General features: G+C 51.9%; 111 protein-coding genes, 1 tRNA gene and 1 other RNA gene (2 of these 113 running past the window's edge). 92 read left to right on the top strand and 21 right to left on the bottom strand.

What is annotated here, in order from left to right:
* The 5 genes from rnfB to BLQ36_RS02815 form a co-directional block, all read left to right on the top strand.
* Window positions 1–626 carry the 3' portion of an RnfABCDGE type electron transport complex subunit B gene (gene rnfB / locus BLQ36_RS02835; protein ID WP_318260897.1) on the top strand. Its footprint begins 208 nt before the window's first position, so only the last 626 of its 834 coding nucleotides appear in the window; its start codon lies off the left edge, out of view; its stop codon occupies window positions 624–626.
* A gap of 35 nt (window positions 627–661) precedes the next feature.
* Window positions 662–1963 carry a M18 family aminopeptidase gene (locus BLQ36_RS02830; protein ID WP_074513871.1) on the top strand — a complete coding sequence of 434 codons (1302 nt, stop codon included), beginning with the start codon at window positions 662–664 and terminating at the stop codon, window positions 1961–1963.
* Between the two features lie 141 nt (window positions 1964–2104).
* The gene (locus BLQ36_RS02825; RefSeq protein ID WP_074513870.1) at window positions 2105–3067 is read left to right on the top strand and encodes a TAXI family TRAP transporter solute-binding subunit; all 963 of its coding nucleotides are present in this window, start codon (window positions 2105–2107) and stop codon (window positions 3065–3067) included.
* 66 nt (window positions 3068–3133) lie between these two features.
* Window positions 3134–3619, top strand: a complete 486-nt coding sequence (locus tag BLQ36_RS02820; RefSeq protein ID WP_412582211.1) for a DUF1850 domain-containing protein — start codon at window positions 3134–3136, stop codon at window positions 3617–3619.
* A complete protein-coding gene (locus tag BLQ36_RS02815) occupies window positions 3616–5541 on the top strand; it encodes a TRAP transporter permease (RefSeq protein ID WP_074513868.1) in 1926 nt (641 codons plus the stop codon). Before BLQ36_RS02820 ends, BLQ36_RS02815 begins: the two co-directional genes overlap by 4 nt.
* An 81-nt stretch (window positions 5542–5622) precedes the next feature.
* Here the strand turns inward: BLQ36_RS02815 and BLQ36_RS02810 are convergent, their stop codons facing one another.
* A complete protein-coding gene (locus BLQ36_RS02810; RefSeq protein WP_074513867.1) occupies window positions 5623–5820 on the bottom strand; it encodes a hypothetical protein in 198 nt (65 codons plus the stop codon).
* A 196-nt stretch (window positions 5821–6016) separates the two neighbouring features.
* Here BLQ36_RS02810 and BLQ36_RS02805 point away from each other — a divergent pair.
* Window positions 6017–6105, top strand: a tRNA-Ser gene (locus BLQ36_RS02805).
* 186 nt (window positions 6106–6291) lie between these two features.
* Here BLQ36_RS02805 and xerC read toward each other — a convergent pair.
* Together xerC and BLQ36_RS02795 are read right to left on the bottom strand one after the other, a co-directional pair.
* Window positions 6292–7512: a site-specific integrase gene (gene xerC, locus BLQ36_RS02800; protein ID WP_074513866.1), complete on the bottom strand. Its 1221-nt coding sequence runs from the start codon at window positions 7510–7512 to the stop codon at window positions 6292–6294.
* A 307-nt stretch (window positions 7513–7819) separates the two neighbouring features.
* The gene (locus BLQ36_RS02795) at window positions 7820–8260 is read right to left on the bottom strand and encodes a helix-turn-helix domain-containing protein (protein WP_074513865.1); all 441 of its coding nucleotides are present in this window, start codon (window positions 8258–8260) and stop codon (window positions 7820–7822) included.
* A gap of 244 nt (window positions 8261–8504) precedes the next feature.
* Here BLQ36_RS02795 and BLQ36_RS02790 point away from each other — a divergent pair, with 244 nt between their 5' ends.
* The 8 genes from BLQ36_RS02790 to BLQ36_RS02755 all read left to right on the top strand — a co-directional run bounded on the left by BLQ36_RS02790 (window position 8505) and on the right by BLQ36_RS02755 (window position 13693).
* A complete protein-coding gene (locus BLQ36_RS02790) occupies window positions 8505–8717 on the top strand; it encodes a helix-turn-helix domain-containing protein (protein WP_143102209.1) in 213 nt (70 codons plus the stop codon).
* 20 nt (window positions 8718–8737) lie between these two features.
* Window positions 8738–9082, top strand: coding sequence for a helix-turn-helix domain-containing protein (locus BLQ36_RS02785; protein WP_143558660.1), 345 nt, complete (start codon window positions 8738–8740; stop codon window positions 9080–9082).
* A 64-nt stretch (window positions 9083–9146) separates the two neighbouring features.
* On the top strand, window positions 9147–9359 hold the full coding sequence (locus tag BLQ36_RS02780; RefSeq protein ID WP_074513862.1) for a hypothetical protein: 213 nt from the start codon (window positions 9147–9149) through the stop codon (window positions 9357–9359).
* Window positions 9344–9856, top strand: coding sequence for a hypothetical protein (locus BLQ36_RS02775; RefSeq protein ID WP_074513861.1), 513 nt, complete (start codon window positions 9344–9346; stop codon window positions 9854–9856). Before BLQ36_RS02780 ends, BLQ36_RS02775 begins: the two co-directional genes overlap by 16 nt.
* 2 nt (window positions 9857–9858) lie before the next feature.
* Window positions 9859–10419, top strand: a complete 561-nt coding sequence (locus BLQ36_RS02770) for a hypothetical protein (RefSeq protein ID WP_074513860.1) — start codon at window positions 9859–9861, stop codon at window positions 10417–10419.
* A gap of 30 nt (window positions 10420–10449) precedes the next feature.
* On the top strand, window positions 10450–11016 hold the full coding sequence (locus tag BLQ36_RS02765; RefSeq protein ID WP_074513859.1) for an N-acetylmuramoyl-L-alanine amidase family protein: 567 nt from the start codon (window positions 10450–10452) through the stop codon (window positions 11014–11016).
* 76 nt (window positions 11017–11092) lie between these two features.
* Window positions 11093–11401 carry a hypothetical protein gene (locus BLQ36_RS13300; protein WP_143558659.1) on the top strand — a complete coding sequence of 103 codons (309 nt, stop codon included), beginning with the start codon at window positions 11093–11095 and terminating at the stop codon, window positions 11399–11401.
* Between the two features lie 918 nt (window positions 11402–12319).
* Complete coding sequence (locus BLQ36_RS02755) at window positions 12320–13693, top strand: FlxA-like family protein (RefSeq protein ID WP_074513857.1); 1374 nt, start codon at window positions 12320–12322, stop codon at window positions 13691–13693.
* Window positions 13694–13751: 58 nt separating this feature from the next.
* Here BLQ36_RS02755 and BLQ36_RS02750 read toward each other — a convergent pair whose 3' ends face one another.
* The 6 genes from BLQ36_RS02750 to BLQ36_RS02725 all read right to left on the bottom strand — a co-directional run bounded on the left by BLQ36_RS02750 (window position 13752) and on the right by BLQ36_RS02725 (window position 16435).
* Entirely contained in the window at window positions 13752–15227 is a 1476-nt protein-coding gene (locus tag BLQ36_RS02750) for a DUF4885 family protein (protein WP_074513856.1), read from the bottom strand.
* 78 nt (window positions 15228–15305) lie between these two features.
* Window positions 15306–15455 carry a YvrJ family protein gene (locus tag BLQ36_RS02745; protein WP_074513855.1) on the bottom strand — a complete coding sequence of 50 codons (150 nt, stop codon included), beginning with the start codon at window positions 15453–15455 and terminating at the stop codon, window positions 15306–15308.
* Window positions 15456–15467: 12 nt separating this feature from the next.
* A complete protein-coding gene (locus tag BLQ36_RS02740) occupies window positions 15468–15683 on the bottom strand; it encodes a DUF2922 domain-containing protein (RefSeq protein ID WP_074513854.1) in 216 nt (71 codons plus the stop codon).
* A 13-nt stretch (window positions 15684–15696) separates the two neighbouring features.
* Complete coding sequence (locus BLQ36_RS02735) at window positions 15697–15903, bottom strand: hypothetical protein (protein ID WP_074513853.1); 207 nt, start codon at window positions 15901–15903, stop codon at window positions 15697–15699.
* A gap of 77 nt (window positions 15904–15980) precedes the next feature.
* Window positions 15981–16193, bottom strand: coding sequence for a DUF2922 family protein (locus BLQ36_RS02730; RefSeq protein WP_074513852.1), 213 nt, complete (start codon window positions 16191–16193; stop codon window positions 15981–15983).
* A gap of 20 nt (window positions 16194–16213) precedes the next feature.
* Complete coding sequence (locus BLQ36_RS02725; RefSeq protein ID WP_074513851.1) at window positions 16214–16435, bottom strand: hypothetical protein; 222 nt, start codon at window positions 16433–16435, stop codon at window positions 16214–16216.
* Between the two features lie 293 nt (window positions 16436–16728).
* On the opposite strand from BLQ36_RS02725, the gene BLQ36_RS02720 reads away from it, so the two are divergent.
* Both BLQ36_RS02720 and BLQ36_RS02715 read left to right on the top strand, forming a co-directional pair.
* A complete protein-coding gene (locus BLQ36_RS02720) occupies window positions 16729–17931 on the top strand; it encodes a hypothetical protein (RefSeq protein ID WP_074513850.1) in 1203 nt (400 codons plus the stop codon).
* A gap of 1929 nt (window positions 17932–19860) precedes the next feature.
* Complete coding sequence (locus BLQ36_RS02715; protein ID WP_143558658.1) at window positions 19861–21870, top strand: clostripain-related cysteine peptidase; 2010 nt, start codon at window positions 19861–19863, stop codon at window positions 21868–21870.
* Window positions 21871–21897: 27 nt separating this feature from the next.
* Here BLQ36_RS02715 and BLQ36_RS02710 read toward each other — a convergent pair whose 3' ends face one another.
* The 4 genes from BLQ36_RS02710 to BLQ36_RS02700 all read right to left on the bottom strand — a co-directional run bounded on the left by BLQ36_RS02710 (window position 21898) and on the right by BLQ36_RS02700 (window position 25568).
* Entirely contained in the window at window positions 21898–22095 is a 198-nt protein-coding gene (locus BLQ36_RS02710; RefSeq protein WP_074513848.1) for a hypothetical protein, read from the bottom strand.
* A gap of 326 nt (window positions 22096–22421) precedes the next feature.
* Window positions 22422–22607: a helix-turn-helix domain-containing protein gene (locus BLQ36_RS13295; protein ID WP_143558657.1), complete on the bottom strand. Its 186-nt coding sequence runs from the start codon at window positions 22605–22607 to the stop codon at window positions 22422–22424.
* Between the two features lie 143 nt (window positions 22608–22750).
* Complete coding sequence (gene rpmF, locus BLQ36_RS02705) at window positions 22751–22930, bottom strand: 50S ribosomal protein L32 (RefSeq protein WP_033171569.1); 180 nt, start codon at window positions 22928–22930, stop codon at window positions 22751–22753.
* A 160-nt stretch (window positions 22931–23090) separates the two neighbouring features.
* Complete coding sequence (locus tag BLQ36_RS02700) at window positions 23091–25568, bottom strand: cell division protein FtsA (RefSeq protein ID WP_074513847.1); 2478 nt, start codon at window positions 25566–25568, stop codon at window positions 23091–23093.
* A 129-nt stretch (window positions 25569–25697) separates the two neighbouring features.
* On the opposite strand from BLQ36_RS02700, the gene BLQ36_RS02695 reads away from it, so the two are divergent.
* Window positions 25698–26951: a DAK2 domain-containing protein gene (locus tag BLQ36_RS02695; protein WP_074513846.1), complete on the top strand. Its 1254-nt coding sequence runs from the start codon at window positions 25698–25700 to the stop codon at window positions 26949–26951.
* 3 nt (window positions 26952–26954) lie between these two features.
* Here BLQ36_RS02695 and BLQ36_RS02690 read toward each other — a convergent pair whose 3' ends face one another.
* Window positions 26955–28034, bottom strand: coding sequence for a glycosyltransferase family 9 protein (locus BLQ36_RS02690; protein ID WP_074513845.1), 1080 nt, complete (start codon window positions 28032–28034; stop codon window positions 26955–26957).
* Window positions 28035–28200: 166 nt separating this feature from the next.
* On the opposite strand from BLQ36_RS02690, the gene BLQ36_RS02685 reads away from it, so the two are divergent.
* Complete coding sequence (locus tag BLQ36_RS02685; protein ID WP_074513844.1) at window positions 28201–31515, top strand: DEAD/DEAH box helicase; 3315 nt, start codon at window positions 28201–28203, stop codon at window positions 31513–31515.
* 52 nt (window positions 31516–31567) lie between these two features.
* On the opposite strand, the gene BLQ36_RS02680 is transcribed toward BLQ36_RS02685, so the two are convergent.
* A complete protein-coding gene (locus tag BLQ36_RS02680; protein ID WP_074513843.1) occupies window positions 31568–31882 on the bottom strand; it encodes a hypothetical protein in 315 nt (104 codons plus the stop codon).
* 231 nt (window positions 31883–32113) lie between these two features.
* On the opposite strand from BLQ36_RS02680, the gene ssrS reads away from it, so the two are divergent.
* Window positions 32114–32273: non-coding RNA, 6S RNA (ssrS, locus tag BLQ36_RS02675), on the top strand.
* Window positions 32274–32331: 58 nt separating this feature from the next.
* On the opposite strand, the gene BLQ36_RS02670 is transcribed toward ssrS, so the two are convergent.
* The gene (locus BLQ36_RS02670; protein WP_074513842.1) at window positions 32332–32574 is read right to left on the bottom strand and encodes a DUF896 domain-containing protein; all 243 of its coding nucleotides are present in this window, start codon (window positions 32572–32574) and stop codon (window positions 32332–32334) included.
* Between the two features lie 205 nt (window positions 32575–32779).
* Here BLQ36_RS02670 and BLQ36_RS02665 point away from each other — a divergent pair, with 205 nt between their 5' ends.
* The 4 genes from BLQ36_RS02665 to BLQ36_RS02650 all read left to right on the top strand — a co-directional run bounded on the left by BLQ36_RS02665 (window position 32780) and on the right by BLQ36_RS02650 (window position 36747).
* The gene (locus BLQ36_RS02665) at window positions 32780–33766 is read left to right on the top strand and encodes a diaminopimelate dehydrogenase (RefSeq protein ID WP_074513841.1); all 987 of its coding nucleotides are present in this window, start codon (window positions 32780–32782) and stop codon (window positions 33764–33766) included.
* 127 nt (window positions 33767–33893) lie between these two features.
* Window positions 33894–34724, top strand: coding sequence for a hypothetical protein (locus tag BLQ36_RS02660; protein WP_074513840.1), 831 nt, complete (start codon window positions 33894–33896; stop codon window positions 34722–34724).
* A gap of 121 nt (window positions 34725–34845) precedes the next feature.
* Window positions 34846–36129 carry a serine--tRNA ligase gene (gene serS, locus BLQ36_RS02655; protein WP_074513839.1) on the top strand — a complete coding sequence of 428 codons (1284 nt, stop codon included), beginning with the start codon at window positions 34846–34848 and terminating at the stop codon, window positions 36127–36129.
* Between the two features lie 45 nt (window positions 36130–36174).
* A complete protein-coding gene (locus BLQ36_RS02650; RefSeq protein WP_074513838.1) occupies window positions 36175–36747 on the top strand; it encodes a UbiX family flavin prenyltransferase in 573 nt (190 codons plus the stop codon).
* 85 nt (window positions 36748–36832) lie between these two features.
* Here BLQ36_RS02650 and rnhA read toward each other — a convergent pair whose 3' ends face one another.
* Window positions 36833–37528, bottom strand: a complete 696-nt coding sequence (gene rnhA / locus BLQ36_RS02645) for a ribonuclease HI (protein ID WP_074513837.1) — start codon at window positions 37526–37528, stop codon at window positions 36833–36835.
* A 197-nt stretch (window positions 37529–37725) separates the two neighbouring features.
* On the opposite strand from rnhA, the gene BLQ36_RS02640 reads away from it, so the two are divergent.
* The 45 genes from BLQ36_RS02640 to BLQ36_RS02420 all read left to right on the top strand — a co-directional run bounded on the left by BLQ36_RS02640 (window position 37726) and on the right by BLQ36_RS02420 (window position 83499).
* Window positions 37726–38496 (top strand): MlaE family ABC transporter permease, encoded by a 771-nt coding sequence (locus BLQ36_RS02640; protein WP_074513836.1) that lies wholly within the window; start codon window positions 37726–37728, stop codon window positions 38494–38496.
* A gap of 27 nt (window positions 38497–38523) precedes the next feature.
* Window positions 38524–39264 carry an ABC transporter ATP-binding protein gene (locus tag BLQ36_RS02635; protein WP_074513835.1) on the top strand — a complete coding sequence of 247 codons (741 nt, stop codon included), beginning with the start codon at window positions 38524–38526 and terminating at the stop codon, window positions 39262–39264.
* Between the two features lie 3 nt (window positions 39265–39267).
* Window positions 39268–40554, top strand: coding sequence for an MlaD family protein (locus BLQ36_RS02630; RefSeq protein WP_074513834.1), 1287 nt, complete (start codon window positions 39268–39270; stop codon window positions 40552–40554).
* A gap of 32 nt (window positions 40555–40586) precedes the next feature.
* On the top strand, window positions 40587–42104 hold the full coding sequence (locus BLQ36_RS02625) for a TolC family protein (RefSeq protein WP_074513952.1): 1518 nt from the start codon (window positions 40587–40589) through the stop codon (window positions 42102–42104).
* Window positions 42105–42152: 48 nt separating this feature from the next.
* Window positions 42153–46496: a translocation/assembly module TamB domain-containing protein gene (locus BLQ36_RS02620; protein ID WP_074513951.1), complete on the top strand. Its 4344-nt coding sequence runs from the start codon at window positions 42153–42155 to the stop codon at window positions 46494–46496.
* A 35-nt stretch (window positions 46497–46531) separates the two neighbouring features.
* Window positions 46532–47164, top strand: coding sequence for a sigma-70 family RNA polymerase sigma factor (locus BLQ36_RS02615; protein WP_074513833.1), 633 nt, complete (start codon window positions 46532–46534; stop codon window positions 47162–47164).
* 163 nt (window positions 47165–47327) lie between these two features.
* Complete coding sequence (locus BLQ36_RS02610) at window positions 47328–47888, top strand: hypothetical protein (RefSeq protein WP_074513832.1); 561 nt, start codon at window positions 47328–47330, stop codon at window positions 47886–47888.
* A 36-nt stretch (window positions 47889–47924) separates the two neighbouring features.
* Window positions 47925–49838 carry a BamA/OMP85 family outer membrane protein gene (locus tag BLQ36_RS02605; RefSeq protein WP_074513831.1) on the top strand — a complete coding sequence of 638 codons (1914 nt, stop codon included), beginning with the start codon at window positions 47925–47927 and terminating at the stop codon, window positions 49836–49838.
* Window positions 49839–49866: 28 nt separating this feature from the next.
* Window positions 49867–51162 carry an acylphosphatase gene (locus tag BLQ36_RS02600; protein ID WP_074513830.1) on the top strand — a complete coding sequence of 432 codons (1296 nt, stop codon included), beginning with the start codon at window positions 49867–49869 and terminating at the stop codon, window positions 51160–51162.
* A 145-nt stretch (window positions 51163–51307) separates the two neighbouring features.
* A complete protein-coding gene (locus BLQ36_RS02595; RefSeq protein WP_074513950.1) occupies window positions 51308–51772 on the top strand; it encodes an OmpH family outer membrane protein in 465 nt (154 codons plus the stop codon).
* Between the two features lie 102 nt (window positions 51773–51874).
* On the top strand, window positions 51875–53008 hold the full coding sequence (locus tag BLQ36_RS02590) for a hypothetical protein (RefSeq protein WP_074513829.1): 1134 nt from the start codon (window positions 51875–51877) through the stop codon (window positions 53006–53008).
* 21 nt (window positions 53009–53029) lie between these two features.
* Window positions 53030–53479, top strand: coding sequence for an OmpH family outer membrane protein (locus BLQ36_RS02585; RefSeq protein ID WP_074513828.1), 450 nt, complete (start codon window positions 53030–53032; stop codon window positions 53477–53479).
* Window positions 53480–53500: 21 nt separating this feature from the next.
* Window positions 53501–54520, top strand: a complete 1020-nt coding sequence (lpxD, locus tag BLQ36_RS02580; RefSeq protein ID WP_074513827.1) for a UDP-3-O-(3-hydroxymyristoyl)glucosamine N-acyltransferase — start codon at window positions 53501–53503, stop codon at window positions 54518–54520.
* Window positions 54521–54598: 78 nt separating this feature from the next.
* Window positions 54599–55465 (top strand): lysophospholipid acyltransferase family protein, encoded by an 867-nt coding sequence (locus BLQ36_RS02575; protein WP_074513826.1) that lies wholly within the window; start codon window positions 54599–54601, stop codon window positions 55463–55465.
* A 78-nt stretch (window positions 55466–55543) separates the two neighbouring features.
* Window positions 55544–56374, top strand: a complete 831-nt coding sequence (gene lpxC / locus BLQ36_RS02570; protein ID WP_074513825.1) for a UDP-3-O-acyl-N-acetylglucosamine deacetylase — start codon at window positions 55544–55546, stop codon at window positions 56372–56374.
* Window positions 56375–56413: 39 nt separating this feature from the next.
* The gene (gene fabZ, locus BLQ36_RS02565) at window positions 56414–56854 is read left to right on the top strand and encodes a 3-hydroxyacyl-ACP dehydratase FabZ (protein WP_033171546.1); all 441 of its coding nucleotides are present in this window, start codon (window positions 56414–56416) and stop codon (window positions 56852–56854) included.
* Window positions 56855–57052: 198 nt separating this feature from the next.
* Window positions 57053–57868, top strand: a complete 816-nt coding sequence (lpxA, locus tag BLQ36_RS02560) for an acyl-ACP--UDP-N-acetylglucosamine O-acyltransferase (RefSeq protein WP_074513824.1) — start codon at window positions 57053–57055, stop codon at window positions 57866–57868.
* A 25-nt stretch (window positions 57869–57893) separates the two neighbouring features.
* Window positions 57894–58697, top strand: a complete 804-nt coding sequence (locus tag BLQ36_RS02555) for an LpxI family protein (RefSeq protein ID WP_074513823.1) — start codon at window positions 57894–57896, stop codon at window positions 58695–58697.
* A gap of 142 nt (window positions 58698–58839) precedes the next feature.
* The gene (gene lpxB, locus BLQ36_RS02550) at window positions 58840–60015 is read left to right on the top strand and encodes a lipid-A-disaccharide synthase (RefSeq protein ID WP_074513822.1); all 1176 of its coding nucleotides are present in this window, start codon (window positions 58840–58842) and stop codon (window positions 60013–60015) included.
* The gene (msbA, locus tag BLQ36_RS02545) at window positions 60002–61732 is read left to right on the top strand and encodes a lipid A export permease/ATP-binding protein MsbA (protein ID WP_074513821.1); all 1731 of its coding nucleotides are present in this window, start codon (window positions 60002–60004) and stop codon (window positions 61730–61732) included. Before lpxB ends, msbA begins: the two co-directional genes overlap by 14 nt.
* An 18-nt stretch (window positions 61733–61750) precedes the next feature.
* The gene (gene lpxK, locus BLQ36_RS02540; protein ID WP_074513820.1) at window positions 61751–64240 is read left to right on the top strand and encodes a tetraacyldisaccharide 4'-kinase; all 2490 of its coding nucleotides are present in this window, start codon (window positions 61751–61753) and stop codon (window positions 64238–64240) included.
* Between the two features lie 36 nt (window positions 64241–64276).
* Window positions 64277–65008 carry a 3-deoxy-manno-octulosonate cytidylyltransferase gene (gene kdsB / locus BLQ36_RS02535; RefSeq protein WP_074513819.1) on the top strand — a complete coding sequence of 244 codons (732 nt, stop codon included), beginning with the start codon at window positions 64277–64279 and terminating at the stop codon, window positions 65006–65008.
* A 36-nt stretch (window positions 65009–65044) separates the two neighbouring features.
* Window positions 65045–65875 carry a 3-deoxy-8-phosphooctulonate synthase gene (gene kdsA, locus BLQ36_RS02530; protein WP_074513818.1) on the top strand — a complete coding sequence of 277 codons (831 nt, stop codon included), beginning with the start codon at window positions 65045–65047 and terminating at the stop codon, window positions 65873–65875.
* Between the two features lie 59 nt (window positions 65876–65934).
* Complete coding sequence (locus tag BLQ36_RS02525) at window positions 65935–66906, top strand: KpsF/GutQ family sugar-phosphate isomerase (protein ID WP_074513949.1); 972 nt, start codon at window positions 65935–65937, stop codon at window positions 66904–66906.
* 1 nt (window position 66907) lies between these two features.
* A complete protein-coding gene (locus tag BLQ36_RS02520; protein ID WP_074513817.1) occupies window positions 66908–67474 on the top strand; it encodes a KdsC family phosphatase in 567 nt (188 codons plus the stop codon).
* A 40-nt stretch (window positions 67475–67514) separates the two neighbouring features.
* The gene (locus tag BLQ36_RS02515; protein ID WP_074513816.1) at window positions 67515–68429 is read left to right on the top strand and encodes a lysophospholipid acyltransferase family protein; all 915 of its coding nucleotides are present in this window, start codon (window positions 67515–67517) and stop codon (window positions 68427–68429) included.
* The gene (gene lptC / locus BLQ36_RS02510; RefSeq protein ID WP_074513815.1) at window positions 68426–68977 is read left to right on the top strand and encodes an LPS export ABC transporter periplasmic protein LptC; all 552 of its coding nucleotides are present in this window, start codon (window positions 68426–68428) and stop codon (window positions 68975–68977) included. Before BLQ36_RS02515 ends, lptC begins: the two co-directional genes overlap by 4 nt.
* Entirely contained in the window at window positions 68974–69660 is a 687-nt protein-coding gene (locus tag BLQ36_RS02505; protein WP_074513814.1) for an LptA/OstA family protein, read from the top strand. The genes lptC and BLQ36_RS02505 overlap by 4 nt, the downstream gene beginning before the upstream one ends.
* A 27-nt stretch (window positions 69661–69687) precedes the next feature.
* Window positions 69688–70407 carry an LPS export ABC transporter ATP-binding protein gene (lptB, locus tag BLQ36_RS02500; RefSeq protein WP_033171533.1) on the top strand — a complete coding sequence of 240 codons (720 nt, stop codon included), beginning with the start codon at window positions 69688–69690 and terminating at the stop codon, window positions 70405–70407.
* A gap of 14 nt (window positions 70408–70421) precedes the next feature.
* A complete protein-coding gene (lptG, locus tag BLQ36_RS02495; protein ID WP_033171532.1) occupies window positions 70422–71522 on the top strand; it encodes an LPS export ABC transporter permease LptG in 1101 nt (366 codons plus the stop codon).
* 40 nt (window positions 71523–71562) lie between these two features.
* Window positions 71563–72780 (top strand): DUF3084 domain-containing protein, encoded by a 1218-nt coding sequence (locus BLQ36_RS02490; protein WP_074513813.1) that lies wholly within the window; start codon window positions 71563–71565, stop codon window positions 72778–72780.
* A gap of 53 nt (window positions 72781–72833) precedes the next feature.
* On the top strand, window positions 72834–73250 hold the full coding sequence (locus tag BLQ36_RS02485) for a resolvase (protein ID WP_074513812.1): 417 nt from the start codon (window positions 72834–72836) through the stop codon (window positions 73248–73250).
* Window positions 73240–73704 (top strand): deoxycytidylate deaminase, encoded by a 465-nt coding sequence (locus BLQ36_RS02480; RefSeq protein ID WP_074513811.1) that lies wholly within the window; start codon window positions 73240–73242, stop codon window positions 73702–73704. The genes BLQ36_RS02485 and BLQ36_RS02480 overlap by 11 nt, the downstream gene beginning before the upstream one ends.
* A 103-nt stretch (window positions 73705–73807) precedes the next feature.
* Entirely contained in the window at window positions 73808–74881 is a 1074-nt protein-coding gene (locus tag BLQ36_RS02475) for a glycosyltransferase family 4 protein (protein ID WP_074513810.1), read from the top strand.
* Window positions 74882–74939: 58 nt separating this feature from the next.
* The gene (wecB, locus tag BLQ36_RS02470; protein WP_074513809.1) at window positions 74940–76103 is read left to right on the top strand and encodes a non-hydrolyzing UDP-N-acetylglucosamine 2-epimerase; all 1164 of its coding nucleotides are present in this window, start codon (window positions 74940–74942) and stop codon (window positions 76101–76103) included.
* 52 nt (window positions 76104–76155) lie between these two features.
* Window positions 76156–76398, top strand: coding sequence for an AtpZ/AtpI family protein (locus tag BLQ36_RS02465; protein ID WP_074513808.1), 243 nt, complete (start codon window positions 76156–76158; stop codon window positions 76396–76398).
* Between the two features lie 341 nt (window positions 76399–76739).
* Complete coding sequence (locus BLQ36_RS02460) at window positions 76740–77108, top strand: hypothetical protein (protein WP_074513807.1); 369 nt, start codon at window positions 76740–76742, stop codon at window positions 77106–77108.
* A 40-nt stretch (window positions 77109–77148) separates the two neighbouring features.
* Entirely contained in the window at window positions 77149–77829 is a 681-nt protein-coding gene (gene atpB / locus BLQ36_RS02455) for a F0F1 ATP synthase subunit A (protein WP_074513806.1), read from the top strand.
* 45 nt (window positions 77830–77874) lie between these two features.
* The gene (atpE, locus tag BLQ36_RS02450; protein WP_033171523.1) at window positions 77875–78126 is read left to right on the top strand and encodes a F0F1 ATP synthase subunit C; all 252 of its coding nucleotides are present in this window, start codon (window positions 77875–77877) and stop codon (window positions 78124–78126) included.
* Window positions 78127–78166: 40 nt separating this feature from the next.
* Window positions 78167–78670, top strand: a complete 504-nt coding sequence (atpF, locus tag BLQ36_RS02445; protein ID WP_074513805.1) for a F0F1 ATP synthase subunit B — start codon at window positions 78167–78169, stop codon at window positions 78668–78670.
* Window positions 78664–79206 (top strand): ATP synthase F1 subunit delta, encoded by a 543-nt coding sequence (gene atpH, locus BLQ36_RS02440; protein ID WP_074513804.1) that lies wholly within the window; start codon window positions 78664–78666, stop codon window positions 79204–79206. Before atpF ends, atpH begins: the two co-directional genes overlap by 7 nt.
* Before the next feature lie 24 nt (window positions 79207–79230).
* The gene (atpA, locus tag BLQ36_RS02435) at window positions 79231–80748 is read left to right on the top strand and encodes a F0F1 ATP synthase subunit alpha (RefSeq protein ID WP_074513803.1); all 1518 of its coding nucleotides are present in this window, start codon (window positions 79231–79233) and stop codon (window positions 80746–80748) included.
* A gap of 19 nt (window positions 80749–80767) precedes the next feature.
* Window positions 80768–81622, top strand: coding sequence for an ATP synthase F1 subunit gamma (gene atpG, locus BLQ36_RS02430; RefSeq protein WP_074513802.1), 855 nt, complete (start codon window positions 80768–80770; stop codon window positions 81620–81622).
* 23 nt (window positions 81623–81645) lie between these two features.
* Complete coding sequence (gene atpD / locus BLQ36_RS02425; RefSeq protein ID WP_033171518.1) at window positions 81646–83061, top strand: F0F1 ATP synthase subunit beta; 1416 nt, start codon at window positions 81646–81648, stop codon at window positions 83059–83061.
* 3 nt (window positions 83062–83064) lie between these two features.
* The gene (locus BLQ36_RS02420) at window positions 83065–83499 is read left to right on the top strand and encodes a F0F1 ATP synthase subunit epsilon (RefSeq protein WP_033171517.1); all 435 of its coding nucleotides are present in this window, start codon (window positions 83065–83067) and stop codon (window positions 83497–83499) included.
* A gap of 51 nt (window positions 83500–83550) precedes the next feature.
* Here BLQ36_RS02420 and BLQ36_RS02415 read toward each other — a convergent pair whose 3' ends face one another.
* Window positions 83551–83883, bottom strand: a complete 333-nt coding sequence (locus BLQ36_RS02415) for a hypothetical protein (protein WP_033171516.1) — start codon at window positions 83881–83883, stop codon at window positions 83551–83553.
* A 180-nt stretch (window positions 83884–84063) separates the two neighbouring features.
* On the opposite strand from BLQ36_RS02415, the gene BLQ36_RS02410 reads away from it, so the two are divergent.
* From BLQ36_RS02410 to BLQ36_RS02390, 5 genes are all read left to right on the top strand, one after another.
* On the top strand, window positions 84064–87420 hold the full coding sequence (locus tag BLQ36_RS02410; RefSeq protein ID WP_074513801.1) for an EAL domain-containing protein: 3357 nt from the start codon (window positions 84064–84066) through the stop codon (window positions 87418–87420).
* Between the two features lie 9 nt (window positions 87421–87429).
* The gene (locus tag BLQ36_RS02405) at window positions 87430–88575 is read left to right on the top strand and encodes an acyltransferase family protein (RefSeq protein WP_074513800.1); all 1146 of its coding nucleotides are present in this window, start codon (window positions 87430–87432) and stop codon (window positions 88573–88575) included.
* Between the two features lie 190 nt (window positions 88576–88765).
* Window positions 88766–90682 carry a sigma 54-interacting transcriptional regulator gene (locus BLQ36_RS02400; RefSeq protein ID WP_074513799.1) on the top strand — a complete coding sequence of 639 codons (1917 nt, stop codon included), beginning with the start codon at window positions 88766–88768 and terminating at the stop codon, window positions 90680–90682.
* 21 nt (window positions 90683–90703) lie between these two features.
* Window positions 90704–91354, top strand: coding sequence for a tRNA (guanosine(46)-N7)-methyltransferase TrmB (trmB, locus tag BLQ36_RS02395; protein ID WP_033171513.1), 651 nt, complete (start codon window positions 90704–90706; stop codon window positions 91352–91354).
* Between the two features lie 12 nt (window positions 91355–91366).
* Window positions 91367–92551: an FtsW/RodA/SpoVE family cell cycle protein gene (locus BLQ36_RS02390; protein WP_074513798.1), complete on the top strand. Its 1185-nt coding sequence runs from the start codon at window positions 91367–91369 to the stop codon at window positions 92549–92551.
* A 114-nt stretch (window positions 92552–92665) separates the two neighbouring features.
* Here the strand turns inward: BLQ36_RS02390 and BLQ36_RS02385 are convergent, their stop codons facing one another.
* Window positions 92666–93127, bottom strand: a complete 462-nt coding sequence (locus tag BLQ36_RS02385; RefSeq protein WP_074513797.1) for a nitrous oxide-stimulated promoter family protein — start codon at window positions 93125–93127, stop codon at window positions 92666–92668.
* Window positions 93128–93506: 379 nt separating this feature from the next.
* On the opposite strand from BLQ36_RS02385, the gene BLQ36_RS02375 reads away from it, so the two are divergent.
* The 6 genes from BLQ36_RS02375 (at window position 93507) to BLQ36_RS02350 (ending at window position 99992) form a co-directional block, all read left to right on the top strand.
* Window positions 93507–94784, top strand: a complete 1278-nt coding sequence (locus BLQ36_RS02375; RefSeq protein ID WP_074513795.1) for a sensor histidine kinase — start codon at window positions 93507–93509, stop codon at window positions 94782–94784.
* Entirely contained in the window at window positions 94784–96262 is a 1479-nt protein-coding gene (locus BLQ36_RS02370) for an aminotransferase class I/II-fold pyridoxal phosphate-dependent enzyme (protein ID WP_074513794.1), read from the top strand. The genes BLQ36_RS02375 and BLQ36_RS02370 overlap by 1 nt, the downstream gene beginning before the upstream one ends.
* A complete protein-coding gene (locus BLQ36_RS02365) occupies window positions 96259–96930 on the top strand; it encodes a dTMP kinase (RefSeq protein WP_074513793.1) in 672 nt (223 codons plus the stop codon). Before BLQ36_RS02370 ends, BLQ36_RS02365 begins: the two co-directional genes overlap by 4 nt.
* A 24-nt stretch (window positions 96931–96954) precedes the next feature.
* Window positions 96955–97500 carry a ribonuclease M5 gene (gene rnmV / locus BLQ36_RS02360; RefSeq protein ID WP_074513792.1) on the top strand — a complete coding sequence of 182 codons (546 nt, stop codon included), beginning with the start codon at window positions 96955–96957 and terminating at the stop codon, window positions 97498–97500.
* A complete protein-coding gene (gene rsmA, locus BLQ36_RS02355) occupies window positions 97497–98378 on the top strand; it encodes a 16S rRNA (adenine(1518)-N(6)/adenine(1519)-N(6))-dimethyltransferase RsmA (RefSeq protein ID WP_180364821.1) in 882 nt (293 codons plus the stop codon). Before rnmV ends, rsmA begins: the two co-directional genes overlap by 4 nt.
* Before the next feature lie 111 nt (window positions 98379–98489).
* Window positions 98490–99992 (top strand): Na+/H+ antiporter NhaC family protein, encoded by a 1503-nt coding sequence (locus tag BLQ36_RS02350; RefSeq protein WP_074513947.1) that lies wholly within the window; start codon window positions 98490–98492, stop codon window positions 99990–99992.
* Window positions 99993–100063: 71 nt separating this feature from the next.
* On the opposite strand, the gene BLQ36_RS02345 is transcribed toward BLQ36_RS02350, so the two are convergent.
* Window positions 100064–101254 carry an MFS transporter gene (locus tag BLQ36_RS02345; RefSeq protein WP_074513791.1) on the bottom strand — a complete coding sequence of 397 codons (1191 nt, stop codon included), beginning with the start codon at window positions 101252–101254 and terminating at the stop codon, window positions 100064–100066.
* A 103-nt stretch (window positions 101255–101357) separates the two neighbouring features.
* Window positions 101358–103241 carry a GGDEF domain-containing protein gene (locus tag BLQ36_RS02340; protein ID WP_081342190.1) on the bottom strand — a complete coding sequence of 628 codons (1884 nt, stop codon included), beginning with the start codon at window positions 103239–103241 and terminating at the stop codon, window positions 101358–101360.
* Between the two features lie 179 nt (window positions 103242–103420).
* Here BLQ36_RS02340 and BLQ36_RS02335 point away from each other — a divergent pair, with 179 nt between their 5' ends.
* The 13 genes from BLQ36_RS02335 to BLQ36_RS02275 form a co-directional block, all read left to right on the top strand.
* Window positions 103421–103687: a TIGR03905 family TSCPD domain-containing protein gene (locus BLQ36_RS02335; RefSeq protein WP_033171502.1), complete on the top strand. Its 267-nt coding sequence runs from the start codon at window positions 103421–103423 to the stop codon at window positions 103685–103687.
* A gap of 2 nt (window positions 103688–103689) precedes the next feature.
* On the top strand, window positions 103690–104463 hold the full coding sequence (locus tag BLQ36_RS02330) for a histidinol-phosphatase HisJ family protein (RefSeq protein WP_074513789.1): 774 nt from the start codon (window positions 103690–103692) through the stop codon (window positions 104461–104463).
* Between the two features lie 68 nt (window positions 104464–104531).
* Complete coding sequence (scfA, locus tag BLQ36_RS02325; RefSeq protein ID WP_072022752.1) at window positions 104532–104669, top strand: six-cysteine ranthipeptide SCIFF; 138 nt, start codon at window positions 104532–104534, stop codon at window positions 104667–104669.
* A 99-nt stretch (window positions 104670–104768) separates the two neighbouring features.
* Window positions 104769–106166: a thioether cross-link-forming SCIFF peptide maturase gene (gene scfB / locus BLQ36_RS02320; RefSeq protein ID WP_033171500.1), complete on the top strand. Its 1398-nt coding sequence runs from the start codon at window positions 104769–104771 to the stop codon at window positions 106164–106166.
* Window positions 106167–106450: 284 nt separating this feature from the next.
* Entirely contained in the window at window positions 106451–107461 is a 1011-nt protein-coding gene (gap, locus tag BLQ36_RS02315; protein WP_033171499.1) for a type I glyceraldehyde-3-phosphate dehydrogenase, read from the top strand.
* A gap of 108 nt (window positions 107462–107569) precedes the next feature.
* Window positions 107570–108763, top strand: a complete 1194-nt coding sequence (locus BLQ36_RS02310) for a phosphoglycerate kinase (protein ID WP_033171498.1) — start codon at window positions 107570–107572, stop codon at window positions 108761–108763.
* A 212-nt stretch (window positions 108764–108975) separates the two neighbouring features.
* Window positions 108976–109725 (top strand): triose-phosphate isomerase, encoded by a 750-nt coding sequence (gene tpiA, locus BLQ36_RS02305; RefSeq protein ID WP_033171497.1) that lies wholly within the window; start codon window positions 108976–108978, stop codon window positions 109723–109725.
* 24 nt (window positions 109726–109749) lie between these two features.
* Complete coding sequence (gene gpmI, locus BLQ36_RS02300) at window positions 109750–111279, top strand: 2,3-bisphosphoglycerate-independent phosphoglycerate mutase (protein WP_074513788.1); 1530 nt, start codon at window positions 109750–109752, stop codon at window positions 111277–111279.
* Between the two features lie 163 nt (window positions 111280–111442).
* Entirely contained in the window at window positions 111443–112135 is a 693-nt protein-coding gene (locus tag BLQ36_RS02295) for an iron-sulfur cluster assembly scaffold protein (RefSeq protein WP_033171577.1), read from the top strand.
* Between the two features lie 55 nt (window positions 112136–112190).
* Complete coding sequence (locus tag BLQ36_RS02290; protein ID WP_074513787.1) at window positions 112191–113192, top strand: GGGtGRT protein; 1002 nt, start codon at window positions 112191–112193, stop codon at window positions 113190–113192.
* 153 nt (window positions 113193–113345) lie between these two features.
* Window positions 113346–114464 carry a hypothetical protein gene (locus tag BLQ36_RS02285; RefSeq protein ID WP_074513786.1) on the top strand — a complete coding sequence of 373 codons (1119 nt, stop codon included), beginning with the start codon at window positions 113346–113348 and terminating at the stop codon, window positions 114462–114464.
* 26 nt (window positions 114465–114490) lie between these two features.
* A complete protein-coding gene (locus tag BLQ36_RS02280; RefSeq protein WP_081342188.1) occupies window positions 114491–115162 on the top strand; it encodes a CsgG/HfaB family protein in 672 nt (223 codons plus the stop codon).
* Window positions 115163–115192: 30 nt separating this feature from the next.
* Window positions 115193–115343, top strand: the 5' end (the start) of a protein-coding gene (locus BLQ36_RS02275) for a hypothetical protein (RefSeq protein WP_033171493.1). It continues 671 nt past the right edge of the window; the window shows 151 of its 822 coding nt (coding positions 1–151); the start codon lies at window positions 115193–115195; the stop codon falls past the right edge of the window.

The following is a 115343-nucleotide window of genomic DNA, read 5'->3' as shown; positions in this document are numbered from 1 at the left end:
GCGTGCCGCCAAATCTCTGTGTGCCGGGCAAGGCAGCAGTGGCGGCAAAGGTGGCAGAACTCACGGGGAAAAAGGCTGAGGCTGCCGAACCAAAATATGCGCATCTGAAATGCCGTGGAACGAAAACGGCGGCAGTAATGGCGGCCCGGTATGAAGGCATCCGGGACTGTGCGGCGGCAAAACTCATTCAAGGTGGGCCCAAGGGGTGTAAATACGGCTGCATTGGGTTTGGCAATTGCGTGCGAGCCTGTCCCTTTGGTGCGCTTTCCATGGGGGCAGATGGGCTGCCTGTGGTGGATAAGGCCATTTGCACCGGCTGCGGCAAATGTGTCTCGACCTGCCCGCAGGCGATTTTGACACTACAGAGTTTTGAGGCTCCGGTACAGGTTGAATGCAGTTCGCATGATAGGGGGCCGGTGGCGAAGAAACTCTGTCAGAATGCCTGCATTGGCTGTGGCCTTTGTATGCGCAGCTGCGAACATGGTGCGATCAAGATTGACCGGTTCGTGGCCGTGGTGGATCAGGAAATCTGCAAGACCTGTGACAACCCCACCTGCCTTGCCAAGTGCCCGACCAAGGCGATACAGGAACTGGTGGCAGGGCGTATGATGAAGGAGGTGGTATAATACAGGTGGCATATTTTTAGTAAAGGATTGATTTTATGAATACTGAAACTGAAGAATTACTGGACTTTGTTGCGGAGTGTCCAACGCCCTTCCATACTGTTCAAGCCAGTGCGATGCGGCTGCGGCTGGCAGGGTTTCGAGAGCTTTCGCTGACGGATTCCTGGCAGATCGAGCGGGGCGGAAAGTACTTCGTGACGGTATACGATTCGACGCTGCTGGCCTTCGTGGCGGGAGAGTCCGATGGGCAGCTGCGGATGGCGGCGGCTCATACGGATTTTCCCTGCTTCCGGTTAAAACCGCAGGCTGGTATGGTGAAAGAAAAATGCGGCCTATTGAATGTAGAAAAATACGGCGGTTTGATTTTGCGAACTTGGCTGGATCGGCCGTTGTCCTTAGCAGGAAAAATCGTGGTTCGTGGCGAAGATGCCTTTAATCCGGAAATCCGTCTCGTGGATTTTCAGCGGCCGCTGGTGACAATCCCCAGCTTGGCCATTCACATGGACCGGGAGGTAAATGATGAAGGAAAACTCAATGTCCAGACGGATATGCTGCCACTGGCAGTTGCCTTCGGCGGAGTGGAATCTTTGGAGGCAGATGCTGATGCCAAGACTTTTTTCGTGGATTGGCTGGCAGAGGAACTGGGTACAGCCGTTGAGGATATCCTTTCCTATGAGTTATCCCTTTATCCGGTGGAACATGGTTGTACGGTAGGTTTGCATGAGGAAATGGTATCTTCCCCGCGGCTGGATAATCTCACTTCGGTAAAAGCCTGCCTGGATGGAATTTGCGGGGCAGCGGAGACCGGCACGGGTATCCGGCTGATTGCTCTCTTTGACAATGAAGAGGTGGGGAGCTGCACGAAGCAGGGGGCGGCGTCCGCCGTTCTTATGCAGGTGCTGGAGCGCTTGTACACTGCCTTGGGAAAATCCCAGGAAGACCTGCTGCGGGATATTGCCGCAGGATTCCTGCTCTCGGTGGATGTAGCCCATGCGGTTCATCCCAATTATGCCGATAAGGCGGACCCGGCTGTCCGGCCGGTGATGGGGGCGGGGCTCACCTTGAAGCAGGCCTGTTCCCAGTCCTATGCCGGGGATGCGGAAGCTGTGGCGGTGGTTCGCGGCCTTTGCGAATCGCAGGGCATCAAATGGCAGCAATTTGTCAATCGCAGCGACAGCCGTGGCGGCTCTACTTTAGGCTCGATTGCCTCGGCTTTGGTGCCTATGCGTACCATGGATATCGGGGTTCCGATCCTAGCCATGCATTCGGTACGGGAAACCATGGCGGGGGCAGATCAGGAGGCCTTGTCAAAACTCCTGCAAGTGTTTATGGGTGATTGAGTGTGTAATGTATACAGATATACTTTACAAAAGACAATATTTTTTATAGCATGCTTGTTGATTATGTATATATGCTATGCTATAATTACATACGTGGTATGAAAAATATTGTATGCAAAAATGGACATAGGAGGCGTTTGTATGGACTTTGGTAAATTCAAGAAACTGGCAGCCATTGGCATGGCTATGGTTGTTTCGGCAGCAGTTCTCACCGGTTGCGGTGGCGATGACGGCGGCAAAAAATTCCTGAATATCGCGACGGGCGGTACAGCTGGTACCTACTATCCAATCGGTGGCGCAATGGCAGAAATCCTCAACAAGGATATCAAAGGCATGAACGCCAGTGCTCAGAGTACCGGTGCTACCGTGGCCAATATCAATATGCTGAAGGATGGCTCGGTGGATCTGGCTATTGTTCAGAATGATATTACCTATTACGCTGTGAACGGCACGGAGATGTTCCAGGATAAGAAAGTGGACAACATCCGCGGCATCGCAACGCTGTATCCGGAGACTTGCCAGTTTGTAACCCTGGACAGCTCGGGGATCAAATCCATCAAGGATTTGAAGGGCAAGAAGGTGGCCGTCGGTGCAGCTGGTTCTGGTGCTGAGGCAAATGCCCGCCAGATTCTCGAAGCTTATGGCATCACCTATAACGACATTGAAGTTCAGTACCTGTCCTTTGCTGAAGGCGCCAGCGCCCTCAAGGATGGCAATGTGGATGCTGCTTTCCTGACGGCGGGTTATCCGACGGCATCGGTTCAGGATATCAGTTCCCAGAACAAGATTCGCCTGTTGCCAGTGGACAGCGACAAGGCTGAGGCGCTGATTGCGAAGTATCCGTTCTACACGAAGACGACGATTCCGGCAGGAACCTATGCAGGGTTCAACGAGGAAGTTCAGACGATTTCCGTTATGGCTATGCTGGTTGCTACGGATAAAGTCGATGACAAGCTGGGCTACGAGATTGCCAAGGCAATCTTCTCGAATCTCGACCGGTTGCAGGCAGCTCATTCCGTTGGCAAGCTCATCACGAAAGATGGTGCGATGAAGGGAATGTCCTTGCCGATGAACGCTGGTGCCGAGAAGTTCTTCAAGGAATAAGAAAAGCAGTTAGCCTTCCTCAGTATCATTGAGGAAGGCTAATTACGTAGGAGGAAAGTGACAAAATTGTGTTGGTGGAAACGGCCAGTGGTTTGGCTGGGTATTATCGGCATATTGCTGGGGGGCGGATATATCCTCAGCAGACCGTGCCTGTTTGTAAAGGCCGGTGGCAGCCGCGTGGCGGTGGTGCAGGCAGCGCCTGGTACGGAATTTTCCATCCGCTTCATCCATTCGGTGCAGAAAACGCCAGTGGAAGAAAACTTAGCCGTCGATGCGGATGGTCACAGTTTTGTTCTTCACTCCACAAAGTATCAATCCTTTGGTGTCGGCCTGCCTTTCCTGGAAGGAGAGGGGGACTTCCGGCAGGAAGGCGATTATTACATCATGGATAATATGGAACGGCATTTCCCGTCGCTGACGCTCCGAACTGGGGTGGGCACGAAGCTGACCCTGTTTCTGGGGGGGCAGGAATACCGTATCTATGAATCATATCCACCGGGAACGCCGGTAGAAATCTATGTCAATTCATTAGGAAAGGGTTTGTTATCATGAAAGAGTCTGAAGCAAAGAGAGCCGAGGACGTCCTGAAGGAATTCGATAAAGAGTCCGATACCATGGAGTATACGGGCTTTATGGCGAAAATCGTGGCGGCCATTGCCATCGCGTTCTCGGTCTTTCAACTTTATACCGCTACCTTTGGTGTGCTGGATGCACAGCTGCAGCGCGGTATCCATCTTGGGTTCGGTTTGGCGTTGGTCTATCTTTTATACCCGACCTGCAAATCCTGGTCGCGGCATAAAATTCATCCCCTTGATTTGGTGCTGGCTGTTTTGGGAGCGGCTGCTCCGGCCTACATCATCTACGAATTCCAGAATCTTGTGCTGCGGGCTGGTACCGTTTCGGATGTAGATTTGGTGGTAGGTGCTGTGGGTATCCTGCTGGTCATTGAGGCTACCCGCCGCGTCGTAGGCCTGCCGATGGTTTGTGTGGTCTTGGTATTTTTAGGTTATGCTTTTGCTGGCCCGTATATGCCGGGGGTGCTGGCCCATCGTGGCCTGACCCTTTCCCAGTTGGTCAGCCATCTGTATTTTACGACGGAGGGTATTTTTGGTATTCCCCTGGGTGTTTCTTCTACCTTTATTTTCTTGTTTATTCTCTTTGGTGCTTATCTGGAATCTACGGGCTTGGGCAAGTTCTTCATTGACCTTGCCAATGCTATTGCCGGTTGGGCCAGTGGTGGCCCGGCTAAAGTGGCAGTGCTGTCCTCTGGCTTGATGGGGACGGTTTCCGGCAGTTCGGTTGCCAATGTAGTTGGTACGGGGTCCCTTACGATTCCTATGATGAAAAAGCTGGGGTATCATAAGAATTTTGCTGGTGCCGTTGAGGCGGCTGCTTCCACGGGTGGCCAGTTGATGCCGCCGGTAATGGGAGCCGCAGCCTTCCTGATGGCGGAATTCGTCGGTGTGCCGTATATCGATATCGTCAAAGCGGCTGTCGTTCCGGCCTTGCTCTATTTCGCTGGCGTGTGGCTGGGGGTACATTTTGAGGCAAAGCGCAAGAACCTTAAAGGTATTCCGCGCGACCAACTGCCGAAAATCCTGACGCTATTGAAGGAGCGCGGTCATTTGGCTTTGCCGCTGATTATCATTGTTTATCTGCTGGTGTCGGGGTATACGCCGATGCGCGCAGCCTTGGTGGCAATCGTCTTGTCCATCATTTGCTCGGCCCTTCGCAAGTCAACCCGCATGAAACCGATTGAGATTGTTCGGGGCTTGGAAAAAGGTGCCCGCAATGTCCTGGGGGTACTGGTAGCCTGTGCTGCAGCTGGTATTATCATCGGTGTGGTAACCAAAACGGGTGTTGGCCTCAAATTGGCCTCCGGCTTGTTGGAATTGTCCGGAGGTATGCTGCTGCCGACCATGTTCTTTACCATGATTACAGCTATTATTCTGGGCATGGGCGTGCCGACGACGGCTAACTATGTCATTACGTCGACAATTGCTGCGCCGGCACTGGTGCAGATGGGGGTTCCGGTTCTGGCGGCGCACATGTTTGTCTTCTACTTCGGCATCATTGCCGATGTAACACCGCCGGTGGCACTCGCTGCCTATGCCGGTGCGGGCATAAGCGGTGGCAATGCGCTGAAAACAGGCGTCAACGCTTCGAAGCTGGCCATTGCGGCCTTCATCATTCCGTATATTTTCGTGCTATCGCCGGTTATTCTGATGATGGAAGGAACGGCTGTCGACTTGCTGTTGTCGACGGTTACGGCTCTCATTGGAATGGTAGCTCTGTCTTCGGCTTTGATTGGTTATCTGGCAGACAATTGCCGTACGCCAGAACGCATCCTGTTGGTAGTGGGCGGCCTTTTGATGATTAAGCCGGGACTCTTGACGGACGTTATCGGAATTGCTATCTTCGTCATCATCCTGTTGTTCCAGCAGAAAAGGAAACAGCAGATACAAACGGTGTAACTTGGATTTTGTCGCTGAAATCGTGCGATAAAAGGAAAAGCCCCCGGATTTCGTAATCCGGGGGCTTTCTGCGTCATCAGCTCATTTTTTACTGCACAGAGCCTTCCTCAGCACTGCAGAGCTCATAATGTCGCTATGACGGTCAAAAGCTGCCTGCATTTTTTGACCTAGTCCTACCGCCTCAAGAAGGACATCCTCAGCTTTGGCTTGAAGCAGGAAAAAATCCTCCTCCAGTAAAGCGAAGCTAGCGGTGGCCCGGTCAGCGTTTTGTTTATTCAAACCATAACCTCCCGATAGAGTGTCGTCGGTCTGTGCAGGACCGCAAGTTTATTATAGAGGAAAGAATCAGGATATGCAATAAGAAACGATAATTTTTTTAAGAAACTTTTAACGATATATATTCTCTTTTATTACATGAAATATCTTTACAATAATCAATCGCCTGTGGTATAATATTCCTGTTCGCAACGAACACGGAGAGGTGTCCGAGTGGTCGAAGGTGCTTGACTCGAAATCAAGTGTGGTTAATAGCCACCGTGGGTTCGAATCCCACCCTCTCTGCCATTGAGATTAAAGGGCTCGCGCGATTTTGCGTGGGTCTTTTTTGCTGTGTTTTTTAGAGGTTCAGCGGGTAATTAGCGGGTAACACGGAGGTATTTTTCCAGCCGTTACAGGCCATTTCGGGACGTTTTTCCGTCAGATAGGTCGGGACGAACAGGCAGATTTTTCTGCTCTGGTCGTCCCCTTTTTTCATTTCAACTGATATGATTTACTTTTATCACACTCTCCAAAATCCACGATATTATCCATATCTTCCTGCAGCCAGTTGCTGACCGCAGTCTTTTTTTCTTCATTGATATGTGTATAAATATCCATAGTAATTTGGATAGTGCTATGGCCCAGCTGCTCCTGAATATCCTTGAAGTCAAACTGGTGGGACGCCTTCATCCGACTGGCCATATCGTGGCGCAACATATGAAAGGTCGTCTGGATGCCCAGCTTCTTGCGGACTTTGGTGTACTGGGAAGAAAAGACGCAAGGGCTGATGTAGTCCCCGTCCTTATCCGTGAACACCATTTCCGGGTGCTCCCAGTGGCCATTCTGCAACCGCATTTTCATCTGCTGGACTTTGTAGGCCGCAAGCTCCTTGCAGAGGGCAGGCGGCAGATAAAGCTGGCGGCGGCTCTTTTCCGTCTTGGGCTGGCTCAAATAGACCGGGTACGCCTCCATCCCTTCTTCCTTCTGCCCGTTGACCAGTGCATGGCGGACTTTCAGCCAGCCTTCATCAAGATTCAAGTCCTCCCAATGGAGGGCCAAAAGCTCCCCGCGTCTAAGGCCGGTCATAAATTCAACCAGCATCATCTGCCGCCAGCAGTAATAGATGGACGGTGCCTCAATCAGCGCCTCCCGTTGCTCCTTGGTGGGTGCCACAAAGGGACGCTTGGGCGGTTTCTTGGGCAGTTCCAAATCCTCGGCAGGATTTTCCGGAATGAGCTTTAACTTCACCGCCCGCCGAAACGCCATGCGCAGAACCGTCCGAAAATACTGCGCCTCCCGATAATGGGTGTAGAGCCGCTTATTGATGATGTTCTGCAGGTCAAAACTGCACAAGGATTCAAGGTCAATACTGCCCACATACTCCTTGGCCAGGTCGAGCATGAGCAAATAACCCGCCGCCGTATTCTGTCGGATATGCGGCCGCGAATAGGTATCAAACCAGCGGTCAAGCCACTGGCCCACCGTCATGCTGCAAGCCAAAAGTGCCGTCTGACTTGCATACTTTTCCTTGAGCTCCGCTAGTGCCGCCTGCGCCTCCTTGCGGGTACGGGTGTATTTCGTCCGCTTGATGAGGCGGCCTGTCCGCCCGTCAAAGCCCACCGTTATCTGGGCAACCCAGCGGTCACGGGTGCTGTCCTTGTAAATCGAACCTTCGCCGGCACAACGATGTGCCGATTTCTTTATCGTTGTCATTTCCTGTCACTCCTTAACGTCGTCACAGGAAAGGCATGGACTTATCCACCAAAATGTGGATAACCTTGTGGATAAACTGTGAATTTCTTGTGATTAACCGGTGGATAACGGGCAGGGTTGGTACTATTGCGGGCACATCTGCGGGTACAACTGTGGGTACAACTGCGGGCACAATGTGCCCTGTGGATAGCCGCTATCCCTTGGGGCGCAAGGCCTCCAAGGCTCCCTAAGACGAACCCTATTTGAAGACATAACCTTCTATATAATAGTAGTGGGTAGGCTCTGCCCAAACACCGTCAATCCTATATCATGACTTGCTGGATTTATTGCTGCTTTTCTTATTGCTGTTCATACTGGATAAAACTAACTCCACAGCCTGCCGCTGCTCCGGTGAGAGAACGGCCAGCTGCTCGACAATGCGGCGGTTCACGGTGTCCCGATTGGCTCCGAGAAGATAATCCACCGTGACATCAAAGAAGGCCGCGATGCGCGGCAGGCGGTCAACGCTGGGAAAGGCTCTGCCCTGCTCCCAGTTGGCATAAGTGGTGCTGGGCACCCCCAAGATATCCGCCATTTCATTTTGCCGTATATCCAAATCCTGCCGCAGGGATTTAATCCGCTTGGGAAACAGGTTATCGCAAGCCTCCTGAGCAGCCAAATCAGCGAACCTTGCCGCTAAATCAGGACGCTCCTCCCGTATTGACCGGTCAGATTTTGCCACGCGGTCTTTGTTGCTCTTGTCGTTCATGGCACACCTCCTTTCACCCTTATTTTACCATAGTCTACCGCAAAATACCACAAAATACTGTTAAAATACGATAAAATCATTACATTTTGGTAGACAGTGCGCCCGAATAATAGTATAATAAGACTAACAGATGGGGAGTAATGTTTCAAAACCAGTTATTTTCTAGTAGTTCGGCAGATTTTGACTGGTCAATGTCCATGTGGGTAGGTACTCCCATCTGAATAGCAGGAAAGGCGTGGATGAAATGGCAGAAACAAGCAAGATTCTTTTATCGGTGCAGGAGTTTTCGAAAATCACAGGGCTGGGGGAAAAATCCATCCGGCGGCTCTCCCATGTGCGGGGGTTTCCAGCTATCCGCATCGGACATCGTATTATGATTCACAAACAGTCAGCAGAGGACTGGCTGGCAGACTATGCCGCCCATCAGGACGCCTGCCTGCCGTCCATTGAAATCTAATGGATACGGTGGGCGGGTGGATGCAGGAAATCCGCTTTTTTTACAAGCGGCAGCTGGCCTTCCCGTTATCCACCCATGCGCAGGCATTATGGTCTTATCTGATGTATCGGGGCAATGAAGCCTTTTGGCATTTTCCCCTGCGGCTGTCCCTGCTGGAACTGGCCGGGGGTACGAAAATGTCCGTGACCATGGTCAAAAGGGCCCGGCGGGAGCTGGAGGATTACGGTTATATCCGCCACACCGCCTTTGGAGGCAACAAGCCTGCAGGCTATTACCTGCTCTCGAACATCAACATCGGTCAGCCCCTTGCGCCCCGCCCGTCCAAAGTGAAGGCGGCGAGTGAGGGCAAGGTTGACCCGTCATAACGACATCAGGTGTCCTGATCCACGTGGGGGTGGGTCAGGGCACCCGGTAGGGGGAGATTTGACATTGAGAATTACGCGAGAAGTTGGATTCGAGGAATACACAGAATTTAGCGGCAGGACAGCCGTGGAGTGTGCGGTCTTGGAGGTGTATCGGCGGGCGCGGGTTCCCCTGTGCGTTGACCGGTCAACCATGGTCGCCTTAGTGAATGGCCGCCCGGTGGCCAGAGTTGCCCGGGCAGAGGAGAAAGGAGCGGTACGGACATGGAACGAAGCATAAGATTAAGGATTGACGGGCCGCAGGCCCTCTATATCGCAGATTGTCTCGAACGAGAAAAGCCCGCCTCAGAGGTTTTGTCCGGGCCGCCCACCCTCGCCGCTTACTGGCGGCAGCTACTGGATGAACGGCTGACTTCTGCGGGACTTTTCCTGTGGGTGCCCCTGCATATTGCGCCCCATAGCGTTGACCTTACGGAGGACGCTGACCTTTCCGGCAGCGATATACTGGATATTTCCCTTGCGCTGGGGGATTTTGGCTACACCCACATGGCCCGGCTTTGGGCCCAGCTCTATGCCAGCCTTGCCTGGAATGTGGCCCGGGAAATTCTGCCCCGCTGTGCCATGCTGGGACAGGATTATATCGACTTTTCCACCATCGCAGGCCGCAGGCTTTTTGAAAACGGCATGAATATCCGCGACCGGGAGCACGGCATCAAAAAGCGCCCGCCTCACGGTGTGCGGGAATATGTGGTAATGCAAATGTTCGGGGAGGTGTGACCATGTTATCGGCCAAAGCACAAAATCTCCTGCAGGTCATCACCGCCCGGGGCGGGGGCTACTTTGACGAATACTGGCTGCGGGATAAGACGGGATTAAGTCACGGCAGCATTGTGGCCGCCCGGCAGGAACTGGTGGCCGAGGGGCTTCTTTCCATCACCAAAGAGAGCCGCAAGCTCATCTATACCTTGACCAGTCAACAGGGCGAAAGCGGTCAGCAGGAGGAAAAGGGCCAAGGGAAGGCCGGGGACAATCCCAGCGGTGAAGTCCCCCTTGCCCCGCCCACCAATAACAGGCCTGCCCCTTCTGCCACGGCCCCTCCGCCCGCCGCCAAAACGCTCCCCGCCGCCCATGACAGCTTTCTGCCTGCCATGCCCCATGTCGCGGGGAATTTCTACGACTTTGACGAATGGACGGACGCCCTGATGAACGCGCTGGGCTCCTGTGTTGACATCAGCGAAAGCCTGCTGGAAGAAGGCACCTATACCGTATACTCCCACGAATACGAAGGGGAGGACACCTACCACACCTGGCAGACCGAGGACGGTTTTGTGGTAGAATAAGCCCTCTGTGGAAAGAAAGGAAGCGACTCTATGCGTGTATTCCTAAACCCCGGCCATGCTCTGGGCGGTGACCCTGACCCCGGCTGTGTCAATCCCACCTGCCGCTTGCGGGAATGTGACCTTGCTCTGACCTATGGCTCCCTGTGCGGCAAATACTTGGAGGCGGCGGGGTGCTCCGTCCAGCTCCTGCAAAGCCACAACCTCTATGGCGAGGCCCCGGGCTTCCCCTGCGTAGTGGATGCCGCCAACGCATGGCCTGCGGATGTATTCATCAGCATCCACGTCAACGCGGGCGGCGGGCGGGGCGCAGAAACCTTCTGCTACGACACGGCAGGCGCGGGCGGCAGACTTGCCCGCTGCATCCAAAACCAGCTTGTCAAAAGTCTCTCCCCCTTTGACGCAGGCTATAAAGACCGAGGCATTAAAGCCCATCCCTCCTTCTGCGTCCTGCGCCATACCACCATGCCCGCCGTCCTCGTGGAAACCGGCTTTATTGATAGCGCAGACGTCACCCTCCTGACCCAGCACGGTGACGACATCGCACGGGCCATCGCCCGGGGGGTGACGGACTACGCAAATTTTCTTGCCAGCCCCTAGCAGAAATGGTATAATGAAGCTACAAACGATGCAAGAGGGTAGACCACAAGTTTACACCGGTAAAGGAGCCTGCAGCTTGGTAACCTGCAAGGCTCTTTTATTATGCCCGATACAGAAAAAGCACCAATGCAATGCACTGGTGCTTTTCTGCGTCATCCGCCTGATTGGTAAGGGCAGACAGGTGACAGTTTTACCGGTTGCCGCTGTTACGGGTTTTGTCGTAGAGCCATGCAGCAATGAAGCTGCTGACTACACCTACGACAAACGATGCCAGAAGGTTCTCAACCACAAGCCTCACCTCCCTCGCTGCCGTGAGATTCCCATGGTAAGAGGTAGCGGCAAAAATAGTATAGCACAAAATCACGGCAATGTGCGCGTAACGTGAACAAAAAATATATACTTTGACCGTGCCCAGGCTGTTGTGGCGGGACGTGCGGGCGCACCTCCCGCTCGTCACAATCCGGCATCTGCAGGCCGTGGCCTTGTCGGTCAAAATCGTCAGCAAGGCGGGCGGCACTGCGGGCAGGGGGCCGTCTCTGCACATGGACGCATCCGCGTCCATTCTCCGCCCCCTTTCCCCCTACGGCCCCGTCCAGCGGGGCCTACCCCCTTACCCCTGATTTCCTGTCCTGCGGTGCTGTGGCTCCTCGGTCAGGAAGGGGAATAATGTGCCACGGGATAGGGGGACAGGGGGCTTGGCAGCCCTCCCTGCGGTCGGGACGACTACGGCGTCCAGCGAGAGCGGAGTGGGATAACTCGCGCCGCCGTACCGCCCTGCCCGCAGTGCCTCGTGCTGACCTCATAGACTGGTGGAAGCCTGCTCGTCGATAGGGCGTATTCGGTTTGTGTCCGCCTGCTCGGGTGGGCAGGAAACCTGCCCACTTCGCAGCAGACACTTTCCGTTGCTATTGATGGAGCGATATAATAAGAAACTGGTTCGCTTATCCCGCAAGAAAGAAGTTGACCCGTCAGGCGGGGCAGGACAGCGGGGCTTCACTCCTGCGGCCTTTCGGTCGTCAAGCTCCTGCCTGTACGGGTGCTCAGGTCTTCGCACTATTTCCGTACAGGTAGGAGTTTTCCTCCCTCCAGCACTTCGTCACTGCGCCCCGCAGACCTGCCCGGGCACAAGCGGTCACAGGCTACGGGGTGTCCGTTGGCTTTGGTGGACAGCTTCGCTATCCACGTCGCCAACCGACACCTGCCATCCCCGCTTTTTTTCAAAATTCCCTTAATAAATTGCAGGAATTATCCGATATATAGGTTGAGAATATTTAGGAACGGAACTTTTCAAGGAGGAAACATCGTGAAAATTGACAGCATTGCCAATGTGCCCGGCACTGGCATGAAATACCAATCCCCGGTCACAGTCAAGCAGGAAGACCCTATGGCCACGCCTGCCTATACGGTGGAGATTGCAAGCACACGAAAAGAAGAGGCGGCCAAAATCGCCCCGACCCTTGCAGACAAGCGCGGCCAGCTGCTATCAGACAGCACTCTCATGGACAGGGAAGCCACCCGGGCCATGAAGGCCAGCAGTCAGACCCAGACTCCGCTGTGGGAAATCACCGCTACGGACATCAGCATGGATTTATTGAGCAATCGGAACGGCGATACCAGTGCAGGCGTTTACATGGGGATTTTGCGCAGCAGTTACGGCTGGACGAAAAACTTTGATGCGGACGTTGTTGCCCGGCAGGAAAAATTCTTTCAGGCGGCGGACAACATACAGCAGGGCGGTGCCAAAACCTTCCTGCAATATAACCAGCTGTATGCAGGCATTACCCAGGCCGCCGCAGAGCGGAGCAACGAGGGAACCATTGAGGGCTGGAAGAAGGACGGCCAATGGTCAGCGTCATTGGAAAAATTCTATCAGGAGGCCAAGGACTACGCCAGTACCCTGCAGGGAAAATCCGGCGTACTGCTGGCCGTGGACTTAGTATATAAATCCCCCCAGCACCTGAACGCTGCCAACGACATCGAAGCCAGCAATTTAGGTTCCATGGCTCATGTAGGCGTAAACCTGCTGAATTTCATGGCTAACCATCAGGAAGGGGAAGCCATCTGGATAAAAGCCGTACAGGGCGAGTACAAGGATGCAGACGAACTCTATGCCGCCCTGACGGAAGATGGGCATGAGGATTTGGCTGCTGCCCTGCAGGCCAATATCGAAGAAGCCCGCAGCCACATAGGCAGCGGCAGCATGAAACTGGATAAATCCGTGGGCCAATTCTCTTACAAGGCCAATATGGGCGAGCTGTGGCGGGAAACCGTCGGCGAAGAGGCCTATCAGGACTTTGCACAGAAATTAGGCCTGTCCGAAACGAAGGTGAGATTTTCCGCCAAGGATTTGGCCGCCATCGCCCAAAGGGGCAAGGAAGGACTGGCCGATTTGCGGGCCAATCCACAAAAGCGCGATGAAAACGGCTTTCTGGTGGACAATAAGGAAGACCAGGACGAACCTGTTGCCAAAAACAAGCAAGGCGAAGAACAGATAGCCGCCCTGCGGGAAAAAATCCAACGCCTGCGCCAGCAGATTTCCGCCCTGCACAAGAATTTCAACCTATCCCCGGAAGCTATCGAGAAACAGGCGGCAACCTATCAGAAGATGATTAACACCTACCAGCAGCAGATTGCCGACATACAGCTGCAACAGCTGGAACAACAAAGAAACCGCTAATCCATAACAACCAGCGGGGGCTGACCAGTCAATTTGACGGTCAGCCCCCGCTTTTGCCCTATGCTTCTTTATGGCAATAGACCCGTTCTATCCATTCGGTTTCGCCCCAGCCGTATTGTTCTTCCTGTCCTAAGTCATAGATATGGCCATTGCGGTATTCGATGCTTACATCAAAGTCGGAACAGGGGTCCCAGCCTTCTTCTACACGCTTGTATAGCTGCTGTTCGATTTTATATACCGCCACCTCATTATCCGCTATCACCTTGGACATATCCTCAGCGGCATCATATAGCCGGTCTAATACCTTGGGGGGCAGCAGTTCTTCATGCCGGTTGGCATACTTTTCAGCAATTATCAGTACATCCTCGATTTCCCGCAGGGTCATGGGGCGAAAATAGGCCTTTACCTTGTGCTGCAGCCGCGCAGGGTTCATGGAGGCAATCACATTCCGCAGGAGTTTCCGGCGGATGTCCTCCTGATTTAAGGTCTTTTCCATGATGGAGGCCGCCGGCGTTCCCTCATGGCCCACAACGCACCAGCCGCCGCGCCGGGCGGAAAAGTCAAAGCGGAAATTCCAATGGGTAATGTCGATATTTCGGTTGCCCATTTCGGCTGCCCAGTTGGACAAAAAGCCATTGCATACCATTTTGTCCAGTGTTTCCCGGGATTTTTTCAATAACATCTGTGGCCACGCAGATTCTTTTAGCGTCGCGGCATTCAGCCAGCTGGGCGTGGCAAAGTCTTCTTCGTTATCGCCTATCTTGCGCAGATTGGCCTCCCATTCTTCCAGCCATTGTGTCTGTCCGTCGCCGTACTGGTAATGGCTGTAATCGTAGAGGGAGCCGTTTTCATAGCGTATCTTGTGCGCATCCTGCGCCCAGGTCTTCAAGGCCTCCTTGTCCGCCTCGTCTGCCTTCATGCAGCTGCAATAGGTCATTTCCCGAATGTGTTCCGACAAGGCGCGGCCATTGCCCGGGGTGCGGTTGAGGACGTTTTCGACCCGCTTTAGCAGAGAAGCATCTGCATCCCCGATAACGTGGATTTTGTAGTCCGTGGTAACGGTGAAATCCAGCGAAACATTTTCCGGGATTTTGATATTTGCCGCCGTAAAGATATTGTCCAGCTGCTTGTTGATAATCTGCCGCTGAAAGCGCTTTTCCAAAGCCTCCTCCATGTCGCCTCTCATCACCGGCTCGCCTTTGAGGATAGGCTCGATAAGCATCCCCGTGCCAATACTGCCGGAGCCATCATCGTTCAAAAAATTCCATAATGTCTGCACATGATTAAACTGCATAAGGTCGGTCATGTCATAGCGCTTATACAGGATGGCGCCGGGATTTTCACTGTGCTGCAGCTCCACGATTTCATCATGGAAGTTATCGGCAATAATCTTTCCCTTCCGGGCGTTGATTTCCACCGTATACTCGCTGTCTGTGCTGAGATACTGCCGCTTTTCATTGGCAATGCGGTCACTGTTCTTGGTATAGACGTAATTACCGCTGGCATCCAAGTGACCTACTTTGTTATAGAGCATCGTTTTCGCCTCCCCGCAGAAAATCGCTCCAACCACTTATATTATCGGATAACCAGCTGATTTGTTAAATGGATTTTGTCATTTCTCCAACCGTTTCAGCTCCTGTATAAGCTCTCCCAGCTTGTCGGTGAATTTGTCCATGGACTTCTGGAAGCTGGTGAGGAGGTAAAAGGTCACCACGATGGGAAAGCCCACGGCGGAAATGGCGGTGAGTATGGTCTGTTCCATTTTCCGCCCTCCTTATGGCAAAGCCTGCTCATCCACAATGCGCAGGTAGGCCTTTTTGAAGGCGGTGGCCCGCACACCGTTCTCGGACAGGATGACCTCGCGCTTCAAGAGTTCAAACATGGCCGTATGGACTTCCGCTTCCGTCAGGCCCTCCCGGGGGTAGGGGATGGCCAGCGTCATGGTCTTGCCGTTTTCCAGCCAAAGGATAATCATCAGTGTTACTTGCATAAGCCAGCCCTCCTCATTCTGCTAAATCGCACATATCCAGCCGCTCGATGCCGTGCAGGGGGAGCGTCTGCAAGCCTGCAATGGTCTTGGCGGCCAGGAGCAGATCGTCATCGGCAGCCTCGGGATTGACCGTCAGATTGATGTTTTTGCAAATCACCCGGTCGTAGTCATAGCCATACTCGCAGGCGATTTTCAAGGTGGTGGTCGGATTCTTTCGCATAATTCTTCCCTCCTATGAAAACAGGAGGCCGCAAGGTTTCCCCAGCGGCCTCCCCTTTAGGCGCAAATGCGCTGCCCTTATTCCAGTTCCGTCTCCTGAATGGTGCGGACGTAGGCCCGCTTAAAGGCCGTCACCGGGTTGCCTGCAGAAAGGACGGCCTTCTTGGCCACGATTTCCTCTGCCGCCGCAGCCACATCGGCCTTGGCCACATCAGCCCGGGGGTCGGGAATGGAAATGGTGGTGTTTTTGCCGTTTTCCACCGCAAACTCAATCAAAAGCGTTTCTTTCATGGTCTAGCCCTCCCTTAACCTTAGTGTTCTTCTGCCAGCGTACTTGCGTCAATGCGGCCAATGCCGTCCACGGGGTACTTCTGCAAGTTGCTGAGCTTGCTCCCGATGGAAAGCACGTCCCCGTCGGCAAGTTCTGGATTGACGGACAGGTTGACAAAATCATGGGTTTCCTTCCCCGTACTGGACGTGCCAGTGACACGGGTGATTTTCAAGGTGGTGGTCTGTTTCGTGCGAACAGTCATGTTGTTTCCCTCCTTATGGAACTCTGTTTCCTAGCAAAAGAGCCGCCGGATTGTCACCCGGCGGCCCTCTTGCGGAATGACAACCCATATATCAAGCGCGAGACTCGCGCCGGATAACCTTTTTTTCTGTCATTTCCGCAACGGTATTCAGTTCTTTCCAGTTCCATATTATGGAGTTGACCGGTCAAAAGCAAGAGATTTTCCAAAAATTTCGCGAAATCATTTAACATTCGGCCCTATTTCACCGATAATATTATGTGGAATGAATTTATGCAAACAGGGAGGTATCGAAAATGCTTGTAGACAAAACATCCGGCCATAATCCATATTATATCAAACCCTACTCACAACAGCTCAAAGAGGAAGCCGCACCAAAAGACGGAGCGGCGCAGGAAAATGCAGCTTATCAAGTGGATATTTCTGCGGATACGATGCTGATAAATGCGAAAACCTTTAAGAACATTGATGCCAGCCAGCTCCGGGCGCTGACACCGGAAGAAATGCAGGCCAAACGTGAGGAGAAGGAAAGCCAGGAAAGCAGAACTGTCTGGGGAGGGACAGCGCTTGAGGCTTGTGAGTATGACTACGAGCTAAATCATCCCAGCAACGAAGTCCTTATTGATGGCGAAACCTTAATCAGCTGGGCTATCCAAATGCACCAGAATGACAAGGCAGCAGAAAATGCCGGCAATCTCAATCGCCTTTCCGGGAGCCTGGACAAGGCACTAAGCAAATTCCTCAATGTATATGAGAAAATTACCGCAGGAGGTGCATCCTCCTTCCGTGAATATAACCTGACCTTCGCTGCTATGACTTTTGAGGCGGAGACACGCACCAACGACCAAAAAGCCGCGAATCGTATCGAACGCGGTCAATTTACCAATGCGGAATACCAACAGGCCAAGAGTTACGCACAAAACCTGCAGCAAAAGGCAGGTGTATTTGTGTTGGTAAATCTCGGCACTTCCAGCCAGCGCTTTGAGACCAGCATAGACAGCAGCTACAATAATTCGCTCGTCAAAGTAGGCATCAAGGAACTGGGCTTTATGGCCGAACACAAAGAAGCAGAGTCTATCTGGGTAAGCGCGATACAGGGCAAGTATCATAATCAGGGCGAAATCGTGCAGGCGCTCAAAAACAGAGGCCTAAGTGATACCGCCGCAGCTTATACCGAACACCTGCAAAAAGCGGTACGCGGAAAAGTCTACACGATGGACAATGTTCTAAACAATAACTTTACCCGTGAGACAGGCGCTCTTTGGGCCAGCAGTACAGGCTTTAATGGCCGGGAAGTGAGCGATACAAACTATCGGAAACTCCAACAACAGGCAGGCATTGAAAACGGCTCTAATTTGACCTATTCGGTCCGTGAACTAAATCGTGCGCTAAATCAGGCGATTGAAGACAACAACAATCTATACCATGCACCGGGAAGCCGCGCTCCTGTAAGCTGGCGCATATTAGATGACGGAAGTGTCATCCGAACAGATACATAAACACCTAAATACAACACCCAGCAGGGGCTGACCGTCAATTTTGACTGGTCAGCCCCTTGTGTCGGTTGCTGACGTGGATAGCGAAGCTGTCCACCAAAAGCAACGGACACCCGAACCTGTGACGGCTTGTGCCCGGGCAGGTCTGCGGGGCGGAAGGACGAAGTGCTGGAGGGAGGAAGGTTCACACCTATACAGAAATAGCGTGAAGACTTGAACGCCTGCATAGGCGTGAGACTGACGACCGAAAGGCCGCAGGAGTGAAGCCCCGCTGTCCTGCCCCGCCTGACGGGTCAACTACTCATTGACGAGATAAGCGAACCAGTTCCTTTTTATATCGTTCCATCCATAGCAACGGAAAGTGTCTGCTGCGAAGTGGACGGCGAAGCTGTCCACCCGAGCAGATGGACACAAACCGAATACGCATGACCGACAAGCAGGCTGCATATAGCCCGTGAGGTCACTTCACGGCACTGAGGGCAGGGGGTACGGCGGCGCGAGTTATCCTGCTCCTATCTCGCTGGACGCCGTAGTCGTCCCGACCGCAGGGAGGGCTGCCAAGCCCCCTGTCCCCCTATCCCGCAGCACATTATTCCCCTTCTGGCCGAGGAGCTGCCGCACCGCAGGACAGGAAAACGGAGGAAAGAGGGTAGGCCCCGCCCGCCGGGGCCGTAGGGGGAAAGGGGGCGGAGAATGGACGCGGATGCGTCCATGTGCAGAGACGGCCCCCTGCCCTCAGTGCCGCCCGCCTTGTTGCCGATTTTGACCGACAAGGCTGCGGCCTGCGGTGACCGGATTGTAACGAGCGGGAGGTGCGTCTGCACGTCCCGAAACCTGCCCCCCCTGCGCATTGACCTTTGCATAATGTTGACCTTTTTCAAGATTGACTGGTCAATTTGTGCCTGTGTCTGTGGCGACGTGGATAGCGCAGCTATACACCAAAGCCACTGGACACCCGTTGCCTGTTGCTCGTTGTACGCGGGGGCGGTCTGTCCGACGTAGTGACTGAGCGCCGGAGGGAGGAAGGTCGGGACGCGGTGGCACGTCACGGCCTGACCTGACGGAGGGAGAAACGAGGGAACGGAGGCGGACAGTCCGGCTCCGCCTAGCTTTCCAGTGCCGATGATGAGTCAAAGGGCGGGGCGCGGTGTCCCTCTGCGACGTGGACGCTGGCCGTCCGTGGCGGTGGCACGTCGTCATGGGTGCCAGCGTCCACCAAAGCAGGGATGCCGCAGGGCGGGGAAACCTTTTGACCAATAAAAAAACGCATTGCCTTTGACCAGTCAACTCGCTAATATAGACAATAAGGAAAGCCCCTGCATAAACTCCCATCAAAATGAATAAATCCCCATTTGACTTTTTCCTAAAAAAAAAAGCCCTATGCTATCCACATAGAGCTTGTCAGCGTTTTCCAGTATATGATTTTGTTGATTGCGATAAATTAAGTCCACGCCTTTCCTTACTCAACCATTCACAATCTCAAAGATTTGCATCCTCATAATGTTTATTACCCCCACAGCGGGTAATAAGCGGGTTACCATGAAGAAATCCATCAGCTATTAAAAGGAACTAAACGTCACGAATCAACCAGTTTTCTAATCTCCCCCGCCCGCTCCCCAATCCCATCAAGGACTCCGCCACTCCGCACCAGTACACGCCTCGCAGACATGAGGAGAAATCCGTTTTCGCTCTCCTCGGGCAAGACTCGAAATCAAGTGTGGTTAATAGCCACCGTGGGTTCGAATCCCACCCTCTCTGCCATTGAAATCATTGGTCTCGTGAGTTTTCACGAGGCTTTTTTTGTGCGTGTTTTTGGGGGCTTTTCATATTCTCATGACTAGGGAGGAAGGTTCGCCTAAAATGGCGAATAAGGTTATAATCCTAATGAGCCGATTGCTCTCTCTATATGTTTTATGAATAGGTGGGATGAAGATGTACAGACTAACAAGAAATATATTGGGGAAATTTTGTCTGACGATAATGCTTATTTTTGCTGTTTTGGCATGGTGTGGTAAGCTTAACGTTTATTCTCAGGCTGAGGCAGCCAATCAGGCAGGGGATAACTGGCTGATTTATTGGTACATTTGCGGCTCTGATTTGGAATCAAAAAATGGCTTTGCTACCAGTGATTTAATTGAGCTTACGAAAGTAAAGCTTCCGCCAAATGTCCGGGTGTTTATCATTACCGGTGGCACTGCTAATTGGCAAAACGACATGATGAAGCCGGGGGAACTGGGATTATATCTATATGATCGTAACGGCATTAAAGAAATAGGCCGCTATGAAGATGCCGATATGGGGGCCGCCGAAACATTGGAGGCTTTTTTGAATGTGGGTAAGGGGGCCTTTGCTGGCGATAATTTGCGCCAGGCCTTCGTATTTTGGAATCATGGTGGTGGCAGTGTTGGTGGTGTTTGTTTGGATGAGCGTACGGGCAATTCCCTTAGCCTGAATGATATTACCAACGCCTTTACGAAGGTTTATGGCTCTTCGGAGTCAAATCCACCATTTGAAATGATTGGTTTTGATGCCTGTATGATGGCTAGTTATGATACGGCTAATGCCTTGAAGGGCATAACCCGCTATATGACGGCCTCTGAGGAAAGCGAACCGGGGAATGGCTGGGATTATACCAGATGGGTTGGCGCTTTGGCCAATAATCCTTATATGAGCGGTGCTGAATTAGGACGGGTTATCTGCGATAGTTATATGAAAGGCTGCCGAGAGTATGGGACGGCAGATACGGCTACCTTGTCGGTGATTGACATAAGTAAGATTCCGGCTTTGGGAAGGGCTTATGAAAATTATGGGATAGAGGCCTTGAAGCTGGCTTCGAATAACTCGGGGGGATTTTTCGCGGAATTTGGCCGCAGTGCCCAGAAAGCGGAAAATTATGGCGGCAATAACAAGGAACAGGGTTATTCGGATATGGTGGATTTAGGTGATTTGGCCAGCAGGACTACCGGATTATTGCCCCTAACCTCTCGCGGACTGATGAACGCCGTAGATAACGCGGTGGTATATAAAGTGCAGGGAAAGTACCGCAGTCAGGGAAAAGGCATTTCTGGTTTTTACGCTTATGATGGCGACTGGAGGGTGTTGGAAAAATATTTAGAGCAGAAGGCTGTGCCACTGCCGCAGAAATGTTTGTATCATTATATGATTTCGGGGGTGTTTTCACAAGAAGCCAAGGATTTGGTGGGCAAAGGTATTTCGCAAGACATTCCTACCGTTCCCAAGGTACATGAAAACGATGCCCAAGCTCAGAATTTTTTCCCGGTGGATAAGCTGGAGGATAAGTTTGTCGATATTGATTCTAATGGAGATGCCTTTGTTACCTTGAATGACAGGGAAATGGATATACTTTCCAGTGTTCATTGCCAGTTGGTTTATATTTCGGAAAAAGATGATATTCTTCTAATGTTGGGCAGTGATACCAATATTGTGGCTGACTGGGACAAGGGGGTGTTCAAGGATAATTTCTTCGGCAAGTGGCCGATGCTGAATGGGCATCCTGTTTATGTGGAAATCACAGCGGAGGATAATGGCTATAATCTCTATGCGGTGCCGATTAAGCTTAATGGTGAAAGATGCAATTTGGAGGTAGCCTATAACTACGGTGATGAAAAATACCATATTCTCGGTGCCCGTAAAGGGATAGACAACAACGGCATGGGAAGCCGTAATCTGATTCAACTGAAAAAGGATGATCAGATAACCACCGTTCATTATGGTATGATGCTTTCGGGGGATGATAATGAGCCGCAGGAAGTGGATGTAGACACATTTAAAGCAGGGGATAATCCGAGGTTTGCCGATGAGGATGTGGGGGATGGAATGTACGGATATTTCTTTGAATTTGTCACTCCAACTGGTAAAAGTGCCTTATCCAATATGGTAAGCTTTACCATAAAGAATGGAAAAATCACTACTTCCAATTAACTTATCAACCAATAAAAAAGCCAGCCTTCAAATCGGCTGGCTTTTGCTATATTGTCCTTTTGGATGGTAGATATTCATCACGCAATGGGTTTTCATCATTTGCTCTAGGGAGTCTTTTAGTTTTTTATCCCAATGCAGCAAGCAATCTTCCATATCGCTGATTTCTTGTTGTAATCCATTCATGCTGTTGCAGAGGTGGCAAAGTTCGTTGAGAGATTTTTCCATATAACCGTTCTCCTCAAGTAATATCCATGTTGCTCGATAATTGTCGATTATTGATTCTTGCTATTATTATAAACCAATCAGAGTAAAATAGGAATGTAATCTTGTACAATTTTTTGATGATAGCTGTGAATTTTATACATTTATAATTGGAAACAACCAATAGTTGTTAACAAAGTGTGTGCTGGAAAGAACGATGTGAATGGTTTAAAAGACGGTACAACAAAAGGAGCTCATGGACGGATGTGGTCCATGAGCTCCCTTGGTTGTATATCTTCTGCCTTCATCGATGGGCTCTCCACAGCAATTCGGTGAATAGCCTAAGATAATTAGAGATTCAGTGCATTGAGAAGCAGACGGTAGGTGTTCGCGCAAATTGGGCGATAGCCGCATTCGAATTCTAAAAGTGTCGATGGTTTGATGCCGCATTTGAGTGCCAGCTGACGGCAGGTAAGTCCCTGGTCGAGACGGGCTGTGCGGATTCTGGATATGTCACGGAATGAACGGATGATCAAAGAAATGACTCCTTTCTGGATGGTAAATGTCCTATATAAGATAATCGCTATCATTAAACCATAAAATAGCGATGGTGTCAATGACAGCTGTCCAGGCAAAAAAATAACAGGGCAGCCTATAGGCTACCCTGTTATTTATCGCATCATTCTGCTGCTTTAACGACCTCTTTGCCATCATAGTAGCCGCATTCCGAGCATACGTGATGAGGCATTTTCGGTTCGTGGCACTGCGGGCATGCTACGAAGCCCGGTGCTTCAAGCTTCCAGTTAGCGCGGCGCTGGTCGCGGCGTGCTTTGGAAGTTTTACGCTTTGGTACTGCCATGTTGATTTTCACCTCCGGAGTGAATCTTATTCCTTGTTAGTGAAATCCATGCAATGGGTTGATGCTGAATGGATTCATTTCACGTGGTTAATGTGCGTTGACACATGTTACTATGATACCCTTTTTCGGGCTATTATGCAAGTAAAATTTTCGGCAGCCTTCAGTCTTTGCGGATGAAGTCCGCAATGGTGCGGCGCTGCGGCGCAGCCGGTGCCGATGGTGCTGCCGTGGAGGTTCCCGTGAAATTCGATAGCGGCGAGTGGGCCGTGGCCGAAGGAACACTGCTTAGATTGGTGCGGGAAGCGCTGGCGTTGATGCTGGTAAGCGTCTGTACTCCGGAAGGATTGGTGGTTGGTGCCGCTGGCGTTTCGTTGTTTTTGTCCAGCGAGGTCAATTTGACTTCGAGGATATCGCCGTTTTTGACCGGGTCCGTGAAGTCTACCGGCAATCCGTTGACGAGTATCGTAAAGGTCATGCGGCTGGTGGCAGCTGGCGGCTGAAAGTTTACCGCTAACAGTGCGTCGCTGACGGTGGTAGCGGTGCGCTCGGATTTCACATAGGTGATTTCGCAGCCGTCATCAATCAGCGTGCCCGGGCTGGCCTTGCGGCCGTTTACCATGAGCTCGATGCTGGCCGACGGAATCTGATATTCGTTGTTTTCGTAGTAGATGACGATAGAGGTATCGGCATCGTTGACATCGAGAACATCGCCGAGTTTTGGTTCTTCGTCAGCGATGTATTCGATGTGGTCGCCTTCGTGGATGGGCATCGAGATGCTGGCCGGCGCGTCGTTCAAAAGAATTTCTGGCGTGCAGCTGTAGCTGGAATCACTGCCGTTGAGTTTGTAATGGATTTTACGGCCCGTCGGCGGATAGCCAGCGGCCAGTAGGGCTTCGCCGAGGCTTTTGAATTCGCGGCTCTCGATGACGTCGCCATCGGCCAGCAGTTGGTCGGCAGAAGCTTCTTTGCCGTTGATGGTGACATGCTGGCGGATGTGTTTTTCGCGGCCATTGACATAGATGGTATATTCCTGTCCGGCGGTGACCAGGTCGCCAAGGCGAACCGTCGGGGTGGTGCCGTTTTCACCGGGAATGATGGTGATGTGAGCACCGTCATGGATGACGGTATCCAGGTCGGCTTCTTCGTCACCCAGCAGGATTTTGGCGAAGGTGCCAAGGGTGCCCGGGAAGAATTTCTTTTCCGTACCCAGGCTGACCATGAGGCCAAGTCCTGGATGGCCGTTGTATTTGCGCATGTTGATGCCGGCGTTTAAGAGGGCATCGGAGATGGTGAGCTCCCGGAAGTTGAACAGGCTGTATTCCTCGTCGTTGACGTAGACCGAAAGGAAATGCAAGGTGTTCAGGGAGGCGATTTTCAAGATACCCAATGGGGTGACGGCGTCGGGGGAGTGAAGTTCCTCCGGCAGGTCGGTGATGCCATCGACCTTGTCTGGTTTGCGAACCGCGACGCGGTTCTGGGGCATGCCTAGGGCATCGGCTACGAAGGCAGCCAGGTTTGGGGTTAGGGAACCACCGCCCACAAGCATGACGGCCTGGGGGGCGTCGCCGTTGAGTTCGATGATTTGCTTGGAAATCGCAGCGGCCAGGTTTTCGATGTTGGGCAATACCGGGTCGATGATTTCTTTTGCGGTGAGATTGTATTCCATGCCGAGGATATCGGTGAAGGAAACGTCTTCGCCGTTGGAGGCGCGGCGTTTGATGTCTTCCGCCACATTGAAGTCCAGCAGGAAGCGTTGGCTGATGGCTTCCGTGACCTCATCGCCGGCCAGTGGCACCATGCCATAGGCGATGACGGAGCCGTTTTTGGTGATGGCCACGTCGGAGGTGCCGGCGCCAATATCGACCAGCACTAGGTTCAGATGGCGCATGGTGGGCGGAATCAATACGTTGATAGCGGCAATCGGCTCCAGGGTCAGGGCGCGCATCTCCAGATTCGTGGCATGGAGTGCTGACTGCATGGAGTCGATAACCTGACGGGGCAGGAAGGTGGCGATGACGACGGCTTTGGCTTTTTTGCCGCGCTGGCCCACGAGGGATTTGAGCTGGATGTCATCCAAAACATAGCGAATGGTACTGTAACCTACGCAGTAGTAACGAGTGGGGTCGTCCACCGTATGGGAGTCCGTCAGGGCTGCCTGGGCGGCCTGTACGCCGGCAAAATCCAGATTGCGCTGCTGCTCTGGCGTGATGAGTCCGTTGACCTCCATTTCGGCCTCGGCGGTCATGGTGTAGAGGGCACGGCCAGCCGCAGCGACGGCGGCATTCTTGATGGGGCCGGTTTTTGCTTCCAGAGACGCTTTGACTTTCTCGATGATGGCGGCAACCTGCGGCACATCGTGAATCTGACCGTCCAGCATGGCACGGGTCTTGTGCTCAAGCCGGTCGGTGGCGATGATGTGAAGCTGGTCGTCGGTTTCATCGTGTTCGGCTACGATGCCGATGACACTGCGGGTACCAATATCGAGGGAGAAGATGCGCTCTCCTTTGGCTTTTTTGGCCGCAGGTTCTTTGGTGGTTTTTGCTGCTTTGGCGGTCTTGCTGCGCGCAGCCGTTTTCTTGGCCGGTGCCGTTGTTTTGGCGGCAGTTTTTGCTTTTGCCGGCTCTTTTATTGTAGGCATAAAAAAACTCCTTGTTATTTCAGAATTTAAAAGGTTATTTTACTTATTTCGCGAAGTATATAAAGGAATCCTGTTTTTAGCAGAAAATTTACGGGACATACAAACTAAAAAGAAGCGGGTGTGATTGTTATGACAGGAAATAAAGAAGTAATAACGGGTAGTGATTTCAAGCGCATGGTAAGTGGCGCTTATAGTGAGTTCCTGCTTGAGTATGAGACCATAAATGAGATGAAGGGAGCCGGGCACCGGCCAGGTACCCATGTGCTCCGGACCATGGGGGCTGCGGTGATGCCCCTGCGGGATGTGAAGGATGACAGCATTGGCGGCTTGGCACGGCGGGTAGCATCCGGGGCGATTTTCGGCGCCCGCGGGAATGCCGGAGTGGTATTGGCCCAGATGTTCCGCGGCCTGGGGAAGGGCTTGTCGGGCAAGTACAATGCAACCTCCTCCGAGTTTGGCAAGGCTTTTCAGTACGGAATCCTCTATGCCCAGCGCGTGATTCCTGGGGGGGAGGAAAGGCCGATTATCACCTTGGCCAAGGCTGTGGCCAAAGGCGCTTATCATGCGGTTCGCGACAACAAACCGATTTCGGAGATTTTGGAAGCGGCCATCGGAACCGGCGAAAAGGAACTGGAAAAAATCGGCAGTGAAGACGCTGGCGCCCGCATCATGTTTACGTTCCTTAAAGGCTGCCTCAAGGGGCTGGATGGCAATTTCGTTTCCCCAGCGGTCAGCTTGTCCCTGGGGCTTGAGGCGCAGCAGCCTGGTATGCCGGATCCGCGCAATGATGTAGTTCGTCCCTACTGCGTGCGCTTTACCGTGGGAAATCCGAAAGTGGATATTCAGGCCTTTAAAGAACAGCTCAATGAGTATTCGAGTTTTGTGTTGGTTCAGTCGAAGGGAAGAGGCCTTGCTGTTCATTTGCATACGGATCATCCCGGCAAGGTTATCGAGCAGTCAGTGGGCTGGGGTTCCATCAAAGATGTTCGCGTAACCAATATGAGTGAAGCCCACGAACTTCCTCCCCATGGGGCGTTGATTCCCGTGGCGATGCTGGCGGTGGCCGAAAATAAAGTCCAGGCCAGGGAGATGCAGGAATCCGGTATTAACATCATCGTAAGCGGCAGTGAAGAGGACGGCCCCTCGGTGGCGGAGCTGGTAAGCGCTGCTCACAGTGATTTTGCCGATGCCTATATCATGATTTCTTGGAGCCGTGATTTCTGGCTGGTGTTCCAGCAGGCAAAACGGCTGGTGGGGAGCCGGGTAGAGCTGGTTCTCTGCGAGGATAAAAATCAGCAGGCTCGGGCTATCAAGGCCTTTGCTCCGTCCAAAACGGCCGAGGAAAACGCGAAGGCAATGACGCGGCAAGCGGAAAAAGAATAATCGCTATTTCAGCAAGTTCATCAGTTCCTTGGTGACGACACTGGGTTCAATAGCGTTCATGCAGGCATTGGTTTTATGCCTGCATTTTGTTTTGCAGCAGGCCGTACAGCTGTGGGGGCTTAAGATAAAGTGATGACCTGCAGTGAGGGGGCCGTAAATATTAGGATGAGTTGGCCCCCAGAGGGAAAGGGTGGTAAGTCCGACGGCTTCGGCAATGTAGAGGGGGCCAGTGTCGCCAGTGAGCAGCAAGTCGGCTTCGGCAAACAGGGCTGAAAGCTCATGAAGATTGGTTTTTCCCGCGATGGAAAGACTGGGACGGCCTAATACCGTTTGGGCTTCCTGGATATAGGGAATATCCCCGGGGGCACCGGTAAAGACAATTTGTACCGCCGGGGGAAGCTGGCGCAGGGCCAGGCCGAAATTTTGGGCGGGCCAGTTTTTGTCCGGCCAAGTGGTACGGGTGTTGACTAGCAAAAGGGGCCGGTTGGGATTGCCGATTTCGATATCATGGGCTTGCCAGAATTCCTTGGCCCAGGTTCGTTGGCTGTCGGTAAGGGGGAGAATAAGCCCCGGCTGGAAATCGGCAGGGGTTATTCCCAGGGGGGAAAGGGCAGTCATATAGCGGCGAATCTTATGGGGGTCATCGATGTCCGGGGCCATTTCACTCATAAAGAGGAAGTTGCCCTCGTGGCGTTCGTGGATGCCAATGCGGCGGGGCGCGCCGCTGAGCCGGGTCAGAATACCGCTGAGAAAGAGTCCTTGGATATCCAAGGCAATATCGAACTCGTGAGCATCCAGCAAGGCTTTGGCGTCTTTTAGACAGCGCAGCACGGTGCCGAATTTCTTTTGGGCAAAGGCCCTGTCGATGATACGGCGGTCCCAAATCAGGAGCTCGTCAATATCGGGATTGTTCTGTAACAGACTGTCAGCTGGTGGACTTACAAGCCAGGTGAGATGACAGTTTGGATAGATGCGTTTTAGATTGTGGACGACAGCAGTAGCATGCAGCACGTCGCCAATGGCACTGAGGCGGACGATGAGGATGCGGGTGCCGTCTGCTGGTTCTGTATTTTTTTTCTGCATAAAATTCCCTTTTTTAGTTGGTTTTTCAGCCGGACCATAGTAGAATGAAAAGATGGGCTATGGCCCATTTTACGATTGAAATGATAGCTTTATCTTAGCATAGTAAACCTGAGGGATTCAAGCATTCCCATGGTTTTTTAACGTAGGAGAAAAGGAGTGGCAGGACTTGCTGAAAGATATGATGATTCGCACGGTAGCAAGTGATGTTGCCTATAGCCGTGGGGTGCGGTATTTTAACCAAGGCCGGGTGAAGAGCCTCGAACAGGTTCGCCCTCATCATTACCGGGGACAGGTGGAAGGTTCGATTTCCTATGAAGTGGAAGTTCAGTTGTCCAAGGATGAGAGCGGCATCGAACAATACCATTGTGAATGCCCCGCAGCCAGACAGTATCTCGGTGCCTGCAAGCATGTGGTGGCGGTGCTGAAAGCGATTCAGGATGACCAGGTGGAAGATGAAGAGGAACTGTCTTCCAAGCAGGCGATTTTTCAACATCTCAAGGAATCCTACGATGTACGCAGTAAAGAGGAACGGGGCGGTTCTGTCAGCAGCCGCCGGATGTTCCGCTTCTTTGCCGACGCGGACCGGGTGGATGAAGCTGGGTATCGAAGTGCCAGCCAGACGGCGTATTTGGTTCCCCGCCTGTTTGTGGAAGACCTTTATGGCAGCACCCATTGTTGGCTGGAATTTCGCTTTGGCATCGACCGGCTTTACATCATTCGCGATGTACTGACCTTCTTGCGGGAGATGGAAAAGGGCAGCAATTGGCCTTTAGGGCGCAATGCCGAAGTGGCGCTTTCGGATATCCGTTGGGCAGATCCCGTTTCGGAAAAGCTGTATCAGATGCTCGTTGATGCCCATCGGCTGGAGCAGGATGTGCTGGTACATAGCCCAAATCGGAGCTACTACTATTCCGGTTTTCACAGTTATATTTTTGAACAGAAACAGTTCAAATTGTCGCCGGATAATCTCGGACGTTTTTTGGCGATTATGGGGGATACCCCTTTTGAAATGCGCATAAACGGCGCGGAAATCGGTGACGTCCGGGGAAGCCAGTCGGAGCCGCCAGTTGCCGTGAGCATTCGTGACAAGAGCGGCCGGGGCGTGGTGAGCCTCGAGACGGAGGATTTGATGCCGCTGGATGAAGACTGCCGATATCTGTATCAAAACCAGCATGTTTATGCGGTGCCGGCCAAGTTTGCCCGGGCGGTGAAGCCCCTTTGGCAGTCCTTCCGGACCACTTCCCGGATTGAGGTGCCGCGTTCAGAAATGGGGCGTTTTTTTAGTGAGGTGCTGCCACGGCTGGAAAAAGCGGCAGAGGTCGAGGTGGACCCGAAATTTTTGGAACAGTACATGCTCCAGCCGCTGACGGCAGAGCTCTTTTTGGACTATGCCGGTGATGGGGTGGCCGTCCGGCCCATGCTCTGCTATGGTGATGCCAGGTTTAACCCCCTGGTGACGGCGGAACCTCCCCTGCGGGATGGCCGCCGTTTGGTGCGGGATGCCCGCGGTGAACAGGAAATTATGACCAGGTTGGCAAATTGTGGCTTTATACAGGAACGGGATCAGCTGGTCCAGCGGGATGAAGAAAAGAGTTACGAGTTCCTGACAGAAGAACTGCCAATGCTGCCGGACTGGGTGGATGTATTCTACGAAGACAGTTTCGTGAAGCGGCCGGTTCGCCCGATGCCAAAGGTATCGGCTGGGGTAAGTGTCAACGATATGGATCTGCTGGAAGTCACCTTCAATATGAAGGATTTGGATTTTTCCGAGCTTATGGATATTTTGGATTCCTATCGGGCGAAGCGCCGGTATCATCGGTTGAAGGATAAGACCTTTGTTACGCTCGAAGAACAGCAGATGCAGGCTATTGCGGACTTTGTCGAAAATGTCGGCATTACCCGGGCCAATGCGACGGATGGGGCCACGGTGGAGTTGCCTCTTTCCCATGCCATGTATCTGGATGAGCTGGTGCGGGAAGATGAGAATCTGCGGCTCGAGCGCAGCCGCGAGTTCCGCAAGATTGTGCGGGATATCCGCCGCCCAGAGGAAGCTGAGTACGATGTGCCCGCAAGTCTTAAGGGAGTACTGCGGGATTATCAGGTGACGGGGTTCAACTGGTTATCTACCCTGGCGGATTATCATCTGGGAGGAATCTTGGCTGACGATATGGGCCTTGGCAAGACTTTGCAGGTCATTGCGTTTCTGCTTTCGAAAAAAGCCGAGCAGCAGCTGCCGTCCCTAGTGGTGGCGCCGACTTCTCTCATGTACAATTGGCTCGATGAAATCCAGCGGTTTGCTCCGGAGTTGAAGGCGGAAGCTGTTGCTGGTAATAAGGAGCAGCGCGAAAAAATCCTGTCGGATGCCGCTGCTGGCTATGATGTGCTGGTCACCACCTATAACATGTTGAAGCGGGACATCAAGCTCTATGAGAAAATCAAGTTCCGGTATACCTTCCTCGATGAGGCGCAGCATATCAAGAACCCGACGACCCAGAATGCTCGGGCGGTCAAGAAGATAAAGACCGGGGGCTATTTCGCGCTGACGGGAACGCCTATTGAGAACACCTTGACAGAGCTTTGGTCGATTTTTGATTTCCTGATGCCGGGCTATTTGCTTACCCATAAGAAATTCAAGGACCGGTATGAGACGCCTATTGTCCGCGAACAGGATGAGCGGTCACTTCATGACCTCAAGCGCCATGTCATGCCCTTTATCTTGCGCCGCATGAAAAAAGATGTCTTGAAGGAACTGCCGGATAAAGTGGAACGCAAGATGGTCAATGAGATGACGCCGAAGCAGGAGAAGGTCTATCAGGCCTGGTTTATCCGCAGTCAGCGGGAGTTCGCGGCAGAGCTGCGGCAGAATGGCTTCGGGGATAACCGGATTAAGATTCTGGCAATCCTGACGAGACTGCGTCAGATTGCCTGTGACCCGTCCATGTTCCTGGATGGCTACGAAGGTGGTTCGGGCAAGCTGGATATGCTGGAAGAGGTCGTAGGGGAAGCGGTGGAAGGTGGCCATCGGATTTTGGTGTTTTCCCAGTTCACGACGATGCTAGAACATATCGGCCAGCGTTTAAAGGCGTTGGGGATTCCCTATTATTACCTGGATGGTTCTACGCCAGCCTTAGAGCGCATTCGCCTGGTGAAGCTATTCAATGAGGGAAATATGCCCGTGTTCTTGATTTCCCTCAAGGCGGGGGGGACCGGGCTGAATCTCACTGGGGCCGATATGGTCATCCACTTTGACCCCTGGTGGAATCCGGCGGTGGAGGATCAGGCGACAGACCGGGCGTACCGCTTAGGACAGAAGAACAACGTTCAGGTTTTGAAGTTTATCACCAAAGGCACCGTGGAGGAGAAAATCTACGAGCTGCAGGAAAAGAAAAAATCCCTTATCGATCAGATGATACAGCCAGGGGAGAATTTCCTGTCCAAGCTCAGCGAAGAAGAAATCAAGGATTTGTTTGCTCACCGCTGATGGGAGATGGCATAAAAAACAGGCATCGCAAAAGCAGATGCCTGTTTTTATTTTAATAATGCGGGTGAGCCTTTACATAATCTACGGGGCGGCTCCAATCCACATGAACCTGGGTCGCGTTCCAAAGACGGGTAATGGCCAGTTTGAAGCTGGCTTCGTCAGCTAAAGGCTCAACCGTTTCATGGGTGAAGTCCATCAGCGTTTTATGAGGAACCATGATTTCATGGGAGGTGCCAAGATATTCCTCCACTAGCGCTTTGCCCTTTTCATCGTCAAGATGAACTTCGGCTTTGTGCGCATCGGCATCATAGTCAATCCAGCCTAAAGTGTTGTTGTAGCTGATGGCTACGCTGAATGTAATTGCCATAAGTAAAACTCCTTTATGTCATGTAATGATTTTGTCGATAAATCATAGAATGCTTATCTATCTATTATAGTCGATTTTGTTGGGAAAGTCCAAGCAAAGCTCGGGAATTATCTTTTTTAACAAGAAAACTGCAAATATACAGATTTTTTCGCAAACGGTCAAAAGCTCTTATTTGTCAAGTCTTGCATGCAGTTTTTTTTTATGCTATTATACATACAAAGAAGGACACGCCTGGGATGTACGCGGGCTTTTATTATGTCTAACCTACATTTTTTATAGGGAGCTTGATTTGATTCTGATGGATGTGCGCCTCGGCGGAGACTGAAGTCAGACTTAGAGCACCCACCTGCTAGTCGCAGGTTTTAGGCATGAAAAGCGTACGGCATTTCGGACCCCTGCTTTGAAAAGGGATTGCTGCCTTAGGGCTGGCAGTCCCTTTTCGCGTATAATCAGTGGAGTTTACGGCGCAGTGAAAAGGATACCTCGTTGATATGGGTGACCTTTGGCTGCGCTTTTTCTGGTGCGTCGACGACTTCGATGTTATCGAGCATTCCTTTGACCTGGTCGCGAATGCCATCGAGGTAGATGCGGCGAAGTTTCTGCTGCTCGGCCAGTTCCGCCTCGGAAAGTCCGGTGGAACGCTTTTTGCGGGCAAGCTCATTGATACGGGCAATGAGTTCCGGTGTAATCATAATAGACCTCCATTTATGCAAAAATCGATTATCGGCATAGTCAATGGTATATATTATAACTAGGTTTGTGGGATTTGTATAGAAGAATGTCGGCAGGGATGGGGAAGAAAATGTTTTTCAAGGAAGGGATGGTATGGTATAGTAAGGAAGTAAAAGATTATGATTTGTCATAGTTTACAGACAACAAGCAGAGAGGGGTTAACCTATGAGTATTCGAATTGGTATCCTTGGTTATGGAAATCTTGGCCGTGGTGTTGAGTGTGCGATTGAGGCAAATCCGGATATGGAGCTGGCAGCGGTCTTTACCCGCCGGAATCCATCGGCCGTCAGTATTGCAACGGCTGGTGTTCCGGTGGTTCATGTGGATGATGCTCCGGCGTGGAAAGATAAAATCGATGTTATGATTCTCTGTGGCGGCAGTGCAACAGACTTGCCGGTGCAGGGGCCGCAGTATGCCAAACTGTTCAACATTATCGACAGCTTCGATACCCATGCCTGCATTCCGGAACATTATGCGGAGGTGGATAAGGCCGCTAAAGAGTCTGGCCATATCGGCATTATCTCGGTGGGCTGGGACCCAGGTCTGTTCTCGCTGGCTCGGGTATATGCCAATGCCATTCTGCCCCGTGGCAAGGATTATACCTTCTGGGGGCGGGGCGTTTCCCAGGGACATTCGGATGCTATCCGCCGTATCAAGGGCGTAAAGGATGCCCGCCAGTATACTGTTCCGGTTCCGTCGGCCCTTGAGGCCGTTCGTGCCGGCAAGAACCCAGAGCTTACGACGCGTCAGAAACATACCCGTGAGTGCTTTGTCGTCTTGGAAGAGGGGGCAGATGCAGCCTATGTGGAAAAGGAAATCAAGACGATGCCAAACTACTTCGCCGATTATGACACGACGGTGACCTTTATCAGCGAAGAAGAACTACAGGCAAATCACAAGGGGCTGCCCCATGGCGGTTCGGTAATCCGCACGGGTTCCACGGGACACAACCAGGAAAATCAGCATGTCATTGAATTCAAATTGGACCTGGATTCCAATCCGGAGTTTACCACCAGCGTGCTGGTGGCTTTTGCCCGTGCTGCCTATCGCCTCGCCAAAGAGGGACAGACGGGCTGCAAGACGGTGCTGGATATTGCGCCGGCTTATCTTTGCGCCCAGAGTGGCGAAGAGCTTCGCGCTCATCTGCTGTAATCGAAACACCGCTGGCTCGATGAGTCAGCGGTGTTTTGTATTTGCAGGCGATATTTTGTCTTTGGCAAAAGGGGGATAATGGCGGTATAATGACGATAAGAACATCGTGAAGAGAGGAGGAACGTACATGGCAGTGACGCCACCTACTGTACCAACGCCGCCAACGCCGCCGTCGGTACCTAAGGTATCGTTAGAGGGAGGCGGCAGTGTTACGCAGTCTACGGTGCCGCAGAATAAGAATCAGACCGACGCCCAGCGGCAGGAAGCCGATGCTCGTCAGGCAGTGGCCCAGGGGGATGGGCCACTTTCGAAAACCACCCAGGAAAAGCCAAATACCAAGCAAAATCAGCAGGGCCAGTCAGAGGGGCAGCAGAGCCAGACTACAGTGGTGCAGACCGATCCTCAGGCGGCAGCGGCCATGCAGGATGGCAAGTCGGGACAGGAGGGGCAGAATAGCCAGACTGCCCAGGCGGTACCGCCACTGACTTCTTTTACTGGACATGGTACCGGATATTGGATTTTTACCTTTGTCTCGGTTTTTGTGCTGGCCTTTGTGCTGTTCCGGGTGGTGCTTAAAAAACGGGATGGCCGCAAGGGGGAACTTTCAGCGGCGGATATCCGTCAGGCGATTGAGCCGGAGGAGTCCGAAAGCTCCTTGAACCTTCGTGGCCTTACGCCGGATGAGGCCCTGCGCCAGTTGGAGGAACAGGAAGCCTTCGACGCGGCGGAGGAAGTCCGCAAGGCCCGGGCTGAGGCCAAGGCAAGGCTCACTAAGGCCCGCAGCCGCGTCCAGTTAACGCCGGAAGTTCCCGCATCAGCGGCGCCGAAACAGATTGCCCGGCAGTATCGGGAGCAGGTGACGGCCATGCCGCCGGAAATCAAGGCCAAGCCCAAGAAGATTGTGCGCAAGCCGCCGAAAGACGAAGCCGACAAAGAGCATTTTGAAATCAGCGTCTGACGGAGGCTGGGGATAGATGGGCGTATTGACCATAGAATTGTTAGACGATATAATATAAAGATGTAACCGTTGGAAATTGGATATAATCTTGTTGATTATTCAGATATGGAGAGTGAGAATTTTGTTAGACATGAAATTTGTCCGCGAGCATTTAGATGAAGTTCGCCAGATGCTCAAAAATCGCCACAATTCCTTGAATCTTGACGATTTCGAAGGCCTTGAGAAAAAGCGTCGTGAACTCCTGCAGCAGACGGAGACGCTGAAGAGTGAGCGCAACGCGGTTTCTAAGGAAATCAGTGTCATGAAGAAGAATAAGGAAAATGCGGATGAGCGCATCAAGGAGATGCGTGAAGTCGGTCAGAAAATCTCTGCTCTCGATGGAGAGCTCAAAGAGGTTGAAGGCAAATTGCGCGACATCCTGCTACACATCCCGAACATTCCGCGGGAAGATGTTCCCATCGGCAAAGACGACACGGAAAATCCGGAAGTCCGCAAATGGGGGACGCCGCGTGAGTTTTCCTTCGAACCGAAGGCTCATTGGGATATCGGTACGGACCTCGATATCCTCGATGCTGACCGCGCTGCTAAAGTAACGGGCGCTCGGTTTACCTTCTATAAAGGCATGGGGGCACGGCTGGAGCGCGCCTGCATTAACTTCATGATGGACCTCCATGCGGATAAGCATGGTTATACGGAGATGCTGGCTCCCTATATGGCCAACAAGGACAGCATGACGGGTACGGGTCAGCTGCCGAAGTTTGCGGAGGATATGTTCAAGGTGGAAGGCCTTGACTACTATCTCGTCCCCACGGCAGAGGTTCCGACGACAAACTACTATCGTGATGAAATCCTCGATGCTAAGATGCTGCCGCAGTATTTCAGCTGCTATACGGCTTGCTTCCGCGCTGAGGCAGGCAGCGCTGGCCGCGATACCCGTGGCCTTATCCGCCAGCATCAGTTCAACAAAGTTGAGATGATCAAGTTCTGCACGCCGGAAACCAGCTGGGAAGAGCTGGACAAGATGGTGGACAATGCTGAGGACGTTTTGCGTCTGCTGGAGATTCCGTACCACGTGGTCAAACTTTGCACCGGTGATATGAGCTTCACTTCGGCAACCACCTATGATATTGAGGTTTGGTTCCCGGCGCAGAATAAGTACCGCGAGATTTCGTCCTGCTCCAACTGCACGGACTATCAGGCTCGCCGCGCCAATATCAAATTCCGCCGCGATGCCAAGAGTAAGCCGGAATTCGTTCATACCCTCAATGGTTCGGGCCTGGCTGTCGGCCGTACGGTGGCAGCAATTCTCGAGAATTATCAGCAGGAAGATGGCAGCGTCATCGTTCCGAAGGTTCTCGTTCCGTACATGGGTGGCGTAGAAGTCATTAAAAAAGCAGAACTCTAAGGGTTTAAAAATAAAGAGCCTCCCGTTTTTGGGAGGCTCTTTTGGATGAAAGAAGGGAAAACCGTGAAACTTGTGGTAGGTATTACCGGTGCCAGCGGCAGCATCTATGCCCTGCGGCTCATCGCAGTGGCTAAGGCGGCGGGGAACGAAGTCCATGCCGTGGTCACGGACAGCGGCTGGGATGTATTGGAATACGAGTGCGGCGTAAGCCGGGAGCAGTTTTCGGCCCAGGTCGATAAACTCTACGATAACGACAATGTGGGAGCTGCTATTGCCAGTGGTTCTTTTCGCACCGATGCGATGGTCATTCTGCCCTGCTCCATGAAGACAGCAGGCAGCATTGCCCATGGGATTTCGGATAATCTGTTGACTCGGGCGGCGGATGTGATGTTAAAGGAGGGGCGCAAGCTGGTGGTTGTTCCTCGGGAAACGCCCATGCATGCGATCCATCTGGAAAATCTGTTGAAGCTTGCCCAGGTGGGGGCTCGCATCGTCCCCGCCTGCCCAGGATTTTACCATCGTCCTCAGACCCTCGAGGATGTCATTGACATGATGGTGGGAAAGATATGCGACCAGCTGGGGATTGAACATAATTTGTTTGAACGCTGGCAGGGGTGATGGCAGCACCTTGTATAGGCGGCTGTAGAAATAAATCGATAGCGAAAAAGCTGTTACCCGGTTTTATCCCCGGGCAACAGCTTTTTTATTGATATTTCATAGCCTCGCTCTTGGCCAGCTGGTCACAGCGTTCGTTAAGGTCGATACCTACGTGTCCCTTCACCCAGTGGAAGGTGATTTGGTGTTTTTGATAGAGGACGTCAAGCTGCATCCAAAGGTCTTGATTCAGTACGGGATTGCCGTCGGCTTTTTTCCAGCCGCGGCTTTTCCAGGATTTTAGCCAGCCCTTGGTGAAGCCGTTTTTCAGATATTGGCTGTCGGTGTAGATGGCGATTTTGGAGGGGGCGTCCGGAAAGGACATAGCGGCAATGGCGGCGGAAAGTTCCATGCGGTTGTTGGTGGTGCTGGGATTTCCTTCGTGAAGTTCTGTGACTTCGCCAGTGCGGACGTTGGTGACAACGGCGGCCCAGCCGCCGGGACCGTCGGGGTTCCGAAGACAGGATCCATCGGTGTAGATGACGTAATCCTGTTCACTGTCAGGAATGGCGGAAGCCGTTTCCCTTGCCGGATGCGGACGTGGTGCGCGGCGGGGAACCGCGCTGGAGCGCTGGGGGGCAGCGGGGCGGTCACCGCCATTTAACCAGGCCAGTGCCTCGGCCACATCGGTGAATCCCTTATAACGGGCACCGGCGTAGCCATCTACCTGTTTCTTGCATTCGTCCCAGGTTGTAAAGATTCCGCAGGCACGGCCCGCGCGGACAGCATATACTTTCTTTGGCATAGGTGTTCCTCCTGGTGGATAAATTTCATTAGGTCTATTATATAGGAAAAATATTCGGAAAAGAAGCGGAAAAATTCCTGGCCAAATAGTAAACTTATCTTTACTATTTGGATTATCTCTGCTAAAATCGAAAGGTAGTGTATGATATGCTTAGGCGTATTCTTTGAAAAATAAGGTACTGGGGAAAGGAGGAGATGATGCTGCTGAAATTGTTGGAACTGGTTGGTGCTTTTGTCATGCGCCGGCTGGAAGAATTCGGCACAATCGTGCTTCTCTATCGGGATACCATGCGGGAATTGGGGCATCGGCCCCGGCCGCGTCACATTCTGTCCCAGATGTCACATCTCGGGGTAGATTCCCTGCTGATTGTGAGCCTGACGCTGCTATTTACCGGTGTGGTCTTTACCCTTCAGACCGCCGATATTCTCATCAAGTTCGGTGCTCAGGGAACGATTGGCGGCATTATTTCCATTGCTATCGGCCGCGAACTAGGTCCGGTGCTGGTGGGGGTCGTTTGTGCCGGCCGTGTGGGCTCGGCCATTACGGCGGAGATTTCGACTATGAAGGTTACGGAGCAGATTGATGCCCTGCGGGTCATGGCGGTCAATCCGGTCAACTATCTCATCGTTCCCCGCATGCTGGCGTGTATGATTGTGGTGCCGATTTTAACGGTGTTTGGCGATGTCATCGGCGTCCTGGGGGGCTGGGTTATTGCGGTTTATTATTCGGGCATCAGCTCGTATCTATATATGAATTCCATACACACTTTCGTGGAGGTCTTCGACCTTACCGGTGGTGTTATCAAGGCGGTTTTCTTTGGCAATGTCATCGCCGTGCTAGGCTGCTACTATGGGTTGCATAGTCCCGATGGTGCGGAAGGTGTCGGCAAGGCGACGACGAAGACCGTCGTGTCATCCATCATTGCTATATTTATCTTGAATGCGGTTTTGACTTTCATTCTTTATTAAGAAAGATTTTATATAATGTGAGGCATTATGATTCGACTTGTGGATGTGTGCAAGCGTTTTGGCGACAAAGAAGCGCTGCACCATATCAACCTAACAATCGAAGATGGGGAGACGCTTGCCATCATTGGGGGCTCAGGCTCAGGCAAGAGCACGCTGCTGCGTTTGCTGATTGGACTCATCCGGCCAACTTCGGGAGAGATTTGGATTGGCGACACAGAGATATCGAAGCTTTCCGAGGAGAAGCTGGACAAGGTTCGGCTGCATATGGGAATGGTATTCCAGTATTCGGCACTGTTTGATTCGATGACGGTGGGGGATAATGTGGCTTTTGGCCTTCGGGAGCATACGGATATGCCCGAGAAGGAAATCCAGCGGGTGGTGGAGGAAAAGCTCCAACTGGTGGGGCTGGAAAATGTGGCCCAGCGGATGCCCAATGAGCTGTCGGGAGGTATGAAGAAACGTGTCAGCCTGGCCAGGGCCATTGCCTTTGAGCCGGAAATCATCTTTTATGATGAACCTAGTTCGGGACTGGACCCCATCATGACGGAAAAGATTGATGAACTCATCAGCCACACCCAGCAGGCACTCAAGGTGACTTCGGTGGTGGTTACCCATGATATGGCCAGTGCTTGCCGTATTGCGGATCGCATTGCCATGGTTTATGAAGGAGAACTCATTGCGGTGGATACCGTAGAGAATTTCAAGAATATCAAGGATGAGCGGGTGCAGGCGTTTTTCCACACCCTGCGAACGGTTAAGGGGGCGTGACGTGTGAGTACAGAAGCAAAGGTCGGAGCATTTACTTTGGTTGGATTGGCTCTGCTGGCTGGTGTCATCATCATGCTCAGTGGCTTTAAATTGGGGGGCGACAAGGGCTATACCCTTTATGCTGGATTCAATCAAGTCGTTGGCGTGGAACCGCAGTCGGTGGTAAGGTTGTCGGGGGTGCCAGTAGGCAAGGTTAAGAAAATCCAGAACGATGGACAGGGCGTTACGGTGACGCTTTCCATCAACAGCGATGTAAAAATACCGAAAAGTTCCCAGGCAACAATCGGTTCCTCGGGGGTCATGGGGGAAAAATTCATCAACATCCTGCCTGCTGACCCGACGATGGGCTGGGTGGAAAATGGCGATTACCTCATCGGACAGGATGAGGCCGGTATGGATACCATGTTTGCCGGCCTGAGCAAGGTAGTGGATCAGGCCCAGGAACTTATGACCGGCATGAACAAGATTGTCGGCAATGCGGAGTTCCAGGGTTCGGTAATCCAGATGGCCCTGAACATGCGGGATGCCACCGCCCATATCAATGGCATGATGGCGGCCTTTGAAACCATGGCGCTGGCGAACCAGGGAAATATCAATCAGATGCTTTCTAATATGAATACGATGACGGCTAGTCTCAATCGTACGGCTGGGGCTGTGGAGTCCATGATGACGAATCTGGCCACGGTGGGAGCTGATCCGCAGACGGCGGAGAACCTTCGGCTGACGCTCAATAATATTGCCGATACCAGTGAGAAAATCCGCGTGATTTCTGAAGGCATTGCCAAGGTGGCCGGTGATGAGAAGACCATTGAGGATACCAAGGCCATTATCCATAACGCCCGCAGTCTGACGGATAAGGCGGACAGGCTCAAGAAAAAGTTGGATACCATTGAGGTGTCTTCGAATGCCGACCTGCTTTACAGCGGCATGAAACATGATTGGAGCAGCAACTTCAATCTGAATGTGGATTCTCAGTCGGGGTCTTTTTTGACCATGGGGCTGGATGATATCGGCAATGCTGATCGCGGCAATTTCCAGCTGGGATCGCATTTCGGGGCTTTTGATGCTCGTGGCGGTCTGATTTATGGCGAAGCCGGCGTTGGCCTCGATTCGCGAATCGGGCCGCGGTTCAAGGTGTCGGCAGATGCCTATGATTTTGATGATCTGGCAGTCCGGCTGCGGGCTCAATACGACTTGGGCAACAATGGGACATCGCTTTTAGGTCAGTGGAATAATGTCAATGATAGAGAACGGCGCGCCGCCTATGTTGGTTTGCGTCAGTCCTTTTGAGGATTTGGATAAGGGAGGATTTTATCTTGAAGATGAATAAAAGATTTTATAGAAAATTAACAGCCCTCGTTATGGGGACCCTTACGGCTATGTCGGTTTCTGGTACGGCACTGGCTGCTGATACGATTCAGCTGAATCTGGAAGACAGCATCCAGATGGCGCTGGAAAATAACCGCAATATCAAGTCGGCTCTGGCTGATGTCGATGCTGCCCAATGGAATCTTTCCAATGCCCGCCGTCAGATGGGACCGACGCTTTCCTGGACGACTGGTGCATTTTCGTTAGGCGGCCGTGACTATGATGCGAAAAAGATTGATTCGCAGTACAGCAATGCCCTGCAGGTGGGAATTCCCCTTTATAATGGCTCGCTGCGTGCTGCCATCGATAAGGCTGGCTATGGCATCAATGCAGCGGATGTGACGCTTGAGAACACGAAACAGGCTATCCGCTATCAGGCTACGGCAGATTATTATCAGATCCTGCAGTACCGCAACCTCATCAATGTCCAGCAGGATGCTGTAAATACGCTCCGCGAACATTTGGACAACGTCAACGCCCATTACAACGTTGGCACAGTGGCGAAATCGGATGTGCTGGCTTCGCAGGTTCAGCTGGCCAATGCCCAGCAGGCACTGGTAACAGCCCAGAACAATTATGATGTGGCCGTATCGACCCTCAACAATGTCATCGGTTTGGATACGGATACGGTGCTGGATATCCGCGACCAGCTCGGTTACACCCATTATGATTTATCGCTGGATGACTGCACGAAATTTGCTTTGGCCAACCGGGCAGACGGGGCAGCTTACTATTACGCCGTCAAACAGGCCGAGGCTGGCATCAATGCGGCTAAGGCCGGAAATTATCCATCGGTAAACGCTGTTGCCAGCAGGTCTATTGCTGGCAGCAAGGCCTTCAAGGATGAACAGTCCGAGGCTTGGCAGGCTGGTGCTCAGGCGACCTGGAATATTTTCGATAACGGGGTTACGTCGGCTGGTGTTCATGCTGCCGAGGCAGTGCTTTTGAAAGCGCAGGAGGCTTCCCGCAAACAGGATGAGGCCATCAAGCTGGATGTCCGCACGGCTTACTTGAAACTTCAGGCAGCTGAGAAGAATATCGATACGACGAAAACAGCAGTGACGCAGGCAGAAGAGGATTACAAGATTGCTAATGTCCGTTACAGCGCTGGTGTCGGTACGAATCTTGATGTCATGGATGCCAATGAAAAACTGACGGAAGCCAAGACCAATTACTATACGGCTCTTTATAACTACAATACCAGCAAGGCTTCTTTGGATCGTGCCATGGGGCTGCCGATTGACATCGATGTGGCCAAATACCGTGCATCGCGTCAGGAAGGCAACCGCCTGAAAAAGGTTCGCGAGGATGCAAAACTTCATGAGGATGCAATCCTTGAATCGACGGAAGAGGCTAAGCAGAATTCGAAGGAAGAGGCAAAGGCTGGCCGCAAGGCTGAGCGTGAGGCACGCAAAGCTGCCAAGGCTAAGCACGCCGATAAAAAAGCAGTAAAAGAGGAAGCGGTGAAGTAATTCACCCGGTAAAATACAGCCATGGACCGGCTTTTTGAGGGGATTATCATGAAGCGGAAAACATTGGGAATATTGGCGGCAGTCCTGGGGCTCACGCTCTTGGGGCTGGCTGGCCTTTGGTACTATATGCAGACCAGTGCTTTTATGGAAACGGCAGGTCGTACGGCAGCATCGACGGCGTCGGAGATGCTGGGAGTCCGTATTGATGTCGGCAGCATAGAGGTGAAGTCTCTCCGCACTCTCGAAGTCCATGATGTGGCAGTTTATGACAAGCAGGCAGAGATCATTGCGCGCGCAGAAAAGGCGCAGGTGACCTATCGCCTGCTTTCTGCGCTTTCGGCACCGGCTGAGGCTGTTAAGGAAGTCACGATTTCCCATGTGGAGGCAGTGGTATCCCAGCGGGACGACGGCAGCTGGAACTTTGAAGACCTCATCAGCAAGACCCCTGGCGGGCAGAAATTTCACGGCTTGGTTCGGGTAGAAGATGGCTGCATAACCGGCCGTATGCAAGGAAAAGAACTCACCCTTGAAAAGGTAAGTGGTTCTTTGGATATGGCGGATTATCCGGTTATGAAGGCAAAGATACGCGGTGAAAATCAGGGAACTCAGGTAGAGGCTTCGGGTACCTTTGATGACGATCGCCAGATTGTAAATGCCAAAATAAACAATATGGATTTGGAAAGTTATCTGGGGCTGGTTCCTGATGGGCTGATTCCGCAGGATGTTTCACTAACCGGCGGTAAGGTCGAAGCGGCGCAAATCCATGCCTTCCGGGATGGCAGCAAATTGTCCTTTACCGGCGATGTGGATTTTTCCGATGGGGCTGTTCGCATCATGGAAACCGATGTAACGGGAATCAAGGGTCATGCCGCGTTTACCGACGCGGAGGCTTTAGTTTCCGTAGAGGCTGAGGCGGAGGGACAGCATGCCAAGGCCCATGGCAAAATACGTTTTGACACGGGCGACCCATATCTTGACCTTACGGCTTCATCGGAATCCTTTGACCCCAGTCTTGTCCTCAAAAATCTTCCCTATCAGGGGGCGGCTGCATTTGACGTAAAGGTTCGCGGAACATTCAAGAATCCATCGATTGAGGGACAGGTAAAAGTAGCCGATGGCTCGGCTATGGACATTCCGTTCCAAAATCTTTCGGCCATGGTCCGTTATCAAGACCAGAATGTGTTTGTAAAGGATTTGCGGGTTCAGGTATTTGGCGGCCAGGTTGAAGGTGAGGCAGCTATTGCGGCGGATAACCTTTCCTACACGGCTCATGTCAAGACTTCGGGAATTGACATAGGACAGTTAGCTCAGGTGGTGCCCCAGGCAGCAGTGGTGACCGGCAAGGTGACTGCCGATTTGGGAATCAGTGGCGTGGGAACCAGTATGGATAAGCTTCAGGCCTATGGCAGTGCAAAACTTGAAAATGGTTCCTATGGGGAACTTCCCGTTGAAAATATCAACACATCCTTCTACTTAGCTGGGGAAAATCTGCAGCTTGACTTTTTGAGTGTCAATCTGCCCAATCACAGCCGCCTGGCAGCGGAGGGAACCATTACGGGCCTTATGACGGCGCCCAAACTGGATTTAGCGTATTATGGTGCGCATTTTGACCTGTCGCTGCTGCAGAAAGTCGAGCCGAAGGCTGATGTTACGGGGCTTAGTGACTTCAAGGGAACGGTTCAGGGAGATTTGGACAATCCACAGGTAGTGGTCAAGTTCTCTGGACTGAAGGGCACTTTGTTCAAGCAGCCTTTTGACAGTCTCAAGCTGACCGCCAGCGGCAGTTTGGATGGCGTCCATATCGATGATTTCTTGATGGAGAAAAATGGCAAGGAAGTCTGGCGGGTGGCAGGTTCTGTCGGTTTTGCCGGTGAGCGGAAAATCGATCTGCAGATTGATACCATGGGGGCGCGGATGGAAGATATCGCGGCCCTGGTAGCACCGGATCAGCCGATAACCGGTAATGTGGATAATATCATTAAGTTTACGGGTACGCTGGATAATCCAAAAGGGGTTGGCTATATTCATTTTTATCGCGGAAGTTATCGTGGGATCCTGCTGTCGGGAATGGACGGCGACTATTTCCTGGAAGATGGTGTAGTTCGCCTGCAGGATTTCCATGCTTATTCCCCTATGGTGGATATGATTCTCAATGGTACTATTGACCAGAATCGGAATCTTTCCATGAAGGTTGAGGCGAAGGACATCGACCTCAAGCGCATTGAGCACAAGCTTCCCTATGAGGTGAGTGGTCATGGAACCTTCAAGGGATATATCAAGGGCAATGTGGAACGGCCGGAATTTTATGGTATTCTCGATGCGCCGGATATTGTCCTCAATGACCAGGAAATTAAAAATCTCCACGGCATGGTCAAATATCGCAACGGCAGTGTGGATGTAGACCAGTTCGGTTTTGAGCAGAATGGCGGCACCTATGATGCCGTGGCCTCTGTCAATACGGAGACCAAGGCGATTACTGGTGATATCGTGGTTCAAAATGCCGATATCAATGCGATTACGGCGCTGTTGAATCAAAAGAATGACCTGGTTCAGGGACGGCTGGATTGCAGTGCGACTTTGGCCGGTACCGTAGACAACCCGCAGGTGTCTGTCTATGGCAGCATGTCGAAGGGGACAGTTGGCGGTTATGATGTCCATGATGTTGACCTTGACCTGCAGCTGGCAGACCAAGTGGTGACCGTTAAGGAAATCGCGGGCAAACAAGGAAGCAAAGGGTTATTCACCCTGACTGGCACCGTTGGAATAGCGGCAGAGCAGCCTATACAGGGAAAACTTTCGGCATCTGACTTAGAGATGGGAATGTTTGCCAAGGCCGTTGGCATACAAGCCGATGTCATTGGCACCGCCGATATTGAAGCCACCTTTGGGGGCGTTCTCACGAACCCCTCAGCTGACGTAACGGTCAGCGGCCACAATGGCGGTGTACAGGGGTCTACTTTTGATACCTTGGACGGCAGTTTCCACTTGAAGAATGGCTTGATAACGGTGGATGATTTCCTGGTCAAGAAGATGGCCGGGGACAAGACGTATCAGGCAAGTGCCAAGGGAATCATTCCCTCACGGGCGATTTTTGCCGATAAGAATGAACAGCTTGATGACATCGAGCAGATTCAGCTTACGGTATCCCTCGACCAGGCGGATTTGTCGCTTTTGCCGACGGTTTCCAAGCAGGTTGATTGGGCAGTGGGCGCTACCACTGGTAATCTCAAAGTCCATGGAACCTTGGCCCATCCTCTGATTGATGGTACCGTCGGGCTTACCAACGGTGCGGTGAAATGGAAGGCACTGGAAAAGCCGATAACGGATATGAATGCGAAAATCACCTTCGCCGGCAGCAAAGTGACAGTCCAGGATTTTTCTGGTAAAATGGGCGAAGGCACTTACTCTCTTACGGGATTCCTGCTGCTTGACGGCGTTGCTCCCGATAAATACGATTTCACCTTGAAGGCTGACAAGTTGGATGTACAGAGTGATTTTTTCCGTGGCCCCCTTACTGGTGAAATCCATGTTTTCGATACGGATTTTTACGGGCGTCATATGCCAAAGATTTCGGGAACGGTGGATTTCCAGCATTGCATGATATCTGTGCCGACAATTCCCGAGGGGGAAAGCAATCTTCCCGATGCGGTCATGGATATTCAGGTCAATGTGGGGGACAAGGTTCATTTCTATAGTTCCTATCTTTACGACCTGTATCTGGGTGGACAGTTCCATATGGGGGGCATTGTCAGCCATCCGAAGATGTCTGGCAGCCTGCAGGTAAAACGCGGTGGCACGATAAACTATCTCAAGACGGAGTTTAAGATTCGTGAGGGCCTGGCAACCTTTGATCAGGTGGCTTCCTTCCTGCCGAGTATTGACTTCTTTGCCGATACCCGCTTGACCCAGGCGAAGGTATTCCTTTCGGCCAAGGGGCCGCTGGATAAAATGGAAATTAAACTGACGTCCAGTCCGGAGATGAGCCAGACGCAGATTATCCAGCTTTTGACTTTGCGGGATGCCTATAAGAATGGTCAAAAGAACATGAATGCCGGCGATATGCTTTCGGTAGGCATCCAGATGAGCTTCCTGTCGGAAGTGGAAGACATCCTGCGGGATTTCTTATTCCTGGATCAGTTTACGATTTCTCGTGGCAGTGGTTCGATTTATGACCGTCATGATCTAGAAAATGAAACAAACAAATACGATTTTAATGTTCAGATGGGAAAATATATCTCAGACCGGGTTATGGTGAAGTATACCCGCAGCCTTGGCGGCCAGAATGTCAATCGCTATGGTCTACAGTATGACTTTAACGACAAATTGGGATTGACCTTTGACCGGGAAGGCAGCGGCTATATCGTTGGCCTTGAGGCGAGAATGTCCTTCTGAGCATCATCCGAATAATGGTAAAGGAGGTGAGCAGGATGCAGTTTGAGCAGTACATCGTAGAGTTGAGCCGGGTACGGCTGTTGGAGCCAGCACAGGAACAAGTGCTGTGGCGTAAGTTTAAAGAAGAAGGCGATGAGGATGCCAGGCGCCTGCTCATAGAGTCCTATCAGCCCTTGGTTTTCAAACAGGCCTTGCCATACCGCCAGCTGCAATCGGTCATGGATATGGTACAGGAAGGCACAGTGGGACTCATTGAGGCCGTGGAACATTATGAGCCAGAACGCGGGGTGGCTTTCAGCTTGTTTGCCGTTCATCGCATTCGTGGCCGCATGCTGAATTTTCTTCAGAAGGAAGGGAATTCTGATGTGGCTTGTATGGATGCGTTGCCGGCTGACGGCGGGGATTCCCTGAAGGATAATCTGGCGGATATGAGTCCTTCGGTAATGGAGCAGGCGGAAAGCCATGAGCTGGCGAGCCGTCTCCATCAGGCCATGGACCGGCTGCCGGCGAAGGAAAAAGCAGTCCTGGAGGGATTGTACATGCAAAGCGAGGCAGCTGGCGATATGGCGGAGGGGCTGCAAGTCAGTATATCCCATGTCTATCGGTTGCAGAAAAACGGCATTCGCCGTGTGCGGGGAATGCTGTCACGGTTTATGCATAATTGGTGAATTCTGGTGGAAATCAGTAGAAAACCGATAAAAAATGCTAATAATTGGCAATAAACGCGGCTGTTTTATGATAATCGTGTAAAATAGCAGGTCAAATATCGAACCTCGTGCTGGATTATAGTTCTAGAGATTTAAGAGGATTGGAATCACAGGAGGGGGTTCTATGTCGGATCGGCGCAAAGCACAAAAAAATCATATACGTGCGGCCCGTGATTGGCTGGGACAGGCAGAGCATTCGCTGGATAAAGAAAACGACGTCCGGGGCGATTTGAACTTGATGCTGGCCAAAGCAGAGCTGGCTCAGGTGAAGGACAGCCCCCGCAGTGCGAAGCTAAAGCGCTGGGCAGGACGTTTGCTGCCGGCTCTGGTGGCAGTTATCTTGGTGGTAGTTGGTATGGCGGCATTTCCCCAAGGGAAAAAAGTGCCGTTAGCACCACAACAGGATGCTTCGCTGCCAACGGAATCCATGGCTGAAAAAGACCATTCGGCGGAGGTAAAGCCCGCTGAGCAGGAGCGCAATGCCGACCCGGTAGCACCAGCACCGGAGCCGTCGTCAGTCAAGGCGGAGGCGCCAAGGATGCTTCCGGCAGAAGCTGCCCCGGAACAGCCTCGGGCTTTGCCCCGGAACGAACAGCCTGCACCAGCTGTCAACAAATCCGGACAGGTACCGGATGCAGAAACACAGAAACTCATGCAGTCAGCAGGCAAAGCCCTGCGGCAGTAGTGATGATAGATATTTACACCTAGGAGGTTTTGATCCTTGAACAAAAAGAATGAAAGATTCCTTGCTTATGCGGTAGCACTGGCTGCCAGTTTTTCGGTATTCCCAGGGGCCGCTTGTGCAGCCACTGATGTGACGGCTCCAGCTGCTAATGCAGAAGCTTCGGCACAGCCTGTCACTGAGAATGCGGCACCGGCTCAGACGAAGGCTGAGGCAGCCAAAGAACAGGCAAAGGATGCAGCTGTTGATGCGCGTACTCAGGAGTGGGGCAAAGTTCGTCCCCAGGAAAAGGAAATCGCCGAACACATGAAGTCCTTTGAAGGCCAGACCATTGTCGACACGGCTTTTGAGGGGACGACAAAGTCAACAGAAGCCACGGCTAAAGCTGCGATTACCATGCATACAGGGGATATGTTCACGGTTAAGGGCTTAAACAAGGATCGCGATGCGATTTACAACACCGGTTATTTCTATGACCTCTACCCGACCTTTGAAAAGGTTCCGGAAGGTGTAGTTATTACCTATCATGTGCTGGAAAATCCGGTCCTGTCCAGCGTCAAGATTGTCGGCAATACGGTGGAGTCCGATGAGGTTCTCTACGGTTTGATTACAGTCAAGCAGGGCGATCTCCTGAACAGCCGCACGCTGCAGCAGAACGTCCAGGCGATTCAGGACCAGTACCGCAAAGACGGCTATATCCTGGCCAAGATTACGGATATGAATATTGACCGCAACGGCAATCTCGTTTTGAAAATCAACGAGGGTACGTTGGAAAGCTATAAGATAAAGGGCAACACCAAGACGAAAGAGCGCGTTATCCTGCGCGAGATGCGTCAGAAACCAGGCGAGCCCTTTAACTCCAAACAGGCACGCCGCAGCCTTCAGCGCGTTTATAACCTGGGCTTCTTTGAGGATGTCAATATCAAGATGAATCCGGGCGTTGAGCCGAATGCGGTAGAAGTAGAGCTGGATGTCAAAGAGAAACGCACGGGTTCCTTTGGCATCGGTGCTGGTTACAGCAGTGAAGACGGTGTCATCGGCATGATTAGCGTTGGCGACACGAACTTCCGTGGTACGGGTGACGCGGTCAGCTTGACCTTTGAAAAGAGCGGTGACGATTCCGATGCCCATGGGTATTCCTTCTCCTATCGTAAGCCATGGCTCGATGATAAGGAAACGGCGGGGACCTTCCGCATTTACAACCGTACTTATGAATACGATGATTACGATACGGACGGACATCATAAAGAATCTTACATGCGGAAATATTCCGGTGGCGAGATTACCCTGAGCCGTCCGGTAAGCGAATATTCCACGAACTACATTACGCTGCGCAACCGCAAGGATCAGTATGTACGTCATACGGAGGATGGTAATGCCGGTAATCGCCAGGGCACTCAGTGGGTGAAGGACAACTTTGGTACGACCCGCAGCGTTACCCTGGAGCATGTAACGGATACCCGTGACAATATCTACAATCCGACAACGGGCGGACGTATCAGCATCTCTGGTGAGGTGGCTGGCCTGGGGGCAGATTTCGACTTCCAGAAGATGACCATTGAAGACCAGCGTTATGTAAAGGTGGGCCATGCGCAGGTATTGGCGATGCGTGGTCAGTATGGTGCAGGCCGTGGTCATATTTCGGAGTTCAACTTGTTCAAGGTCGGTGGCCAGAGCAGCTTGCGCGGTTATCGTGAGGACCAGTTCCGCGGCACCCGTATGGCACTGGCGACCCTTGAGTACCGCTTCCCCATCGTTTCGAAAGTACAGGGCGCCCTGTTCACCGATTGGGGTGGTGCTTGGTACAATGACTGGGTACCGGGTGCTGACGACATCCAGGGCAGTGTAGGTGTCGGCCTTTCCCTGAATACGCCGATTGGACCGCTGCGCCTCGATTATGGCCGCGGCAAGAATGGCGGTCGTGTCCACTTTACGGTAGGTGGCACGTTCTAATTGCCGAAGAAAGGAAGTGTCTGGCCGCATGAAGACCATCCTGGCTTTGCTGATGGCTTTTGGCTGGCTGGCTATGAGCCAGCCGGCGGCAGCGGCTCCCCCGCAACGGGTAGAAAAGGTGACGGCGGTTGTAACTGCTGCTGACAGCATGCCGCCGCTGGTGCAGCAGCGCATGCAGCAGAGCGTCCAGGCTATAGCCGGACAGCTTATTGATGGCCAGCCTGTGGCGTCGGTGGCGGCTTCCCGCCAGCAGAAGGAACAGCTCATCCATGAGGTGTTTGATAAGGTGTTGGTAGGCTATACGGTTCGTCAGGTGACGATTCAGCCAGCAGCTGAGACCAAGGTGGAGGTAATGCTTTTGCCTTGGTCTGATGTCATCACCAAGGTGGCTGTGGCTGTGCAGGTGGAAGGAATGCCACCGCGCATGGAGGCTTTGGTCCGCCGGGACCTGGCTGAGGTGGATCGGGTATTCCAGGATGCGCTGACGGGACTTCCCACAGCGGCAACGGACTGGACCAATGGCGTCCTCAAACATCATCTAAATGATTATTTAGCCGAGCATCTGCCGGAGTTCCGTGGTGATTTTGAGATTGACCCGGCAAGTGAAGCCAAAGTAAAACTGGTGGTTTATCCGAAATTGCCGGTGGTGCGGACGGTGGATTTATCCATGCGCTCGGACACGGTACCTAATGTCACCCTCTTATCCCGCCGACAGGTGATGCAGGATAAGGTAGATGATTTGGTTGGGGTTCCGGTGGCGTTCATCAAACGGCATGAGCAGGAGCTTTCCCAGCAGTTTGCCCAGGAACTTGACCAATTATCGGATTTTCGTTCCTACCATATGAAAACGACGGTCAGCATGGACGTGGCCGAACGGCTCCATGTCATGAGCCGTTCGGATACAAGCCGCTACCGGTTGCGGTTGACTGGCTGGTTGGATATCGGGCGCAAAGATAAAAACGGTCACGAGGACAACGAGAGTTTGTTGTTCCGATTTCATGCCGGTAGGATGCTGTCCCAGCAGGATGAGCTGTTTTTGCTGGTGGACCTCATGCCTCAGGATATGGATTGGGGTTGGGCCGCTGGTTATGATCGCCGTCTGAGTTCTAGGACTCATGCCCAGCTCCGCTACGATTTGCACGAGCGGCGCTTTATCATGGCGGCATCCCAGCAGCTGGCAGCCCGTTGGTTATTGCGGTACGAGTATCGTTTCTTTGACAAAAATGGCGAGGCAGCCCTGCGCTACAAAATGCATGATTTCCTCGCCCTGGAATACCTGGTGGACCGCCATCAGAATTGGCTCCGCGTAATCGGTAATTTCTGATGGCGGGCTCAGGTGAATTGAAGGAATATGCTTGAATAAGGAATAAGAGTTTGTTATAATGAAATTCGTGTATGGCGGGTTAAAACCATGCCATAGCGGAAAATTTAACGCTACCAAGCCCCGCAAGGGAAAAGGAGAATTTGAAATGGTTAAATTACAGAAGAAACAGGTAAAGATCATCAGCGTTCTTATCGCTATCGTTTTTGTCGGTTCCGTGGTTGCTCTGGCTCTTACGCAGTCTGGTACGGGGATTGCAAACGCTGCCAGCTCGAATGTTGGTGTTGTTGACTATAATCAGGTAATGAGCCAGAATCCGAAGGCACAGGATGCAGAAAAGGAATTCAATACGGCTTATGAAGAAGCTCAGAAGGAGTTCGCTTCCAAGACGGCCAACATGAACGACCAGGAGAAGCAGGACTATGCAATGCAGACCCAGCAGCGCCTCATGCAGAAGCGTCAGGAACTCACGGAACCGCTGCAGAAGAGCGTTGAGGAGTCTGTGAAGAAAGTTGCTGAGCAGAAGGGCCTTTCGGTTGTTCTGGAAAAAGGTGCTGTAGTTTATGGCGGCCAGGACATCACGCAGGATGTCATCAAACAGATCAGCAAATAATCCAGGACGCCGGTAAGCGGACGTTCCGATAAGGGTATATGGACCTGGAAATACCGAGCCACTTGTTGCGCTCGGTAATTCTTTTAAAGAGGTGAGACAAAGATGGAAGAGGAGAAGCCCGCGGAAAAAAACGTGCGCTTGTCGAAAAGGCGGCGCAATATCATCGCAGGTGCCATTGTTGCTACCTGTCTGGTGGCCGCAGGGGCGGGGCTCTTTCGTTCCTTTGTCACCAGCACGGTTGCGGATAATGAGCAGGCAGCCCCTCGGGCTGAGGCTGGTCTTATCGATTGGCAGCAGGCTATTGAAGCTCACCCGGATTATGAAAAGCTCAAAGGACTCCGGGAAGAGTGCCGGGTATTGGAACTTGAATCGAAGGATTTGGCTGAGCTCTTTACGGTAAAACCGCCAGAGCTTGATAAAAAGACCTTTGATGATTCGGTTTGGGCTAAGAATGCCCAGGATGTAATCGGCAAACGGGCGGAAATCGAGCGGAAGCGCAAGCGCCTTACGGAAGACTACCGCACGGCGACGGATGCCGAATATCAGGCCCGCCGCAATGCCATCAACGAGGAATACCTCAATGCTTTGCTTAACATCAACATCAAGCTGGACAACCAGGCGGCTATGCACAATCCATTGGATAGCCAGCAGCAAAGAGAGGCAGAGCGTGCCGAATGGGAGGCGCAGCGCCAGCAGCTTCGCCGGGAGCGCGGTGTGCGCCAAGTGGAACTCTATCAGGAATATCAACAGCAGATAAGTGACCACGTAAAGCAGGAATTGGCACCGGAACTGGAAGCTTGGCGCCAGGATTTGCCCCAGAAGCACGATGCGCAAAAGGCCAATGCTGCTGCCCAAAAGACTGAGGCGGAAAAGCGGAATGCAGAAGCCATGCAGAAGCAAATGGAAAAGGTCCAGATGGTTCAGCAGCGCTTGGAAAAACGCAAGGAATTGGCGGATAAACGGGCAAAACTTCAGGCACTGGAAAGCCACATTTTAAACGATGTGGCGGGAAAAGCCGCAAAGGTTGCCATACTTCACCACTTTACCTTAATTTTGGCCAACCGGCCGCAGCTGCTTTCCAATTTTGGGCCCCATCAGGAGATGTTTGAGCGGGTTACCCGCTCGACTGGTATGGTGGTAGGCGTCAACACCGTCGATGTGACGGATGAATTGGTACAGGAAATCAGCACCCTTCCTTCTCAGGGGGAAGAGGGAACTGAAGATAATAAGAGTTGAAAGAAAGAAGCGAATAACGACATGAAATTACGCAAAAAATCTACGGCCCTGCTGGCAGCAGCATTCGCATCGATGATGCTCATGAGTGGTTGTGGCCAGGCTAAGATTGGTTATATTGATGGCGAGCGTGTTTCGAAAGAAGCACCGCAGATTTCGGCATTGGTAGAAGAGGGGAATCAGAAACTGAACGAAGCCAGAGAACAGTCCCAGGCTGAGATTCAGCAGAAGATGAAGGAAAATCCGAATATGAGTCAGGAGGATGCACAGAAACTCCAGATGGATGCTCAGCGCAAACTGCAGGGAATCAATCAGTCTTATTCCCTCCAGCTTCGTCAGAAGATTGATGTTGCCCTCGGAGCGGTTTCCAAGGAAAAGAAACTGGATGCGGTGGTCAATAATTCTCAGGAACAGCCCATTGCCATCACAGGGGCTGTCGATGTGACGGACGAAGTCATTTCGAAGCTTCAGTAAGGAAAAGGATGGAGAAGAAACATGAAAAAGACGTTGCAGGAGATCGCAGAGTTTGTCGGCGGTCGTATTGTGGGTGATGCATCTGTAGAGATTCATGGCTTGGATAATATTGAAGGTGCCGGGAAAAATGATTTGACCTTTGCAGTCGACCCTCATATCGAAGAGGCGAAAAGTTGCCAGGCAGCAGCCGTTATGCTGCCGGAGGGGATTGAGGACTTCCCGAAAACGGCCCTGTATGTGGAAGAACCGCGGGCAGCCTTTGCCAAACTGCTGGAGCTCTTTACGCCGAAACTTCAGTTTGAAACTGGCGTGAGCGAGCAGGCACACATCGGCAAAGATGTAAAAATCGGCAAAGATGTCGTAATCATGCCCTTTGCGGTGGTGGATGACCATGCTGTTATCGGTGACCGCGTAACGCTGTATCCCCACACCTATATTGGCCAGTATGCCGAGATTGAGGAAGACAGTGTTATTTATTCAAGCGCTACGGTCCGTGAGCATTGCCACGTGGGCAAACGCTGCGTTGTGCACAGCTCGGCAGTAATCGGTTCCGACGGCTTTGGCTTTACCACGAAGGACGGCGTTCATACGAAGGTGCCCCAGGTGGGCAATGTCATCCTAGAGGATGATGTGGAGATCGGTGCTCATGATGGCATCGACCGTGCCGCTATGGGCTCGACGGTTATCGGCAAGGGCACGAAAATCGACAATCTCGTTCATATCGGCCACAACTGCAAAATTGGCCCGAACTGCTTGATTGTCGCTCAGACGGGAATCTCTGGCTCCACGACCGTCGGACATAACGTTACCTTTGGCGGCCAGGTGGGAACGGTTGGCCATATCAACATCGGTGCCAACTCGGTTTATGCAGCCCGTTCGGGGATTATCAGCAACATGCCGGAAGGGGTATTCTGCGCGGGCTTCCCGGTTCAGTCCCACACGGAATGGCTGCGGATGCAGGCGGCTATGAAACACCTGCCGGAGATGAACAAGAAGCTCAAACAGCTGGAAAAGAAACTGGCAAAATACGAAAAAGAGTAATCTAGACGATAAGCGGCCTCCTCTTTTGAGGAGGTCTTTTTATGAGAGGATAACCGTTAGGAAAAGGGAGGAAAAAGAATGTTTTCCTACTATCTGATGAAAGCCTTCAGTGCCATAGCCTGTCTGCTTCCGCGCAGCGTGTGTGAGGCACTGGGACGGGGGCTGGGTAATTTTGCCTGGCTCGTTCTGCCGGCAAAGCGCAAAGTGCTGGCCAAAAGCCAGATACAGACATGCCTGCAAGTAGATGAGACAGAAGCCCTGAGGATTGCCAAGGCAAGCGCTGTCCGCTTTGGCCCGATGCTGTTCGAGGTGCTCCGCTTCCCGCTGATAAAAAAGAAACCGCAGGAAAATGTCCGCATCGAAGGTTTGGAAAAACTCCAGCAGGGAATGGCGGAAGGAAAAGGAGCAATCATTGCGGCCGCACATAGCGGCAACTGGGAACTTATGGGGGGCGCCTTTGCGATGGCTGGCATCCCGCTGGTCGGCGTAGCGATGAAACAGAAATCGTCGGGAGCAGACCGGTTTATCAATGAATACCGGACGATGATTGGCATGCACATCACCTACAAGACGGATGTGCGGGAAATGTTTGCCATGCTGAAGAAAGGCTGGGCTATCGGCCTGATTATGGACCAGGATACCAACCGGCATGACGGCATTATTTTGGACTTCTTCAACCAGCCGACCAACTGTACGCCGGGCGCGGCTTCGATGGCGCGCTTTCAGAATGTGCCGATATTTACCTCGTTTATGCACCGCGATGAAAACGGCATGCATACGTTGATTGTCGAAGGACCGTTCCATGTCGAAAAGACGAAAGACAAACGGGAGGATATCCGCCGGACGTCGCAGCTCTTAACAAAAGCCATCGAAGACCATGTCCGGAAGTATCCGGAAGAATGGTTCTGGCTCCATGACCGCTGGAAGTCCATTCGTGAAGAATAGTGAGCCCTTTGGCTACTTGCACAACCGAACGATGTTGGGTAAAATAGAGAAAGGAATTTTTATTCGGGGGGAGTAATTTTGCAGAAACAGATTACGATTGCGGCAGAGGTTTCCTACACCGGTGTCGGCTTGCACTCGGGACGGGACGTTCATATGGTGCTCAAACCGGCTCCGGTTGATACGGGAATCCTGTTCGTTCGCACCGACGTTGCGGAACGGCCGTCAATCCATGCTGCAGCCTCAAATGTTACGTCGACGCTGCGCGCGACGACCGTAGAGGAAAATGGATATAAAGTATTTACCATCGAGCATCTGATGAGTGCCTTCCACGCGCAGGGCATCGATAACTGCATAGTGGAGATGGATTCGGAAGAACCGCCGGTAGCGGATGGTTCGTCGCTGGTGTTTTTTGAACTGCTCGAGAAGGCAGGCCGCCAGGAACAGGAAAAGGAATGCCATGAAATTGTTATCGATAAGGTTTACCGCATCGATGATGAGGAAAATAGCCGCTTTGTCATGGTAGTTCCCTACGACGGTTTCCGGGTCAGCTTTACGTCACTTAATCCGCATAAGCTCATCGGCGTTCAGTATCAGAACTTCGAGATTACACCGGAGACCTATCATAAGGAAATTGCACCGGCCCGTACGATTGCTTACGAAAAAGAGATTGAGGCACTTCGTAAAATGGGGCTGGGCCTTGGCGGTACGCTCGAAAGCGTTATCGTCTACAACGATGAAGGCTGGCTCAATCCGCTTCACTATGAAGACGAATTGGTCCGCCATAAAATCCTGGACGTAATTGGCGATTTGCGTCTGGCAGGAAAAATCCGCGGCCATGTCATTGCGGCGGCTTCCGGTCATGCGCTTAATACGCAGCTGGCGAAAGTGATTGCCGGTGCATTGGGTTAATGTTGGATTGTGAGAAATTATAAGGAAGAAGGAATAAACATGGTTTTAGATATCAACGAAATTCAGAAAATCCTGCCGCATCGTCCGCCGATGTTGCTGGTTGACCGCATCATTGAACTGGACCCGATGAAATCGGCAACGGGTATCAAGAACGTTACGATGATGGAGCCGCAGTTCCGTGGCCATTTCCCAGATCATCCAATCATGCCGGGCGTCCTGATCCTTGAAGCTATGGCTCAGGTTGGCGGTGTCATGATGCTCTATCCGGAGGAAAACCGTGGCAAGATTGCCCTGTTCGGCGGTATGGAGAACGTCAAGTTCAAACATCCGGTAGTACCAGGCGACCAGTTGGTTACGAAGTCCCACCTCGTTCGTGTGCGCGGCGATTTCGGTATGCTTCACTGTGATGGTTATGTGGATGGTAAGCTTGCTGCTTCGGCTGATTTCAAATTTGCTATGAGAAAAAGCGAAAATCTTTGATTTTCAATGATTTTTACATGAGAGAAAGAGATAATCTTTGTTCAACTCGAAAAACGCCTAGATTTGCTGTCATATAAGATACGAGAATTTGGAGTTTCTTGGGGAATATATAAATATAAGGACAGAGCAAAGAAACCTGCAGCCATATTCAGGGGTGAATGGCTGTCAGTTTAAGGATAGTTGAAGGAGTTGGAGCAGATGACTACTGAGAAAAACAGTATCACAAATAATATACATGAGACTGCAGTTATCGCACCGGGGGCGAAGATTGCCGCGAACGTCACGGTTGGTCCGTACTCGGTTATCGGTGAGAATGTCGAGATTGGTGAGGGTACGGTAATCGGCCCTCACGTTGTAATCCAGGGCTGGACGGAAATCGGCAAAGACTGCCATATCTTCCAGGGGGCATCCATCGGTGAAGAACCGCAGGACCTCAAATTTAAGGGCGAGAAGAGTTATACGGTAATCGGTGACCGCACCACCATTCGTGAGGGGGCAACGGTTCATCGTGCTACCGGTGAAGGGGAAGAAACCCGTATCGGCAGCGACTGCTTGCTGATGGCTCTGACCCATGTTGCCCATAACTGCATCGTTGGCAATCACGTCATCATGTCGAACCTGGCAAGCCTGGCCGGCCATGTTGTCGTTGAGGACCGGGCTGTGGTTGGCGGCATGGCTGGTGTTCATCAGTTCGTCAAGATTGGCCGCAATGCCATGGTTGGCGGCATGTCGAAGCTTACCCAGGACGTCGTTCCCTTTACCATTGTTGACGGCCGTCCGGCAAAGGTGGTAGGCCTCAACAGTGTCGGCATTTCCCGTGCCGGCATCAAACTGGATGCTCGCCGCAACATCAAACAGGCGTACAAGATTGTCTACCGCGCCGGCCTTACGCTGGAACAGGCAATCTCGGTAATCGAGCAGGAGGTTGATTCCTGTGAGGAAGTTGATCATCTGTTGCGTTTCCTGCGCAATGCCGACCGTGGCATTTGCCGTGAACGCCGTGATAATGACTGAGAATTGATTGATTTGGAGGATTTCCATGGAAAGAGTCGGACTGCTGGCCGGCATCGGTTTCTTGCCGGTGGAATGCGCCAAAGCAGCCAGAGCACAGGGAAATGAGGTCTATATTGTTTCCCTGCTTCCGGAGACGGAAGAATGCCTGAAGGAATATGCTACAGACTATCAGGAGATCAGCGTCTTTAAGGTCGGTAAGATTCTCAAATACTTGAAGAAGAACAAGATTACCCAGGTTACCATGATTGGCAAGGTCACCAAGGAGCTCTTGTATGCTCATAAGGCGATGCCGGACCTCAAGACCATGCAGATTCTCATGAGCCTCAAGGACCGCAAAGACGATACGGTTATGGAAGCTTTGGTGGCTGCTGTTGAGAGCACTGGGGCCAAAGTTGTCGACCAGACCGCGCTGATTCGCCCGCTGATGCCGGAGGCTGGTGTGCTTACCCGGCGCAAACCTACTGAGGACGAGAAGAAGGACATGGAGTTCGGTTTCCGGATGGCGAAGGAAATCGGCCGCATGGACGTAGGCCAGACGGTGGTGGTGAAGGGCTTAGCTGTCATGGCTTTGGAAGCCATTGAGGGCACCGATGCCTGCATCCGTCGTGGCGGCCAGCTGGCCAGAGGCGGCGCAGTAGTGGCCAAGGTGGCCAAGCCTCAGCAGGATAAGCGCTTCGATGTGCCAGCAGTAGGCCTTACCACCCTGCGTACTATGGTGGAAGTGGGGGCTAAGGCTTTGGTCATCGAAGCCGGTGAAACCCTGCTGGTGGAACAGGAAAAGGTTCTGAAGCTGGCTGATGAAAACGATATAACGATTGTAGCAATGTAATTCGCAGACGCAGTGGATACGAAAAATGTGTCCATTTGCGTCTTTTTCATGTAAGAGAGGGTGTGGAGTGCTTTGCACTCTGCATCAACTTTATGTATAATAAAGAGTGGACTATTATGTGAAATAGCAGGAGGTGTTCTGCATGAAAATCATGTTTTCTGCCGGCGAAGTTTCCGGTGATGTACATGGAGAACAGCTGGCATCTTCTATCCTTAGGATGGACCCGTCCATTGAACTTATCGGTTTTGGCGGTGCGCGGATGGAAGAGGCTGGCGTACGGCTTTATGAGAATTTTGCCGATTATAACGTAATGGGCGTGTGGGAAGTGATTAAGAATCTGCGGCGCCTTCTGAATCTTTTGGATGGATTGACGGAATTCATGAAGCGGGAAAAACCCGACCTTTTGGTGTTGATTGATTATCCGGATTTCAACTGGCGTTTGGCCAAGCGGGCGAAGAAACTCGGCATCCCCGTGTTTTCGTATATTCCGCCGTCGGCTTGGGCCTGGCGCAAGGGCCGGGCAAAGGAGTGCACGAAATGGGCCGATGAATTTGTGGCCATCTTTCCCCACGAACTGCCTGTCTACGAGAAGGCTGGGGCTAATATTTCCTTTGTGGGCAATCCTCTGGTGGACAAGGTAAAGGCGGAACTGCCCCGGGAGCAGGCCAGAAAACACTTCGGCATTCCCGAAGATAAGACCGCCATCCTACTGATGCCCGGCAGCCGCAAACAGGAAATCGAGTTGCTGCTGCCTTCGATGCTGGCAGGGGCGAAAAAACTGCTGGAGCAGAGGCCTGAGACGATGCTGCTGCTGCCGGTGGCCGATGGAATCAACGAGGCGCGGATTCGCCAGCTCATTGATGAAGCCAATGTGCCGGTGGTGCTTACCCATGAGATGCGTTATTCGCTGATGGGGGCAGCCGATGCTGCCGTGGCGACTTCGGGGACGGTCATTATGGAGGCAGCCCTTATGGGACTGCCCTGCGTGGTGCTCTATCGCCTGTCGCCCCTTTCCTACGCCGTAGGAAAACTACTGGTTCATGTAGAGAATTTCAGCCTGCCGAACATTCTGCTCGGCGAGCAGTTTGAAAAGGAGCTGCTGCAGGACGCAGTGACTCCGGAGAATATTGCCGCGGAACTCCTGCGCCTGTATCCAGGGGAGGAGAGCCGGGACGTTGTGGTGACCAAGCTTGCTGCCGCCTGTGAAAAACTAGGGGCACCGGGAGCTTCGGCAAGGGTGGCGGAAAAAATCCTAGAGGCTGCCCGCCGTCTTTCGGAAAGTAAAGAATTATCGGGGGAAGAACATGAAGAATTATAAGCGACTGCTTCAGTTTATTCGACCATATCTGAAGCAGCTGTTCTTGGCTATTGTCTGCATTATTGTAGCAGCTGGATGCAATCTGTATCTGCCTTGGATTATCAAGGATATGATTGATAAAGTGTTATCGGATAAAGACATGATGATGCTCAACATGATTTGTGTTGGTATCGTAGTGGTTTTCTTTGTCCGCGGCATATTCTTTTACGGACAGTCCTATCTGGTATCGTATATTGGCCAAAAGGTGATTATCGATGTCCGCGAGGTTATGTTCCGCAAATTCCAGCGCATGCCGATGGCATATTTTGATAAGCATCAGACTGGTGAAACCATGAGTTACATCACCAACGATGTGGCGGCCATTCAGTCGGCATTGGTAGACCAGCTCATTGAGATGGTCACGGAAGGCTCGATTCTCATCGGCTCCCTGGTATTGATGGTTTACCTTGACTGGAAGCTTTCCCTGTTGACCTTGGTGGTCATTCCCCTGGTTGGGCAGGCCATGAAAATCTTCGGCCGGAAAATCAAACGCAATGGTACGGTTATTCAGGAGCGCATGGCGGATATCACTTCCCTGCTACAGGAGAGTATTTCGGCCATCCGCGTGGTAAAATCCTTCGTTCGGGAAAAGTATGAGACTGACCGTTTTACCCATCAGAATCAGTTAAACTTCCAGGCGGCTATGAAAAATGTTCAGCTGACGAGCCTCCTTACGCCGACGGTAGAATTTCTGGCGGCCATATCCGTCACCTTTATCGTATGGTTCGGCGGTTACGAGGTTGTCAACGACGAAATGACTGCTGGTGCTCTGGTGGCTTTCCTGACCTATGCTGTCAATCTGGCCAATCCGGTTAAGCGTCTGTCCCGTGTATACGGCAATTTGCAGCGCGCCATGGCCGCTGTTGACCGCGTCTTTGCCGTTATCGATTTGGAAGAGCCCATCAGCGACAAGGAAGGGGCTAAACCGCTGCCGAAGATTTCCGGTGCCGTTAAGCTGGACCACGTATCCTTTGAGTACAAGAAAGGGGTTCCGGCCCTGTCGGATGTCTCGCTGGATGCCAAACCAGGTCAGATGATTGCCTTTGTTGGCCCAAGTGGCGCCGGTAAGTCGACGATTGCCAACTTGATTCCGCGCTTTTATGAGATTACGGATGGTTCGATTTCCATTGATGGAACGGATATCCGCGATGTCACCGTATCGTCCCTGCGGGAACAGATTGGTATTGTTCCCCAGGAAACCCTGCTGTTCTCGACGACGGTAATGGAAAATATCCGTTATGGTCGTCTCGATGCTACGGATGAAGAGGTCATTGAGGCGGCCAAGGCGGCCAATGCCGATGAATTCATCCGCAATCTGCCCCAGGGCTACGATACGAAAATCGGTGAACGGGGCATGAATCTTTCGGGCGGTCAGCGGCAGCGCATGGCCATCGCCCGGGCAATCCTCAAGAATCCGCGGATTTTGATTCTTGACGAGGCCACGTCGGCACTGGACACGGAAAGCGAGAAAATCGTTCAGGCTGCCCTCGATAAGCTTATGGTGGGGCGTACTTCTTTTGTCATTGCCCATCGTTTGTCAACGATTTTCAATGCCGACCAAATCTTTGTTATTGACAATGGTCATGTAAAAGAGCATGGTACACATGAAGAACTTTTGAAACTCGATGGCTTGTATAGCTATTTGTATAACATTCAGTTCAACAAGAAGAACGTGTAAGAAGGGAAAGATAGAGATATGCAGATACTCTATAATATCTTGGCGATTATTGTTGCCATCATGATCATTCCCGTTTTCATGGTGCGATCGATTCGTGAAAAGGGATTTGTGATGCGAATCCGGCAGAGCCTCGGTTTCTTTCCCGAGCATGCTTTGGAAAAAGTGGCCAAGAAGCATTGCATTTGGGTACATGCTGCTTCCGTGGGGGAGATTGTGGCAACAAGTCCACTTATCAAGGAGTTCCGCAAGGAGTTTCCGACGAGCCCCATTCTGGTGTCAGTAGTAACGACCAGCGGCTACGAGATGGCAAACCGCATTATCAAGGATGCGGACGCCATCATTTATTTCCCGCTGGACTTGCCGTTTTTGGCCGGCCATGTGTTGCGCCGCATCCATCCGCGGGTATTCCTGCCGGTTGAGACGGAGCTTTGGCCGAATTTCCTAAAAACCGCTCGTCAGCTCCACATTCCTGTCATGATGGTCAACGGCCGCATCAGCGACCGGAGCGTCAAGCAGTACAAGCATCTCCACAGCTTGCTGACGGAAATGATTGGTACCGTGAAGAAGTTTGCGATGCAGTCCCAGATTGATGCGGACTACATCATGCGGCTAGGAGCCCCGCCGGAATTGGTTACGGTTACGGGCAATACGAAATTTGACCAGACCTATACGGATGTCAGCCCTGAGGAAAAAGCCCAGATTATCCGGGAAATGGGGCTTACAAATAATGAGGGGATTTTCCTGGCGGGTTCCACCCATCGCGGGGAAGAGGAGTATGTGCTGAAAGCCTTTAAGGCCGTTCGGGAAAACCATCCCGGAGCGAAATTGGTAATCGCCCCTCGGGAATTGCTTCGCACCCAGGAGGTCATTCACCTCTGCAAGAAAGCGGGGTTTACGGTAACCACCCGCACGAAACTCCAGCAGCAGGAATCCCATAACGAAGATATTGTCATTCTCGACACCATTGGGGAGTTGGGCAAGGTATACAGCGTCGGCGATGTGGTCTATGTAGGCGGCAGCCTGATACCCCATGGCGGCCACAATATTTTGGAGCCAGCAGCCCATGGCAAGGCCATTATCGTGGGCCACAATATGTTCAATTTCAAGGACACCCATGCCCTGTTCAAGAACCGCGATGCCTGCATCACGGTAAACAATGAGAGCGAACTGGTGAAAGAAGTGGTACGCCTCTTCGATGATCCGGAACACCGCGCTCGCATGGAGGCGGAAACTCTCGCCATCGTCAATGAAAACAAAGGGGCATCACGGAAGTCAGCAGTCATCCTGCGGGAAATGCTGGAAGCTTATGAAAGCTGTCCAGAAAACCGCCAGCGGGCCCGGGCTACGCAAAAAATCGATAATTTCCAGACGTATTTTATCGATTTGGTGCACAGTAAGGAAGTCCATGGCTTCTTCATGCATATCATCATGGGAATCCTCTATGTATTCTCGTTGATTTATGCTGGTTTGGTAAATCTGAAACTGGCCGGCTATCGGGTGGGGATATTTACCCATCGCAAGCTGGACTGTTTTGTCATTAGTCTCGGCAACGTGACGGTGGGCGGCACGGGTAAGACGCCAACGGCACAGCGGCTGGCCACCGATATCCGCAATATGGGCTATCATGTGGTCATTCTGAACCGCGGCTACCGGGCGAAGTGGCACGGTAAAGTCGGTATCGTATCCGACGGCAAGCGTCTCCACATGAGCGCAGCCGAAGCCGGCGACGAGGCCTTTATGCTGGCAAAGCACCTGCCCAATGTGCCGGTACTTATCGGCGCAGACCGTTCTCTTACGGGCCAGTATGCGATTGAGCATTTTGGTGCAGAAGTAGCTATCTTGGACGATGGCTATCAGCATTGGCAGCTCGAACGGGATATGGATATTTTGCTTGTCGATGCCGTCAACGTGTTTGGTAATGGTTACATTCTGCCGCGGGGGACGCTTCGCGAGCCAGTTTCCCATATCAGCCGTGCTGATGTCTGCCTGATGACCAAGGTTGACCAGGCTGCCGAAGGGTCCTGCGAGTATATTCGCCAGACCGTCCGGAAGAATAATGCGGATGCTCAGATTCTCGAGAGCATCCATCAGCCACGTTGCTTTATCCCCCTGTCGGATTGGTACGTGGATATCGCCGGTGATGGTATTGAAGTAGACCAGATGCGCGGCAAGAAGATAATGGCCGTATCAGCTATCGGCAATCCTGCTTCCTTTGAGCAGACCCTTTCCGACCTCGGCGTTGTCATCATTGAAAGCCTGCGCTATCCAGACCATCACGACTACAACATGCAGGAGATGACCGATATCCTGCAGCAGGCGAAAAATATGGGAGCAGAGGCAATCATCATCACCGAGAAGGATGCAGTTAAAGTGCCGGCTGAAATCATTCAGGCAGGCATGGACATCCCCGTGTATGTTATCTGCGTCGAGGTCAAGTTCCAGCAGGGCAGCGAAGAATTCCGCCAGCTGCTGGCGAACCGTTTGACCGAACGGCTCGGTTCCCGTTAATCTTAAGGAAATGCTCATGAAAGGATGGTACAATCCATGAATGTATTATGTGTCATCCCGGCTCGTTTCGCTTCGACGAGACTGCCGGGCAAACCGCTGAAAGATATTGCTGGCAAACCGATGATTTGCCGGGTTTACGATCGGGCGTCAAAGGCCGGCAAAGTCAGCCAGACAATTGTCGCTACCGATGACGAGCGCATCCTGGCGGCGGTAAAGGACCATGGCGGCCAGGCGATGATGACACGGAAAGACCATCCGACGGGCACGGACCGCTTGGCCGAGGTGGCAGCTTCCTTTCCGGAGGCAGACCTTATCGTCAATGTACAGGGGGACGAGCCTCTCATCGAGCCGTCGCTTATTGATGAACTGGCTGCGGTCTTTGAACAGGATGCAGAACTCCAGATGGCTACGGTCAAGACGGAGATTACCGATGAGGAAGAGAAGAAGAATCCCAATAATGTCAAGGTGGTAACGGATAAGAATGGCTATGCGCTGTACTTCTCCCGTTCCTTGATGCCCTATCCGCGCCATGAGGGTTGCCCGGTCTACAAACACATCGGGATTTACGCCTACAAGCGCGACTTCCTGCTGCAGTATGCCAAGATGGAATCCACGCCCTTAGAGTCCGCAGAGTCCCTGGAACAGTTGCGGGCACTGGAAAATGGCTACCGCATCAAAGTGGTGGAAACCAAGGCGAAATTCGTTGGTGTCGATACGGCAGAAGACCTGGAGAAAGTCAACGAGATTTATCGTAAAATGGCGTTATAATAAGCAATGTAAATTCTTTATAAAGGAGAGACGAATATGAATAAGGTAAAAGTGGGAAATTTTGAAATTGGCGGCGGCGAGAAACTGACGCTGCTGGCTGGTCCTTGCGTGTTGGAGGAAATGGACCGCTGCCTGTTGATTGGCCGCACCATCAAGGAAATCTGTGAGCGTCTGGACATCAACTACGTATTCAAGGCTTCTTTTGACAAGGCAAATCGTTCCTCCTTCCACAGCTTCCGCGGCCCAGGCATGGAAAAGGGCCTGGAGATGCTGCAGCAGATTAAAGACGAACTTCAGGTTCCGGTGGTTACGGATATTCATGAGACGTATCAGGCAGAACCGGTGGCAAAAGTTGCCGATATTCTGCAGATTCCGGCTTTCCTGTGCCGCCAGACGGACCTTCTCCACGCCGCTGCTCAGACGGGCCGCGTCGTCAACGTCAAAAAAGGCCAGTTCCTGGCTCCGAAGGACATGCGCAATGTGGTGGACAAACTCCATGAGAGCGGCTGTGAGCAGATTATGCTGACGGAACGCGGTGCCTCCTTTGGCTATAACAATCTGGTGGTGGATATGCGTTCCCTGCCCATCATGCGCTCCTTTGGCTATCCGGTGGTCATGGACGGTACCCATAGCGTACAGCTGCCGGGTGGCAATGGTACGACTTCGGCTGGCAATCGAGAGTACGTGGAATTCCTCGTACGCGCAGCTGTGGGGGCTGGCATCGATGCCCTGTTCCTGGAAGTTCATGACAATCCGGAAGAGGCTCTCTCGGATGGTGCCAACATGGTTTACCTGGATAAACTGGAAGACCTCTTGAAGGATGCCGTGGCAATCCACGAAATCGTGCGCAAGAAGTTCAAGGGCTGATGCCTGAAATTATGACCATCGAATTTGAATGATTTGTACATAAGGGGAAAAGACTTGTGATAAAGGTAAAAGAAAAGGCCATCGAAACGCTGGAAATTGAAGCCGATGCGGTATTGAAGCTCAAAGAACGCATTGACGATGAATTCATGGCGGCGGTGCAATGCATTCTGGATTGCCCGGCTCGTGTCATTGTTACGGGCATGGGAAAATCCGGCCACGTCGGCCGCAAGATTGCGGCTACCTTCGCTAGCACGGGAACGCCTTCGTTTTTCATGCATCCGGCCGAGGCCTTCCATGGGGATTTGGGCATGGTTACGGAAAACGACGTAGTTATTGCCATCAGCAACAGCGGCGAGTCGTCGGAAATCGTCAATATCCTGCCGATTATCCGTCGCATTGGTGCTAAGATTATCGCCATGAGCGGCCGGCGTGATTCCCAGCTGGGGAAAAATAGCGATTATTTCATCGATATCGGCGTGGAAAAGGAAGCTTGCCCGTTGGGGCTGGCACCAACGGCCAGCACGACGGCGACTCTGGCTATGGGGGATGCTATGGCGGTAGCGCTGATGTCGGTCCGCAACTTCACCAGCCAGGATTTTGCCTTGTTCCATCCGGGCGGGGCTTTGGGACGCCGCCTGCTCTTGAAGGTTTCGAATGTCATGCATACCGGAGAAGACAACCCGGTTGTATCTCAGGATAAGACGGCCAAGGATGCGCTCTTTATCATGACCGACAAAGGCCTGGGCGCTGCTTCGGTAGTGGATGAAAATGGCAAGTTTGTCGGACTTATCACCGATGGAATCATTCGCCGGGCTCTGGCTAAGGATTATAAATTCCTCGATGAGCCGGTACACAATATCATGTTCGAGAATCCGCTGATGATTCGCGAGGACGCTTTGGCAGCTTCGGCTCTTTCGGTTATGGAGAAGCACAAACCCCGTCCGGTTACCGTTTTGCCGGTAGTGGACGATGACCACAATCCAGTTGGCATTGTCCATCTGACCGACCTGTTGCGTCAAGGAGTTGTTTGATATGGACCAGAAATGTGGTGCCCTGGAACGGGCAAAACACATCAAGCTGATTATTTTTGATGTGGATGGTGTTTTGACCGACGGCGGGATTTATATCGGCGCCGAAGGTGAGCTCTACAAGCCGTTTTTCTGCCGGGATGGACTGGGCATTACGCTGGCCCATAAAGCCGGCATCAAAACCGCCATCATAACGGGCCGGAACTCGAAGCAGGTGGCTTTCCGGGCTGGGGAGCTCCATATTTCCGAAGTGTTCCAGGGGAAGCTCGACAAGCGGACGGCTTATCAGGAACTCAAAGAGAAGTTAGGCCTGCAGGATGAGGAAATCGGCTATATTGGTGATGACCTCATCGACCTGCCAATACTGTTGCAGGTTGGTCTTCCTATGGCGGTAAGCGATGCGGTGGCGGAGGTTCGCCAGGAAGCCTTGCTTACGGCAAGCTATCCCGGGGGCCGTGGTGCCGTTCGTGAACTCATCGAATTCATCCTGAAAGCCCAGGGCAAATGGCAGGCGCTTATGCAGGATTTTTATCCGTCAGCTTCGGCTACGAATGGCGAGCTGGCGCAGTAATCAGAAACAGTGAATCAATGTATTTGGGGGAACGTAATCCATGCATTATAAATTTGTGATGTTTATGAGCTGGCTGGTCTGTCATATGCCATATGGCCTGCTCATGGCAGCTGGCCGGGTGCTGGGCAATCTCTATTATCTCCTGGTAAAAAAGGAGCGGGAGCGGGCCGTGGCCCAGATGATGCCAGCACTCAATCTCTCGGAAGATGAGGCCCGCAAGGTCGTGCGGGAGTCATTTGTGAATCTCGCGCGCAATGTATTGGAAATCCTCTATATGCCGCATCTTAACGAGAAGAATTTTGAGCAGTATATTGAAATCGACCATCTGGAACGCCTCAAAGAGGCGCTGGCCGAGAAGAAGGGCGTGGTAATTGTCACAGGGCATATCGGTACCTGGGAATGGCTTTCGGCAGCCTTCACGCTAAATGGCCTGCCGGTTACGGCCATTGCCAAGCCCCAGCCCAACATGCAGTACACCAATGCATTAAACGACCTTCGCAAGACCATCCATGTGGAGATTTTCTCCCGTGGTACCAGTGAGCTCTTATCGGCAGCCCGGGCGCTCCGCCAAGGGAAAATCCTCGGTTTCCTGTCGGATCAGGATGGCGGCCCCGGTGGTGCTTTCCTGCCCTTTTTGGGCAAGATAGCCTCGACGCCCATGGGCGCTGCTGTCTTTGCCCATAAGTTCAATTCCCCGGTGGTGCCCGCCTTTATCATCCGTCAGCCTAACGGCAAGCATAAAGTGCTGGTAGGCGAAATCATGCGGTATGAGGATACTGGCGATACGGATAAAGACCTCTTTGATTTTACGGCACGCATGACGAAAATTGTCGAGCAGGTCATCCGTGACAATCCGACCCAGTGGCTGTGGTTCCAGAAACGCTGGAACACGCCGCCCGAAGAGCAGAAGACCGGCAAACATCATACGGTTAAATCGCAGGGGGCAGATAAATGAGCAAGCGAAATAAGATTTTGCTGGCCCTTGGTATCGCTGCTTTTGCCGCACTGGTAATCTGGGCGGTGGCAACCGTACCGGAGGCTCCGCAGCAAACGGAACAATCCCAAGAAAACAAAGTAATGACTTATGATGGCAACACTATCCGCGAGGAAAAGGACGGCCGTACGATTTGGGAATTGACGGCGGAACATATCCAGGTGGATGTGGAGTCGAAAAATGTTACCTTTGAAAAACTTACCGGCAAATTTTATGCCAAAGATGGCCGCACGGTGGAGGTTCATGCCGATGGTGGAACCTATGACAACGATACCAAGGATATTGCCATCACCGGCAATGTAGCCATCACCACCAGCGATGGGGCCAAGCTTTCGAGTAAGGAACTTCGCTGGACGGCAAAGGACGAACTGCTGGCCGCCGTCGGTGATGCCGTTGCGTCAAAAGATGATATGAAGGCAACTGGTGATCGCATCGAGAGCACCGATGGCTTCAACAAAATCAAGATTGTCGGCAAGGCACACCTTGTCAAGGGAGGAACTAGCGAATGAAAACGAGCAAAATGAAAAAGATATTGCTGGCATTAGCCGTCAGCGCTGTCCTGCCAATGCAGGGGATCAGTGCCGCCGGTGAGCCGGCAGAACTCAATGCCGATACCGTTGAATACGATATGAGCACCGGGCTGGCATCCGCCGACGGCGGTGTGACCATGGTGCGGGGAAGTTCCCGCGTCACGGGCCAGCGGGCATCCTATAACACCAAAACCCAGGAAGGCACGGTGGAGGGAAATGTCGTTGCAACCACCGATGACACGCGCATTACCTGTGCAAAAGTCGTGACGGATGGACAGAATCACATGCTGGCAACCGGCGGTGTTTATGGCACCCAGGGGGATAAGAGTTTCAGCGGTGAGCAGGTGGATTACTATCCGAACCAGAATAAGTATGTATTGATTGCATCTGGTGGCACGATTTCCAGTGCCGATGGAACCTTTACGGCTAATCGCCTGGAAGGCTGGCTGGATGATGCCCATTACGTCGGTTCGGGCAACGCGCATCTCGTGAGCCCGCCGAAGGACATGGAAGCCGGTGGCGACCGCATGGACTACTATGGCAAGGATCAAGGCCGGGTGGTGGTAACGGGCAATGCCTGGGCGGTTCAGGATAACAATCGGATGAAGAGCAATCGTTTGACGATTTACCTTGCCAGCGATGGGGCGGCTAAGGTAAAATAAGCAGTATATTGTTGGAGGGTTAGGGCTTTGCATATCGAAGCGAAGAATCTGGTAAAGAAATTTAAGGAACGCACGGCGGTGAACCGTGTTTCCCTGCGGGTGGAGAAAGGTGAGATTGTTGGCCTTCTCGGTCCGAATGGTGCCGGTAAAACGACGACCTTTTATATGATTGTGGGACTTGAGCACCCGACGTCTGGTGAAGTATACCTTTCGGACATCGATATTACAAGTTCCCCCATGTATAAGCGGGCGGAGCTGGGAATCAGTTACCTGACCCAGGAAGCTTCGATTTTCCGCAAATTGACGGTGCGGGAAAACATCATGGCAATTCTCGAGACGACGAAACTGTCCCCGGCAGAGCAGCAGGCTAAATACGAGGAGCTCATTGAAGAGTTCCACATTGGCCATGTGCAGGAGCGCAAGGGAACGGAGCTTTCCGGCGGCGAAAGACGCCGGGTAGAGATTGCCCGGTGTCTGGCCCTTGAGCCGCAGTTTATCCTGCTGGATGAGCCCTTTGCTGGTGTTGACCCGCTGGCCGTGGCCGATATTCAGGATATCATCCAATATCTGCGCCAGCGCGGCATGGGCATCCTGATTACGGATCACAATGTCCGGGAGACACTGCAGATTGTCGACCGTGCTTATATCCTGAGCGAAGGCAAAATCCTGCTGGAAGGCGACAGCCAGACGATTGCGAGCAGCCCAATCGCCAAGAAATTTTACCTGGGTGAGAACTTTACCCTTTGATTGGAGAACAAACGATGCATATAAGAATCTTAGACAAATATATATTTCGGGAAGTGTTCATGACCTTCTTATTCGGCATCTGTGCCTTCTCCGCAGTTTTTATCGGTTCGGGAACGCTTTTTAAGATTGCCAAGTATATTACGGATTATGGCGCTTCGCTGCAAGCCGTTGTGAAAATCTTCATCTTCGGTCTGCCGGCCGTTATCATGTGGACCTTCCCGATGTCCATGCTGCTGGCGAGCCTGCTGACCTTTGGCCGGCTGTCCAGTTCCAGTGAGATTACGGCTATGAAGTCCTGTGGTATCGGTTTTGGCCGCATTGCGGCACCGGCTATCCTCATGGGGCTCATCGTCAGCATGTGCGCCATTGCCTTTAATGAATACGTTGTGCCTTGGGCCAATACCGCTTATCGCAACGTTCTTTATTATGAAATCCAGGGAAATACGGGGATGAAGTCGCAGGAGCACATCATCCTCAAAGACCTTAACCACGATAAGATTCAGCGGCTGGTCTATGCCCGCCGTTATGACGCCGAGTCCCAGACCCTGCAGGGAATCACCCTGCAGGAGTTCAACGATGAGGGCCAGGTCAGCCATGTGGAAAATGCCGAATATGCGGAGTGGAGCGGCAACGAGTGGAACATGCACAACGGCATGATTTACGATATTGCCACAGAAGCTGGCAAAAGTGAGCATACCATGCGCTTTGACTCCCAGAAGCTTCCCATAAAGGCTAATCCAAAGCAGATTGTCCGGGAGCAGAAAGACCCGGAAGAGCTTACGATGAAGGAACTCAAAGCCCAAATCGAAATCATGAAGACCCAGTATATCAATACCAATAAGCTCGAAGCGGAACTTTATCAGCGCGTTACGGTGCCGATGGCCAGCCTGATTTTTGCTTTGATTGGCGTGCCCCTTGGCCTGCAGCCTACCCGTAATTCCTCGTCGGCAGGCTTTGCCATGAGTGTTATCATCATTTTCTTCTATTATGCACTGATGACCATGGGCAATGCTCTGGCCCGCAGCGGTGCCATTGCGCCGATGCTGGCGGTATGGATTCCGAATATTGTCGGCTTGATTGCAGGTTTCTTCCTGATACGCAGAGCATCGCGGTGACGGTGACTGCTGATTATTGCGAAAGGTGGATTGAGTAAGGATGTATGGAGTCCTTTTGATTGTCGTGCTGATTATTACCGGTGGCGCGATTGCGTTTATTGGCGATCGGCTCGGAACAAAAATCGGTAAGAAGCGGTTGTCGCTTTTTGGCCTTAGGCCACGCCATACATCTGTTGTCATCACGATTTTTACCGGTATCTGCATTACCACTTTGACCTTTGGGGTTATGGCGGCGGCCTCGCAAAATGTCCGCACGGCCCTTTTCGGTATGGAGCAGCTCAACCGCACCATGCGGGAGACTAAGGACAGCCTGAATCAGGCCCAGGCGGATTTGCAGCAGGCACAGGTGGAACAGCAGCAGACCGATGAGGCTCTGGCCAAGTCGAAGGATGATGTGGAAAAACTCAAGAGTCAGCAGACGGAGCTGGAAGAAAAATCAGCACGACTTCAGGAGGGCAATCGCCTGCTCGAGGCCGCAAAGATTGATTTGTTGCATCGCAATGATGCCCTGGCTGTTGAAAATTCCGCGCTGGGCGTGCAGAATGATTTGCTGACGGGAACGAACAAGAAACTCACCGAAAGCAATACACTGCTTGAGAAGCATGCACAGAATCTTCGCGATGGCTTGATTACCATTCGCGAAGGAGACATCATCTATCAGGCGGGTGAGGTAATTGCCAGTGCAGTGGTTCGCGGCGGCCGCACCCAGTTTGAGGTGGATAACGATTTGCGGGCACTGGCCGAACTTGCCAACCGCAACGTATCGGAAAAGCTTGGCGAGGATAAATCCGACCAGGACATTTGGATTTATCAGCCTGAGTATGCTGAGGCCGTGAAGACCATTGCCGCCAGTCGTAACGATATGGTTGTCCGCATTGTGGCGGCCGGCAATCTCGTACGCGGGGAAGCAATCCGGACGACACTGGAGCTTTATAAGAACAGCACGGTATATGGCGATAAAGAATTTATTCTGGCTAAACCCTATACACTGAACGGAAAATCGGATGGCGAGTCGGAGCAGGTAGTCATGGACTTCCTCAAGGAGGTCAATCAGGCGGCTACGGCTAAGGGAATCCTGCCGGACCCAATCCGCGGTACAGTTGGTGTGATTGAAGGTGCTCAGTTCTATGACATCGTCGGCGCCTTGCGCGGCAAGCATGGCTCTTGGATATTGTCCGCTTATGCCAACGGCGCAACGGATGCCATTGGACCGTTGCGGTTAAAAATCAGGGTAGAACAGCAGACGGATTTACCGTAAATGAGAAAGAAAGGCCTTCCTCTTTGAGGAAGGCTTTCTTGCAGGAGGAATGAATGAATATAGCAGCATTGGACCCCGGCCGTGACAAATGCGGCTTTGCCGTACTGGCTAGTGACGGCCGGGTGCTTTGGCAGAAAGTCATAGAAACGGCAAGGCTGGAGGCAGAACTGACCGGCGCCCAGCAGAAATACCGCTATGAAATCCTCATAGAGGGCAACGGAACTACCAGCCAAGAGGCGCGGGAACGCATCGAAAAGGCCCTGCCGGAACTGGCCATCGTGGTGCTGGATGAATATCGCACCACAGAACTGGCCAAGGGAGAATATTGGAAGGCGCATCCGCCAAAGGGCTGGCGGCGGCTGCTGCCGGTAACCATGCAAGTGCCGCCGGAGCCCGTGGATGATTTTGTGGCGGTCATATTGGGCCATCGCTATTTGAAGAGTTTGGAGGAAGGTCATCATGAGTCGTGAGAAACAGCAGCGTCCGGATTGGACGGAATACTTTTTGGATATTGCCAAAGCCGTTGGCCGCCGGGCAACCTGCCTGCGTCGCCGATACGGTGCCATCATCGTCAAGGATAAAATCATCATCAGCACGGGCTACAATGGAGCCCCCCGTGGCGAGTCTAACTGCATCGATACCGGAATCTGCGAACGGGAACGGCTTCATGTTCCCAAGGGGCAGAATTACGAGCTTTGCGTAGCGGTTCACGCCGAGCAGAATGCCATCATCAACGCAGACCCTGCCGTCATGGAGGGGGCGACGATTTATATTGTCGGCATCAATGCCGATGGCAGCCTGGCTTCGGGCAAACCCTGCCTGCTTTGCCGCCGGATGCTTCGCAATGCCAAGCTGGCGCAAGTTGTTTACTACGAAACCGATGGCAGTATCGTAACCTGCCGTCCCGATGAGATTCATGATTAAATCCGGTGCATTCAGTTTCTTTCCATTGACACTAGACACCCACTGCGGTAAAATAGGCTTGCTATGAAAAAATGAATGTTTTTGAAAAAGAGGTGCAACTTGTATGCCAGATTATATGTTGGCGTTTGTTATTGCTGCCGGTGTGGCGCTGCTCATTACGCCAGGCGTGATCTTTTTGGCGGCCAAGACGGGAGCCATGGACGCTCCTGATGCGAGAAAAGTACATAAAAAGCCGATTCCGCGTATTGGCGGTCTTGGCATCTATGCTGCCTTTATGGTGGCAATGCTCACGCTTCTTTCCTTCGTAAAGGTTACGGATGAAGTGATGATGGAGCTGGTGGGCCTGATGGTGGGCGGCTCGCTCATCGTTTTGGTTGGCATCATCGATGACTACAAAAATCTGCCGGCAAAGGTCAAACTGCTTGGTCAGATTATCGCGGCAGCGGTGCTGGTCATCGCCTTTGACGTCCGCATTGATTTCGTCACGGACCCCTTTGGGGATTACATCTACACGGAATGGTTTGCCATTCCGGCGACGATTTTCTGGATTGTGGGCCTTACCAACACGGTCAATCTCATTGATGGCCTGGATGGCCTGGCTGCTGGTGTATCCACCATTGCGGCCATCACCATCTTCCTCGTGGCCTTGCAGCAGAATATCCTGTTGGTGGCTGTGCTGACAGCGGCTTTGGCTGGTGCAGCCTTTGGCTTTCTCTATTACAACTTCAATCCAGCCCGCATTTTTATGGGGGATTCTGGCAGTATGTTCCTTGGCTTCATGCTGGCTGGCATTTCGGTTATCGGTGCGGTCAAGTGCGCAGCGACCATTGCCCTTATCGTGCCGATTCTGGCATTGGGGCTGCCAATCCTGGATACGACCTTTGCGATTGTGCGCCGTTACCGCGGTGGCGTTCCTATTTTCAAACCGGATAAGGGACATTTGCATCATCGTCTGCTGGACCTCGGCTTCAGCCAGCGTCAGGCAGTGCTGCTGATGTATGTCATTAGTGCCCTTTTGGGACTCAGTGCGGTAGCACTCACTGAGGTAAGCAGTCAGTTTGCTATCCTCATCGTCTGCGTGGTTGTTTTGGCTGTATTTTTTGGCGCCAAGAAGATTGGTATTTTCCACATGAATGATTCGGCGCATCAGCATAGTGCTGCTGCGGGAAGACAGTGAAACAGAACCCGAAAGGCAGGCGTAAGTCCTGCCTTTATTTATAGAAAGGGGATTTTTAATGGACAAGAAGAAAATCAAGGTGATGACGGTCTTCGGCACGCGCCCGGAGGCAATCAAGATGGCGCCAATCGTTTTGGAACTGCAGAAGCATTCCGATACGATTACGCCGGTGGTGGCGGTAACTGCCCAGCATCGTGAAATGTTGGACCAGGTATTGAATCTTTTCAATATCACACCGGACCACGACCTTGATATCATGGCTCAGGGGCAGACGCTTTTTGACATCACGACGAAAGCGATGAAGGGATTGGACCAGGTCATGACGGTAGAGAAACCGGATATCGTTTTGGTTCATGGTGATACGACCACGACCTTTGCTGGAGCACTGGCTGCTTATTACCATCAGATTCCGGTGGGCCACGTCGAAGCTGGCCTGCGCACCCACAATAAGTATTCGCCATTCCCGGAGGAGATGAACCGCAAACTCACGGGGTGCATTTCGGACCTCAACTTTGCGCCCACGGAAACCAGCGAGGCCAACCTGCTGGCAGAAAATGTTCCGGCAGAGAGCATTTTTGTAACGGGCAATACGGTAATCGATGCCCTCCATCACACGGTTCGTGAGGACTATGAGTTTGAAGATGAGATGCTGCGCCACATCGATTTCAAGAACAAGCGCATTATTCTCGTAACGACTCATCGCCGTGAGAACCTTGGGGAACCGATGCGCCATGTCTACAAGGCTCTGCGCCAGCTGACGGAGGAGTTTGATGATGTGGAAATCGTCTTCCCGGTTCATAAGAACCCGAAAGTCCGTGAAGTTGTTCGTGAGGAGCTGGGCGGACTCGACAAAGTGCATTTGATTGACCCGCTGGACTACGAGCCCTTTGCCAATCTGATGAGCCGTGCGCATTTGATTCTCACGGACTCGGGCGGAGTTCAGGAAGAAGCTCCGGCATTAGGCAAACCGGTTCTGGTTCTGCGCGATACTACGGAACGTCCGGAAGCCGTTGCTGCTGGTACGGTTAAACTCATCGGTACGGATCGTGAGCGCGTCTATGAGGAAGCCAAGATGCTGCTTACGGATAAGGAAGAATACGGCCGCATGGCAGAATCGGTCAACCCCTACGGTGACGGCAAGGCGTCGGAACGCATCATTCAGGCAATTCTCTACCATTATGAGCTGGTGGGAGAACGTCCGACGGTATTCATGGGAAAATAATAAGCAAAGGACTGTTGCATTGGCGGCAGTCCTTTTTTTAGGAGGAAAACCGATGGAAAAAAAGCAGGGCGAGGAAAGACATGAGGGGCTTCGCCAGGCCCTCAAGGCCTTTTCCGTATTGGGCGGTATTGGGATTTATCTGGTGGTCTTTGTGGGCATCTGTGTATTCCTGGGCAATCTGGCTGATGAAAAGCTCGGCCTTGGCTATATGGGAAAGTTGGTGGGTATCCTCATCGGCTTTCCCGGAGCACTTTATACGCTGTATCGTCAGCTTAAACAGGGGGAGCTCCTGTAGTGAGGAAAAATACGGTATTTCGTGAATTGTTGTTATTTTTATATTTTGGCGAAAAAAGGCTTGCCATTCGTTAACCAATCGAATATAATAGGCATTGCGACCGATTACGATAAACCAATTGTATTGATTTATCGTAGTATAAATAATTATTATTTATGACAAAAACAAGCATAACCGCCTGAATTTTTTTGTTTTGATTTGCAAGATTTCTAAAGGGTTTTGTTGTTTCATGTCGAAATATGATTTTTAGGCGGAGCGTGTCCCCGCACGGGATTTGCTCTTGTCGCGCCGATATTCAACGAAGACGATGGACAGTTTCTGCCTGACGTTGGAGGAGGAATATGAAGGAAGTTTTATCGATTTTCATAAAGCGTTTGTCCTGGGGACTGGCAGCTTTGACGCTGATGCTGGGAAGTCTTTTACTCGCAAGGGGAGAAGGCGGACTCATCGGAGGTTTGCTGCTGGGCTATATGGCAGCGCTGGTATTTGTCTGGAACATGGCCTGGCGATTGTGGAGGATTGCCGAAGCACCCACTGGTGGCGCAACGAAGCAGATGCTTTGGGGACTTGTCTTGCGGATGGCGGTATTACTGCTGGTTCTGTTGACAGCCATAAATATTTCTGCGAAGGTATTCGGTGTGACTGCATTGGGCTTTCTTCTTTGCTATGGAATGGCGATGTTCCTGCTGATCCACATGAATTTACGGTAAAGGATATTTTCTAGGTTTTATTGGGAAGGAGGTTGAGTGTATGGGCGAAGAGGTCGTTCATCGCGGAACAGAACAAATCATGGGCTTTTCCTTCAATATGGAAACCCTGTACATGACTTGGCTGGCAATGGCTATCGTATTACTGATTGCCTTCCTGGCTACCCGCAGTCTGAAGATTATTCCGAAGGGCTGGCAGAATGTCGTGGAGATTATCGTTTTGTGGCTGCATGAACAGCTGGATGCAATGATGGGCGAGCGTGGCCGTTTCCTGGCTCCGTTTATCGTATCGTTGTTCATGTTCCTGCTGGTATCCAACTGGCTGGGGCTTGTACCGAAGATGGCATCGCCGACCAATGATTTGAACACTACGCTGGCATTAGCACTCCTGGTCATTGTCATGGTACATGTACTGGGAATCGTTATGAAAGGTGGGCATTATATCGCTCATTTCTTCAAGCCGACGCCGGTATTCGTAATCATCAACGCAATCGAGGAAATTGCCAAACCAATCACACTGGCATTTCGTCTATTTGGTAACATCCTGGCAGGCGAGATTCTCATTGTCGTCCTGCTGAAACTCATGCCAATCTGGATGCCAATCCCGGCTGTTGCCTGGCTCGCATTCAGTATCTTCATCGGCGGAGTTCAGGCCGTTATCTTCACGATGCTGTCGATGGCATATCTTGCCAACGCAGTAAAGAAAGAAGAAGAGGAATCATAACTCTACTATCTGAGAAGTTTTTACATTTTTAAGGAGGATTTTTTCATGGAAAATGCAATTATGGTAGCAGCAGCTTTAGTCGGTGCAGGTCTCTGCATGGGTCTTGCAGCAGTCGGTGCAGGTCTTGGTGATGGTATGGTAACGAGCCGTTTCATCGAGGGTATCACCCGTCAGCCGGAAGCTAAAAACACGCTGTTCACCAATACGCTGATTTCCGTAGGTCTGATCGAGGCAATGGCAATCATCGCAACGGTTGTCGCTCTGATCATGCTTTATGCTAACCCGCTCATCAAATAATTTTTTTGGTGAAAAATGACAAAAAGGGGGGGCATAGTAATTGATCGAGTTAAATATGACATTCTTCGCGCAGATCATTAACTTCGTCATTCTCGTAGTTCTGCTGCGCGCTGTGGCTTATAAGCCGGTCGTCAACATGCTCAAAGCCCGCGAGGATAGAATCAAAGAGAGCCTTGATAAGGCAGATGCTGATGCAGCGGAAGCTGATAAGCTGCTGGCTGATTACAAAAAGAAGCTGGCTGCTGCCAACATCAAAGCTGAGGATATTATCCGCAACGCGGAAAAGCGCGCCAGCGAAGAACGCGAGGCCGCTCGTGCTGAGACGAAACGCGAAATTGAGCAGATGAAGAAGGCTGCTGAGGCTGAAATCCAGCGTGACCGTGAGCGTGCTGTAGCACAGCTCCGCGGTGAGGTCGTGGCTCTGTCCATGGCTGCTGCTGGCAAAATCATCTCCAAAAACATCGATAAAGCTGAAAATGAGCAGCTTATCACGGAATTCGTCGATAAGCTCGATAAAGATAAGATTGGTGATCTGCCATGCTAAACTTACAGCTTGCACGCAAATATTCCACGGCAATCTTTGAGATTGCCCAGGAGGAAGATAAGCTTGTGGAGTATGGCAGGGAATTGGCTGAGGTCCGCAGCGGTCTTGCAACCGTTCCGGCAGCAATCGCGTTCCTTTCCAATCCGCAGGTCGAGACAAAGGCTAAAAAAGAGCTGATTCAGAAGCTTTTTGAAGGTGAGCTTTCCGCGAACGTGTACAATTTCTTGATGCTGCTTATCGACAAGCGCCGTATCGCGCTGTTCGAGGCCATCGAGGATTCGTACCGTGAGCTTTCGTATGAGGCCAGAGGCATCCTGATTGCGGATGTGACGACGGCAGCACCGGTGGATGACGCACAGGCTTCGTCAATCAAGACTAAGCTTGAGAGCATTACCGGCAAACAGGTGGAACTCCGCCTGCATGAGGACAAGGACATCATCGGTGGTGTGGTTGTCAAGATTGGCGATCGCCGCATTGATGGCAGTGTCGCTGGACGTCTCGAATCGCTTAGAAAAGAACTACTGGCTAACAATTGATGAAACTGGGGTGACAGCGAAGTTATGAAAATGAATCCGGAAGAAATAACAGCCATCATCAAAGACCAGATTAAGAACTACAACGTAGATCTTAACGTCGATGATGTTGGAACGGTTATCGAAATCGGTGACGGTATTGCCCATATCCATGGCCTCGAGAAGGCAATGGCTGGCGAGCTGCTCGATTTCGGCAATGATATTTATGGTTTGGTCCTGAACCTTGAGCAGGACAACGTCGGTGCCGTTATCTTAGGCGGTGAGACGAAAATCAAAGAAGGCTCGCAGGTAAAACGCACGGGCCGCATCATGCAGGTACCGGCAGGCGAAGCTATGATTGGCCGCGTTGTCGATGCTATCGGCCGTCCGATCGATGGCAAAGGCGAAATCAAAGCGGAGACCATGCGTCCGGTTGAGTATCATGCACCGGGCATCGCTGACCGTAAATCGGTCCATGAACCGCTGCAGACTGGTCTGAAGGCTATCGATGCCCTCGTACCAATCGGCCGTGGACAGCGCGAGCTCATCATTGGTGACCGCGGCATTGGTAAAACGGCTATCGCCGTTGATACGATTTTGAACCAGAAGGATCAGGATTGTATCTGCGTTTATGTTGCCATCGGTCAGAAGGCATCGACGGTTGCTCGTGTCGTCAAGACGCTCGAAGAAGCTGGCGCCATGAAGTACACGATTGTCGTTGCTGCTACGGCGGCTGACAGCGCTCCGCTGCAGTATCTGGCTCCGTATGCCGGCGTCGCTATGGCTGAGCACTTCATGTATCAGGGCAAAGCCTGCCTCTGCGTATATGATGACCTTACGAAGCATGCAGCTGCATACCGCGCTATGTCGTTGCTGCTCAGAAGACCGCCAGGGCGTGAGGCTTATCCGGGCGATGTATTCTACTTACATTCCCGCCTGCTGGAGCGTGCGGCAAAACTCAGCGATGAGCTGGGCGGCGGTTCCATCACGGCTCTGCCAATCATCGAGACCCAGGCTGGTGACGTTTCGGCTTATATCCCGACCAACGTTATCTCCATCACCGATGGTCAGATCATGCTGGAGACCAACTCCTTCTACTCCGGTATCCGTCCGGCTATCAGCGTCGGTTTGTCGGTATCCCGTGTCGGTGGTTCCGCACAGATTAAGGCAATGAAGCAGGTCGCTGGTACCATGCGTCTTGACCTGGCTCAGTATCGTGAGCTGGCTGCCTTCTCGCAGTTCGCTTCCGATCTGGACAAGGCAACGAAGGCACAGCTCGACCGCGGTGCCCGTATGGTAGAAACGCTGAAACAGGCGCAGTACAGCCCGCTCTTAGTACAGGAACAGGTCATGGTCATCTATACGGCTGTCAAAGGCTTCCTGACCGATATTCCGGTGGAGAAGGTCGTAGAATTCCAGGATGACTTCCTGAAATTCATGCGCACCCAGCATCCGGAAGTCGGCAGCAAGATTATCGAGCAGAAGAAACTCGATGATGCCCTTGAGGCTGAACTTTCGAAGGCTATTGAGGAGTTCAAGGAAACCATCACATACAAAATGGCATAAGACAGCGAGGTGATTCTTTTTGGCTAGTTTACAGGATATCCGCCAGCGCATCAAAAGCGTAAAGAGTACCAAGCAGATCACGAGTGCCATGAACATGGTTGCAACTTCGCGTTTGCGTCATGCAAAGGAAGCAGCTAGCGCCAATCGTCCTTATGCCGAGAAGGTTATGGAGGTTGTGAAGGAAATCGCCGCCAATGCCGGTGCCGATTTTTCCCATCCTCTTCTCGAAAACCATAAGGATGGCAAGAAGCTCATCTTGTTGGTCACGGCCGATAAAGGACTGGCTGGCGCTTATTCCGGCAATGCCTGCAAAGCAGCAGAAGCTATTGTAGAATCGAAGGACGACACGGAACTCGTCGTGGTAGGACGCAAAGGCGTAGCCCATTTCAAGAACCGTGGGTATAAGATCGCTGAGAGCTACATCGGCATTAGCGAGCGCCCGTCCTTTGAAAATGCCCGGAATATTGCAGAATATATCGTGGAGCGCTTCAAAACCGGTGAATATCGGGAAGTGCAGATGGTCTATACGAAGTTCATTTCCGCCATCAACTGTGAGCCGCAGTCCGTTCAGTTGCTGCCGTTCCAGTCCGAGGCCGGGGAGAATACGGGAGTTCATGCAGAGTACATCTATGAGCCGGATGCGGCTACGGTACTTGGCTTCTTGCTTCCGCAGTATCTGTATACGACGGTCTACGCGGCTTTGCTGCAGTCCGCTGCATCGGAGCTGAGTTCCCGCATGAATGCAATGAGCAACGCTACGGATAACGCGGAAGAACTCATGAGCAAGCTGGACCTCTACTACAACAAGGTACGTCAGGCAGGCATCACCAACGAGATTACCGAAATCGTTGGCGGCGCTGAAGCTCTGAAATAAGAGCATCGTTAGGAGGTTTACCATTGGCAACAAAAGGTAAAGTTGTACAGGTTATCGGACCTGTCGTAGATATTGAATTCCCCGCAGGTCAGCTGCCGGAAATTCTCAATGCAATCACGATCAAAGGCAAAGCTGGTGATGTTGACATCGACCTCGTCGTCGAGGTTATGCAGCATCTGGGTGACAGCGTAACCCGCTGCATCGCTATGAGCTCTACCGATGGTCTTACCCGTGGTATGGAAGCGGTCGATACTGGCGCTCCAATCACGGTTCCGGTCGGCAACGAAGTTCTCGGCCGTATCTTCAACGTTCTGGGTCAGACCGTTGACCATGACCCGACTCCGGTCGGCAACAAGGAAGCTTGGCCGATTCATCGTCCGGCTCCGAAATTTGATGAGCAGGAGACCAGCACGCAGGTCCTCGAGACCGGTATCAAGGTCGTTGACCTTATCGCTCCCTATGCCCGCGGTGGTAAAATCGGTCTGTTCGGTGGTGCAGGCGTCGGCAAGACGGTCCTCATCATGGAGCTCATCCACAACATCGCCAAAGAGCATGGCGGTTACTCCGTATTCGCTGGTGTCGGCGAGCGTACTCGTGAGGGTAATGACCTCTGGGGCGAGATGAAGGAGTCGAAGGTTATCGATAAGACCGCTCTCGTCTACGGCCAGATGAATGAGCCGCCTGGAGCACGTATGCGCGTTGCTCTGACGGGCCTTACCATGGCAGAGTACTTCCGTGATGTTCAGCATCAGGACGTGCTGCTCTTCGTCGACAACATCTTCCGTTTCATTCAGGCTGGTTCGGAGGTATCCGCACTGCTGGGCCGTATGCCGTCGGCAGTAGGTTACCAGCCGACGCTGACTACGGATATCGGTGCGCTGCAGGAGCGTATCACCTCCACGAAGCAGGGTTCCATTACGTCGGTTCAGGCTGTCTATGTCCCGGCCGATGACCTTACGGACCCGGCTCCGGCAGGTACTTTTACGCACCTCGATGCAACGACGGTTCTTTCCCGTCAGATTGCTGAGCTCGGTATCTATCCGGCCGTTGACCCGCTGGATTCCACGAGCCGTATCCTGAACCAGGAAGTTCTGGGCCAGGAGCACTATGAAGTCGCTCGCGGCGTTCAGGCAGTTCTGCAGAAGTACAAAGAGCTGCAGGATATCATCGCCATCCTCGGTATGGAAGAGCTCTCCGATGAGGATAAGCTCACCGTATCCCGTGCCCGTAAGATTCAGCGTTTCCTTTCGCAGCCGTTCCACGTTGCTGAGGTGTTCACGGGTTCCCCGGGTAAATACGTACCGCTCAAAGAGACGGTTCGTGGTTTCAAGGAAATCCTTGAGGGTAAATATGACGACCTGCCGGAGAATGCATTCTACATGGTAGGTACGATTGATGAAGCTGTGGAGAAAGCTAAGAAACTTAAAGAGGAGGAATAATCTATGGCGACTATCAAGCTAGAGATTGTCTCTCCGGATAAAGTTGTTTACTCCGCAGACATCAGCATGCTCATCGTCCGTTCTACGGGCGGCGAGCTCGGCATCCTGCCGAAACATGCTCCGCTGGTTACGGGGCTTGTGCCCCATGCCATGCGCGTGCGCTTAGGCGCTGACCGCGATGAACAGCTTATTGCGGTAGCTGGTGGTTTTATGGAAGTTACGCCGGATAAGATTACGGTGCTGGCTACGGCAGCTGAGCAGCCGATTGATATCGACATCAATCGTGCTAAAGATGCCATGGCTCGTGCCAAAGAGCGTCTGGCCCTTCTTCACCAGGGAGCACCTGAAGCCAAGAATATCGATGTGGAGCGGGCTCAGCTCGCTATGCAGCGTGCTATGGCACGCCTGCGGGCAACGAAGACCGAGTTTCAGGAATAACCAAACAGCAAAAAGAGCTATCCGAATGGATAGCTCTTTTTTGATAGAATTTTATTTGTTGAACTCATGCCAGAGGGCAAGGCAGAACATGCCGATGGCAAGACCCATCGAGCAAAGGCTGGCTCGATTTACGTAAATACGAGCGTTCTCGGAAATCTTTGCATGGCGGTAAATATACGTCATGGCAAGCGAGAAGGTGAGCAGGACATACATCGCCCGGTTCAGGGCATCGAAAGTCTGCCAACCGAACAGGGTAACTACCAGGGTAAAGGAAATGACAGCCAACAGCAGATAGTCTTTTCCGATTTTTTCTTGCTCTTTCTTGCGTGGGTCTTCGACTTTAGGATAAACTTTTTTCTGTAATTTTTTATATTGCTTTGCCATAATGGAAGCTCCTTTGCTTTAAAATCAACAAAAACATTATACCATGACACGATGCAACGATACAAATCGTGAAGCATAATTTCGGATTCGGCGTAAAGATAGCAGGAATACGATTTTTTTGCGCGAAGATTATAAATACTAATATGCCGGAACTCGCCTGAAAGGATAGGGTGAATAACGATGAACATCGGAGCAGTAGGAAAAAAACTGGCGGCGAAAACGGATTTTTTGCCAGGCGGTTTCTTTATTTATAGAGCTGATGAGTCAGAAGAAATCTTATATGCGAATGAGCAGGTATTGAGACTTTTTGAGTGTGAGACTTTTTCGGAGTTTTATCAATATGTAGGCGGTAGTTTTCGCGGTATGGTAAATCGCAATGAACTCGAGGCGGTTGAACAGGATATCGCGTATCAGGTAGAAACGCATGATAAACGGTTCGATCATGTGGCTTATTTCATTACGACGAAAAAAGGGGCCATTTCCTATGTCGAGGATTTTGGCCGCTTGGTGGATGATCCGGAAGAAGGGCCTCTTTATTATGTCTTTATTGCGGATGTCGAGATAAAGTCGCAAACGTTCGAAGTCGATCGGGTGACCGGGCTCATGAGTCTGCGGCGTTTTTTGGAGGCATCGCAGAAATTACTGCAATCTATGATGAATTCACCGGTGGCGAGACCGGTGGCATTTATTTTCGTAAACATACATAATTTCAAGCACTATAACATTCGTTATGGGCTTGAGGCTGGGGATGCCTGCCTCAAAGCAGTGGGGAAAATCCTGCAGGATATTTTTCCGCAGGACTATGTGGCGCGCCTCAATAATGACCACTTTGGGGTGTTGACACAGGAAAATAGCATTCAAGAGCGTCTGGAAAAGGTCCGAGAAGCAATAAAAGCGATAAGCGATGAAATGCTGCTGGAAATGAAAGCCGGGGTATTTGAGTGGGAAGACAAGCAGTCGATTCAACCGATTGTTGCGCTTGATTTTGCTAAGATAGCATGCGACAGTATCAGGAATAAGATTACCGCTTCGGTACAGTATTATTCGAAGGAGATTCATAAGCAACTGGAAATCTACGAATACGTATCGAGCCATATCGACGTGGCACTTGAATACCATTGGATAAAGCTTTATTATCAGCCAGTGGTTCGCACGCTGTCGAAAGAGCTTTGCAGTATGGAGGCGTTGGCTCGTTGGATAGACCCGATCTATGGCTTTTTGAATCCTGGTCAGTTTATCAGTGCCTTGGAGGACAGCGGGCAGATCTATAAGCTGGATATCTATATTGTTCGTGAGACCTGCCGGTTGATGCGGGAGCGCATGGATAAGCAGCTGGTAGTCGTGCCAGTGTCGTTCAATTTGTCGCGGCTGGATTTTTTGCTCTGCAATATTTTCCAGCAGATTGAAGAAGCCGTGGATAAGTATCGGATTCCACGGTATATGATCCATATCGAAATCACGGAGAGTATGCTCTTTGATAATGGGCTCTGCATGCAGACAGAGATCCAGAAATTCCATGATGCCGGCTATCAGGTCTGGATGGATGACTTCGGCAGTGGTTATTCGTCCCTTAACGTTTTGAAGGATTATCAATTCGATGAGATAAAACTGGACATGATGTTTTTATCTTCCTTCAACGACCGGTCACAGGCAATTCTCACTTCGACGGTCGATATGGCCAAGAAAATTGGCATCCAAACTTTGGCAGAAGGAGTGGAGACGGAGGAGCAGTTTGAATTCTTGCGCAGTATTGGTTGTGAGAAAGTGCAGGGATATTTGTTTGGCAAGCCACTTCCGTTCCAGGAATCCATCGACAATATCATCAGCAAGGGACTGAAGATTGCCTCGCTGGATTGGCAGCACTACTACGATCAGGCTGGCCGCATCAATGTGATTACCGATCAGCCAACGGCGATTTTTGAAGATGATGGGAAAGTATTTCGGGTGTTATATGCCAATGGGGCGTTTTTTGAACAGCTCAAGGAAATGGAACTTCAAGGAATTTCCCAGCTTGAGCGCACGATAAATTCCAGATTTTCTTCGCTTCATTTGCGGCTTAGGGAATTTGCCGACAAATTGAGGCATCATAAAAAAGAAGATGTGATGTTCTATTCCAATCGCGGGCAGTATCTGATGATGAAATTTGAACGCTCGGCGGAGTATGAGCATAAATGCCTGTATCGGGTCACTCTTATCAATCTGTCATCGGATAGCGAGAATGTGGCGAAGCAGCGCTTGGATCGGGTGATGCGCGAGGTCAGTACGCTGTTTGAGGATATCGTGCTGATTGATTTCGAACGGGATTGTGCCGAGCCGGTGCTGTTTTCCAAACAGGGAGAAAGCAGGGCGCAAAGCAATGCCTATGGACTCAAGGACTATCGCCGGTATATGGTTGAGGAACTGCTTCACCCGGATGACCGGCAGCGGTATCTGGATTTTGTGACCGGGATGGACGTGCATGAGCACATTACTGAGAGTCAGGTGGGGTATGTGGAAGGCTTCTTCCGAACCAAAAATCAGGATGGAACCTATTCCTGGCGGCAGTATATTTGGTTGCATATGGACGATAATTCTGATAATCTTGTATTGTTGTGCGTAAAACAGGCAAACCTCGAAGATGTGTCCTTGGTAGAAACCATCATGCAGAGCGAAAACCGCGATGTTGAGGGGAAAGAGACCTTTTCGCAGGCGCGGCGTAACCAGCAGCAGCAGGCGATGCTTTGGCGCAATCTTATGCGACAGACCCAGGATTGTTATTTTTGGAAAGATGAAAATCGCCGCTTTCTGGGGGTCAGTCAGGCATTCCTCGATTATTACGGGATAAAATCGTTGGAGGATATCGTCGGCAAAAATGACGAGGAGATGCACTGGCATGTGGACGATCAGCCCTATAAGAGCGATGAGCTTGATGTTATTGCCAAGGGGCAGGTGGTTCGTGATGCACCGGGGAATTGCATCATCAAGGGGATTGCGCATTCGATTGTTTGCAACAAATGGCCGCTGTATGATCGCGGCCGGATTGTTGGATTGATGGGATATTTTCGGGATGCGGACAGGCTGCAGCAACGCATGGTAAATATTCTGAGCGATGTGCGGCAGGATAAGGTAACGGATCTCATGAACGAAAAAGGCTTTTATGAAGTGTATTTTGATTATGAGGAACAGATGCAGTATCACGGCCGCAAATTTGGCCTTATTCTCGTAGAATGGGAGGATTATAGGAGTCTGATGAGGCAGCTGGAATCTGCTTCGGTGGATGAATGTTTGCGTTTGATTGCGGACCGGCTGCGTAATAGTTGTGGGAAAGAGTGCTCGGTGGCGCGGATAAAAGGTGGCGTATTCGGGGTGCTTAGTTACTTTGAGAAACCTGGGGAACTTGAGAACCGGGCGGCGGATATCCAGCAGCAGTTTCGAGGCGCATTTGTGGTGCAGCAAAAGACAGTAGAGTTAAAGCTGTTGTGCAGCATCACGCTTTGCACGGAAGCAGATTCTGTGGAGAAACTCTACCAGGTTGGCAAAAAGAAATTGAAAAAGTGAGGATTTTTGATGCGGATCAAAGCAAAGAAAGAGCGGTTGGAATCCCTCGATGTATTTCGAGGATTGGCCATCGTATGCATGATAATGGTAGATGCCGTGCCAGATTTTGAGCAGGCTTATCCTTGGATGCTTCATACGACGTGGCAGGGAATATCGTTTGCCGATATGGCGTTCCCAGGATTTGTATTTGCGATGGGAGCGGCAGCTGCCATCTGGCTGCAAAAGCATGAGCGGGAATGGTGGCCGGAGATGCTCGGCAAGGTAATGCATCGGGCTGGGATTTTGTTCCTGCTCGGCATTTTATACAACGTCATGCCGATTCTTTTCCAGCATCTACTTCTGCCGGGGACGGCAGTTGGGTCGCTTTGGGCGGATTTGTGGGGCCAGGGAAGGCTCTTTGGGGTGTTGCAGCGCTTGGCGATGGTTTATGCCGTGGGCATTGTGCTGGGACGCGTTTTGCATACGAAAATCGATTTGCTTATGGCCGCACTTTTTTTCCTGTTGGTATCATCCGTGGGATTTCATTGCTTTTCGCCGGATGCGCCTTTTGCGCAAGCGGACAATATCAGTTCGGCTATCGATCAGGTCATTCCGGGATCAGCCCATTGCTATATGGGGGCATCCTTTGATCCGGAAGGGCTTTATGGGACCATTGCCTGCACGGCTTCGATGCTGCTGGGAATGCTTGCAGGACGGTTGCTGTTGGAGAACACGCCGGAGGCGCTATTGCAATTGTTAAGCTATGGCATCGTATTGGCTGGTGCAGGGGTTATTTGGAATCAGGTGGACATCATAAGCAAGCCGTTGTGGACAGCCCCTTATGTACTCTTTACCAGCAGTGCCTTTATGTTGCTCGCGCTCTTGTTGCATGTCCTGTTTTCGCTTCTGCCGAAACTGTCGTCGTTTTGCTTTCATCCGTTCCGCGTCTTTGGCATGAATCCTATTTTGATTTATATGTTGACGGGAGCAGCACTTACGCTTTTATGGATGCTGCCTTCGCCGGAGGCGGCACTTTTTCCACGGCTGTGGGGGATGACGGTCAAGGGAATCGGGGGAATTCCATTTAGTATTTTTTTGTTTACGGTTCTTTGGTGCAGCTGTTGGTGGGGATTGGCAGAGTACTTGTATCGTCGCCGGATCTTTATCAAGATTTAACCACATCGGCGGTTATTTGAAGTTTGTTCTTTTTAGCGAGTCAAATTTATAGATTTTGCTGGGAAATAGGACAAAAGGAATTGCATGATAACGGGATGCTTGGTAAAATGTAAGTTACGATATTTACGAAACGAGAAAATTCCGGAAGAGATCCGGAAAAGGAAATAGAGGATTAACAGGAGGCTGAGCTATGATTAGAGAACATCGCAGCAGAAGCAAACTCGAAGCTTATTATCAGAAATTCACGGAAGAGGGGATACTCGACCCGAACGTCCATCCTTGGGTGGCGGAGTCCTGGAAAAAGAGCCAGAGTCTTGCCATCAATCGCGAGAAAATGGAAGTGGAGCACAAGCTGTCCAAGGAGGAATTCTTGGAGCTGCAGAACAAGCACCGCGATGCGATTGATTACTTGAGCAAACTCAGCGAAGGGATTCGCGAATTTTTCCAGGAGTACAATCTGAGTCTGTTGCTCGTCGATGCAGACTGCACGGTGCTCAAGAGCTATTCGCTGCCGTTTTACCAAATGACGCCGGGAGAAATCGAAGGAACCCGTGTCGGTGTAGAAGAAGTCGGTACGTCGTCCATCTGCATTGCTTACGAGCATCAGACGCCATTCTGGATGTTTGGACCGGAGATGTGGGTCAAAGAGTGTCAGCTCGGTGACGCTTGCTCGGCGCCAGTCAAGGTAAATGGTGAGTTCCATTACATCATCACGCTGGTATCGATGGAGCAGATTGCGATGCCGCAGGATGCGGTCATTTCGCTGCTCTTGACGATGAAGACCGCATTGGAGGAGCATCTGACTGAGGCAATGCGCATCAAGGCCGAGGAGGCAATCCTCGACGCAACGCCGTTTGCCGTCTATCATGTCATGCCAGGTGGTGAGGTCGCTTATGCAAACCAGCTCGGTCATACGCGCCTTGAGGGCATCGGTGCGAAGAAGAATGAGGCCGGCCGCCATACGTCCAACCTCAACGATGTCATCATGAACTATCAGCACACCCCAATCTACAAGGGATTCCGTGGGGTGCCGTCCTACAATAAAGAAGTCACTTGGATTACGCCGGCTAAGACGTATGAAGATATTACGACGGTGGTACCGTTGGAACGGGATGAGGATCAGGCGGTTCAGAGCGTCGTTGTCGTCTCCATGCCGATTGAAGATTTGCGTACCCTGGTGGCACATGCCGCTGGCTACACGGCAAAATACAGCCTCAACTCCATGGTCGGTGACGGTTCGACGTTCCAGAGTGTTCGCAATAAGGCGGCCCGCGTTGCCAAGAACCACCATCATGTATTGATTCAGGGTGAGGCTGGTACCGGCAAGCAGCGCATGGCGCATGGTATCCATCAGGCAAGCTCGCGCGCCGCAGGTCCGCTTATCACGCTTCGCTGCGGCGATGCTACGCCGGAACTTCTCGAGCAGGAGCTTTTCGGTGTCATGCTGAATCCAGAGGTTAGCCATCAGGGACGTCTGGAACTGGCTTCGGGTGGTACGCTGTTCCTCGACGAGATCGAGAAAATGCCGAAGAACATTGCCCAGCAGCTGGCGCGTGCCTTGGATGAAGGCAAGGCTTGCCGTGTGGGCGAATCCGTCGAGCGCACGATTGATGTCCGCATCATCGCGGCGTGCGACAGCGATCTCAAACGCCTTACCGAGCGCGGCCTCTTTGCACGTGAGCTCTATGACATTGTGAGCCGCAGCGTGGTTCGCGTGCCGGCCCTTAGAAGCCGTCGGGAAGATATCCCAGCGCTTGCCCGTCATATTATCGGCGAGCTGGCCGAACAGCATCAGATGGAGTCGAAACGCATTCTGCCGGAGACGGAGAAAGTTCTGGAAGAATACGATTGGCCAGGCAACATCAAGCAGTTGCAAAGCGTGTTGGAGTATGCGTTCTTCAATACGCCGGGAGCTGAAATCGGCCCGGCTAACATCAGCCTGATGGGCGATGTTAAACCCGATAACAAATGGAAAGAAGATAAAGAGGTATTCGTCAAGGCTTGGCAGGCAGCCGGTGGGAATGTCAGCCGCTTGGCAAACCTCTTGAATGTCAGCCGTGTTACGCTGTATCGTTACCTCAAGAAATATGGCCTGGAGAAGAAATAACGAGGATAAAGGAGCAAGATTGTGCGTTTAAGAAGAAAACCCTGGGTGGATGAGGCAATCCACGAATTTGATGCATTTGTCATCAGCCGCGATCAGGAGATTGGTGAAGAGAAAAAGGGGAAATGGGCGGAGATTTTTGGCCGTCAGGCACCGCTTCATGTTGAATTGGGAACGGGAAAAGGCGATTTCATCAGCCAGCTGGCAGAGCGCAACCCCGATATCAACTACATTGGCATTGAAGCTCAGCAGGATGTGCTCTATTCCGCTGCCAAGAAGATTGCGGAAAAGGAACTTACCAATGTGCGTCTGCTCGTTTTTGATATCAACAATATCGAAAACATCTTTGCGGAAGATGAGGTAGATCGGTTCTACATCAATTTCTGTGACCCATGGCCGAAGAAGCGTCACGCGAAACGCCGCTTGACTCATGTGGGCTTTTTGGAGAAATACCGCCGATTGCTGAAGAAGCCAGGGGAGCTTCACTTCAAGACGGATAATCGTCCACTCTTCGATTTTTCGCTGGAGCAGTTCGAGGAAGCAAAATTGCCGGTCCGCGATGTTTCGTTTGACCTTCATGCCGAGAACCGTCCCGACAACATCATGACCGAGTATGAACGCAAGTTCAGCGGTTTTGGTGAGAAGATTAACCGCTGTGAGGTTATCTTTCCGTAAGGGGGCAATATCATGCGGATAAGGAAGACCCTGTGGAGCAATGATGCAGAACCGATCATCGTCATCATGGTTATTCTCTTGGTCTTGGGGACGATTAACGTTTTTAGTTCTAGTTTCGTCCTGTCGACAATCGATTATGAGACACCGTATCACTTTTTGATTCGCCATACGATTTGGCTCGGAATTGGGTTGATTGCTTTTCTGGTTTGCCGGCGCATCAATTACCGGCGCTGGCGCAACTGGATGCCGATGCTGCTGATGGTGATGCTTGTGTCGCTGGCGGCCGTTCTTGTGGTGGGAAACAGCGTCAATGGTGCTAAGCGTTGGCTGGGCGTCGGTGCTATCGCCTTCCAGCCGGCGGAGTTTGCCAAATTGCTCAGCCTGATGCTGGCAGCGGCGGTTTTGGCCAGTCAGATAAAACGGGGCAAAGAGATATCCGTCGTCAATCTGCAGTATGGTATTATCGCGGTTATGGCCGGTCTTACGGAGTTGGAACCGGATTTGGGAACGGCGGCGATTATTTGCGGTGTGCCGCTTATCATGTCCGTGGTAGCCGGGATGAACGTTATGAAAATCGTTCGCATGGGAGCTGTTGTCCTAGCCGGTGTCGTAGGTTTGATTTTCCTGCAGCCCTATCGCTTGAACCGAATCAAGATCATGCTTGACCCATGGTCGGATGCGCAGGGAATCGGTTATCAGACCGTTCAGTCGTTGTCGACTATCGGCTCTGGTGGCTTTTGGGGCATGGGGCTTGGCGATGGCGTCAGCAAATACGAGTATCTGCCTGAGGCCCATACGGATTTTGCGTTCGCGATCTTCTGTCAGGAGCATGGCTATGTCGGTGCCTTGATGGTTTTCCTGTTGTTCGCCTTGATGATTTTCTTTTGTGTCCGCATTGCGAATCGAGCAGAAGATGAATTCGGACAGATTTTGGCTACGGGCATCATGCTGCTCATCTTGGGACAGGCTTTGGCGAATATGGCCATGGTTGGCGGCATGTTCGCTGTCGTCGGTGTACCGCTGCCCTTTATCAGCTATGGCGGATCTTCCCTGCTGGTCACGATGATTGCCATGGGAATCCTGCTGAACATCTGCGACCATGGGCACAAGCCACAGCCTAAGTTTGCCTCGAAGCAATCCGATTCGGAAGAAAAAAAAGACAAGGAAGAACGCCCTTCCTTGCATTTGGTAAAATAAATATCAGCGATAAAAAGTCCGAGGACTCGCGGCGAAGAGTCCTCGGACTTTTTGCGTAATGATAGAAAACGCCCCGTTGGCAAATAGGTCAACGGGGCGCTGTATTTCAGCTGGTTATTTTTTTGCTTTTCTGTCTTTTGCGCGTTTCTTGGACGCTTCTTCTTTGGCTTTGACCTTGTCGTCGATTTTTTTGGCCTGCTGATATTTGGCATAATCAACGCCCATGCTGGCCAGTTTGTGTTTGAAAGCCATGATGGGGTGGCGCAGGAACATGCGCTTCTGACTGGAACCCATGACATGCAGGAATTCCTGGGCCTGTTTGGAGCCAAAGCAGTTGACGGTGCGGTCACAACGATCGCAGATTGGTTTGGTGATACCGTACGGGCAGCGGTTCATCTTCGTCATAACCGTGGCGAGTAGTGCTGTGCATTTGGGGCAAAGCGCATCGCCGGAAGTTTTGTGATGGCTATGGCAATAGATGCCGAAGGTCTTGCGGATGTTGGCTTTTTCTTTCGGGATGTTGTTCTTTATTTCTACCGGTTTCCTTGTCGGCAAGAAACGAGAAAAAATGCTCATATTGAATCACCTTTCAGTATGTTAGAAATGGGTCAAAGTTTTGACACTTCTTTTATTTTAAAGGTATTTTGGGATAAAAGCAAGTCTCGCTTGACTTCCCGATTTTTCATAGTAAAATTTAAAGGAGAGTAAGTTGGGATAAGTGTGCATACCTGGAGGTGAGCAGTATTTCTTTCTTGAAACAACATGGCAAAGCAATATCCAATTTACTGGTGGTATTGCTGGTAATTGGTGCAATTTATACAAAGGTCCAGGAAAACGGAGCGGATTCCTTATTCAGGATGTCGGACTTGCAGATTTTGGCAGGAGCGATTTTGGGGTTGCTGGTAATTCGCTGGTTTAACAAGCGGCATAAGAAGTAAAAATAGGGAGGAACAGTATGGCAGCCCTCAACAATGAATCCCTGATGGATGGCAATGGTGGTATCAAGGAAGGTTCCCTGAAAAGCATCCTGACGAATACCATTGACACGATTGAAAATAGTAAATCGCAGATTTTTGAAATATACGAAACAGCCCGTACAGAGGTTGAAAATAGTAAAAAGCAGCTGCAGGAATTAAAAGAGCAGGCGCGGCAGACGATTGACCGGGTGGATGAGCTGGCGAAGAAAGAGCAGCGGGAAAAACAGCATCTGGTCATGGTCAGCGGCAATTTCCAGGATTATTCCGAAGAGAAAATCCGTGCCAGCTATGAAGCAGTCAAGAACGTCCAGGTTGAGCTCGGTGTCGAGAGGGAGAAGGAACAGGCCCTGCGACAGCAGCGTGACAAACTGGAACTTCGCCTGCGCCATTTGCAGGTGATGCTGGTTCAGGCAGAGCATCTGGCACTGGCGATTGGCTCGGTGCTTTCGTATTTGAGCTCGCAGGTCAGCGGGGTAGTCTGGAAAATCGAAGCGGTCCAAAAGGATAAGTTCGTTGGGGCGCGCATCATCAAGGCGCAGGAAGAGGAACGCTATCGTGTCTCGCGAGAGATTCACGATGGCCCGGCGCAGGATTTGGCAAACCTCATTTTTCAGACCTCGATTGCGGAAAAACTCATTGATTATGACCCGGAAGAAGCTAAGCGTACCTTGCAGGAGCTGCGGCAGCAGATTCGTGACTGCTTGAGCAATGTGCGTCAGGTTATCTTCGACATGCGTCCGATGGCGCTGGATGACTTGGGACTAGCCCCGGCAATCAATCAGCTGGTGGGACGGCTGGCTTCCCGTGGCATTCTGTCGACGGATTTCAGTGTCGATGGCAAATCGTATGATTTGCCGAAACACGTAGAGATTGCCATTTTCCGTGTGGTGCAGGAGGCTTTGAACAATGTCGCGCATCACGCGGGAACGGATAAGGCGCGGGTTCGCCTGTTATACCAGCCGCAGGCCTTGTCGGTATTGGTAGAGGATGAGGGCAAGGGCTTCGATGCGGAGGCTGACCCCGAGATTCCCGATGTTCCGGCGGGCGAAATCCTGGCAGATGGTACGGATCATGCCGGACAGTTTGGCATTATGGGCATGAAGGAGCGCGCCAAGATTATCGGTGCGGACCTCAATGTGCTGTCTACTATTGGCAAGGGCACCCGCATACATCTGCGCGTACCCAACAAGCTTCCTGGTGCCAAGAAGGAAGAGGTAAAGGTAATCAACACTCCCGATAAGGGTAAAAAATCGTGATGAAAAAAGATCGTTCAATCCAATCAAATCAGCTAAGAGCGCCGATTGCGGAGGCTATGCAGGCTTACGCGCGAGACGGCGCTCTCGCTTTTCATACGCCGGGACATAAACAGGGGCTCGGCGCGCATCCACTGCTCAAAAATCTCATTACGGAGGAGGGACTTCGCGAGGAAGTCTCGCTGATGGAGGAACTCGACGACCTCCATGAGCCGACGATGTGCATCCGCGAAGCGCAGGAACTAGCCGCGGAGCTTTATGGTGCCGATGCGGCCTATTTTATGATTAACGGCACGAGCGGTGCCATCCATACAATGCTGATGGCGGCGCTCCGTCCTGGTGATACGGTGCTGGTGCCGCGCAATGCACATCGTTCGATGATTGGCGGCATCATTCTGGTGGGGGCAAAGCCTGTCTTCATCCAGCCGGAAATCGACGAGCGGCTGGGTATTGCCATGGGCCTTCGCCTAAGCGAGATCAAAAAGGCCATTGCGGCCCATCCTGAGGCCAAGGCGCTGGCCCTGGTTTACCCCACCTATTACGGCGTAACGGTGGATTTGCAGGCCATTGCCGACGAGCTGCATGCCCATAACATGCTGCTGCTGGTGGATGAAGCCCATGGCCCCCATCTGAAGTTCTCTGAGGCTCTGCCGCTCCAGGCCATCGATGCCGGGGCCGATATGGCGGCCCAGAGCACCCATAAAATTGTGGGAAGCATGACGCAGACCTCGATGCTGCTGGTAAAGGGGCCGCGGGTCAATGCGGAGCGTGTCCGTCAGGCGGCAAGTCTGCTGCAGTCGACAAGTCCCAATCAATTGTTGCTGGCATCCCTGGATATCGCCCGTTTGCAACTGGCGGAAGACGGTGCCGAAAAAGTTGGCCGTGCGGTAAAACTTGCCGAAAAGCTTCGCCAGGATATCAATAGAATTGACGGCCTCTGGTCCTTTGGTGCTGATTACCTGCAGACAGAGGGGGCATCTGGCCTAGACCTTACCAAGGTTACGGTCAGCCTGCGCCAGCTTGGCATCAGCGGGCCCCAGGCAGAAGAAATCCTGCGCCATGAATATAAGATTCAGTGCGAGCTTTCTGATGCCTATAATCTGCTCTTTATCATCTCCTATGCGGATACGGAGCATGAGACGGCGGTACTTTTGGCCGCGCTTAAGGAACTGGCAGCCCGCTATAAGGGAAAAGAGCAATTCTCGGTTCCGGCAGCTATGCCAGCTGTGCCTGTGCTTGGCATGACGCCGCGGGCGGCGTTCTTTGCTGACTATGAGCAGGTGCCCTTTGCAGAAGCTGCCGGCCGCATTGCAGCCGAGCAGCTGATGTTCTACCCGCCGGGGATTCCAATCCTGGCGCCGGGGGATAGAATTGACCAGTCAAGTCTTGACTATATCCGCGCCATGCAAAAGCTGGGACTCAAAGTGGTGGGCCCCCAGGATACCAATCTAAAGACATTGAAGGTAGTGAAAGAATCGTGAGCAAAGGAAAACTCATTATTATAGAAGCTGGCGATGGCTCAGGCAAGGCCACCCAGACCAAGGCCCTTTATGACCATTTGGTTCGCGATGGCTATCGCGTCCATCGCATCGAGTTCCCCGACTACGCGGCCGATTCGTCCATGCTGGTGCGCATGTACCTGCGAGGGGATTTCGGCGGCCATGCCGAGGATGTCAACGCCTTTGCGGCCTCGACATTTTTTGCTGTCGACCGCTATGCGTCCTTCCGCATGAAGTGGAAGGAATTCTACGATAACGGCGATATTATCCTGGCTGACCGCTACACGACCAGCAACATGGTTCATCAGGCGGTGAAGCTCACCGATGCCAAGGAGCGGGAAGCGTTCCTCGACTGGCTTTGGGATTTTGAGTTTGTGAAAATCGGCCTGCCTGTGCCGGATAAAGTCGTATTCCTCGACATGGCGCCGGAGGTTGCCGATAAGCTCATTGCGGCCCGGGCCAAGGAAACGGGGACGGAGAAGGACATTCACGAAAAGGATACTGGCTATCTGCACCGCTGTCATGCCGCCTATTTGGAGCTGGCGGCTAAATATGACTGGTCAAAAGTCATTTGCAGTGAGGGCGGGGAGCCGCGCAGCATTGCGGCCATCCATGACGAGGTATACAGGGCGGTTAAGACCGTACTTTAAACCAGAAGGATACGAGGAATTTTTATGATAAAAGAAGTATTGGTGGTTGAGGGCAAGATGGATGTGGTGGCTATCGATAAAGCCGTCGAAGCTGACTGCATCATTACGGAAGGATTCAACCTGAAGCCCCAGGCGCTCAAGAATATTGAACAGGCTTATAAAAAACGCGGCATCATCATCATGACGGATCCGGATTCGGCTGGCGAGCGCATTCGCCTGTATCTTTCGCGCCGTTTCCCCAAGGCCAAGCACGCCTTTGTGCCGGTGGAAGATGCCACCGATAACGATGACATCGGCATCGAACAGGCCAAGCCCGATGCCATCCGCAAGGCGCTCGAGAAGGTGCGTACGCTGGACTGGGAGCCCACGAAGAATTTTACGGGAGCGGACCTCATCATGCATGATTTGTCGGGGGCTGACCGGGCCAGCCAGCGCCGTGCCCGTTTGGGAGCAATCCTCGGCCTTGGCTTTGCCAATGCCAAGACCTTTTTGAAACGGCTCAACCATTATGGAGTAACGAGAGAAGAATTTGCTGACGCTGTGGCGCAGCTTGACAAGGAGGAAGTATGAACCACCAGGATGAAGAAATTTTACAGCCAAAGATTGCCAGCCGTTCTGTAACCAATCACATTTTGAAGGCCTTCGGCCTGCGCATGAGCAAGAAACTCGGCCAGAACTTCCTGATTGATGCGACCATCGTCCAGGGCATTGTTGATGCGGCGGAGATCCAGCCGGGAGAACGGGTGCTGGAGATTGGCCCGGGCATCGGCACCCTGACCCAAGGTCTTGCCGAGGCTGGTGCTGAGGTAACGGCCGTCGAGCTGGACAAGAAACTGCCAGCGGTGCTGGCCGAGACCCTCAAGGCCTATGATAACGTCACCATTGTGCCGGGAGATATCCTCAAGGTAAATATCCCGGAAATCATGGGAGAGGGGCCCTTTAAAGTGGCGGCCAACCTGCCTTACTATATCACGACGCCGATTCTCATGACCCTGCTCGAGCGTCACCTGCCGATTACGCGCATGGTCACCATGGTGCAGAAGGAAGTTGCCGAGCGCATGATTGCAAAGCCCGGTTCCCGGACTTATGGCGCTCTGTCGGTGGCGGTTCAGTATTATACGGAACCGGAAATCGTTCTCGACGTTCCGCCTCGTTCTTTTATCCCGGCGCCGGAAGTCGACAGCGTCGTCATCGCCTGCAAGGTTCGTGAGACGCCAGTTGTTGCCGTCATGGAGGAGAAGATGTTTTTCCGGGTGGTAAAGGCCGCCTTTGGCCAGCGCCGCAAAACCCTTTCGAATGCCTTGAAGGGCGGCGGCTTCCCCAAGGAGCAGGTTCGCGATGCCATGGAGGCCGCTGGTATCGAGATGACGCGCCGCGGCGAGACCCTTTCCCTCGAAGAATTTGCCAAGCTTGCCGATGAATTCACAAAGCTTGCAAAAAATGCTTAAATTTTTATTGATACTATGCAAAAAATGTTATACAATAGTACACGTGAAAAATAAAGTATGTAATATTGTAATGTTGTAATGTACAAGTATAACAGAAGGTAGGTTATGTTCATGGCAGAATCCGTCTGGTCTGTATTGCCACCAGTCATTACGATTGCGCTGGCTCTCTGGACGAAAGAAGTTTATATGTCGCTGATTATCGGTATTTTTTCTGGGGCGTTGCTCTTTACAGGGGGCAATATCTTAGAATCAATTCTGACGATGTTTGCGGTCATGTCGGATAAAGTTGGCAGCAATGTCAACATCCTCGTATTCCTGGTCATCCTGGGCATCCTCGTGGCGGCCATCACGCGCAGTGGTGCAACCCGCGCCTACGGGGAGTGGGCAGCTAAGGCCATTAACGGCAAGCGCAGTGCTTCGCTCGTTACGGCCCTTTTAGGACTGGTTATCTTCATCGATGATTATTTCAATTGCTTGACTGTCGGTACGGTCATGCGTCCGGTCACCGACAAATTCAAGATTGCCCGTACAAAGCTTGCGTACATCATCGATGCCACGGCGGCACCAATCTGCATCATCGCCCCGGTATCGAGCTGGGCGGCCGCTGTTGGTTCCTCGCTGCCGGAAGGCAGTGAGATTGACGGTTTCTCCCTGTTCCTGCAGACGATTCCGTTCAATCTTTACGCTTGGCTGACGCTTATCTTTATGGTCTTCTTGATTTGGACGGGCCGTGACTATGGTGCTATGGCCAAGAGCGTTCGCGAGAGCAATGAGAATTTTGTCGTTCCGAAGGAATACCAGGATACGACGGGCATCAAACATGAAGAGGAAGGCAATGGCAAGATTATCGATCTGCTGCTGCCGCTGTTCGTCCTGATTGCGGCCTGCGTTTATGGCATGCTCTACACGGGCGGCATTCATGAGGGCAAGAGCATCGCTGAGGCCTTTGCCAACTGTGATTCCTCGAAATCCCTCGTGCTGGGTTCCTTCATTGCCTTTATCTTTACGGGTTTCCTCTATCTGCCCCGCAAAGTCATTTCCTTCAATGCCTTTTGCGACAGTTTCGGCTGGGGCTTTAAGGCCATGACGCCGGCAATCTTTATCCTCTGCCTTGCCTGGACGCTTTCGGGCATTTGCAGTGATAAATATCTGAACCTTGGCGGGTTCGTTGGCGGCATTGTCAGTGCCAACGCATCCCTTATCATGTTCCTGCCGCCGATTTTCTTCCTGGTGGCTATGGGCCTCGCCTTTGCGACGGGAACTTCCTGGGGTACCTTCGGCATCCTGATTCCGATTGCTGTAGCCGTTGTCGGCATGGATCCCAATATGCTGGTGGTCTGTGTGGCCGCTATCCTTTCCGGTGCTGTAGGCGGCGACCATGCTTCGCCGATTTCTGATACGACAATCCTCGCGTCGGCCGGTGCCCAGTGTCATCACATTGACCACGTCAACACACAGCTGCCATACGTCATGACGGTAGCGGGCTGCTGTGTAATTGGTTACGTAGTCGACGGCATCACCGCCAACGGCTGGCTGGGCCTTGGCGCCGCCCTGGTATGTCTGGTCGCTGTAATGGCTGCTATCATGGGTAAGGTGCCATCGTTAGAGAAATAAAAAATGGCTGAAGTAGCGCAGATACTACTTCAGCCATTTTTGTTATAAGCGTGTCCCGGTAAGTCAAAAGTTTAAAGCGTCTTTATCGTGAACTTGCACCACATAGCATTTACAATCAGCAATGCCGCAACCAGCAGGAACAGGCTGCGGATGCCGATTAGGGCGGCTAACTGGCCGCCAAAGAAGGCACCGCTGAACATACCGATGAACTGGGCGGACTGGTTGAAGCCGAAGATGCGGCCCATCAGTGCTGGTGGGGAGAGCTGGCGGATGAGATTGTTGGTAGACGGCATGAGTCCGGCGATGGCGATGCCGTGGACGAAGCGCAGGACGCCAAGCTGCCAGGGGGCGGTGACGAATCCCTGGGGGATGGAGACGAGGCCTGAGAGCAGCAGGCAGGAGAACAGGATGCGTTCGGAGCCGATGCGGTCGGCAAGCTTGCCAAGCCGCGAGGCAAACAGCATGCTGGCAAAGCCCGCTGCGGAGAAGACTGCGCCGGATATGATGGCCAGATGGTCGATGTTGCCGGCGATTTCCTGGATGTAGACCGTTAGGAGCGGTGCGACACAGGTCAGGGAGAAGTGAAGCAGTACCGTGGTCAGGAATACGCCGAGGATTACATTGCGCTGCGGTAGGCGGCGAAACGATGGGCAGGGGCTGTCAGCGCTGGTGGTGCAGGCAGCCTTTTTTGTTTCGTGCACTTGGGTTAGGGCGAGAAATCCCAGCAGGCAGCAGGTGCCGATGCAAAAGAAGGAATTGCGGAACCCGATGGTTTCACTGAGCCAGCCGCCGAATACCGGCCCCATAAGTCCGCCGGAAACCTGAGCGGTGAAGAACATCCCCATGGCCCAGCCGGAGTGTTCCTTCGGCGTTTCCTGTGCCAGCAGCGGGATAACGGCGGCTTGGAACCCGCTAAGACAGCCTTGCAGCAGGCGCAGGATGACGAGATGCCAGACGCTTTGCGCAAAGCCCATGCCAATCATGATGAGGCCGAGCCAGCCCGAGGCGCGCAGAATCATTGGCTTGCGGCCGAAGCGGTCGGATAGCCGGCCCCAGATGGGGGAGAAGATGGCAAGGCTGATGAAGTTGCAGCCAAAGACGATGCCTGCCCAGCGGGCCACATCAGCAGGATTATCGACGCCTAGTTCTGCGATATAGAGGGGCAGGATTGGTGCCATTTGGCTCATGCCGATGGAGACGATAAAGGATGCCGTACAGCAAATCAGCAGATTCTTTTTCCATAGGGGAAGGTTGGATACCATAAGAAAAGCCTCACTTTTATTGAAATCGATATACCATAAAGATAAGTATAGCACTATGCAATCAAAAAAGCAGTCCGCTGATTTTTCAACGGACTGCCTTTTTTCAGAAGGGTTCCTGGATGACCAACGCCAGTGGCGGGTCGTTTTCGTTTTGGTTCCAGTGGAGATTGCAGGCGCGGGTGGTGGTGGGGCGTTCTTTATCCCAGTTGCTGAGGTCACAGGCGATGTATTCACTGCCTTCGCCGGAAAGTTTTTGGACGGGGCAGTCTGGACAAGGCGTCATGCGCTGGTGAAATAGTTCGTAGCAGGGATGGCCTGCCGAGGATTCCGACAGGGTCTGCCGTATCGCCTGATTGAAGTACAGAGGCATCAGGGTTATTTTGTCGACCACATAGACCATTTCCTGCATGTGGTCTAACAGGTCGCGAAGATGACTGTTTTGCTGGCGCAGCTTGTCATCGGAATAGGAAGTCAAAAGGATGTTGCCCAGGATGACGGCAAAGATGCTCAGGGCGTGGAGGCATTCGTCATCAAAGGGGCGGGGCTGACGGCTTTCAAAGCCGATACAGCCCAAAGTATCGGAGCCATGGGTTATCATGCAGTGGGCAAAAGCGCCGAGGTGAAGGGCGGTTAGTGCTGGCTGATAACTGCTGGCAGCTTTGGTGGTGTCCTCACAAATGGACATGACCCCATAGGAGGTTGCCTTATAACGATTGAGAATCAAATCGTTGCGTTGGGCAATCTGGGAGAAAAGGCTGGTGTTATGGGCGGCGGATTTTAACGAAACACCGTTGGGACTCAGCCACTCATAGGCGGTGGTATATTGATTGACATCCGGGTCAAAGAGGTCAAGGGCTACCCGGTCCAGATTAAAGCGCTTTCCAAACATGGACAGGGATAGGGAAATCGTCGCATCGGGACTGTTGGTTTCGTAGAGGAGTTTGAAGATGAATTCAATCATATTGTCCTTAAAGGCTTTCTGCTGAAGGTCTTCAAAATCGTTGGGGACACGAGACTTGGCTGACGCCGCTTGGTTGAACAGACTGTTATGATAGATGACGTATTGATTTTTGCCCTTGCTTTTCGCTTCGTAGAGTGCCCGGTCAGCATGTTTGAACAGTTCCGCGTAATCGGTGCCATGTTCCGGGTAGAGGGATACGCCGACGCTGATGGAAAAGGGCAGGGTCTGGGTTCCGTTTTGGTATTGGCGCTGCAATTTTTGGATGAGCACTTGGCAGCGATTGTGGAGAATTTGCAAATCGTTTAGGTTGCGGAACAGCACGATAAATTCGTCGCCGCCGATGCGTCCTTTTATGTCCGATTGCCGGAAATTGTGATTGATGGCGCTGCCCATGTCGGCAAGCACCGCATCGCCGAATAGATGACCAAAGCTGTCGTTGATGCCCTTAAAGCCATCGGCATCGATTAGCAGTAGACCAGCCTGCTCGGCTTCGTTGGCGAGGGAGTCTAGATACTCAGAAATGCGATGGCGGGAGGTCTCTTTATTGAGCAGGCCTGTGAGTTTATCAAAGGAGGCTTCCTGCTCGATGCGCTGCTGCCAGAGTTTTTGCGCCTGGATATTGCGGAGGTTGCCGAAGGCAATCACCGGCTGATGGTCATCGAAATAGGTAATGATATGGATTTCGGACCAGAGGTAGTCTGTTTTCTTATGACTGCGAATCCGGATTTTGCAGGCCTGGTTGCAGGTGCGGCCCAAATAGCGCGAACTGCTGTGGTATATTTTATGTAGGAAATAGCGGAAAATGTGAAGGTCATCGGGGTGGATAAGGCCGGAGTGCCAAAGCTTAGTAGAGGCATCCAAGAGACCGGTTCCAATGTCGTAAGAGTGATTGGCAACCGGTTGCTTTAATTCCAGCTTATCAGTTCGTAAGTCCCAACGAAAGTAAATTCGGCGGTCGAAATTTTCTAGTGCCGAGAATACTTCTTCTCCGAAGGTTGTGGGTATCTGGCATTTGGTTGTGCTCATAATGAACCCCTTCTAATGAGTTAATAATCTATTTGTAATTATAGCCGATATGGGACATATTTACCAATGAAATATCCGTAATTTATAAAAAAAATAAGGAGTAAGTAATTGCTAATCTGAGGAAAATTCAGTAAGATAGGATAAAGAATCAAGAAGTATAAGGAAAGCGAGCGAAAGCAATGAGCATTTACGAATATAAGACCAATGGCACTTGTGCGAGAAAGATTACGGTGGAACTTGAGGGTAAGGTCATCAAAAAGGTGGCGTTTGAGGGAGGCTGCAATGGCAATCTCAAGGGGATTTCCAAACTCGTAGAGGGGATGGATATGGATTTCGTCATCGAGCGCTTTACGGGGAATACGTGCAACGGCAAGTCGACCTCGTGCCCGGATCAGCTGGCGATTGCACTGCAGGAGGCTTATAAAGCCGAGCAGAAAGAAGGCTAACAATGATTTTTGACAGTCATAGCCATACCGAATTCTCGGGGGATTCGGAAATGAAGGCGGCCGATGCATTGGCTGCGGCCGAGCGACTGGGGTTGGGGCTGGTGTTTACGGAGCATCTGGATCTTGATTATCCTGGAGAGATAGATTTTACCTTCAATCCCGACGATTATTGGAACGCTTACGAACGGTTTCGTGGCAACAAGCTTCGTTTGGGCGTGGAAGTGGGGATGCAGGCGTCGACCTGTGACCGCAGCCGTGAATTTACGGAATGGCTGCCCTTTGATTTTGTCGTTGGGGCAATTCACATGGTGGATGGCAAAGATATCTATTATAAGGAAAGCTATGGCGATTTGTCCAAAGAGGATTTTTATCATAGATATTTTGCGGCTATGGCGGATAATGTACGCCGCCATACTTTTATCGATGTCTTGGCGCATATTGATTATATTGCCCGTTATGCCCCTTATGATAATCCCGAGCTGGAGTATGGGAATTTCACGGAGGATGTCGATGATGTCCTGCGGGCAGTGGTGGAAACCGATACGGTGCTGGAGCTGAATACTCGCCGGCTCAGCAGTGCTCGTGCGCTTAAAGAACTCGTCCCGATTTATCGGCGGTACCGGGAACTAGGGGGACGGGAAATCACTTTGGGGTCGGATGCACATACGGCTGATGCGATTGGTGCGCATTTTGATTTGGCGTTGGACTTTGCCGATGCGTTAGAGCTTTCGGTGGTCACGTTCTGTGGCCGTTTGCGGGAAAGTTGTCAGAAATAATTCCTTGTACTGCTGCGGAAAAGGCGATATAATAGACTGAGATTCTATTTTTGATAGGAGGGCTAATGATGAAACACATCAAGACGGTCAACAAGCCATCGATGCAGGCTACGCTCAAGACGGGCGGCTGCGGCGAGTGCCAGGCTTCCTGCCAGTCCGCATGCAAGACTTCCTGCACGGTCGGCAACCAGGTTTGCGAGAAATAAGTATCGCATTGAAGCCTTCCCTTTTTGGGGAAGGCTTTTTATTTATGAATGATTTCTGTTTTTATATAGCAACAAATAATTAAGGAGAACAAGAGACAAATGAAAGCAAGAATCCATAAATTTGAGCAGAATGGTACCTATATCCTGTTGGATATCAACAGTGGTGCTGTTCATGTCATCGACAAGATGATTTATGAGATGATGGATACGTTTGACGGAACGAACGATGATGCGGTACTTCAGGCGCTGGAGGGTAAGTATCCCTTGAAAGATCTCAAGGAAGCTTTGGAAGAACTTCATGAACTAATGGCGGCCGGCGAACTTTTCGCACCGGATATCAACGTTCCTCCGACGTTTAAACAGACGGGGCTGGTAAAATCCATTTGCTTGATGATTGCTCAGGATTGCAACCTGCGCTGTAAATATTGCTTTGGTGACGGCGGCAGCTACGGTCAGGAACGTGCGATCATGACGCCGGAAGTCGGCAAGAAAGCGGTCGATTATCTCATCAAGGCCAGCGGCCCGCGCAAGCACCTCGAGATGGATTTCTTCGGTGGTGAACCGCTCATGAATATGAAGACGGTCAAGGCTGTGACAGAGTACGCACGTCAGCGCGAAAAAGAAACGGGCAAGAAGTTCAAGCTTACGATGACGACAAACGGCATCCTGCTGAATGACGAGAACATCAAATGGCTCAACGACAATGACTTTGCGCTCGTGCTCTCGCTTGATGGCCGCAAGGAAGTTCACGACGCTATGCGTCCGTTGGCTGGCGGCCAGGGCAGCTATGACCGCGCGATTGCCAACTTCAAGAAGTGCCTGGCGAGCCGCAAGGGCGGGGACTATGATTACCGTGGCGTTTACACTTACTTGCGCGGTACCTACACGAAGAACAATATGGACTTCACCAAGGATGTCCTGTCGATGAATGACGAGGGCTTTGACATCCTTTCTATGGAGCCGGTAGTCCTGAAGGATAATCCGCTTGGCTTTACTGAAGAGGATTTGCCGCGCATCCGCGAAGAGTACGATCGCTTGACGGAAGCTTATATGAAGCGTCATCGCGAGGGCAAGGGATTCTTCTTCTTCCATTTCAACATGGATCTTTCCAATGGTCCGTGTGTGGCCAAGCGCCTTTCGGGCTGCGGTGCTGGTCATGAATATGTGGCAGTCGCTGAAAATGGCGACCTCTATCCGTGCCATCAGTTTGTTGGCCGTGAGAAATACAAAATCGGTACGGTAGATACGGGAATTACGGATAAGGAAACGAGCCAGTATTTCCGTGAAAGCCACGTACTCAACAAAGAAAAGTGTGGCGACTGCTGGTCGCGCTTCTTCTGCTCCGGTGGCTGCCATGCCAATGCCGATCTCTTCCATGGCGATATTCGCAAGCCGTATGAAGTCGGTTGTGAAATTCAGAAAAAGCGTCTGGAATGTGCCATTTATGTGCAGGCCTTGTTGGCACTTGAAAAGATGGATGATAATAACGATAAATAATCATAAATGATATTTATATATGCAAATGAAAGTGACAAGTATAATTGCTTGTCACTTTTTGCTGTTTTTGGCAGGTGTTCCTATTGTTTATCTGCGTTTAGCACGTTTGCGAAAGCGAAAGAGTATTGTTACTTATTCATACAGAAAAGTCAGAAAACAATGAAACCGATTCATATAATAATTGGTCAAATTTATGATAAAAACATTGACATTTCCTCTTTGCTTATTGTATTATTAGACCTGTAAGAACTGAACTTCTAAAGAATTTAGGGGGTATTTTTCAAATGGCAGTAAAAGTAGCTATCAATGGTTTTGGCCGTATCGGCCGTCTCGCATTCCGTCAGATGTTCGACGCTGAGGGTTATGAAGTTGTTGCAATCAACGACCTCACGAGCCCGAAAATGCTCGCACACCTGCTCAAGTACGATTCCACGCAGGGTAAGTACAAATATGCTGATACGGTTGAAGCTGGCGAAAACAGCATCAAAGTCAACGGCAAAGAGATCATGATCTATGCTGAGAAGGATGCAAAAGACATTCCTTGGGCTAAACATGATGTTGACGTTGTTCTCGAGTGCACTGGTTTCTACACTTCCAAAGAGAAAGCTTCTGCACATCTGGCTGCAGGCGCTAAGAAAGTTGTTATCTCCGCTCCGGCTGGTAACGACCTCCCGACGATCGTATACAACGTTAACCACACGACGCTGACGAAGGAAGACAAGGTTATCTCCGCTGCATCCTGCACGACGAACTGCCTTGCTCCGATGGCTAAAGCACTGAACGACCTCGCTCCGATCCAGAGCGGTATCATGTGCACGATTCACGCTTACACGGGCGACCAGATGACTCTCGATGGCCCGCAGCGTAAAGGCGACCTCCGTCGCAGCCGTGCAGCAGCTTGCAACATCGTTCCGAACTCCACGGGCGCTGCTAAAGCTATCGGCCTCGTAATTCCGGAACTCAAAGGCAAACTGATCGGTGCTGCACAGCGCGTTCCGACCCCGACGGGTTCCACGACGATCCTCAACGCAGTTGTCAAAGGCAGCGTTTCCGTTGAGCAGGTTAACGAAGCTATGAAGGCTCAGGCTACGGAGTCCTTCGGTTACAACACGGATGAGATCGTATCCAGCGATATCGTTGGCATGCGTTTCGGTTCCCTGTTCGATGCTACTCAGACGATGGTTAACCCGGTTGAGGGTGGCACGCAGGTTCAGGTTGTTTCCTGGTACGACAACGAGAACAGCTACACGAGCCAGATGGTTCGCACGATCAAATACTTCGCTGAGCTCGGCTAATTGTTTGATTCGTAACTGAACAAAACGAAGATCTTTTGAGGTCCGGCCTAAAACTTGGGCCGGACCTCAATTTTTTTATCATGTAAAGATTATTTTGGAGGTTTCAACATGGATAAGAAAACCATCAAAGACATTGACGTCAAAGGCAAAAAAGTATTTGTCCGCGTCGATTACAATGTCCCGTTCGATGAGAACCAGAACATCACCAACGACACGCGCATGGTTCGCACGCTGCCGACCATCAACTATCTGCTCGACAATGGCGCTGCTGTAATCCTGGCTTGCCATATCGGCCGTCCGAGCGAGGCTCGTGAGCCGCAGTTCTCCACGAAGCACCTCGTTGCTCATCTGTCCGAGCTCCTCGGCAAAGAGGTAAAATGGGCTTCGGATTGCGTTGGTGCTGAGGCTGAGAAGGCTGCCGCTGATCTGAAGGCTGGCGAAGTCCTGCTCCTCGAGAACCTCCGTTATCACAAAGCAGAGAAGAAAAACGATCCGGAATTTGCAAAACAGCTCGCATCCCTGGCTGATGTTGCTGTTGACGATGCTTTCGGCGTTTCCCACCGCGGCCATGCATCCAACGCTGGTATCGCTCAGTACGTCGAGGTTGTCGCTGGCTTCCTGATGGAAAAAGAGATCAACTACATCGGCAAGACGCTTGAAGCTCCGCAGCGTCCGTTCGTCGCTATCATCGGCGGTGCTAAGGTTTCGGATAAAATCGGCGTTATCAACAACATGATCGAGAAAGTCGACAAAATCATCATCGGCGGCGGCATGGCTCATACTTTCGATGCAGCAAAAGGCCTGCCAATCGGTGACTCCCTCTGCGAGCCGGACAAATACGATCTCGCTCGTGACCTCCTCAAGAAAGCTGAGGAGAAGGGTGTAGAGGTTATTCTGCCGGTTGACCTCGTTATCGCTGATAAATTCGCTGCAGATGCTAACACGCAGACGGTTGACGTTGACAAAGTTCCTGAGGGCTGGCAGGCTCTTGACTCCGGCGTGAAGACGTCTGAGAAATATGTTGAGGCACTCAAAGGTGCTAAGACGGTTGTCTGGAACGGACCAATGGGCGTATTCGAGTTCGACGCTTTCGCGAATGGTACGCTGGCTGTTGCTCAGGCTGTTGCGAAAGCTACGGAAGAGGGCGCTATCTCCATCGTTGGTGGCGGTGACTCCGTTGCAGCTCTGAAGAAGACGGGCCTGACGGACAAGATTTCCCACGTATCCACGGGTGGCGGCGCTACGCTCGAGTTCCTCGAGGGCAAAGAGATGCCGGGCATTGCAGCTATCGCTGATAAATAAGTATTCCTAGTACTTTTCTTTGGGGCAAAGAAAAGTACTAAAAGAAACTGCGGCCGGATATTCCATCCGGGAATATACGGCCGCGGGCCCCATCCTTGGGGCCTGATAAACGCATTGCCCTGAAACGACGCCTTCTTCTCTGAGGGTGGATAGGGCTGCTGGAAAAAGCAGGCTTCATAGACATAAGATTTAATTAGGGAGGCTTTTATATAATGGCTAGAACTCCGATTATTGCTGGTAACTGGAAAATGAACAACACGATTGCACAGGGTGTCGAGCTCGTTAAGGCTCTGGCTCCGCTGGTCAAAGACGCAACGGTTGATGTTGTTGTCTGCCCGACGGCTACGGCTCTGTCCTCCGTCGCTGCTGCAGTCAAAGGCACGAACATCCATGTTGGTGCGCAGAACGTTCACTGGGAAGCAAATGGTGCTTTCACGGGCGAGATCTCCACGGGCATGCTCAACGAGATTGGCGTTGACTACGTCGTTCTCGGCCACAGCGAGCGCCGTGATTACTTCGGTGAGACGGATGAGGGCGTAAACAAACGCGCTCGTGCTGCATTTGCTGCTGGCATCACGCCGATCATCTGCTGCGGTGAGTCCCTCGAGATTCGCGAAGCTGGCACTTACATCGACCATGTCGTTGCACAGATCAACGCTGCTCTCGAAGGTTTCGAGGCTGCTGAGGTTGCTAAACTCGTTATCGCTTACGAGCCGATTTGGGCTATCGGCACGGGCAAAACGGCTACGTTCGAGCAGGCTGAGGAAGTCTGCAAGGCAATCCGTGAAGCTGTTGCGAAGAAATTCGGTCAGGAAGCAGCTGACGCTATCCGCATCCAGTACGGCGGCAGCGTAAAACCGGCTACGATCAAAGATCTCATGAAACAGCCGAACGTTGATGGCGCACTCGTAGGTGGCGCATCCCTGAAGGCTCAGGACTTCAGCCAGATCGTTAACTACTGATTCTTAGAAGGGTAGTATCTTAAAATGGCAAAACTTAAAAATGCACCGGTTGCACTCATCATCATGGATGGCTGCGGCCTCGGTGACAAAAGCGATAAGAACAATGCAGTACAGGTAGCGAATACGCCGGTACTCGATGGCCTTATGGCAAAATACAAGACGAGTCAGCTGCAGGCATCCGGCGAATACGTCGGTCTGCCGGATGGCCAGATGGGCAACTCCGAAGTTGGTCATACCAACATTGGTGCTGGCCGCGTCATCTATCAGCAGCTCACTCGCATCACGCGTGACATCAAGAATGGCGACTTCTTCAAGAACGAAGCCCTGCTTGATATCGTAAATGGCGTGAAGGCAAATAACGGTGCCCTCCATCTGCTGGGCCTCGTTTCTCCGGGCGGTGTCCACAGCCATCAGGCTCATCTCTATGCACTGCTCGAGCTTGCGAAAAAAGAAGGCATCAAGGATGTATACGTTCATGCATTCCTCGATGGCCGTGATGTTCCGCCCCAGAGCGCTCAGCCGTTCTTGGAGGAACTTGAAGCAAAATGCAAGGAAATCGGCGTTGGCTGCATTGCTACGCTGAGCGGCCGTTACTATGCTATGGACCGCGATCACAACTGGGATCGCGAGCAGCTGGCATATGAGGCAATCGCTCATGCTGAGGGCGTAAGCGCAGATTCTGCTGTAGCAGGCCTCAAGGCAAGCTACGAAGCTGGCAAAAACGATGAATTCGTTATGCCGTGCGTAATCAAGGGCTACGAAGGCATGAAGAATGGCGATGGCGCTATCTTCTTCAACTTCCGTCCAGACCGTGCCCGTCAGCTCACTCATGCATTCGTTGACGAGACCTTTGATGGTTTCGAGCGTGATGAGGAGCTCAAGGTTCCGTTTGCAACGTTCTCCCAGTACGAGGACGGCATGAATGCAAAAGTTGCCTTCCCACCGGAAACTATCGAGAATACGTTGGGTAAGATTATCGAGTCCAAGGGCATGACGCAGTTGCGCATCGCTGAGACGGAGAAGTACGCACATGTAACCTTCTTCTTCAATGGCGGTGTCGAGGAGCCGTACGAGGGTGAGGATCGCATCCTGGTTCCGTCTCCGAAGGTTGCAACCTATGATCTCCAGCCGGAAATGAGCGCTATTGAGGTTACGGATAAAGTCGTTGAGGCTATCAAGTCCGAAAAATACGATTTCATCATCCTCAACTATGCAAACTGCGATATGGTTGGTCATACGGGGGTATTCCCGGCAGTTGTCAAGGCTGTTGAGACGGTTGATACGTGTGTTGGCCGTTTTGTCGATGCCATCCGTGAAGTTGGCGGCGAGGTCTGCATCACAGCTGACCACGGCAACGCTGACATCATGATGGACTACGAAAACAACCAGCCGTTCACGAAACATACGACGAATCCGGTTCCGTTCATCGTGGTATCTGACCGCGTCAAATCCGTCAAAGACGGCGCTCTCTGCGACATCGCACCGACGCTCTTGACGATGGCTGGCGTTGAGATTCCGGCTGAAATGAACGGCAAGAACCTCGTCGAACTTTAATTATCCGCAGGTCAGAGGCAGCATCCCTTGAGCAAGGGTGCGTAAGCGGGGGGAAGGCCACCACGGGCGTGGTGACCATTTCCCATGCTAGCCCCTTACGGGCGCTTGTTTAAAGGTTGCACCTCAGTATTATATTTTAGAAAAGAGAGGAATACGAACAATGATTGCTTATTCACAGAAAGTGGAAGACATGGCATGCGTAGCGCAGGAAGTACATCATGGCGCTGCTCCGATTCCAGAGGAAGGCAAATGGGTTAAATCCAAGAATGTACAGGATATCAGCGGCCTGACTCACGGTATCGGCTGGTGCGCTCCGCAGCAGGGTGCCTGCAAATTGACGCTCAACGTCAAAGACGGCATCATCCAGGAAGCTCTCGTTGAGACGATCGGCTGCTCGGGCATGACGCACTCCGCAGCAATGGCTGCAGAGATTCTGCCGGGCCTGACGGTTCTCGAGGCTCTGAACACTGACCTCGTTTGCGATGCCATCAACACCGCTATGCGCGAACTCTTCCTGCAGATTGCTTATGGCCGTTCCCAGACTGCATTCTCCGATGATGGTCTGCCAATCGGCGCTGGCCTCGATGACCTTGGTAAAGGTCTGCGCAGCCAGACGGGTACGCTCTACAGCACGCTCAAGAAAGGCCCGCGTTACCTCGAACTCGCTGAAGGCTATGTTACGAAACTCGGTCTCGACAAAGAGAACCGCGTAATCGGCTACGAAGTTGTTCAGCTTGGCAAAGTCATGGAAGCTGTCCGTGCCGGCAAAGATGCTAACGAAGCTATCAAAGCCAACACGAGCACGAAAGGCCGTTTCGCTGACGCTGTCAAGACGATCGATCCGCGCGAAGAGTAAGAAATACTCTTGGCAGATTTCCGCAAGTTTTAGGTAAAAGGAAGGAATGAATAGAATGTCATTATTCGAAGGCTATGAGCGCCGCATTGACCAGATCAATGAAGTTTGCAAAAAATATGATATCGCATCCATCGAGGACGCAAAGAAAATCTGCGACGAGAAGGGCATCAACCCGTACAAAATCGTAGAAGACCTCCAGCCGATCGCATTCGAGAATGCAAAATGGGCTTACACGCTGGGTGCTGCTATCGCAATCAAAAAAGGCTGCACGGCTGCTGCTGATGCTGCAAAAGCTATCGGCGAAGGCCTCCAGGCTTTCTGCGTACCGGGTTCCGTTGCTGACCATCGTAAGGTAGGTCTTGGCCATGGTAACCTCGGCGCTATGCTCCTCTCCGAGGAAGCTGGCTGCTTCGCATTCCTGGCTGGTCATGAGTCCTTTGCTGCTGCTGAGGGTGCTATCGGTATCGCTCAGACGGCTAACAAAGTTCGTAAGAACCCGCTGCGCGTTATCCTGAACGGCCTCGGCAAAGATGCTGCTCAGATCATCAGCCGCATCAACGGTTTCACGTTCGTTGAGACGGAATACGACTTCAAGTCCGACAAAGTCAACGTTGTCAAAGAGATTGCTTACAGCGATGGTCTCCGTGCAAAAGTTAAATGCTACGGCGCTGAATCCGTTCAGGAAGGCGTTGCCATCATGAAACTCGAGAACGTTGATATCTCCATCACGGGTAACTCCACGAACCCGACGCGCTTCCAGCATCCGGTTGCAGGCTGCTACAAGAAAGACTGCATCGAGAACGGCAAGAAGTACTTCTCCGTTGCATCTGGTGGCGGCACGGGCCGTACGCTCCATCCGGACAACATGGCAGCCGGCCCGGCTTCCTATGGTATGACGGATACGATGGGCCGTATGCACGGCGATGCTCAGTTCGCAGGTTCTTCCTCCGTTCCGGCACACGTTGACATGATGGGCCTCATCGGCGCTGGTAACAACCCGATGGTCGGCATGACTGTTGCTGTTGCTGTTGCCGTTCAGGAAGCAATGGCTAAATAATTTCCGTTTGGGAAAACAATTTATATGCTAGCAGAAATCCCGCAGTTTCGACTGCGGGATTTTTTTATCGTTAGGACCTTGGTGGGATATATTGAATTTCTAAGGCAGTCATGTTATATTTAAAGCGTAAAATTCTAGGGAGGAGCGACAACTATGGGGAAATTAAAAAAGATATCCTTGATATTGGGGGCCGCGATGACCTTGGCGGCACAATCTGCCTTCGCACAGGCTGTAGTCGTTGATGGGTATGGGGCAGATAAGGACAGTGCCATCCGTGATGCATCGCGGGCCGCCGTGGAACAAGTAGTAGGAACTTTGGTGGATTCCCGGACGTTGGTGACGAACTATGCCACCGAACTGGATCAAATCTATATGAAATCGCAGGGATTCGTAAAAGATATAAGGATTTTGTCCCAGAATGTCGTGAGCGGTTCTGTTCATGTGCGGGCAAGCGTTGATGTGGATACCTCGCCAGATGCCAAGCTCATGAACAACCTCAAGATGCTCATGATGCTCAATGATCCACGCATTGCCGTGGTAATTTTGGAGCAGGATGACAAGGGAAATATCCTCGGCCATGACCAAGTGGCAGAATCGGCGATCAATGCCCGGCTGATTGATTTGGGATTCTCCCATGTCGTGGATGCCGGAGTCGCTTCCTCCCTGCAGGATGCACGGCTTTTGAACCGCATTTACCAGGGCAGTTCAGCGCTCGGAAGTATCGGCCAATCGCTTGGGGCTGATTATCTGGTACTTGGCATCTCTACGGCCCAGTCCCAGGGGATTTCCCTGCCCAATGGTAAAGGCGGCTACGAGCCGACACTGCTCAAGAACGGCAAGGCGTCGATGACGGTCAAGATCCTGAAATTCGATACGGGAGAAATCGTTGGTACCTTTACGAATTCGGCCAAGGCGGTGGACAACAGTCTGGAATCGGCTAAGCAAAAGGCGATTGGAAATGCTGCTAAAGATGCAGCGGCTAAAATCGAGGATAAATTCCGCCATTTTAGTGCTAATGCCAATCAGGCTTTGCAGCTGGAGGTACGCACGATGGATTATCAGGCCGTTCAGCAGCTGGCCGATGATTTGCGTGCCCTGGGGATAGTTCAAAACGTCTATATTCGTGAGCATCAAAACGGCAAGGCTATTTTGTCGGTGGATACTATTGTAAAACCGGAAGTATTAGTGAAATCGCTGCAGGGAAAAACTTCCTTGGGAATATTTGTCGCAGGAATCAGCAACAATACGATTAAAATGTCGGTTTCCCGTTGAACAAGGGGAAATGAAAGGATGGAACGATGATGAAGTTAAAGGGAATTATGGCCGCTTTGTGCCTGGTAGTAACGCTGGTTATGGGAAACAGCTTGGCAAGTGCCGCTTCGGTGAGTATTCTGGATCACCCGACGCTGGCAGTTCTGCCCTTTGCCAATAAAGGGATTATCTCCAACGAGTGGGATCGTGAAGAGATGAATCAAATCCACGATTTTGCCATTGCTGAACTGTTGAATACCGGCAGCTTTGACGTGGTAGAGCGTGCACGTTTGAAGGATGTAACAGATGAGATGGCACTGGCGATGAGTGGGATGACCAATCCTGAGACGGCAGCTCAGGTGGGAAATCTCACGGGAGCACAGTATTTGGTACTTGGCAGCATCAATTCGGTGACGACGCAGAAATCCTCCACTTCGGTCGTTGGTGCAGGAACGGACCGGTATAAGGTCTTTGCTACGGTTTCACTGCGTGTAGTGGATGTGGAAACGGGTCGAATCGTGCTGGCTGCTGTGGGCCGGGGAAAAGAGCACAATACGGTCGGCAAGCTTCCCCTTAACATCATCCGGATTGGTACGGCCAATGTTGATAAAGGCCAGGTAGAAACGGCGCTGGAAGAAGCGGTACACGACGCCATCTCAGGAAAACAAGGGCTGTTGGCCCGTATGAATGGCAAGGTAAAACCAGCGAAAAGACGTTGAGCCGGTTTGTGATAACAGAGGAGAACAGGAATGAAAGCATTTAGCCGGATCGCAGTGGCAGCTTTGGCCGGTTTCTCATTTCTTACGGGAAGTGTATCAGCGGCAGGTCTTTTCCATAATGCCGGAAGTGGACCACGTATTTTTATCGGTGAAGTTCAGAGTTATGGCGACTATGAATTAA

This window comes from Selenomonas sp. WCT3 (assembly GCA_900100835.1).
Classification (GTDB): domain Bacteria; phylum Bacillota; class Negativicutes; order Selenomonadales; family Selenomonadaceae; genus Selenomonas_A; species Selenomonas_A ruminantium_E.
This window is presented reverse-complemented; position numbering and strand designations above follow the sequence as displayed.

What these genes read in the sequence shown, in the direction of transcription:
- BLQ36_RS02830 (WP_074513871.1), top strand. Translation starts at nt 662, where the DNA reads ATGAATACTGAAACTGAAGAATTACTGGACTTTGTTGCGGAGTGTCCA.
- BLQ36_RS02825 (WP_074513870.1), top strand. Translation starts at nt 2,105, where the DNA reads ATGGACTTTGGTAAATTCAAGAAACTGGCAGCCATTGGCATGGCTATG.
- BLQ36_RS02815 (WP_074513868.1), top strand. Translation starts at nt 3,616, where the DNA reads ATGAAAGAGTCTGAAGCAAAGAGAGCCGAGGACGTCCTGAAGGAATTC.
- xerC (WP_074513866.1), bottom strand. Translation starts at nt 7,512, where the DNA reads ATGACAACGATAAAGAAATCGGCACATCGTTGTGCCGGCGAAGGTTCG.
- BLQ36_RS02795 (WP_074513865.1), bottom strand. Translation starts at nt 8,260, where the DNA reads ATGAACGACAAGAGCAACAAAGACCGCGTGGCAAAATCTGACCGGTCA.
- BLQ36_RS02790 (WP_143102209.1), top strand. Translation starts at nt 8,505, where the DNA reads ATGGCAGAAACAAGCAAGATTCTTTTATCGGTGCAGGAGTTTTCGAAA.
- BLQ36_RS02785 (WP_143558660.1), top strand. Translation starts at nt 8,738, where the DNA reads ATGCAGGAAATCCGCTTTTTTTACAAGCGGCAGCTGGCCTTCCCGTTA.
- BLQ36_RS02775 (WP_074513861.1), top strand. Translation starts at nt 9,344, where the DNA reads ATGGAACGAAGCATAAGATTAAGGATTGACGGGCCGCAGGCCCTCTAT.
- BLQ36_RS02770 (WP_074513860.1), top strand. Translation starts at nt 9,859, where the DNA reads ATGTTATCGGCCAAAGCACAAAATCTCCTGCAGGTCATCACCGCCCGG.
- BLQ36_RS02765 (WP_074513859.1), top strand. Translation starts at nt 10,450, where the DNA reads ATGCGTGTATTCCTAAACCCCGGCCATGCTCTGGGCGGTGACCCTGAC.
- BLQ36_RS02750 (WP_074513856.1), bottom strand. Translation starts at nt 15,227, where the DNA reads ATGCTCTATAACAAAGTAGGTCACTTGGATGCCAGCGGTAATTACGTC.
- BLQ36_RS02745 (WP_074513855.1), bottom strand. Translation starts at nt 15,455, where the DNA reads ATGGAACAGACCATACTCACCGCCATTTCCGCCGTGGGCTTTCCCATC.
- BLQ36_RS02740 (WP_074513854.1), bottom strand. Translation starts at nt 15,683, where the DNA reads ATGCAAGTAACACTGATGATTATCCTTTGGCTGGAAAACGGCAAGACC.
- BLQ36_RS02735 (WP_074513853.1), bottom strand. Translation starts at nt 15,903, where the DNA reads ATGCGAAAGAATCCGACCACCACCTTGAAAATCGCCTGCGAGTATGGC.
- BLQ36_RS02730 (WP_074513852.1), bottom strand. Translation starts at nt 16,193, where the DNA reads ATGAAAGAAACGCTTTTGATTGAGTTTGCGGTGGAAAACGGCAAAAAC.
- BLQ36_RS02725 (WP_074513851.1), bottom strand. Translation starts at nt 16,435, where the DNA reads ATGACTGTTCGCACGAAACAGACCACCACCTTGAAAATCACCCGTGTC.
- BLQ36_RS02720 (WP_074513850.1), top strand. Translation starts at nt 16,729, where the DNA reads ATGCTTGTAGACAAAACATCCGGCCATAATCCATATTATATCAAACCC.
- BLQ36_RS02715 (WP_143558658.1), top strand. Translation starts at nt 19,861, where the DNA reads ATGTACAGACTAACAAGAAATATATTGGGGAAATTTTGTCTGACGATA.
- BLQ36_RS02710 (WP_074513848.1), bottom strand. Translation starts at nt 22,095, where the DNA reads ATGGAAAAATCTCTCAACGAACTTTGCCACCTCTGCAACAGCATGAAT.
- rpmF (WP_033171569.1), bottom strand. Translation starts at nt 22,930, where the DNA reads ATGGCAGTACCAAAGCGTAAAACTTCCAAAGCACGCCGCGACCAGCGC.
- BLQ36_RS02700 (WP_074513847.1), bottom strand. Translation starts at nt 25,568, where the DNA reads ATGCCTACAATAAAAGAGCCGGCAAAAGCAAAAACTGCCGCCAAAACA.
- BLQ36_RS02695 (WP_074513846.1), top strand. Translation starts at nt 25,698, where the DNA reads ATGACAGGAAATAAAGAAGTAATAACGGGTAGTGATTTCAAGCGCATG.
- BLQ36_RS02690 (WP_074513845.1), bottom strand. Translation starts at nt 28,034, where the DNA reads ATGCAGAAAAAAAATACAGAACCAGCAGACGGCACCCGCATCCTCATC.
- BLQ36_RS02680 (WP_074513843.1), bottom strand. Translation starts at nt 31,882, where the DNA reads ATGGCAATTACATTCAGCGTAGCCATCAGCTACAACAACACTTTAGGC.
- BLQ36_RS02670 (WP_074513842.1), bottom strand. Translation starts at nt 32,574, where the DNA reads ATGATTACACCGGAACTCATTGCCCGTATCAATGAGCTTGCCCGCAAA.
- BLQ36_RS02665 (WP_074513841.1), top strand. Translation starts at nt 32,780, where the DNA reads ATGAGTATTCGAATTGGTATCCTTGGTTATGGAAATCTTGGCCGTGGT.
- BLQ36_RS02660 (WP_074513840.1), top strand. Translation starts at nt 33,894, where the DNA reads ATGGCAGTGACGCCACCTACTGTACCAACGCCGCCAACGCCGCCGTCG.
- BLQ36_RS02650 (WP_074513838.1), top strand. Translation starts at nt 36,175, where the DNA reads ATGAAAGAAGGGAAAACCGTGAAACTTGTGGTAGGTATTACCGGTGCC.
- rnhA (WP_074513837.1), bottom strand. Translation starts at nt 37,528, where the DNA reads ATGCCAAAGAAAGTATATGCTGTCCGCGCGGGCCGTGCCTGCGGAATC.
- BLQ36_RS02640 (WP_074513836.1), top strand. Translation starts at nt 37,726, where the DNA reads ATGCTGCTGAAATTGTTGGAACTGGTTGGTGCTTTTGTCATGCGCCGG.
- BLQ36_RS02635 (WP_074513835.1), top strand. Translation starts at nt 38,524, where the DNA reads ATGATTCGACTTGTGGATGTGTGCAAGCGTTTTGGCGACAAAGAAGCG.
- BLQ36_RS02625 (WP_074513952.1), top strand. Translation starts at nt 40,587, where the DNA reads ATGAATAAAAGATTTTATAGAAAATTAACAGCCCTCGTTATGGGGACC.
- BLQ36_RS02620 (WP_074513951.1), top strand. Translation starts at nt 42,153, where the DNA reads ATGAAGCGGAAAACATTGGGAATATTGGCGGCAGTCCTGGGGCTCACG.
- BLQ36_RS02615 (WP_074513833.1), top strand. Translation starts at nt 46,532, where the DNA reads ATGCAGTTTGAGCAGTACATCGTAGAGTTGAGCCGGGTACGGCTGTTG.
- BLQ36_RS02610 (WP_074513832.1), top strand. Translation starts at nt 47,328, where the DNA reads ATGTCGGATCGGCGCAAAGCACAAAAAAATCATATACGTGCGGCCCGT.
- BLQ36_RS02600 (WP_074513830.1), top strand. Translation starts at nt 49,867, where the DNA reads ATGAAGACCATCCTGGCTTTGCTGATGGCTTTTGGCTGGCTGGCTATG.
- BLQ36_RS02595 (WP_074513950.1), top strand. Translation starts at nt 51,308, where the DNA reads ATGGTTAAATTACAGAAGAAACAGGTAAAGATCATCAGCGTTCTTATC.
- BLQ36_RS02590 (WP_074513829.1), top strand. Translation starts at nt 51,875, where the DNA reads ATGGAAGAGGAGAAGCCCGCGGAAAAAAACGTGCGCTTGTCGAAAAGG.
- BLQ36_RS02585 (WP_074513828.1), top strand. Translation starts at nt 53,030, where the DNA reads ATGAAATTACGCAAAAAATCTACGGCCCTGCTGGCAGCAGCATTCGCA.
- lpxD (WP_074513827.1), top strand. Translation starts at nt 53,501, where the DNA reads ATGAAAAAGACGTTGCAGGAGATCGCAGAGTTTGTCGGCGGTCGTATT.
- BLQ36_RS02575 (WP_074513826.1), top strand. Translation starts at nt 54,599, where the DNA reads ATGTTTTCCTACTATCTGATGAAAGCCTTCAGTGCCATAGCCTGTCTG.
- fabZ (WP_033171546.1), top strand. Translation starts at nt 56,414, where the DNA reads ATGGTTTTAGATATCAACGAAATTCAGAAAATCCTGCCGCATCGTCCG.
- lpxA (WP_074513824.1), top strand. Translation starts at nt 57,053, where the DNA reads ATGACTACTGAGAAAAACAGTATCACAAATAATATACATGAGACTGCA.
- BLQ36_RS02555 (WP_074513823.1), top strand. Translation starts at nt 57,894, where the DNA reads ATGGAAAGAGTCGGACTGCTGGCCGGCATCGGTTTCTTGCCGGTGGAA.
- lpxB (WP_074513822.1), top strand. Translation starts at nt 58,840, where the DNA reads ATGAAAATCATGTTTTCTGCCGGCGAAGTTTCCGGTGATGTACATGGA.
- msbA (WP_074513821.1), top strand. Translation starts at nt 60,002, where the DNA reads ATGAAGAATTATAAGCGACTGCTTCAGTTTATTCGACCATATCTGAAG.
- lpxK (WP_074513820.1), top strand. Translation starts at nt 61,751, where the DNA reads ATGCAGATACTCTATAATATCTTGGCGATTATTGTTGCCATCATGATC.
- kdsB (WP_074513819.1), top strand. Translation starts at nt 64,277, where the DNA reads ATGAATGTATTATGTGTCATCCCGGCTCGTTTCGCTTCGACGAGACTG.
- kdsA (WP_074513818.1), top strand. Translation starts at nt 65,045, where the DNA reads ATGAATAAGGTAAAAGTGGGAAATTTTGAAATTGGCGGCGGCGAGAAA.
- BLQ36_RS02520 (WP_074513817.1), top strand. Translation starts at nt 66,908, where the DNA reads ATGGACCAGAAATGTGGTGCCCTGGAACGGGCAAAACACATCAAGCTG.
- BLQ36_RS02515 (WP_074513816.1), top strand. Translation starts at nt 67,515, where the DNA reads ATGCATTATAAATTTGTGATGTTTATGAGCTGGCTGGTCTGTCATATG.
- lptC (WP_074513815.1), top strand. Translation starts at nt 68,426, where the DNA reads ATGAGCAAGCGAAATAAGATTTTGCTGGCCCTTGGTATCGCTGCTTTT.
- BLQ36_RS02505 (WP_074513814.1), top strand. Translation starts at nt 68,974, where the DNA reads ATGAAAACGAGCAAAATGAAAAAGATATTGCTGGCATTAGCCGTCAGC.
- lptG (WP_033171532.1), top strand. Translation starts at nt 70,422, where the DNA reads ATGCATATAAGAATCTTAGACAAATATATATTTCGGGAAGTGTTCATG.
- BLQ36_RS02490 (WP_074513813.1), top strand. Translation starts at nt 71,563, where the DNA reads ATGTATGGAGTCCTTTTGATTGTCGTGCTGATTATTACCGGTGGCGCG.
- BLQ36_RS02485 (WP_074513812.1), top strand. Translation starts at nt 72,834, where the DNA reads ATGAATATAGCAGCATTGGACCCCGGCCGTGACAAATGCGGCTTTGCC.
- BLQ36_RS02480 (WP_074513811.1), top strand. Translation starts at nt 73,240, where the DNA reads ATGAGTCGTGAGAAACAGCAGCGTCCGGATTGGACGGAATACTTTTTG.
- BLQ36_RS02475 (WP_074513810.1), top strand. Translation starts at nt 73,808, where the DNA reads ATGCCAGATTATATGTTGGCGTTTGTTATTGCTGCCGGTGTGGCGCTG.
- wecB (WP_074513809.1), top strand. Translation starts at nt 74,940, where the DNA reads ATGGACAAGAAGAAAATCAAGGTGATGACGGTCTTCGGCACGCGCCCG.
- BLQ36_RS02465 (WP_074513808.1), top strand. Translation starts at nt 76,156, where the DNA reads ATGGAAAAAAAGCAGGGCGAGGAAAGACATGAGGGGCTTCGCCAGGCC.
- BLQ36_RS02460 (WP_074513807.1), top strand. Translation starts at nt 76,740, where the DNA reads ATGAAGGAAGTTTTATCGATTTTCATAAAGCGTTTGTCCTGGGGACTG.
- atpB (WP_074513806.1), top strand. Translation starts at nt 77,149, where the DNA reads ATGGGCGAAGAGGTCGTTCATCGCGGAACAGAACAAATCATGGGCTTT.
- atpE (WP_033171523.1), top strand. Translation starts at nt 77,875, where the DNA reads ATGGAAAATGCAATTATGGTAGCAGCAGCTTTAGTCGGTGCAGGTCTC.
- atpH (WP_074513804.1), top strand. Translation starts at nt 78,664, where the DNA reads ATGCTAAACTTACAGCTTGCACGCAAATATTCCACGGCAATCTTTGAG.
- atpA (WP_074513803.1), top strand. Translation starts at nt 79,231, where the DNA reads ATGAAAATGAATCCGGAAGAAATAACAGCCATCATCAAAGACCAGATT.
- BLQ36_RS02420 (WP_033171517.1), top strand. Translation starts at nt 83,065, where the DNA reads ATGGCGACTATCAAGCTAGAGATTGTCTCTCCGGATAAAGTTGTTTAC.
- BLQ36_RS02415 (WP_033171516.1), bottom strand. Translation starts at nt 83,883, where the DNA reads ATGGCAAAGCAATATAAAAAATTACAGAAAAAAGTTTATCCTAAAGTC.
- BLQ36_RS02410 (WP_074513801.1), top strand. Translation starts at nt 84,064, where the DNA reads ATGAACATCGGAGCAGTAGGAAAAAAACTGGCGGCGAAAACGGATTTT.
- BLQ36_RS02405 (WP_074513800.1), top strand. Translation starts at nt 87,430, where the DNA reads ATGCGGATCAAAGCAAAGAAAGAGCGGTTGGAATCCCTCGATGTATTT.
- BLQ36_RS02400 (WP_074513799.1), top strand. Translation starts at nt 88,766, where the DNA reads ATGATTAGAGAACATCGCAGCAGAAGCAAACTCGAAGCTTATTATCAG.
- BLQ36_RS02390 (WP_074513798.1), top strand. Translation starts at nt 91,367, where the DNA reads ATGCGGATAAGGAAGACCCTGTGGAGCAATGATGCAGAACCGATCATC.
- BLQ36_RS02385 (WP_074513797.1), bottom strand. Translation starts at nt 93,127, where the DNA reads ATGAGCATTTTTTCTCGTTTCTTGCCGACAAGGAAACCGGTAGAAATA.
- BLQ36_RS02375 (WP_074513795.1), top strand. Translation starts at nt 93,507, where the DNA reads ATGGCAGCCCTCAACAATGAATCCCTGATGGATGGCAATGGTGGTATC.
- BLQ36_RS02370 (WP_074513794.1), top strand. Translation starts at nt 94,784, where the DNA reads ATGAAAAAAGATCGTTCAATCCAATCAAATCAGCTAAGAGCGCCGATT.
- rnmV (WP_074513792.1), top strand. Translation starts at nt 96,955, where the DNA reads ATGATAAAAGAAGTATTGGTGGTTGAGGGCAAGATGGATGTGGTGGCT.
- rsmA (WP_180364821.1), top strand. Translation starts at nt 97,497, where the DNA reads ATGAACCACCAGGATGAAGAAATTTTACAGCCAAAGATTGCCAGCCGT.
- BLQ36_RS02350 (WP_074513947.1), top strand. Translation starts at nt 98,490, where the DNA reads ATGGCAGAATCCGTCTGGTCTGTATTGCCACCAGTCATTACGATTGCG.
- BLQ36_RS02345 (WP_074513791.1), bottom strand. Translation starts at nt 101,254, where the DNA reads ATGGTATCCAACCTTCCCCTATGGAAAAAGAATCTGCTGATTTGCTGT.
- BLQ36_RS02340 (WP_081342190.1), bottom strand. Translation starts at nt 103,241, where the DNA reads ATGAGCACAACCAAATGCCAGATACCCACAACCTTCGGAGAAGAAGTA.
- BLQ36_RS02335 (WP_033171502.1), top strand. Translation starts at nt 103,421, where the DNA reads ATGAGCATTTACGAATATAAGACCAATGGCACTTGTGCGAGAAAGATT.
- BLQ36_RS02330 (WP_074513789.1), top strand. Translation starts at nt 103,690, where the DNA reads ATGATTTTTGACAGTCATAGCCATACCGAATTCTCGGGGGATTCGGAA.
- scfA (WP_072022752.1), top strand. Translation starts at nt 104,532, where the DNA reads ATGAAACACATCAAGACGGTCAACAAGCCATCGATGCAGGCTACGCTC.
- scfB (WP_033171500.1), top strand. Translation starts at nt 104,769, where the DNA reads ATGAAAGCAAGAATCCATAAATTTGAGCAGAATGGTACCTATATCCTG.
- gap (WP_033171499.1), top strand. Translation starts at nt 106,451, where the DNA reads ATGGCAGTAAAAGTAGCTATCAATGGTTTTGGCCGTATCGGCCGTCTC.
- BLQ36_RS02310 (WP_033171498.1), top strand. Translation starts at nt 107,570, where the DNA reads ATGGATAAGAAAACCATCAAAGACATTGACGTCAAAGGCAAAAAAGTA.
- tpiA (WP_033171497.1), top strand. Translation starts at nt 108,976, where the DNA reads ATGGCTAGAACTCCGATTATTGCTGGTAACTGGAAAATGAACAACACG.
- gpmI (WP_074513788.1), top strand. Translation starts at nt 109,750, where the DNA reads ATGGCAAAACTTAAAAATGCACCGGTTGCACTCATCATCATGGATGGC.
- BLQ36_RS02290 (WP_074513787.1), top strand. Translation starts at nt 112,191, where the DNA reads ATGTCATTATTCGAAGGCTATGAGCGCCGCATTGACCAGATCAATGAA.
- BLQ36_RS02285 (WP_074513786.1), top strand. Translation starts at nt 113,346, where the DNA reads ATGGGGAAATTAAAAAAGATATCCTTGATATTGGGGGCCGCGATGACC.
- BLQ36_RS02280 (WP_081342188.1), top strand. Translation starts at nt 114,491, where the DNA reads ATGATGAAGTTAAAGGGAATTATGGCCGCTTTGTGCCTGGTAGTAACG.